At 37.0% G+C, this 115,343-nt stretch carries 86 protein-coding genes, 1 tRNA gene and 7 pseudogenes; 37 read left to right on the forward strand and 57 right to left on the reverse strand.

What is annotated here, in order from left to right; translation table 11 throughout:
• From ACFINC_RS04665 to ACFINC_RS04690, 6 genes are all read left to right on the forward strand, one after another.
• Nucleotides 1-174 (forward strand): phage antirepressor KilAC domain-containing protein (locus ACFINC_RS04665; RefSeq protein ID WP_375616395.1); only part of this gene is annotated, 174 nt, incomplete at its 5' end.
• Nucleotides 175-186: 12 nt separating this feature from the next.
• Nucleotides 187-645 (forward strand): hypothetical protein, encoded by a 459-nt coding sequence (locus tag ACFINC_RS04670; protein WP_375616310.1) that lies wholly within the window; start codon nucleotides 187-189, stop codon nucleotides 643-645.
• Between the two features lie 74 nt (nucleotides 646-719).
• Nucleotides 720-1,535: a phage recombination protein Bet gene (gene bet / locus ACFINC_RS04675; protein WP_375616311.1), complete on the forward strand. Its 816-nt coding sequence runs from the start codon at nucleotides 720-722 to the stop codon at nucleotides 1,533-1,535.
• A gap of 1 nt (nucleotide 1,536) precedes the next feature.
• Nucleotides 1,537-2,160: a lambda exonuclease family protein gene (locus tag ACFINC_RS04680; RefSeq protein ID WP_375616396.1), complete on the forward strand. Its 624-nt coding sequence runs from the start codon at nucleotides 1,537-1,539 to the stop codon at nucleotides 2,158-2,160.
• A gap of 120 nt (nucleotides 2,161-2,280) precedes the next feature.
• Nucleotides 2,281-2,499, forward strand: a complete 219-nt coding sequence (locus ACFINC_RS04685) for a hypothetical protein (protein WP_375616312.1) — start codon at nucleotides 2,281-2,283, stop codon at nucleotides 2,497-2,499.
• An 8-nt stretch (nucleotides 2,500-2,507) separates the two neighbouring features.
• Nucleotides 2,508-3,551 carry a tyrosine-type recombinase/integrase gene (locus tag ACFINC_RS04690; RefSeq protein WP_375616313.1) on the forward strand — a complete coding sequence of 348 codons (1,044 nt, stop codon included), beginning with the start codon at nucleotides 2,508-2,510 and terminating at the stop codon, nucleotides 3,549-3,551.
• 199 nt (nucleotides 3,552-3,750) lie between these two features.
• On the opposite strand, the pseudogene ACFINC_RS04695 reads toward ACFINC_RS04690, so the two are convergent.
• Together ACFINC_RS04695 and ACFINC_RS04700 are read right to left on the reverse strand one after the other, a co-directional pair.
• Nucleotides 3,751-3,953: pseudogene (locus ACFINC_RS04695) on the reverse strand (helix-turn-helix transcriptional regulator).
• 118 nt (nucleotides 3,954-4,071) lie between these two features.
• Nucleotides 4,072-4,433: pseudogene (locus ACFINC_RS04700) on the reverse strand (DUF488 family protein).
• Between the two features lie 272 nt (nucleotides 4,434-4,705).
• Between ACFINC_RS04700 and ACFINC_RS04705 the strand changes: the two are divergent.
• The 7 genes and pseudogenes from ACFINC_RS04705 (at nucleotide 4,706) to ACFINC_RS04735 (ending at nucleotide 17,864) form a co-directional block, all read left to right on the forward strand.
• Nucleotides 4,706-4,882: a hypothetical protein gene (locus ACFINC_RS04705; protein ID WP_375616314.1), complete on the forward strand. Its 177-nt coding sequence runs from the start codon at nucleotides 4,706-4,708 to the stop codon at nucleotides 4,880-4,882.
• A 426-nt stretch (nucleotides 4,883-5,308) separates the two neighbouring features.
• Nucleotides 5,309-7,762: an autotransporter outer membrane beta-barrel domain-containing protein gene (locus ACFINC_RS04710; protein WP_375616315.1), complete on the forward strand. Its 2,454-nt coding sequence runs from the start codon at nucleotides 5,309-5,311 to the stop codon at nucleotides 7,760-7,762.
• A 523-nt stretch (nucleotides 7,763-8,285) separates the two neighbouring features.
• Entirely contained in the window at nucleotides 8,286-10,709 is a 2,424-nt protein-coding gene (locus ACFINC_RS04715) for an autotransporter outer membrane beta-barrel domain-containing protein (protein ID WP_375616316.1), read from the forward strand.
• A gap of 145 nt (nucleotides 10,710-10,854) precedes the next feature.
• Nucleotides 10,855-12,801, forward strand: coding sequence for an autotransporter outer membrane beta-barrel domain-containing protein (locus ACFINC_RS04720; RefSeq protein ID WP_375616317.1), 1,947 nt, complete (start codon nucleotides 10,855-10,857; stop codon nucleotides 12,799-12,801).
• A gap of 136 nt (nucleotides 12,802-12,937) precedes the next feature.
• Entirely contained in the window at nucleotides 12,938-16,078 is a 3,141-nt protein-coding gene (locus ACFINC_RS04725) for an autotransporter outer membrane beta-barrel domain-containing protein (RefSeq protein ID WP_375616318.1), read from the forward strand.
• A gap of 267 nt (nucleotides 16,079-16,345) precedes the next feature.
• Nucleotides 16,346-16,778: pseudogene (locus ACFINC_RS04730) on the forward strand (Arm DNA-binding domain-containing protein); the annotation flags it as partial.
• Between the two features lie 690 nt (nucleotides 16,779-17,468).
• Nucleotides 17,469-17,864 carry a helix-turn-helix domain-containing protein gene (locus tag ACFINC_RS04735; protein WP_375616397.1) on the forward strand — a complete coding sequence of 132 codons (396 nt, stop codon included), beginning with the start codon at nucleotides 17,469-17,471 and terminating at the stop codon, nucleotides 17,862-17,864.
• Between the two features lie 589 nt (nucleotides 17,865-18,453).
• Here the strand turns inward: ACFINC_RS04735 and ACFINC_RS04740 are convergent.
• Both ACFINC_RS04740 and ACFINC_RS04745 read right to left on the reverse strand, forming a co-directional pair.
• The gene (locus tag ACFINC_RS04740) at nucleotides 18,454-18,639 is read right to left on the reverse strand and encodes a hypothetical protein (RefSeq protein WP_375616319.1); all 186 of its coding nucleotides are present in this window, start codon (nucleotides 18,637-18,639) and stop codon (nucleotides 18,454-18,456) included.
• A gap of 177 nt (nucleotides 18,640-18,816) precedes the next feature.
• A complete protein-coding gene (locus ACFINC_RS04745) occupies nucleotides 18,817-19,221 on the reverse strand; it encodes a flagellar protein FlgN (RefSeq protein WP_375616320.1) in 405 nt (134 codons plus the stop codon).
• A 1,689-nt stretch (nucleotides 19,222-20,910) separates the two neighbouring features.
• On the opposite strand from ACFINC_RS04745, the pseudogene ACFINC_RS04750 reads away from it, so the two are divergent.
• A pseudogene (locus ACFINC_RS04750) lies at nucleotides 20,911-21,147 on the forward strand (Arm DNA-binding domain-containing protein); the annotation flags it as partial.
• A gap of 1,067 nt (nucleotides 21,148-22,214) precedes the next feature.
• On the opposite strand, the gene ACFINC_RS04755 reads toward ACFINC_RS04750, so the two are convergent.
• The 5 genes from ACFINC_RS04755 to parA form a co-directional block, all read right to left on the reverse strand.
• Entirely contained in the window at nucleotides 22,215-22,334 is a 120-nt protein-coding gene (locus ACFINC_RS04755) for a hypothetical protein (protein WP_375616321.1), read from the reverse strand.
• A 125-nt stretch (nucleotides 22,335-22,459) separates the two neighbouring features.
• A complete protein-coding gene (locus ACFINC_RS04760) occupies nucleotides 22,460-22,729 on the reverse strand; it encodes an EexN family lipoprotein (RefSeq protein WP_375616322.1) in 270 nt (89 codons plus the stop codon).
• A gap of 403 nt (nucleotides 22,730-23,132) precedes the next feature.
• Nucleotides 23,133-23,420 (reverse strand): EexN family lipoprotein, encoded by a 288-nt coding sequence (locus tag ACFINC_RS04765; RefSeq protein ID WP_375616323.1) that lies wholly within the window; start codon nucleotides 23,418-23,420, stop codon nucleotides 23,133-23,135.
• Nucleotides 23,421-24,497: 1,077 nt separating this feature from the next.
• Nucleotides 24,498-24,728, reverse strand: coding sequence for a plasmid partition protein ParG (locus ACFINC_RS04770; RefSeq protein WP_375616324.1), 231 nt, complete (start codon nucleotides 24,726-24,728; stop codon nucleotides 24,498-24,500).
• Complete coding sequence (parA, locus tag ACFINC_RS04775) at nucleotides 24,725-25,357, reverse strand: ParA family partition ATPase (RefSeq protein WP_375616325.1); 633 nt, start codon at nucleotides 25,355-25,357, stop codon at nucleotides 24,725-24,727. Before parA ends, ACFINC_RS04770 begins: the two co-directional genes overlap by 4 nt.
• Nucleotides 25,358-26,344: 987 nt before the next feature.
• On the opposite strand from parA, the gene ACFINC_RS04780 reads away from it, so the two are divergent.
• On the forward strand, nucleotides 26,345-26,674 hold the full coding sequence (locus ACFINC_RS04780; RefSeq protein WP_375616326.1) for a TIGR01244 family sulfur transferase: 330 nt from the start codon (nucleotides 26,345-26,347) through the stop codon (nucleotides 26,672-26,674).
• Between the two features lie 682 nt (nucleotides 26,675-27,356).
• Here the strand turns inward: ACFINC_RS04780 and ACFINC_RS04785 are convergent.
• The gene (locus tag ACFINC_RS04785; protein WP_375616327.1) at nucleotides 27,357-27,482 is read right to left on the reverse strand and encodes a hypothetical protein; all 126 of its coding nucleotides are present in this window, start codon (nucleotides 27,480-27,482) and stop codon (nucleotides 27,357-27,359) included.
• A 1,100-nt stretch (nucleotides 27,483-28,582) separates the two neighbouring features.
• Here ACFINC_RS04785 and ACFINC_RS04790 point away from each other — a divergent pair.
• Nucleotides 28,583-29,614, forward strand: coding sequence for an aspartate-semialdehyde dehydrogenase (locus ACFINC_RS04790; protein ID WP_375616328.1), 1,032 nt, complete (start codon nucleotides 28,583-28,585; stop codon nucleotides 29,612-29,614).
• A gap of 333 nt (nucleotides 29,615-29,947) precedes the next feature.
• On the opposite strand, the gene ACFINC_RS04795 is transcribed toward ACFINC_RS04790, so the two are convergent.
• A complete protein-coding gene (locus ACFINC_RS04795; protein WP_375616329.1) occupies nucleotides 29,948-30,586 on the reverse strand; it encodes an SH3 domain-containing protein in 639 nt (212 codons plus the stop codon).
• A gap of 504 nt (nucleotides 30,587-31,090) precedes the next feature.
• On the opposite strand from ACFINC_RS04795, the gene ACFINC_RS04800 reads away from it, so the two are divergent.
• From ACFINC_RS04800 to ACFINC_RS04810, 3 genes are read left to right on the forward strand one after another with little or no spacing between them, the layout of a single operon-like run.
• The gene (locus tag ACFINC_RS04800) at nucleotides 31,091-31,909 is read left to right on the forward strand and encodes a MetQ/NlpA family ABC transporter substrate-binding protein (RefSeq protein WP_375616330.1); all 819 of its coding nucleotides are present in this window, start codon (nucleotides 31,091-31,093) and stop codon (nucleotides 31,907-31,909) included.
• A 48-nt stretch (nucleotides 31,910-31,957) separates the two neighbouring features.
• On the forward strand, nucleotides 31,958-32,992 hold the full coding sequence (locus ACFINC_RS04805; protein WP_375616331.1) for a methionine ABC transporter ATP-binding protein: 1,035 nt from the start codon (nucleotides 31,958-31,960) through the stop codon (nucleotides 32,990-32,992).
• Entirely contained in the window at nucleotides 32,985-33,644 is a 660-nt protein-coding gene (locus tag ACFINC_RS04810; RefSeq protein WP_375616332.1) for a methionine ABC transporter permease, read from the forward strand. Before ACFINC_RS04805 ends, ACFINC_RS04810 begins: the two co-directional genes overlap by 8 nt.
• A gap of 902 nt (nucleotides 33,645-34,546) precedes the next feature.
• Here the strand turns inward: ACFINC_RS04810 and ACFINC_RS04815 are convergent.
• Nucleotides 34,547-35,026 (reverse strand): MaoC family dehydratase, encoded by a 480-nt coding sequence (locus tag ACFINC_RS04815; protein WP_375612287.1) that lies wholly within the window; start codon nucleotides 35,024-35,026, stop codon nucleotides 34,547-34,549.
• 163 nt (nucleotides 35,027-35,189) lie between these two features.
• Here ACFINC_RS04815 and ACFINC_RS04820 point away from each other — a divergent pair, with 163 nt between their 5' ends.
• Complete coding sequence (locus ACFINC_RS04820) at nucleotides 35,190-36,524, forward strand: NAD(P)H-dependent oxidoreductase (RefSeq protein ID WP_375616333.1); 1,335 nt, start codon at nucleotides 35,190-35,192, stop codon at nucleotides 36,522-36,524.
• A gap of 1,286 nt (nucleotides 36,525-37,810) precedes the next feature.
• Here ACFINC_RS04820 and ACFINC_RS04825 read toward each other — a convergent pair.
• Nucleotides 37,811-38,161, reverse strand: coding sequence for a hypothetical protein (locus ACFINC_RS04825; RefSeq protein ID WP_375616334.1), 351 nt, complete (start codon nucleotides 38,159-38,161; stop codon nucleotides 37,811-37,813).
• A gap of 2,299 nt (nucleotides 38,162-40,460) precedes the next feature.
• Here ACFINC_RS04825 and ACFINC_RS04830 point away from each other — a divergent pair.
• Genes ACFINC_RS04830 through ACFINC_RS04840 form a run of 3 tightly spaced genes read left to right on the forward strand, consistent with a single transcriptional unit; the run spans nucleotide 40,461 to nucleotide 43,236 of the window.
• On the forward strand, nucleotides 40,461-41,204 hold the full coding sequence (locus ACFINC_RS04830; protein ID WP_375616335.1) for a creatininase family protein: 744 nt from the start codon (nucleotides 40,461-40,463) through the stop codon (nucleotides 41,202-41,204).
• A gap of 21 nt (nucleotides 41,205-41,225) precedes the next feature.
• Nucleotides 41,226-42,254, forward strand: a complete 1,029-nt coding sequence (locus tag ACFINC_RS04835; protein WP_375616336.1) for a CobW family GTP-binding protein — start codon at nucleotides 41,226-41,228, stop codon at nucleotides 42,252-42,254.
• 10 nt (nucleotides 42,255-42,264) lie between these two features.
• A complete protein-coding gene (locus tag ACFINC_RS04840; protein ID WP_375616337.1) occupies nucleotides 42,265-43,236 on the forward strand; it encodes a WD40 repeat domain-containing protein in 972 nt (323 codons plus the stop codon).
• Nucleotides 43,237-44,128: 892 nt separating this feature from the next.
• On the opposite strand, the gene ACFINC_RS04845 is transcribed toward ACFINC_RS04840, so the two are convergent.
• Nucleotides 44,129-44,302: a hypothetical protein gene (locus tag ACFINC_RS04845; RefSeq protein ID WP_375616338.1), complete on the reverse strand. Its 174-nt coding sequence runs from the start codon at nucleotides 44,300-44,302 to the stop codon at nucleotides 44,129-44,131.
• Nucleotides 44,303-45,016: 714 nt separating this feature from the next.
• On the opposite strand from ACFINC_RS04845, the pseudogene ACFINC_RS04850 reads away from it, so the two are divergent.
• Nucleotides 45,017-45,367 (forward strand): annotated as a pseudogene (locus ACFINC_RS04850) (autotransporter outer membrane beta-barrel domain-containing protein); the annotation flags it as partial.
• A 943-nt stretch (nucleotides 45,368-46,310) separates the two neighbouring features.
• Here the strand turns inward: ACFINC_RS04850 and ACFINC_RS04855 are convergent.
• The 14 genes and pseudogenes from ACFINC_RS04855 to ACFINC_RS04920 all read right to left on the reverse strand — a co-directional run bounded on the left by ACFINC_RS04855 (nucleotide 46,311) and on the right by ACFINC_RS04920 (nucleotide 69,174).
• Nucleotides 46,311-49,613, reverse strand: coding sequence for an autotransporter outer membrane beta-barrel domain-containing protein (locus tag ACFINC_RS04855; RefSeq protein WP_375616339.1), 3,303 nt, complete (start codon nucleotides 49,611-49,613; stop codon nucleotides 46,311-46,313).
• Nucleotides 49,614-49,783: 170 nt separating this feature from the next.
• Nucleotides 49,784-52,408, reverse strand: a complete 2,625-nt coding sequence (locus tag ACFINC_RS04860) for an autotransporter outer membrane beta-barrel domain-containing protein (protein WP_375616340.1) — start codon at nucleotides 52,406-52,408, stop codon at nucleotides 49,784-49,786.
• Nucleotides 52,409-52,612: 204 nt separating this feature from the next.
• Nucleotides 52,613-55,891 (reverse strand): autotransporter outer membrane beta-barrel domain-containing protein, encoded by a 3,279-nt coding sequence (locus ACFINC_RS04865; RefSeq protein ID WP_375616341.1) that lies wholly within the window; start codon nucleotides 55,889-55,891, stop codon nucleotides 52,613-52,615.
• A gap of 442 nt (nucleotides 55,892-56,333) precedes the next feature.
• Nucleotides 56,334-59,015: an autotransporter outer membrane beta-barrel domain-containing protein gene (locus ACFINC_RS04870; protein WP_375616342.1), complete on the reverse strand. Its 2,682-nt coding sequence runs from the start codon at nucleotides 59,013-59,015 to the stop codon at nucleotides 56,334-56,336.
• A 1,414-nt stretch (nucleotides 59,016-60,429) separates the two neighbouring features.
• A complete protein-coding gene (locus ACFINC_RS04875; protein ID WP_375616343.1) occupies nucleotides 60,430-60,924 on the reverse strand; it encodes a F0F1 ATP synthase subunit B in 495 nt (164 codons plus the stop codon).
• 11 nt (nucleotides 60,925-60,935) lie between these two features.
• On the reverse strand, nucleotides 60,936-61,502 hold the full coding sequence (locus ACFINC_RS04880; RefSeq protein WP_375616344.1) for a F0F1 ATP synthase subunit B: 567 nt from the start codon (nucleotides 61,500-61,502) through the stop codon (nucleotides 60,936-60,938).
• 131 nt (nucleotides 61,503-61,633) lie between these two features.
• Nucleotides 61,634-61,864, reverse strand: a complete 231-nt coding sequence (locus tag ACFINC_RS04885) for a F0F1 ATP synthase subunit C (RefSeq protein WP_004860748.1) — start codon at nucleotides 61,862-61,864, stop codon at nucleotides 61,634-61,636.
• 54 nt (nucleotides 61,865-61,918) lie between these two features.
• Nucleotides 61,919-62,677: a F0F1 ATP synthase subunit A gene (locus ACFINC_RS04890; protein ID WP_375616398.1), complete on the reverse strand. Its 759-nt coding sequence runs from the start codon at nucleotides 62,675-62,677 to the stop codon at nucleotides 61,919-61,921.
• 7 nt (nucleotides 62,678-62,684) lie between these two features.
• Nucleotides 62,685-63,119 (reverse strand): AtpZ/AtpI family protein, encoded by a 435-nt coding sequence (locus ACFINC_RS04895; RefSeq protein WP_375616399.1) that lies wholly within the window; start codon nucleotides 63,117-63,119, stop codon nucleotides 62,685-62,687.
• Between the two features lie 246 nt (nucleotides 63,120-63,365).
• Nucleotides 63,366-63,488, reverse strand: coding sequence for a hypothetical protein (locus tag ACFINC_RS04900; protein ID WP_375616345.1), 123 nt, complete (start codon nucleotides 63,486-63,488; stop codon nucleotides 63,366-63,368).
• A gap of 946 nt (nucleotides 63,489-64,434) precedes the next feature.
• On the reverse strand, nucleotides 64,435-65,862 hold the full coding sequence (gene der, locus ACFINC_RS04905) for a ribosome biogenesis GTPase Der (protein ID WP_375616346.1): 1,428 nt from the start codon (nucleotides 65,860-65,862) through the stop codon (nucleotides 64,435-64,437).
• A 4-nt stretch (nucleotides 65,863-65,866) separates the two neighbouring features.
• Nucleotides 65,867-66,538, reverse strand: a complete 672-nt coding sequence (locus tag ACFINC_RS04910; RefSeq protein WP_375616347.1) for a tetratricopeptide repeat protein — start codon at nucleotides 66,536-66,538, stop codon at nucleotides 65,867-65,869.
• A 493-nt stretch (nucleotides 66,539-67,031) separates the two neighbouring features.
• Nucleotides 67,032-67,297, reverse strand: a pseudogene (locus ACFINC_RS04915) (XRE family transcriptional regulator).
• A 104-nt stretch (nucleotides 67,298-67,401) separates the two neighbouring features.
• A complete protein-coding gene (locus tag ACFINC_RS04920; protein ID WP_375616348.1) occupies nucleotides 67,402-69,174 on the reverse strand; it encodes an SLC13 family permease in 1,773 nt (590 codons plus the stop codon).
• 353 nt (nucleotides 69,175-69,527) lie between these two features.
• On the opposite strand from ACFINC_RS04920, the gene ACFINC_RS04925 reads away from it, so the two are divergent.
• Nucleotides 69,528-71,234, forward strand: coding sequence for a hypothetical protein (locus ACFINC_RS04925; RefSeq protein WP_375616349.1), 1,707 nt, complete (start codon nucleotides 69,528-69,530; stop codon nucleotides 71,232-71,234).
• Between the two features lie 148 nt (nucleotides 71,235-71,382).
• Nucleotides 71,383-72,744: a Na+/H+ antiporter NhaA gene (gene nhaA / locus ACFINC_RS04930; RefSeq protein ID WP_375606439.1), complete on the forward strand. Its 1,362-nt coding sequence runs from the start codon at nucleotides 71,383-71,385 to the stop codon at nucleotides 72,742-72,744.
• A 1,315-nt stretch (nucleotides 72,745-74,059) separates the two neighbouring features.
• Here nhaA and ACFINC_RS04935 read toward each other — a convergent pair.
• Entirely contained in the window at nucleotides 74,060-75,316 is a 1,257-nt protein-coding gene (locus tag ACFINC_RS04935) for an aspartate kinase (protein ID WP_375606440.1), read from the reverse strand.
• A 189-nt stretch (nucleotides 75,317-75,505) separates the two neighbouring features.
• Here ACFINC_RS04935 and ubiG point away from each other — a divergent pair, with 189 nt between their 5' ends.
• On the forward strand, nucleotides 75,506-76,249 hold the full coding sequence (ubiG, locus tag ACFINC_RS04940) for a bifunctional 2-polyprenyl-6-hydroxyphenol methylase/3-demethylubiquinol 3-O-methyltransferase UbiG (RefSeq protein ID WP_375609070.1): 744 nt from the start codon (nucleotides 75,506-75,508) through the stop codon (nucleotides 76,247-76,249).
• A 17-nt stretch (nucleotides 76,250-76,266) separates the two neighbouring features.
• Here the strand turns inward: ubiG and grxC are convergent, their stop codons facing one another.
• Entirely contained in the window at nucleotides 76,267-76,524 is a 258-nt protein-coding gene (grxC, locus tag ACFINC_RS04945) for a glutaredoxin 3 (protein ID WP_375606442.1), read from the reverse strand.
• Between the two features lie 46 nt (nucleotides 76,525-76,570).
• A complete protein-coding gene (locus tag ACFINC_RS04950; RefSeq protein ID WP_375616350.1) occupies nucleotides 76,571-77,356 on the reverse strand; it encodes a ComF family protein in 786 nt (261 codons plus the stop codon).
• A gap of 197 nt (nucleotides 77,357-77,553) precedes the next feature.
• Here ACFINC_RS04950 and ACFINC_RS04955 point away from each other — a divergent pair, with 197 nt between their 5' ends.
• Complete coding sequence (locus ACFINC_RS04955; RefSeq protein ID WP_375616351.1) at nucleotides 77,554-78,432, forward strand: methyltransferase; 879 nt, start codon at nucleotides 77,554-77,556, stop codon at nucleotides 78,430-78,432.
• 7 nt (nucleotides 78,433-78,439) lie between these two features.
• Here ACFINC_RS04955 and ACFINC_RS04960 read toward each other — a convergent pair whose 3' ends face one another.
• The 3 genes from ACFINC_RS04960 to ACFINC_RS04970 form a co-directional block, all read right to left on the reverse strand.
• Nucleotides 78,440-79,795, reverse strand: coding sequence for an L-cystine transporter (locus tag ACFINC_RS04960; RefSeq protein WP_375616352.1), 1,356 nt, complete (start codon nucleotides 79,793-79,795; stop codon nucleotides 78,440-78,442).
• 1,968 nt (nucleotides 79,796-81,763) lie between these two features.
• Nucleotides 81,764-83,137 carry a glutamate--cysteine ligase gene (locus tag ACFINC_RS04965; RefSeq protein WP_375616353.1) on the reverse strand — a complete coding sequence of 458 codons (1,374 nt, stop codon included), beginning with the start codon at nucleotides 83,135-83,137 and terminating at the stop codon, nucleotides 81,764-81,766.
• A gap of 68 nt (nucleotides 83,138-83,205) precedes the next feature.
• A complete protein-coding gene (locus ACFINC_RS04970; protein WP_375610067.1) occupies nucleotides 83,206-83,949 on the reverse strand; it encodes a 16S rRNA (uracil(1498)-N(3))-methyltransferase in 744 nt (247 codons plus the stop codon).
• Nucleotides 83,950-84,184: 235 nt separating this feature from the next.
• Here ACFINC_RS04970 and ACFINC_RS04975 point away from each other — a divergent pair, with 235 nt between their 5' ends.
• Nucleotides 84,185-84,328 carry a hypothetical protein gene (locus tag ACFINC_RS04975; protein ID WP_375606448.1) on the forward strand — a complete coding sequence of 48 codons (144 nt, stop codon included), beginning with the start codon at nucleotides 84,185-84,187 and terminating at the stop codon, nucleotides 84,326-84,328.
• 319 nt (nucleotides 84,329-84,647) lie between these two features.
• On the opposite strand, the gene ACFINC_RS04980 is transcribed toward ACFINC_RS04975, so the two are convergent.
• The gene (locus tag ACFINC_RS04980; protein ID WP_375616354.1) at nucleotides 84,648-86,528 is read right to left on the reverse strand and encodes an AsmA family protein; all 1,881 of its coding nucleotides are present in this window, start codon (nucleotides 86,526-86,528) and stop codon (nucleotides 84,648-84,650) included.
• Nucleotides 86,529-86,833: 305 nt separating this feature from the next.
• Between ACFINC_RS04980 and folD the strand changes: the two genes are divergently transcribed.
• Nucleotides 86,834-87,733 (forward strand): bifunctional methylenetetrahydrofolate dehydrogenase/methenyltetrahydrofolate cyclohydrolase FolD, encoded by a 900-nt coding sequence (gene folD, locus ACFINC_RS04985; RefSeq protein WP_375616355.1) that lies wholly within the window; start codon nucleotides 86,834-86,836, stop codon nucleotides 87,731-87,733.
• A 60-nt stretch (nucleotides 87,734-87,793) separates the two neighbouring features.
• Here folD and edd read toward each other — a convergent pair whose 3' ends face one another.
• The 13 genes from edd to ACFINC_RS05050 all read right to left on the reverse strand — a co-directional run bounded on the left by edd (nucleotide 87,794) and on the right by ACFINC_RS05050 (nucleotide 102,080).
• Nucleotides 87,794-89,617 (reverse strand): phosphogluconate dehydratase, encoded by a 1,824-nt coding sequence (edd, locus tag ACFINC_RS04990; RefSeq protein ID WP_375616356.1) that lies wholly within the window; start codon nucleotides 89,615-89,617, stop codon nucleotides 87,794-87,796.
• Between the two features lie 55 nt (nucleotides 89,618-89,672).
• The gene (gene pgl, locus ACFINC_RS04995) at nucleotides 89,673-90,425 is read right to left on the reverse strand and encodes a 6-phosphogluconolactonase (protein ID WP_375616357.1); all 753 of its coding nucleotides are present in this window, start codon (nucleotides 90,423-90,425) and stop codon (nucleotides 89,673-89,675) included.
• A 10-nt stretch (nucleotides 90,426-90,435) separates the two neighbouring features.
• Complete coding sequence (zwf, locus tag ACFINC_RS05000; protein WP_375616358.1) at nucleotides 90,436-91,908, reverse strand: glucose-6-phosphate dehydrogenase; 1,473 nt, start codon at nucleotides 91,906-91,908, stop codon at nucleotides 90,436-90,438.
• Between the two features lie 120 nt (nucleotides 91,909-92,028).
• A complete protein-coding gene (locus ACFINC_RS05005) occupies nucleotides 92,029-93,318 on the reverse strand; it encodes an NAD(P)/FAD-dependent oxidoreductase (protein ID WP_375616359.1) in 1,290 nt (429 codons plus the stop codon).
• Nucleotides 93,319-93,323: 5 nt separating this feature from the next.
• Nucleotides 93,324-94,751, reverse strand: coding sequence for a glutamine synthetase family protein (locus ACFINC_RS05010; RefSeq protein ID WP_375616360.1), 1,428 nt, complete (start codon nucleotides 94,749-94,751; stop codon nucleotides 93,324-93,326).
• Between the two features lie 458 nt (nucleotides 94,752-95,209).
• The gene (locus ACFINC_RS05015) at nucleotides 95,210-95,551 is read right to left on the reverse strand and encodes a class I SAM-dependent methyltransferase (protein WP_375616361.1); all 342 of its coding nucleotides are present in this window, start codon (nucleotides 95,549-95,551) and stop codon (nucleotides 95,210-95,212) included.
• 11 nt (nucleotides 95,552-95,562) lie between these two features.
• Nucleotides 95,563-96,033 (reverse strand): hypothetical protein, encoded by a 471-nt coding sequence (locus ACFINC_RS05020; protein WP_375616362.1) that lies wholly within the window; start codon nucleotides 96,031-96,033, stop codon nucleotides 95,563-95,565.
• A 347-nt stretch (nucleotides 96,034-96,380) separates the two neighbouring features.
• A complete protein-coding gene (locus ACFINC_RS05025; RefSeq protein WP_375616363.1) occupies nucleotides 96,381-97,103 on the reverse strand; it encodes a methyltransferase domain-containing protein in 723 nt (240 codons plus the stop codon).
• Nucleotides 97,096-97,908, reverse strand: a complete 813-nt coding sequence (locus ACFINC_RS05030; RefSeq protein ID WP_375616364.1) for a class I SAM-dependent methyltransferase — start codon at nucleotides 97,906-97,908, stop codon at nucleotides 97,096-97,098. The genes ACFINC_RS05025 and ACFINC_RS05030 overlap by 8 nt, the downstream gene beginning before the upstream one ends.
• A complete protein-coding gene (locus ACFINC_RS05035) occupies nucleotides 97,883-98,767 on the reverse strand; it encodes a ThiF family adenylyltransferase (protein WP_375616365.1) in 885 nt (294 codons plus the stop codon). The genes ACFINC_RS05030 and ACFINC_RS05035 overlap by 26 nt, the downstream gene beginning before the upstream one ends.
• A gap of 62 nt (nucleotides 98,768-98,829) precedes the next feature.
• Nucleotides 98,830-100,080: an MFS transporter gene (locus ACFINC_RS05040; protein ID WP_375616366.1), complete on the reverse strand. Its 1,251-nt coding sequence runs from the start codon at nucleotides 100,078-100,080 to the stop codon at nucleotides 98,830-98,832.
• Between the two features lie 64 nt (nucleotides 100,081-100,144).
• Nucleotides 100,145-100,267, reverse strand: a complete 123-nt coding sequence (locus ACFINC_RS05045) for a hypothetical protein (protein WP_375616367.1) — start codon at nucleotides 100,265-100,267, stop codon at nucleotides 100,145-100,147.
• Between the two features lie 1,579 nt (nucleotides 100,268-101,846).
• Nucleotides 101,847-102,080, reverse strand: a complete 234-nt coding sequence (locus ACFINC_RS05050; RefSeq protein ID WP_375616368.1) for a hypothetical protein — start codon at nucleotides 102,078-102,080, stop codon at nucleotides 101,847-101,849.
• A gap of 548 nt (nucleotides 102,081-102,628) precedes the next feature.
• On the opposite strand from ACFINC_RS05050, the gene ACFINC_RS05055 reads away from it, so the two are divergent.
• The 5 genes from ACFINC_RS05055 to ACFINC_RS05075 all read left to right on the forward strand — a co-directional run bounded on the left by ACFINC_RS05055 (nucleotide 102,629) and on the right by ACFINC_RS05075 (nucleotide 106,204).
• Nucleotides 102,629-103,309, forward strand: coding sequence for a radical SAM protein (locus tag ACFINC_RS05055; protein ID WP_375616369.1), 681 nt, complete (start codon nucleotides 102,629-102,631; stop codon nucleotides 103,307-103,309).
• Entirely contained in the window at nucleotides 103,306-104,049 is a 744-nt protein-coding gene (locus tag ACFINC_RS05060) for a hypothetical protein (protein WP_375616370.1), read from the forward strand. The genes ACFINC_RS05055 and ACFINC_RS05060 overlap by 4 nt, the downstream gene beginning before the upstream one ends.
• Nucleotides 104,050-104,059: 10 nt before the next feature.
• Nucleotides 104,060-105,280, forward strand: a complete 1,221-nt coding sequence (locus tag ACFINC_RS05065) for an MFS transporter (protein WP_375608562.1) — start codon at nucleotides 104,060-104,062, stop codon at nucleotides 105,278-105,280.
• 72 nt (nucleotides 105,281-105,352) lie between these two features.
• Nucleotides 105,353-105,478: a hypothetical protein gene (locus tag ACFINC_RS05070; protein WP_375614153.1), complete on the forward strand. Its 126-nt coding sequence runs from the start codon at nucleotides 105,353-105,355 to the stop codon at nucleotides 105,476-105,478.
• A gap of 579 nt (nucleotides 105,479-106,057) precedes the next feature.
• Nucleotides 106,058-106,204 carry a hypothetical protein gene (locus ACFINC_RS05075; RefSeq protein ID WP_375608561.1) on the forward strand — a complete coding sequence of 49 codons (147 nt, stop codon included), beginning with the start codon at nucleotides 106,058-106,060 and terminating at the stop codon, nucleotides 106,202-106,204.
• 46 nt (nucleotides 106,205-106,250) lie between these two features.
• Here the strand turns inward: ACFINC_RS05075 and ACFINC_RS05080 are convergent, their stop codons facing one another.
• The 8 genes from ACFINC_RS05080 to ACFINC_RS05115 form a co-directional block, all read right to left on the reverse strand.
• On the reverse strand, nucleotides 106,251-106,640 hold the full coding sequence (locus tag ACFINC_RS05080; RefSeq protein ID WP_375606459.1) for a hypothetical protein: 390 nt from the start codon (nucleotides 106,638-106,640) through the stop codon (nucleotides 106,251-106,253).
• A gap of 424 nt (nucleotides 106,641-107,064) precedes the next feature.
• Complete coding sequence (locus tag ACFINC_RS05085; protein ID WP_375616371.1) at nucleotides 107,065-107,232, reverse strand: hypothetical protein; 168 nt, start codon at nucleotides 107,230-107,232, stop codon at nucleotides 107,065-107,067.
• On the reverse strand, nucleotides 107,222-107,440 hold the full coding sequence (locus ACFINC_RS05090; protein WP_375616372.1) for an NADPH-dependent FMN reductase: 219 nt from the start codon (nucleotides 107,438-107,440) through the stop codon (nucleotides 107,222-107,224). The genes ACFINC_RS05085 and ACFINC_RS05090 overlap by 11 nt, the downstream gene beginning before the upstream one ends.
• A 342-nt stretch (nucleotides 107,441-107,782) precedes the next feature.
• A complete protein-coding gene (locus ACFINC_RS05095) occupies nucleotides 107,783-109,126 on the reverse strand; it encodes an MATE family efflux transporter (protein ID WP_375616373.1) in 1,344 nt (447 codons plus the stop codon).
• A gap of 122 nt (nucleotides 109,127-109,248) precedes the next feature.
• Nucleotides 109,249-109,389, reverse strand: a complete 141-nt coding sequence (locus ACFINC_RS05100) for a hypothetical protein (RefSeq protein ID WP_375606462.1) — start codon at nucleotides 109,387-109,389, stop codon at nucleotides 109,249-109,251.
• Nucleotides 109,390-109,414: 25 nt separating this feature from the next.
• Nucleotides 109,415-109,491 (reverse strand) — tRNA-His (locus tag ACFINC_RS05105).
• Between the two features lie 138 nt (nucleotides 109,492-109,629).
• On the reverse strand, nucleotides 109,630-110,712 hold the full coding sequence (locus ACFINC_RS05110) for a quinone-dependent dihydroorotate dehydrogenase (protein ID WP_375609059.1): 1,083 nt from the start codon (nucleotides 110,710-110,712) through the stop codon (nucleotides 109,630-109,632).
• 51 nt (nucleotides 110,713-110,763) lie between these two features.
• Nucleotides 110,764-111,099, reverse strand: a complete 336-nt coding sequence (locus tag ACFINC_RS05115; RefSeq protein ID WP_375616374.1) for a hypothetical protein — start codon at nucleotides 111,097-111,099, stop codon at nucleotides 110,764-110,766.
• Nucleotides 111,100-111,305: 206 nt separating this feature from the next.
• Between ACFINC_RS05115 and ACFINC_RS05120 the strand changes: the two are divergent.
• Together ACFINC_RS05120 and mscL are read left to right on the forward strand one after the other, a co-directional pair.
• Nucleotides 111,306-112,135, forward strand: a pseudogene (locus ACFINC_RS05120) (tyrosine-type recombinase/integrase); the annotation flags it as partial.
• Between the two features lie 746 nt (nucleotides 112,136-112,881).
• Nucleotides 112,882-113,289, forward strand: a complete 408-nt coding sequence (gene mscL / locus ACFINC_RS05125) for a large conductance mechanosensitive channel protein MscL (protein ID WP_026500234.1) — start codon at nucleotides 112,882-112,884, stop codon at nucleotides 113,287-113,289.
• An 18-nt stretch (nucleotides 113,290-113,307) separates the two neighbouring features.
• Here the strand turns inward: mscL and ACFINC_RS05130 are convergent, their stop codons facing one another.
• Nucleotides 113,308-114,993 carry an ATP-binding protein gene (locus tag ACFINC_RS05130; RefSeq protein WP_375616375.1) on the reverse strand — a complete coding sequence of 562 codons (1,686 nt, stop codon included), beginning with the start codon at nucleotides 114,991-114,993 and terminating at the stop codon, nucleotides 113,308-113,310.
• Nucleotides 114,994-115,343: the final 350 nt, after the last annotated feature.

The raw sequence follows: 115,343 nt of genomic DNA on the forward strand, positions 1-115,343 counted from the left end.
TTCGGGGCTCACTTATTGCCTTATCAAGACAAAATACAAAAAGGACTAATGGATTGCTCAACCCTCACTATTCAAACCGAAAATGGAACTGAAAAAGTCATTCCTTCAGCAAAAATCACAACAAAAGGCATGGGGGTGCTGTCTCAAGAGCTTAAAAGACAAAGCATGCATTAAGAGGCTATCATTATGGAAAAGAAATACGAATTAACTGATGAAACAATCCAGTTTGATGGATACCTTACGCTTTACCGCATTCGTGCATTAAAAGATTTTGGTGATGTTAAAGCAGGCGACCTTGGCGGCTTTGTAGAGTATGAAGACAATTTAAGTCAAAAAGACGATTGCTGGATTTATAATGATGCCAAGGCGTATTGTTTTGCTAAGATTTACGATAGTGCTAAGGTTTATGATAAAGCACAAATTGGTGATTGTGCCGAGATTTTTGGCAATGCAAAAATTTATAATAACGTCAAAATATATGATGGACATATTTTTGGACACACACAAATTTATGGAAATGTGATTATTGATGCCGATTCAAGAATTTATGGCAATGTAAAAATTTATGATAATTCAGAAGATTGTAAACAAACTATGACCGCCCAGAACGGCGACTCTTCAACAAAAGACGACATTCCTTTCTAGCAACACAAACCAACTTTTAAACACCAGCGTGATTCACGCCACGGGAAAACTGTACGCAAATAAAGGAAAAAAACATGACCTATTCTCCCCTAACCATTATGGCAAATAAATATGGATTTTCTGATGAAAAGTTTCGAAAGACAATCATTAAAACTTGTATCAGCTCTAAATATAGTGACACGTTCTCTGATGAAGAATTTGCTGTTTTTATTTCTGTTGCCAATACTTATGGGCTTAATCCTCTTACAAAAGAAATCTATGCCGCTCCTAAAAAAGGCGGCGGTATTATCCCTATTGTCTCCGTTGACGGGTGGATTAAGATCATTAAATCTAACCCTCAATTTGATGGAATGACCTTTCAAGATCAACTCGATAAAGACGGTAATCTCATTGCCATTAAATGTGCTATTCGTCTCAAAGGCATTAAAGACCCTATCGAGGTCACCGAATATTTATCGGAATGTAAGCAAGCAACAGACATGTGGAATAAATATCCAGCCCGTATGTTACGTCATAAAGCAACTATACAATGTGCCCGTTATGCTTTCGGTTTTTCCGGTATCTATGAAGAAGATGAAGCGGCGCGTATTAATAACACCACACAAGGACAACTTGTTTCTCATGATACGCTTATGCAAATCAAACAATTAATAAACATCACTCAAACAGAAGAAGAAAAAGTACTCAATTATGCTAAAGTCAACAATCTCGCCGATATGTCTGATGAAAAAGCTCAAACGGTATTGAATATTTTGATCGATAGACAAAAGGTTCAAGCAGAACAATCTCTCCCACAACAAAATCAAACAGACGCGCCTATACAAGATGCCGAATATATTCACGTCCAAGATATCGAATATGCGCCAACTCAACAAGAAACGGCGGTGTGAAATGGAACAAAGGACAGCAGAATGGTTTCAAGCGCGCTTGGGTAAAGTCACTGCATCTAATGTCTACAGCGTACTCAGTAAGACAGCTAAAGGCTTGCCTACCAGCAAATATGAAGACTACAAAATCAAACTCATAACAGAACGTTTAACTGGTGAAGTAAGCCAATCTTTTCCAACGCCTGCTATGCAATGGGGCATTGAACATGAAGAAGATGCACTCAAAGAATATGCATTCATTTATGATACAGAGATCTCTCAATGCGGCTTTATCCAACACCCCACAATCAAAATGGCTGGTGCTAGCCCTGACGGTCTGATTGGTGAAAACGGTTTAATCGAAATCAAATGTCCACAATCAATCAACCATTTACGCTTTTGTATAGATGATGAAATTAAACCAGAATATCTTGCACAAATGCAATTCCAAATGGCGTGTACGGAACGTCAATGGTGTGATTTCGTAAGCTATGACCCACGTTTTACGGGGGATTCATCTCATTTGCGTATGAAAGTCAAACGCGTCTACCGTGATGATCAACAAATTGAACAGATCAATCAAGCTGTCCAAGCCTTTTTAGCAGAGATAGAACGAGAGATAAAACAACTCTCAACAAAAGCTGCTTAACCTTATGGGGGTGTTTTGTTCCCCGCATATCTACGAGCACCCCCACCCTTTCATAACAACTTTTAAGTCATGCGTGATTCACGAAATGGGTAAATTGCGTCTCAATGTAGGAGAAAAGATATGGCGCCTCGTAAAGCTATCATAACGCAAGCAGACATTGCACGGGCTTTAAGAGAAGCGAAAAAGCAAAAATGCGAACTCATAGAAATCAAACCTACCGGTGAACTGCTTATCTATCTGAAAGCAGATATTCCAATACCAAACTCAACAGCACACCCAGACACACTTTTAGATTTGTCAAAGAATGAATATTACGAAATCGCACTCTCTAAGATGTAAAATTGATCATGCCAAAACCACGCCCTCCTCATCTCGTTAAACAAATTACCCAACATGGCAAAATCGTATGGTATGTACGTATTGGTCATGGAAAACGTATTAGAATACGCGGAACTTATGGAACGCAAGAGTTTGTTGACAACTACAAAAGCGCACTTGCCGAATTACAAGGCATAATCCCTCCAAAACCGAAAATCGGCAAACTGATTGAAGGTTCATTTGCATGGCTGCTTAAACAATATTTTAACAGCGTTCATTGGCATAGCCTCGCTAAAGCTACGAAAAGACAAAGAGAACTCATCCTTATGAAGGTATGCGACTCCATAGGGAACATTCCATACCAAGCAATTGAAAAAAAGCATATTATAGCCGGTGTTGAACGACGTAAAGAAAAACCATCAGCTGCTCAAAATTTTGTGAAAGCCCTTAATGGGCTTTTTAATTGGGCAATTGACCAAGGTCTTTTGGAAAATAATCCAACAATAGGAATAAAAAGACCTCCTCTCAACAACAAAGATGGATTTGCTGTTTGGACAGAAGAAGATGTTGAAAAATATTATCACCATTGGTCACATGGTTCACATGAACGCGTCTGGATTGATGTTCTTCTTTACACGGGTTTGCGTCGTGGTGATGCGGTCCGCATTGGTTGGAACGATGTCAAAGATAATATCATTCATCTCAAAACAGAAAAAAGCAAATTCCAAACAGATGTTTTTCTACCCATTTTGCCTGAATTAGCAGAAACCCTTAAAATTGGTCCTATTGGAAATGAAACATTTATTTGCGGGAAAAATGGAAATAAGCTCGTTAAAGAAAGTTTTGGCAACCTTTTTCGTGAGGCTTGTAACGTAGCAGGCATAAAAAAATCAGCACATGGCTTAAGAAAATTAGCAGCAACACGCGCCGCTAATTCAGGTGCAACAGTATCACAACTCAAGGCAATTTTTGGATGGACCGACGACAACATGGCATCTCTTTATACAAAAAGCGCAGATCGCAAAAGGCTAGCTATAGAAGCGATAAAAAAGCTCCAAAAAAATGAGGGATAGTGCTATAAAAAACATTAATGGAATCAATAATGATAAATTTCCCCCATATCGCAATAACTCATTTATTTTATTTAAAATTATTGAAACTCTTTTGGGCACCACTTTTTATCTTAATATATTGAAATATATATATTTATTATTTAAACAGGAATTTTTAGTCCACCCTTTAGACCACCTTCTACAGTTTATACAATTTTACCTAATTTGTTCTTATTTGCTCCTTATTTTTCTTTGGAGTGGATGCTAAAACTCTTTTTTCCTCTACCTTACTGCTCTTCCTAGCTTATAGGGTTGAGGAAACTCCTCTTGAAGAACCCAATTGAGAACCATTGTTGTCTATACGCTAAAAAGCTGGGCACATTCACGTGTTGTGACATATCTATCGGCATCATCAAATATCATATCATTTTATTACCTTTCTCTTTTTCATGTTACTTAAATGGGCGGGGATGCTGAAGACTAAAGGACGCATCTCCATATTTTAAAAGTTTGTGGGTTTATTTTTTAAATGTGTTTAATTTCATATTTCCAATCTTCTAACTCCGTGAGAGCTAAGGTGATTTTCTCTGTGACACATACACACATCAGTTTCAAAGCAAGTAATTGCAACACGTCTTTTATTCAAAAAAAGTTTGTATAATTTTCCTATTGCATGAGAATTGTTCTTAAGTGTTGTATTTTGATAGTTTTCAAAAAGACGTTTATAATCTTGATTTTTTTTAAATTTCGTCGTTTTTCAGAAGCAATTCCAAGTTCAGGCATATGAATATATTCAATATCAATATTTCTTACAGCCTTCTCTAATTGTCTTTTTGAAAATCCACGTTTTCTACTTATAAGATTTTTACGAACATCACATAAAGTCTTAATATTATTTTCCATAAGAAAATTAAGATAATTCTCGAGTGATTTTCCCTCATAACCAATGGTAAAAAACAAAATTTTTCATCTTTAGTAAGCGGTAGGATAGTATGCTTGATACAAGATATTGATTTATAATGATAATCTAGCGTTATTCATATTGAATTGGAGCCCCGAATAACGTAAGATTTTCTTATTCTAAACCCTCTCAGATTGAATCAATTAAGTTCACTTGCTTACATGTCATAAGCGGGGCTGGCGTGGGGGTAAAACTGTATAAGAAAAACCTAAAAATGCCTATAATGAACCACCTCAAGTGCCAAGGGGGCTGTCTGGCAACATTGGGAACCGGTAAAGTGTGTGTTGATGCCGATTTGCTCTTTTATTTAAGCGTTAAGATAATGGGGCTTAAGGGCTTTACCATTATAGCATTCATGGACACCATCGCGAAATGGTCTTTGGTGTCTTAAAACATATCTCTTTAAAGAAAGCCTGTGAACATCGCCCTTCATTTCTTCTTCCATATTAAAGAAAGTCTGCTGAAATTTTGGTGAATGCATAAAACAATATCTCCCATCACAACGCTATAAAGCTTTTATAAAGATTATCCTTAATAGACAATTTTTAAATATCGTGCTTCTTTCGCAGATCATGCTTCATAGTGTTTTTAGTATAAACTTACCAAACTAGATTTTATGCAGTCCATTTTTTACTGCTTTTCATAATCATCGAAAAAAGCTTTTCTGAAATAAAAATCCAAATTATAGAAAACACCACAATATAATTTGTTTTGTTGTTTACAATAAAAACATAATGATATAAAAGCTGGTTGAGTACTTGCGCCATCAGGGGAGTGAAGTAAGCATCAAAGCATACCAAATACTAAAGGCATATCTATGTGTAAGAAATATATTTATAAGAAAAATTTTTTGTTATGTACAATTGCTGGAACTTTCATTTTTTCTCATTTCGGTTCAACTTATGCAAATACACAACCTCCTGAAATTATTAATGAGTTTGAGCTGGGTAAAGGAGAGGAAAAGACTCTTAATAATGTTTTTATCCGCAATAAGAAAACTGGGGTTTCTACGACTGAAAAAGCGATTGCCACAATTACAAACTCAACAATACACACAGAGTCAGTTGCTTTTTCCGTATCAAAAGGTGGGCAAATTCACGCGAAAAGAATTGATGCGAATTCAATATACAAAGGTTTAGAAACTAAAAACGGTATAATCAATATTGAAGATTCAATCATAACCGTTCAAAGAGCTGGAGGGGGCGGTATCGTTCTTTATGAAACCCCAAAAAGTGACGTAAAAGAAGGTGAAAATGTTGTCAATAGGATTAATCTTACCAAGAGCAAACTTCTTGTGAAAGATGGTGTCGGTATTCGGGGTCCTTATGGTTCAAAATCTGTTGCTGAAATTTCCCTTAAAGATTCGGAAATTCGGGCTGATGTTTTATTGAGAAATAAAACCAGACGTAAATATTATGATGACGATACTCTTCCTGTCTCTCTTACATTAACCGCGAATAATTCGATTCTAGAAGGAAGAGCAAGAACCTTAAAAATAAATACAACGACTCTTTCCCTGATCAACAACAGCAAATGGTACTTAAAAGTCAGTCAAGAGGACTCAGATACTGATTTTAATACTTTTAGTTTCGATCTCAGTGACCTTAAACAACGAGCACTTTCTACTGTTTCAGTACTAAATCTTAATAATAGCTCTATTATATTTAACGCACCGTCTGCTAATGTAACATCTGCTTTGGGAAAGGGGCAATATCAGATCTTGAGTGTAGGGAAAACTGCTGAGGTTTATGAATCACGAGACAATATGGTCCCTACTGTAGAAACAGCCTATTATGCAACGGGTGATGCAAGATTGTATTTCAATACCGAGTGGAGTGATGGTTTAGAAACAGAACAACAAAAAACTGACCGCCTTCTTGTTCATGGAAATATCTCTGGAACCACAACAATTTATTTTAATCATCTTTCAAACAATGGAAAATCAGAGACTGAGGATTCCCTTCCCTTAAATGCACGGGGACTTTCACTCATTCAAGTATCTGGAGAAGCAAGTGAATCATCCTTCAAACTGGCAAATGGCTATGTCACAATGGCGGGATTGCCTTATCAATATGTACTCAACGTTTATGGGCCAACCTCAAGTCGTGGAAAAGCAGAGAGCACACAAAGCCTCTTGGGAAGTGTATCTCAGGAATCAGAAGAAAACACCCTTAAAGACCACACAAGCTACGTTATAAACGAGAATGCTCTTGAAGGGGTTTCAAAAGATAAAAAAAATGCGCAAAATGAAGATTTCTGGGATTTCCGCTTGCAAAGTGCTACACTTGATAATGACGGAAAGATTAGAGCCCTTGTTCCTCAAGTGGCAAGCTATTTGGTGTTGCCCAACGCTGTATTTTCCACAGGACTTTCTGATGTAAGCAATCAAAATGCATTATTAGACGATATGCGAACAACAGCATCGGAAACAAAAATTCATAAAAATAAAGGGCTTTTCTTATCTTCTTATGGCAATAAGATGACATTATCCTCTAGCCGCACTCCATTGCAATATGGTTATGGTGCTGATGTTCACTATGCTGCTTTACAAGCAGGCGTTACATTAGCAGCACTAGAAGAACAAAACATCGCCGTAAATTTGGGTCTTTTGGGTACATATGGGAGATTGTCCTTCACTCCAAAAAATATGGAAGGTGCTGATAAAAGTACACTCAATAAATGGTCTCTTTCTGCATATAGTCGCTTCCACCATAATAATGGCTTCTACGTCAATGCGCTCTTCTCTTATGGAATTCTCAAGGGAAATGTCACTACAGCTCTTATAGGCAAGACGGCAGAATTAACTGACGCTGATACATTTAGCGTATCAGCAACCATTGGACAAAAATTTGAAACCAGTACGAAAGGATTGGCCTTTGAACCACAAGCCCAAGTTGTTTATCAAAGTCTTATGCTTGGCATACTCTCAGATGTTGATGGTTTTGATGTGAATATGGGCAATCCTCATCAATGGTTGGTGCGTGTTGGTGGACGCTTAACGCAAACAACGCTTCCTACTGAGGGAGGTGGTATTTTCTCTTTCTATGGTAAATTGAATATTGTTAAGGCTTTTTCTAACAATGCCACCATACAGATTGGGGATACGTTCCACTTTGATTCTATGGGATCTGCCATTGAAGGTGGACTTGGTGTGAATGCACAATTATCACAAAATATTGCCTTTCATGCTGATGTTAATTATCAACAGAAACTTCAAAAAGCGGGTATATCTGGAATAAATGTTTCTGGTGGAATACGCTACCACTTTTAAAAATTTCTGATCGTTATTTTTAAAATATAAGCAGCGCTGAAATAGAAACAGCGCTGCCTAGTTTTGTAAATCATAAAAAGTGCCATCGGTTGAAAAATTGTTAAGTATTTACCCAAAAAAGAAATATTTTGACTTTTTTAGTTATATTTAGACAGCGTAACGAATTACTTATTCTTTATACAGAAAAAATCTACTCAAAATTTTTCACAAGCGTAATAATATATCTTTCATCTTAATTCTAAAAAACTCTCATGATAATAAGCTCTATTCGCTGAAGGTGAATTCATAGCATTGTTTGAACATGGATTTACTAAATCTATGTTTTTTGGGAATGTTTTTCACTGATCTACATTAGCAGATCAAAAGTGTTCCCAAAGCAAATCTTCAAACTATAGAGAACACCACATAATATTTCGTTTTGTTCTTTACATAAAAAACATTATGATATAAAAACCGTTAAAGTACTTGCGCCATCAGGGGAATGAAGTAAGCATCAAAGCATACCAATACTAAAGGCATATCTATGTGTAAGAAATTTATTTATAAGAAAAATCTTTTGTTATGTACAATTGCTGGAACTTTCATTTTTTCTCATTTCGGTTCAACTTATGCAAATACACAACCTTCTATAATGAGCGTGGTTCGTGCGGATAAGGCAGGAGAAGAAAAGGTCTTAAAAAATGTTTTTGTCCGTAGTAACTATAATGCAGTCGTCGCTGATGACAAAGCCTTTATTATCATTAAAAACTCAACAATACGCTCCAATAGTGTTTTGCTTTCTGCAGCCACAGGTGGACGCATTCATGCTAAAGAAATTGTGGGAAAAGCAGGAACGCATGGTTTAGAAATTGCCAATGGGATAATCCATGTTGAAGATTCAATCATAACCATCACAGGACATCATAAAAATTATGGTATTCGTTTTGACTACATCTCGGATTCTTACGTAAAAGAGGGAGAACAGGTCGTCAATAAGGCGATTCTTACCAACACAAAACTTTTGATGTCAGATGGTATTGGTATTGCGGGACCGTCCTCCTCAAAATCTGTTGCTGAGGTTTTTCTTAACAAATCAGAAATTCGTTCTGATATGTTGTTGAAGAATAAAAGCGTACCGGAGGATACTAAGCCGAAGACTCTCGTATTAACCGCTGATGATTCAATTATGGAAGGAAAAGTAAAAACCTTTACTGAAAATACGACGATTTTTACTCTGAACAATGGCAGCAAGTGGCACTTAAAAATTAGTCCATTTGAAGTAGAAGACGAATACAGCTCATCTCATTCGTACAAACTCATTGACATTAAACAACGAGCACAATCTGTTGTTTCAATTCTAAACCTTAATGACAGCTCTATCATATTTAATACACCGCATGATTTAGTAGAAAACCATTATCAAACCTTAAATGTGGGAAGACATCCACAAAAAGCAGAGCAAAATAGAAGCTCCGATGCAGCAACAGTTTATAATGCAACAGGCGACGCAAGGATTTACTTTAATACCAAATGGAGTAATGGTCTTATAAAAGAACAACAAAAAACTGACCGTGTTCTCGTTCGTGGTGATGTCTCAGGTACCACAAAGATCTATTTCAATAATCTTTCAAAACATGCAGAATCATCCAATGAAGAATCAGAAAGTCCAATTCCTTTGAATATGCGTGGGCTCTCACTCATTCAAGTATCTGGGCAAGCAAATGAAGATTCCTTCAAACTTGCTCATGGCTATACCACAATGGGGGGCTTACCTTATAAATATACACTCAATGGTTATGGACCAACCTCCAGCCGTGGGAAAGCCGATAGTGCACAAAGTTATTTAAGCGAAACATCACAAGAATCAAAAGAGCAAGATGCACAAAATACCGATGCATCATCCCTTAGAAAAGAAAATAATGGTCAAGCCCTCTTAGAAGAAAATGAAAATTTCTGGGATTTCCGCTTGCAAAATGCAACCCTTGATGATGAAGGAAAAATCAAAGCTCTTGTTCCGCAAATGGCAAGCTATTTAGTCATGCCTAACGCACTATTCTCCACTGGATTAGCTGATGTAAGCAATCAAAATACACTGTTAGATAATATGCACTCAACAGTTTTTGGATTAGAAGGTCATAAAAAGAAAGGGATCTTCTTATCAACTTATGGCAGCAAGTTGACGTTATCTTCCAGCCGTAGTCCATTGAACTATGGTTATGGTGCGGATGTTCGCTATGCTGCTTTACAAGCAGGCATGACGTTAGCAGCGCTAGAAAATCAAAACATTACCGCGAATTTTGGTCTTTTAGGTACCTATGGAAAGCTAGCTTTTACGCCAAAAGATATGGAAGACTCTGACAAAAGCACTCTGGATAAGCGCTCTTTGACGGTCTATGGTAATCTCCACCATGACAATGGTCTCTATGTTAACACACTTTTCTCTTACGGCATCTTAAACGGGCATATTACGACAGCCCTTATCGGAAACACCACGGAGTTAAAAAATACGGATATATTAAATATATCAGCGACCGTTGGACAAAAACTAGCGACCAGCGTCGAAGGGTTGGCCTTTGAACCACAAGCGCAACTTATTTATCAACATATTGCATTTGGAACACTTTCAGATGTCGATGGTTTCCAGGTCAGTATAAAGACCCCCCATCAATGGTTGGTTCGTATTGGAGGGCGTTTAGCGAAAATAATGCTTCCCTCTGAAAACGATCGTGTTCTTTCTTTTTATGGTAAATTGAACGTCATTAAAGCTTTTGGTGAGAAAAATACAATTGATATTGTTGATCCTTTCCATCTCGATTCTATGGGCTCTTCTCTTGAAGGGGGGCTTGGTGTTAACGCGCAACTTTCCCAAAATTTCGCACTTCATGCTGACGTTAATTACCAACATAAACTCCAAAAAGCTGGAATCTCTGGAATTAATTTTTCCGGTGGAATGCGTTATCGCTTTTAGAAATCTTAGCTTTCTCTTTTGACAAATAAGCAGCACTGAAATGTAAGCAGTGCTGCCTATATTTGGGACATTACAAAAAAACGTAATGTATCAAAGAGTGTTTATTTTTTATCAAAAAAGATAAAGTATCTTAAGGAATATTTCTATGCGTAGAAATCTTTTGTTATGTACAGCTGCTTGTGCTTTGTTTTTTTCTTCTTTTACCTTCACGTCTCCCAGCACCGCCTTTAGCCTAAGCCCTGAGGAACGCTATGCCCTTGAGGAAATTATTAAATTACCTCAACAATATCGCCATGCCATTGATTTAATAAACACACCAACACAAGCAGAAAAAAATCTTGAGAAGATCGCCTCTGGCGCCACGATGGAAGATAATTCGCACTTCAATCAAGCACTTCAAAACTCGATGGATGATGTGAGAGATAGGATTAACAGTACTTTTGCAGGTGCTGGTGGTTACGGATCTGGTGCGCATACGAAAGTGTTGGCGCGTGAAATGGATAATATACGCGCCCAGGCCATGGCAAACAAACGCCATAAAGATACGCAAATCATGATGCAAGCCAATGCACAGCTTGATCACTTACGACAAAGCCGGTTGATAAAGGCAGAGAATTTATTACGTGGCTACAACAAAGCAGTTTCCGATGCCATGCAAGCAGCAAAAATCCTTGAAGCTGATAATCAACGGCGTGTTAATGCTGCACACCAACAATGGATAAGCCAAGACAATCGTGATTGGCACAAACTGCAAAATAAAGCAGAAATATTACATAAAGCAGCACAAGTAGATAGTGCGTTACAAGGACAAAACAAAGAACTTTCTGATGCTTTACGCAAAGCAGTATTAGAGACTTTGAACGCGGATGGAATAACCAACGTGGAGAGAAAAGAAAAAACATCCCCTCCTCCAAAGGACACTTCATCCACAAGAACAAAGCATGGAATTACACGGCCTACAATAAATGAGAATTCGCAGTCTCATCTTGATCCTAAAACGAACACCACTCCCTCAGTATCGAAAACGACTCTTGACACCCCCTCAGAAGCTCATGCGAAATTACTCTCAAAGGATGATAGCACCGCTACCGCTGATACACAGAGCACCTCTAAACTTACAGCGGATAAAGCAACGTCTACTTCTCTTGATGGAACAGAAAAAAGAACAACTCTTACACCACAAGTAGAAAGTTCTTTAACCATGCCTATTGCGATGTTTGCTGTTGGGGTTGCTGATGTTAACAATCAAAATATCTTGTTAGACAATATGCAAATAACAATGTTTGAACCCAAAGACCATCAAGAGAGAGGAATTTTCTTATCTACTTATGGCAATAAGAGTGCGTTTTCTTCTAAAGTTCCAACAAAACAAGATGGCGTTCAAGCAGATATCCGCTATGCTGCCTTGCAAGCAGGTGCAACATTAATAGCGCTAGAAGATCAAAATATCAGCACCAATTTTGGTTTTTTCGGAACATATGGGAAATTGTCTTTTGCTCCTAAAAACAAAGAAAGCTCTCTTAAGAATGTGCTTGATAAATGGTCCCTTACCGCATATGGAAATATTCAGCATGACAATGGCATCTATGCAAGTGCCTTTCTCTCTTATGGAATGTTCAAAGACAATATTACCGCAGGTAACATCAAGCATACCCTAAGAGTAAATAATAGAAAAACATTAGGGGCTGCTGCAACTGTTGGTCAAAAACTATCAACCAGTTTTGAAGGTGTCATCCTAGAACCGCAAGTACAACTTGTTTATCAACGTCTCCTGCTTGGCTCTTTCTCAGATGAAGATAACTCTAAAATAAATATCAGAAAACCTGATCAATGGTTGCTTCGTATTGGCGGACGTTTAACGCAAAACAAAGGTCATGCCGTTTCCTTCTACAGCAAACTGAATATGACCAAAACTTTTAGTAAAAGCTTTCCGCTTGCTGCTATGGGATCTTTAATTGAAGGTGGTGTTGGTATTCACGCACACTTATCACAAAATATTCAGCTTCATAGTGATCTCAGCTATCAACATAAATTCAAAAAAGTTGGCATATCTGGAATAAGTATTTCCTGCGGAATGCGCTATCACTTTTAAAAATACTTGTATTTCTTATCTTGAAATATGAAGAGATCTTATTATGTTTCGTTTTGTCTCTTACAAAAGAGACATAATGAGGTCAAAGTTTTACTTTTTATGAGAGAGGGGGGAAATATTTTAGGAATACATCCATATGAAAAAAAGCTTCTTACTATACACAGTTTCCGGAGTTCTGTTTTGTTCTTCCACCAGTTTGTCTTATGCTATTCATGCTATGACTCCAACGATAGATCTCTCTTCTCCCCCAACAACATCTGACTCCACAAGAACGATCATCCCCCCTCATCTTACCGGAGATGAACCTACAAAGTCTACTCCTACAAGAATTGTCGCTCCTCACATGCAACTTGGAGAAAAATTAAGGAGATATACGCGCTCTTCATATGGAGAAACGACACATTCTTTAACACACCCCCAACCATCTGAACACCCTACAAAGCCTACTCCCTCTACAGACTCTTCTGAAAAAATTAACACTCCCCCAACAAAAATGGAAGTAAAGTCTCGAAGACGTTCAGGAGCCCCCACCTCTTCTACAGACTCGTCCAGCGAAAAGACGCCTCCAAATTCTGCTGTCTCTTCACAATCAGAAGCAACACAATCTGCACCCAATTTACAACCAACACCTGCAAACTCTGACCCCACAAATTCGGGACTTACAAAACCAACAAAAGAGCAATCACCAGAGCCTCAAGGATCAGAACCCAGACAGCAAATACTTTTAAGACCAGAAGCGGATACACAAAAAGTATCTAAAAACTCTGAACCTCAAAAATCAGAATCTACAAGACCAACAGCAGAACAATCACCGACGCCTAATACATCAGAGTTCTCAGCAATATCTGTCAGAACAGAAGCTGGAAAATCAACATCACAGGGTGCATCAGAATCTGTAAAACAAGTGCCCACACAATCTGCATCTGCACAAAAAATATCTGAAAAATCAGAGCTTACACAACCAATATCCCCCATAAAACAGCCTAAAAATCCGGCAAAAATTGAGGATATAAGCGCTGGAGTTGAGGCTAAAAACGGTAAAACTGTAACTTTGTATAACAAAAAAATTCAAGACAGGGTGATTGCTATCCATGCAGAGGGAAGTAATTCAAAAATTCAAATGAACGGGGGAACCGTTGATGCGGGTTTTGTTGCACTGAGTGTATCAGATGGTGGAGAAATTGATGCCTCTGGTATTACTGCAACAGCAGAAACAACTGGTTTGGTCAACATAGAGGGGACAATCAATCTTAAAGATTCAAACATCCATGTCACAGGAAATCATGAAGCGAGTGGTATTGTTTTTCGCAATAATCCATATCGTGCTCCTAGGAAACGATATACACGCAATGCTGAAAAAAATGCCAACACCGTTCAAGAACAAAATATTGCGAGTAAAATAAATCTAGAGAATACGAAGCTTTTCGTTGACCATGGAGTTGGTATCAACCTTTATGGAGCAAACACAAACGGTGAAGTTAGCCTTAAAAATTCAAAAATTCATGCTGATGTTTTATTAAAAAATATACAAAACGAAAGCGGATCCACAAACACCCTTACACTGGTTGCGGATCACTCTTCTTTAGAAGGTCGAGTAAGAACTTCTCAAAATAATAGAACAATTTTTGATCTAAAAGAGGGGACAAAATGGCTCTTAAAGCCAAATAAAAATGCCGTAAATAATGATAATGTTTCAAATGATGATACTGCTTTAGATGACTATGGACAGTTTGGTCTTGATGAAAAATCATATTCTAACCTTTCTGTATTGCGCCTTACAAACAGCGCCATTATGTTTGAGAAGCCCATGGAGGGACATTACCAAACTTTGTTTATAGGGCCTAATCTTTCGCAAGAAGATGAAACAGCTCACACAGCAGCAGTTTATAGTGCAACAGGTATTGCAGAGATTTATGTCAACACGCAATGGGATAAACATTCTCCTATCACTGAGCAACAAACTGATCGCCTTGTGATTAATGGTGATGTCTCAGGGAATACTGTTGTTCACATTAATCTGCAAGAAACAGATAAAAAAATAACCGATAGCGCTGCTGTTTGGGGAGAACACATGGCGTTACTCCCTTTAGGAACCCATGGAATTTCAATCATTCAAGTTTCCGGACAAGCAAATGAAAATTCCTTCACATTAGCAGGAAACTATATGACAATAGGTGGACAACCTTATAAATATGTACTCAAAGGCTATAAACCTGGAACGTCTCATGAGAGCCAAAGTCTTTTGGGAAACAATAGTAATTTCTGGGATTTCCGCTTACAGAATGCCTATATTGATAACGATAAAAAAGTTCGAGCGCTTTTACCACAGGTGGCAAACTATTTAACCCTGCCTAATACTTTATTTTCTGCTGGATTTGCTGATGTAAACAATCAAAACACGTTGTTAGATGCTATGCGGACAACAGTATTTGGAGCAGAAGATAATAAAAAGAATAATCTCTTTTTCTCTTCCTACAGCGAGAAAGTCTCTTTATCTTCCAACCGTGGTCCACTGCGCTATGGTTATGATGCTGATGTAAACTATGGAGCTTTACAATTGGGGATCATATTAGCCGCCTTAGAAAGTAAAGACATAAGCACACATTTTGGTCTTTTAGGAACGTACGGAAAGCTTTCCTTTACGCCAAAAGAAATGCAAGATTCTGAAAAGACAACGCTTGATAAATGGTCACTTACCGCTTATAGCGGCATCCAGCATAGCAATGGTATATATGTCAACGCTCTTCTTTCTTACGGAACCTTAAAAGGAAATATTACCACAGCTCTTGTTGGGAATGCCGCAAAATTGGATGGTACCGAGATGCTTAATATATCTGCAACCATTGGTCAGAAATTAGCAACCGATACAAAAGGGCTGGTCTTTGAACCACAAGCTCAATTCATTTATCAAAATCTCATGTTTGATATTTTCTCAGATACCAATGGCTTAAAAGTAGACATGGGCAATCCACATCAATGGTTGATCCGTTTTGGTGGACGTTTAACAAAAACGATAATGGCTGTTGAAGAAAACAAAGCTGTTTCCTTCTATGGTAAAATGAATGTTATCAGAACTTTTGGCGATGGTAAAACAATAAAAATTGCTGATACCTTTCATGTTGATCCTACCGGCTCTTCAGTTGAGGGAGGCATGGGGGTGAATGCATATCTTTCTCAAAATATTGTACTAAACGCCGATATCAGCTATCGGCAGAAACTGCAAAAAGCCGGTGTATCTGGCACCAATTTGTCTGGCGGGATACGTTATCGTTTCTAAAAGCAGAAAGCAAACTTAAATAAAAAAGCAGCATAAAGTGCTGCTTTTTTATTGAAACTCATATTTTTTAAATTCTCAAAAATCATTATCACATCAAAAAAGATATTAACTTATTATGCTTTTTTGCATATTGAATAAAAAACCGAATACCATAGCATTTTCTCACTTCTAACCTGTTTCATGTTTTAACAACAAAAACCATTCGCTTGCACATCACAAGCAGAAGCGTTGGTGTATAGATAAAAACTATTTAAGAAAGGCGTAAAAATGCCTCTTATGAACCGTCTTAAGTGTCAAGATCTGTCGCAACATTGGGAGCTGGCAAAGTGTGTGATGGTGCTTGCTTCTTCATAAGCGTAAAGATGGAGGGGCTCAATGAATCTATCGTTATACCCTTCATGAGCGCCGTCGTGAAATGGGCTTGGGTGCTCTTTGAGAGATGTTTCTTTAAAACAAGCCCGTGAATGTGCAACTGGGGTGGAGCTCTATTCTTCGCGAAGATCGTGATCCCATTAAGACACGTGAAAAACAAAAACATGAGGCAATAAGTAATCTCCATTATTTAAAAGATATTGCCTTGGATACTTGTGAAAGTCGTAAAGCTAAATTAAAAAATGATGGCAAAGAGGAAATCTGTTTTACACCTTTACGCCTTCATATTCTCCCTAAATTAGGTTGTCTGCCGGTTTTAGAGATTACATAAACAGAGATACGTAATACACTTTCATAGACATAAAAATAGCAGCTTTTTACCACTCATAAAGGCTTTATACACTTCACGAAGCGCCTTTACCTATTTCACAAAACACCATTGTAAAATAAGACCTAGTATTGAGAAAGATTTCTTTAAAGCAAGCACGTGAATTGGTAACAAAATCTATTCTGTTTTGAATGAGGCGTGTTCCCTCATGAAAGTTCTCCCTCTATCATTATGATATCTCCACTGCATCAAAACGATAAAACAAGTCATTTTGGTTATGGATTAAGAACAGTACCGTAAGGATGCCTTAAGTTTAACAAGTAAGTTTTTTCCTTTGTAAAAAGCAAATCTGAAAACATAAGTTTAGTGAGTGAGTCTTAAAAATTTAAAAGTTAAACAGTCTCTCATTAAAAAAATCTATCCGTTCCAAAAAAAACTATTTTTATTACCAATCTCCTAAAATTACTCTATGAGTTAAAAAATGTCTTGGTCGCATACACAACGACCAATAGGAATTAAAAGCCTGAAACCCAAACATGAATTTACCCTGCTTTGCAGGTATCTCGGAATTCTGGGAGATTTTTCTATGTCTAGGTGCTTTTCAGCACTAAAAGCAAAATGCTGATTTAGGTTCAGTACTTTTAACTCCCGGAATACTCATGCGAGGGCGCTCGCAACCGGTGGGGGAAAATACAAGCCAATAATCTTAATATTGATCTTTTTGTAGGTAAAAAGATTCGCTTTAGGCGAAAAATGTTGGGAATGTCTCAAAAAATATTAGGACACCGTTTAGGTATCACTTTCCAACAAATCCAGAAAAAAGGCTTAAATTGTGTGAACGCAGGACGTTTAAAAGAAATTTCCGATATTTTGAATGTTCCACTTGTCTTTTTTTACACTGATATCATCAAAAAAGAAAATACACCGTACCATCATGAAAAAATCACAGCGAACAGAGAGGAGTTTTTGCTTTTAAAAAGTTTTAGAATTCTTACATCGGTCAAACAAAAAGCCATTTTAAAATTTATTTCTGATCAAAATGAAAATGTTTTAAATGATCTCAAGTACTATATTTTCTGTTCATAAGTATTTATGAGAATATCTATTCATCATAAGCCAATAGTGCTCTTGTTTTTCTTTAACCTCCTCTTCAGATCTATAAACAATCTATCTTCTCCTCTAGCGGGTTACAACTGCAACAACATACTAATTTATATAGATAATTTAGCGTTATTCATATTGAATTAGAACCCCGAATAACGTAAGATTCTCTCATTTCAAATCTATTCCATGTTGAATTAATTAAAATCACTTTCTTGCACGTCATAAGTGGGGTTGGCGTATGGATAAAAATGTATAAGAAAGGACTAAAAATGCCTCTTATGAACCGTCTCAAGTGCCAAGGGCTGTCGCAATATTGGAAGCTGAAAATAGTGTGATGGTTCCGGCTTACGACCACTAATATAAATGTGTCTCCTAAATACACTCAATTTGTGATTTATGTAATAGATAATCAATTGATTTATAATGATAAATAATACTTTTTTCAACTTTTACGCAGATTCCAGCAACTCAATGCTTCATACACCACACCTTAAAGAACAGTGCTCTATGAGGTTTATAGGTAATATTCTCATGGCATACTCTAAAAAGACTTAATGTGTAAAACCTGACATTACCACATATCAAAGGAAGCTATTTCATAAGACATCATGGGATGTCCTAAATATTCTCTTGACTTCCTCCCCGAACTAAAAAATGAAGTCCCTATCAGCTCAATCTGTAAACAACGCTCTGTAAACAATCCACCTTCTCTTAAACGGCTTTCACTTGGCTTCCCATAGCGTGCAGTTGATATCATCACACCTCAAAGGAGGTTATTTTCAAGACATTCTTTTTGGCACAACAAAACAATAATAATTTAAATACCTCAACGCGTTTAAAACATGGACACTCAACAAACACACTCTTTATTCAAACCAGTGCTCTATTTCATCATTGTCACCACTTAGAACAGCCGATATTGATCAATTTTGGATTATTCCTCTGTTTCTTTTACACGTCCAGATATTTGCATGGCTCGCGAAAGATCATTGACTGCATCTAAATGCGTTTGAAGCAATTTACTATTACGCTGTAATTTTTCTTGTAAATCAGACAGCAAACTTTCAACCTCATTCTCAATATCTTGATTCATATAGCGTTTCACATCACTCATAGATTTATTAAGATCACGCAAACCACGTATTTTACATAAATTGATTTCTTCGTAATCTGGAACACCACTGCTCTCTAGCATATTGCTTTCATAATCAACCACTTGTGCTAACCCTTTAACAGCAGCAACAAATTTTGTCATCGCCCAATCACGATCAATAAGATTATTATCAAGAACTTTTGCTTTTGCTGAAAAACTATCATCACCATATTGCACTACAGACATTTTTATTTCCCCTTCAACACTATTGTTCAATCTTACTTTTAAATGAGGGAGATTAAACAGCTTCTCTTCAATACTGATACACTCCATTGAGCCTGTGGTGCGAACATTCCTCAGACAACCGCACAACAAATCCTCAAAAGCGTATACACTTCAACTTTCAACGCATTTTCCGAAATATTTCTTCTTTGCTCCAAAACCATTATTGCTGCTATACTTATTCACTAAAATGCTCTAAACTTAAACTTCCACGCAGCAATACCGAAATTTCCACATCTGCTCTATCTCTTTATTTGCTCTCTCTATTTCGCTTTGCCTATTTTACCACCCCCAAGCCTTCAACAGAAAACAACAATACTCTGCCTATCTCCTTGGCTATAAAAACTATCTGCCAACAAAACCTTGCCGCATATAAAAACTTAAGCCCATTAAAAATTTCAGCATTTTACCGATAGCAGCTTTTTACCCTCCATAACCTTATAGCTTCCTCTGCACCTAAACCTGCATACCCTCTGGCACCCCATAAGATGGCACCCTACAAGATTAGTGCACCTATTCAAAAAGACACATCTCCCCACCATGCTCTTTCTGCATACATGCAGTCTCTTGCACCAAACACAAAAAGAATGCTCTTTTAAACAGATCCGCCATATAGTAACATTAAAAAAGACACCTTAAATAGCTAAACAGCTATCAATCTCCCTTTTTTAATTATCATTCGCTTTTCTTTGCAACGAATTACTATATAAGATTTTTTAAACCTTTTCAAGAGTTTCTTAAGCATTCAGTTCGATACGCCTTCAACCCCATAACGCCTAACACTCTCCCACATTGATATTTTCAGAATTTCACATCATCTTTCTATAGATTATCTCACTCCATAACGTACAGTCCGCTCTTAATATTGCTGCTTTACATACGCTGCGGATATAAAAGCATAGAAATAATCGTTTTATAATCAAGGTACAATTTCTGCTACCAACTTTCTCTCATTTTCAACCTTCTCAATGAGGCTTTTTCTTTCATATAAATCAATATATTGATTTATATGGATAATTCATTATCTTGTATGCTCAATAAAAATCTTAAAGATCGTAGAATTATCGCATTTCAAATCTATTCCATGCTGAATAAATTAAAATTACTCACTTGTACATCACAAATAGAACCTGACGTGTCGATAAAATATACTGCAAACAAATGTCTCTTATACCCCCTCTCAAAAACCAAGAGTTCTTGTAAATATTGGGGGAAAGTGTATAATGATGCGGCCTTGCTCCTTTATTAAATGTAAAGATGGTAGCACTCTAGAGATTTTATATTATTCAAACTTATATTATTTATGGAAGCATTACCATTATACTAATTCACAAGTACCATTGCAAAATGGACTTACCGTGAGAGATCTTTCTTTAAAAAACGCACATAAATATGCAACGCAAATATATTCCTACATTCCATTCGGAACGTCTTTTCTTCGCGCAGAAGCTCCCTCATTAGAGTTGCATTAACCAATCCTGTTAGGATAATAGTTTGATTTATAATAACATGGTGTTATTCAACTTGAATGAGAACCCCAAATACGTAGAATTCTCTCATTTCAAATCTCTCTCTGTTAAATCAATCAAAATAATGCGCTTACACATTACAAACGGGATGAATGTGTGGATAAAAACTATTAAGAAAGAACGAATGGCTCTTATGAACCATCTCAAGTACCAAGGGCTGTCGCAACAACCACGAGCTGGAAAAAATGTTTGTTATGGTGTCGGCTTGCTTCTTCATAAACGTAAAGATGGGGGTGTTCAATGGATTTATCGTTATACTCTTCACGGAAACTGCCGCGAAATGAGCTTGGGGGCTTTGAGAGATGTTTCTTTAAAACAAGCCGGTAAATGTGCAACCCAATGGTGTTCTGTTTTGCGGGAAGAGCATGTTTGACTTCCTCCTCCACTTCGCATGACAGTATTTTATAGCGTAACAGGATAAAAAGAATTTTCTGCAACATAAAACCTACGAAATCAATCAATATTTACTTTAAAGCTTTCCTTTTTATGCCTCACAGTACCCCAACTCCTCAAGCCTTTATAAAACAGTAAAGATTTTAAATTTGCCGAATAGGGTATATCAGCATATATTATAGACTGTGATATTTTGTTATTCAGAATAATTGATATTACAAAGAACAGAAAAGAAGTTCTTATGGCTGATCTCATAAAAAGCGCTATGCTTTATTCAACGTTGATCGTTAGCATTAATGCTTTTGTTGTTTTAATTCTCATAATAGAGATGTATTAAACATACTCTCTTGGCTTTTCGATAAAATTCCCAGAGAGACACCTCAAAATTAAAGACAAAGAAGAATTTAACCATTAAATCAATCATGCGCCAGCTCAAGCTGTCGCGTCTAACGATTCTTGTGTTCTCCTTGTTTTTTATATGCATTTTTTACAATCAGACTTAACATTTTTATTTTTCCTTGAATCATTATGATCTTTTTTCGAATACCCTTACCCTCTTCCCTGTTCTCTTGAAAAGCATAATAAGAACACACTAAACTCCAAACTTTTTTGGCGTTTCATGAAAGCATACGTGGCATACACCTGTACGCATACTTTAAATATAAGCCTCTTTTCACTCGTAAACATTGTGAAGCTTTTGTGTTAATATTAGCACAACACTCTTTAAAGAAGTGGTATGATAAAAACCTGCTCTTCTTGCACCCTAAGTTTCTATATCGAAGGGGTATTGGTTGTTTCTACAAGCCAATTTGCTAAACGAGAATAAAAACTATAGAAACATATCCCAAGTTCAGCCTGTTGCATAGATCATAATATGCTGCTCCATAGAGAAAACCTCCTTAAAGAAAAGGAGGTTTTCCATTTACTGAAATAAACATCTTTTATATTTAAGACAAAATTCTCTCTCTTGAAAGGAGCAAGAACAATATTGTCACAATTACTTCTGGTTGTACCTTCACACCTATCCTTTTTTCCTCAGATTTTCAAAGTCTGAGCACAATTTTTAACCTCCAAAAGAAGTTGTTTACCCGCTCTGTCTAGATTCTCACAATTTTGCGATTTCTGCATAGATAACTGACCTAAGAAACACTTCATTTCCCATTTATAGCGTAATTTTTTATCTTTCTTAAACTCTTCTACACTATAGATTTTTCTTTATAACCAGAAACTCCAAGCCCCATGCAAAGCAGCAATACTGTTATAATGACTTTATTCATGATTTAATTTTCTTCCTTTTTCTCTTCAGTTTTTTGCTCATCATCATGTACAAAGCTTGCCCCAGGCCAATCTCGTGCATGAACTTCACGATACGCTTTGTCTGCGTTTTTACAATTTTGAGAATCTAAACTTCCTGACATCATACATTTCATTGCCCATTCTTCGAGTAATTTTGGATCTTTTTTAAAGTCTGCTACACTGTAAGTTTTTTCACAACCAGCAGTGACAAGCCCCACGCAAAGCAATAGTGCTGTTATAATGATCTTGTTCATAAATAAATTCCCCTTTTTTCTTTCAGTTTTGTAAGGTTTGAGCACAATTGCCCCATTAAAGTTACATATTTTGCCAATTGTGTATTTTATTACCCCCTCTCTTCATGCCTCAAATGACGAAGTCTCCTACCACCTATCCGATCTGTAAACAATCCGAATTCTTTGAGAACAGATTCTTTTTAGCTTCTCATTTCATGTGATTGATTTACATAAAACTCGACAAGCCTAAAAATATTGACCCTAAAAAAGCACCTCATATGTCAAGGAAGCTTATATCACCGCCATAAATTGTTTTTGACATAACAGAATAATTTTTTAAAGTTTCCTACACTGTAAATTTCCTGCAACCAACAGTGATAATTTCAGTGCAAAGAAAATGTTGTCATCAATATTTTTTATGATTTTAATTGTTGTCTTGTTGTTTTTCAGTTTTATCCTTCTTTGTGCTATTTTCACGAAGTTTTTTTGCAAGATTTCTATAATGCTCTTGAAAAAGAGCCGTATCGGCTTGTATAACATTTTGACAATTTTTAGTTTCTAAAGCGGATGGTCCCATTTTCTCGCATTTCTTTCCCCATTTTTCCATTAGTGTTTTATCTTTCTTAAAGTCTGCTACACTGTAGTTTTTTTCACAACCAGTAGTGACAAACCCCAGGCAAAGCAATAGTGCTGTTATAATGATCTTATTCATGGTTTTACTCCTCTCTTGTTTTATACTTTATTAATGATATCATTGGAGCCACACACCTCCCTATATCGTAATTTTGCGTATAATTTTCCTTTGACAAATACGCATATTTTCAACGCAAATATATTGAATCGTAAAAGCCGCTTGCATTTATTAGACTTGCACTTGTAACATTATCAGCACGGCGGTTCTTTGTATTTGAAGTGTTAACACTTCAGCAGAAATCTTGATTTTTTGAAACTCTCAAAAAGCTTTTTTAATCACTTCTTTTTCTTCAAAAACCACTTTGTAATGAGAAGTAGCACGAATATCCTATTTAAAATTCGTAATGCCTATATTCATTGCAAATTTCCTGCAATTGAAACAATATATTTTTTAATGAACGGATAGCGCTCTTATTATTTCTCAAACCACCGAGAAAGCAAACTCCTATGCGCTTTTTAAATGCCAATAGAAATATTAAAAAAGTAATCTTATATATTCTGATAGAAGAAAAAAATGCCTATATTCTTGCCTACCATTACAGTGGTATTAACTATTTCAGATTATAAATGTAAGAAATACTTTCTATAATATATTCAATGACTTCTTTTGTTTATTAGGAATAACGTATAGCGCACCAATATCAGTAAATTTTATTTATTTCCCCCCCCTTATAAATATAAGTATAATTTAATAAAATAAAGAATTCACGTAGCAGAAAAAAATAATCAACGCTACTCTTAATTCCATTATTGTTGCCTATATTAAGTAAAATAAACAAAAAATAACTTCACATTTAAAATCATTATCAAGACAATTTCTACGAAAAAATAAACTTATCTATCCAGCTGCAATACAGATAACAAGAGCTATTATGATGATCTCATCTTATAAGAAAAAATTTAAAACGGAAAATTTTCATAAGCTCATAGCTATCGAACTGGATGATATAAAACCTGATGAAAAACACCTTAAATGAAGCACCCCTAGTGAAAAAAGAGGAGTTTTTATTATTCTTAACTTCGTGTAAAAATGAAAGATATTATCTTTAGAAAAAAGTCTTCAAACCGACCCAAACTTATTATCATATATCATTTTTTACACTTTTCCGTATTTTCGCGAAAGTAATTCGCGTACCTCATCGGCTATTTTGGTTCCACGACTTGCACAACTTACTTTAATTAACCGATGCAAATTTTCTGGTATATCAATCGTGAGACGCTTCATACCTCCACTCATATTCTCTTTGTGGTTTTCCACCCATGCATCAGCCGTTAAAGGAATTGATTTATTGGTTGGCTTGGTGCCAATTTTAATTTTTTTATTCATTGTGCTAACTCCTTGATTTCCGCGGCAACAGCTTCAATCTCTGCAGCTGCGGGGCCTTGCTTATCAACCTCATAAACAGCCTTCCCCTGTGCTGCAGCTTCTGCAAAAATCACGCGCTGTGCAACGCTAGAAGAAAGAACATGCACGGAGTGGTATATGCCAAGAGCTTCGTTCACATCACGCCCTATCGCTGTATTGACTATTTTACGATTAATAACAAAAGCAGATTTGAGATTCTCTTTATAAACGCGTGCTTCATCAATCAGCTTTACAATTCCATCAGCTGCCCAAATATCATAGGGACTAGGCAAAACAGGTATAAGCACCAAATCCGAAGCCATAAGAGCACTACGAACAAGGTCAGTCACACGTGGAGGACCATCGATAATAATATGATCATAACTATGACCAATCTGTGTAATCTCTTTGTGAACCGTTGCTCGCGGTAAACCAATAACTGAAAACAAAGGAGCATCTTCACGCGCAGCAGCCCAATCCAATGCACTTCCTTGCGGATCAACATCAATAAGCAATACCCGTGCACCAGTACGTGCAAAACTAGCCGCAAGGTTCACACTCAACGTCGTTTTTCCGACACCTCCCTTTTGATTCAAAAGTCCAATGATCATTCATTATGCCTTTTAGAATTGCCGTTTTTACGATTATACAGAAAACAACAAAAGAAGCAAGCTTTCAGCACCTACAAAACAACCACTTCTCTCATTTTTAGGATAAAAATAACAGCTCTCAATTTTATCTTTATAATATTCTTTTAACCTTTAACATTGGGCAAAAACATTATGAACTTGAGGATAAGAAAAAATTTAAACAATAGACACGCTCTTCTTTCCCACCCTAAAACAAAGATTTTTTAATCCATATCGATCTGTAAACAATACTCTGTCAATAATTCAGCTTCTTATTTTGCACCTGCCATTTGGGCTTCTCCCTTCATGTGGTCCACTTAATACAACTCTACAAACAAGCTCCACTCTAAATATATAACAAACTATAAGAAGAATTCATTGTTTTACACGTTGAATGAGAAAGCCGAAATCAGGAAGATTCCCTCATTTCATACCTCTTATATGAATCACTTGCCTGCACATCACAAGCAGAACTAGCATATGAGCAAAAAACACTGAAAAGAAAGGACTAAAAATGCTTCTCATGCAGAATCTCCAATACCAAGAACTATTACAATATTGGGGGCTAGCAAAGTGTATGATAGTGTCGGCTTGTACCTTTTCTTGAACTAAAGAAGGAGTACACAATGAATTCTATACTCTTTGACGCTTGACAGGGTAAAATGGGCTTAATAAAAATAAGGATACCTCTAGCAAACGTGTAAACAAGCAATACAATGAAATGTCTATGCTTAGTAAACACTATAGATTATCCATAAAGACCAAACAGCGGTCTTTCATAAGGTCTCATAACGAACATATTGCGGAATGAGATATTTTGCATCTTACAGCTCATTTTTCCCAAAGAGATCTTCTCGACAAAAAGAATTTTTTTGTTAAGATGCCATTGAAAAACTTACCTTCATTATGTTCTTTTATATACCAGACCAGAGGGTATCGTGAAGATCGTGCAATTGGGGATAAACAAAAATGAATTTACAACAAATTGAACCTGATATTTTTATCAGCGCCCAAATTAGCATAGAAAATATCAAAACATTGGCACAAGCTGGTTTTAAAACAATTATCTGTAACCGCCCCGATCACGAGGACCCTCATCAACCTGATTTTTTGAGCATTAAAACGATCGCAAATGAATATGGCATAAAAGCCTATCACATTCCCATTTCTCCTCCAACTATAGAAAAGTCAGCTGTTGAAGCCATGCAAACAATTTTAAAAACAGCCTCTCTCCCTCTTCTTGCCTATTGTCATCACGGAGCACGCTCGCTGCATCTTTATCGTTTAGCGCGTCTTTAAACAGAGGTTTTGCACACTTCCTCCTCGTTCTAAAAGATGAAGATTCTTAAATTCACACTGATTTTTTAAAAAATAATCTGTAAATAATCTTTGTCTAGTGTCTTTCCCTTGGCTTGTCACTTCACGTGATTCACTTCATAAAATTCTACAAACAAGCTTTGCTCTTCAATATACAACAAACATGCACACCCGAAGCCATAAAAATGCATGCAAATTCATATGATGATTAAGAAAATATTAATTTTCACTTCACCTTTCATCACGTCTTTACCTTCTTTTTCTCTTCCTTTACCAATATACCTCATTCGTACGCCACAGACACCTAAAACTACAATACAAACTACTAAGAAAAATTGACATTGCGTATCAAAGGCGCGCAAAGCATTCTATAAAAAGCCGTAAGCCGTAATCTATATTTAATTACAACATATTGATTGATAATAATAATCAATTATTTTGCACGGTGAATAAGAAATCCTAATACTGTAGGATTTTCTCATTTCAAATCTGTTTATCTTGAATCAAACAAAAGCATGACTCTTGCATGTCAAAAGCAGAAAGAGCCCATGTGAATAAAAAAGCGTTAAAAAAGAATCCCTCTTATGAATGCTCTCAAATAACCAAGAGCTGTAAAACATTGAAGGCTCGTCGATATAACGGATGATAACGGATTGCTCTTCTATTAAGCATAAAGATGATAACGCTCAACGGAGCTTGCTTTATACCATTCACGGGTGGCGTCATGGGTTTGGGAGCCAAATGTTTCTTTAAAACAAGCACGTAAATCAGCAACGCAAGTATATTTCATTTAGAGCGTTCTAGAGAGATCTGCCCGCTATTGAAGAATGTGAGAAAAAAGCGTAAAGCAATGCGTAATTTCTATTATTTGAAAGATATGATTTAAAAGACATGATCATGGACGCTTTTGAAAGTCGTATAACTGAATTGGGTGATAGAGAAGAGTTTGGTTTTTCCTTTTATATTCTTCTAAGATAAAGCAGTATTTCCGTTTTGAAGAGCACACAAACAGATAAATATTCTGGTTCACGATATGGCATACAAAAGATGATACAGCTTGTCGTTTTTATTCATCTAGGGGTATTTTAAACATGTTGCTCGTGAATGGTATAACGATAAAGTCCCCATGAAATAATAAAAAATCTATTGAGCACCACCATCTTTACGCTCGTAAAGAAGCAAACCGGCATCATCACACACTTTGCTAGCTCCCAATGTTGCAACACAAACCCTTAAGCACTTGAGACGGTTTATGAGAAGCATTTTTCCTTCTTTCTTATACAGTTTTTACCCACACACCAACTCTGCTTGTGATGTACAAACAATTGATTTTGATTATTTCAACATAGGACAAATTCCAAATAAAAGAATTTGATAATAGTAGAGACTCTTATCCAATATAAATAGAGTTAGATTATCATTATAAATCAATACATTATTTCTAAGTAGAAGCCGATAAAATCTGGACATTTACAAACCGGAAAGAAATCTTCGTCTTTAAAAGCGTAGAGAGGAGGTAAAATAATTGACCACTTAACAGATAAAGTATAAAAGAATCCACCAACGCAATACCTAATACCCTCCTAAAAAACTCAAAAGAGTGAAGAGAAACAATTGACAGAAGATAAAAAATTCACTTAATTAAAGTGCTCTTTAAAGAGCATGATGACTTAGCGTAAAATATTCAATTTTTTCAATGCTGAAAGATTAAAAAAGACAATATTATTTGAAATAAAACAATTTATTGTGCTGACAGTTATAATTTGTATGCACAAAATTAGGATTGTTGAAAGTCAAAAATATAATTTAATGATGTTCCTTGACCAACTCACTCTCTCCTGAGTATAGCACGGGGAATAAACGTGGAGAGACATGAGGAGTATATAGAAAATGAGTTATAAAGTTGCAATTGTCGGCGCAACCGGAAATGTTGGTCGTGAAATGCTTACAATTTTAGAAGAACGTGGTTTTCCTGCACATGAAATTGTCCCTCTAGCATCACGACGCTCATTAGGACAAGAAGTTTCTTATGGAGATAAAACTTTAAAAGTAAAAGCACTGGATACTTACGATTTTTCTGATACAGATTTTTGTCTTATGTCCGCGGGAGGAAGTATTTCTAAAGAATATGCTCCTAAAATCGCTGCAGCTGGCTGTGTTGTTATCGACAATTCTTCCACGTGGCGCTATGATGCCAATGTTCCGTTGATCGTCCCTGAAGTCAATGGCGAAGCTATAAATGCCTTTTCTAAGCGTAATATTATAGCAAATCCTAATTGTTCAACAATTCAACTGGTCTTAGCTTTAAAACCTCTCCATGATGCTGCAATCATTAAACGTGTTGTTGTCTCTACATATCAATCGGTTTCTGGAGCTGGTAAAGAAGGGATGGACGAACTTTTCGAACAATCACGCGCAGTTTTTGTTGCAGATCCCATTACATCAAAAAAATTCACCAAGCGCATTGCATTTAATGTCATTCCTCATATCGATGTTTTCATGGAAGATGGTTATACAAAAGAAGAATGGAAAATGACCGTGGAAACAAAGAAAATTCTCGATCCGAAAATTAAATTAACAGCCACTGCTGTTCGGGTCCCTGTCTTTATCGGTCATGCCGAAGCTGTTCATGTTGAATTTGAAAAACCTCTAAGTGCATCTGAAGCACAAGCGCTCTTCCGCGATGCACCCGGCTGTCAGCTTATCGATAAACACGAAGATGGTGGCTATACCACCCCTTATGAATGTACGGGAGAAGATGATACCTTTATTAGCCGTGTTCGTGAAGATATCACCATTGAAAATGGTTTGGCTTTCTGGGTTGTTGCCGATAATTTAAGAAAAGGAGCAGCATTGAATGCCGTTCAAATTGCTGAATTACTTATTTCTCGTAATTTGATAAAGCCTAAGTCGATAAATTAATCATCTCCCTGTCCGACAGGACAAGGAACCTTATACAAAGCCGGTCTGTTAAAAAGTCCGGCTTTTTTAACAGCTTCCCTCTAACACCATCTTAAAAGGTTATTATTTCAAAGCATTGGCAAATTCCACTCTGAATATTCTCAGCTCTCTCTGCCTTAAAGAATGAAGCTCTTTCCCTGCACCGATCTGAACACAATCGCACTTTTTAAGGAGCTTGCACTAATATCCACCTTAATGCCGCTTCACGAAATAGCAAGAGCAGCAGCGTAAAGCATTTTTTGCTTCATGCTGCTGATCCTTTTTGTCATTCCGGTTGTAAAATTAACTTTACCATTACCGAGTAGGATAGGTCACGACACGGTAACGCGTTTCATTGCGTTCAAAGTTTTTGTAATTGACATCATCCGGAAAGGAGGGATTATAAGCATTCACGCGCTTTACAGAAACTCCTTGCGCTTTTGGCGACGGATTTAAAATTGTCCGCTCATCTCTTTTTTTTACCCCGGTGGAATCGATAATCATATCTGTTCTATAGAGTTTTTGCATGTTTTTGCGTGTTTTTTGAATCGCCGGAAGAGCTTTAAAGTCGGAAACAGCCTGTTTTACTCTTTCTTTTGGCGATTTTTCCATGGATTTTGATTTTGCTGGCATCTTTTTAAAAGCAATGGTAGGAACATTGTTAACATTGACGTAACGTGCAGATGCCCAACCAATTTTTCCATGATAACCAAGAGAACACCAAGCTTTATTGGATAGGCAGCCATAAATTTGCACTTTTGCTCCCATTGGAACCATTGCGATAACTTTATAAGCTGTAGCAGGGCCTGTGCGTAAAGATACCTGACCTGATGCAACACGAGCAACTGTTCCTGTAATGGTTCCAGCTTCCGCGTGAAAAGCAGTCACAGCCACCCCTGACGCTCCCAAAGCCCATAAAATCATTGTTGTTGATAAAAATTTCTTTCTTAACATTATTTTTCTTCCTCTCTAAAACATGTGAAGGACAAATTTTCGCCTTTGCAAAAATTTGCCGCGTTTAAATCTAATGATCAGCAACCTTTATTCCCCCTAAAGACCCCACAACATTGCAACAAAATCTCTCTTGATCGCCTACACGAACACGGCCTTTTGATCTTGATTGCGCAGTATGTTCTTCATGAATTTACGGCTAAAGCATCATCTGATTGTCCGGTTCTTCAACCAATTGTCCCTTAAAGAAGTTTTTTAAGTGTCATTGGTTCCCTCAACAAATGATTGCAATAAAAGAATTAATTATTTGAATTTCAGAGAATTTCTATGAACAAAAGATGATCAGCCCCCAAAACAACTAAAATAGAAGGAAAAATAATACTCTTTTAAAAATAAAAGTGATTGAATATTCTCTAAAGCTTGTATAACTTTAAATCTGCCTAAAAAAATACAGAGTATATTGAAACTTCCCTCAAAAAATTTTTCGAAAAAGAAAGTTAAAAGCATATGACATTAAAATTTTTTTCTCGTAGTCGGATTATAGGATTATTCCTCTCTCTCTTTGCACTTTTTTTGTCTACTGCTTTTTCCATGGCCGCAGACAAAACAAAAATCAAACTTGGTATTATGGAAGGGCGGGATGCGATTATCTGGAAAATCGCTGCGGAACAGGCTAAAAAAGCCGGTTTAGATATTGAACTCGTTTATTTTTCTGATTACGCTTTGCCTAACGACGCTGTTAACGCAGGAGAGATCGATGCAAATGCTTTTCAGCACGCCCCTTATCTTAATGAACAAATGAAACAACGTGGCTATAAACTTTCAATTGTCGGCTATACATTTATTGCTCCAATTGGTGTTTATTCACACAAAATAAAAGACTTAAAAGATCTCCGTGATGGTGCACATGTCGGTATTCCGAACGACCCATCTAATGGTGGAAGAGCCTTACTTCTTCTCAATTCTTTAGGTCTCATTAAGTTAAAAGATCCTCATAATATTCTTGCATCTCCACTTGATATTATCGAAAATCCTAAAAACCTGCAAATTCGTGAGCTCGATGCCGGTATGTTAGGGCGTGCAATCGACGATTTTGACCTTGCAATTATAAACACAAATTGGGCTATTGTTTCCGGATTAAGCTTCGAAAACGATGTGGTCGCATGGGAGAGCGCAAAAAATAATCCTTATGATAATATCATCGTTGTACGCACGAGCGAAAAAGATGAACCATGGGTTAAAAAATTAGTTGCTGCCTACAATAACGATCTTATCCGTGCAAAAATCAAAGAGATTTTTGGCAAAACTGCCCAAACATCTTGGTAATGGTGCCAAATATCTTGGTAATTGTGCCAAATATCCCGGTAATTGTGAATGGAAAAACCTATTCTTATCTCCTTAAAAAACATCAGCCGTTGTTTTAACAAAACGGCTGGTGTTCCGGTAATTAATAATCTCTCTTTAAATATCCATGCTGGTGAAATCCTTGGCATTATTGGGCGCAGTGGAGCAGGAAAATCAACACTTATCCGCTGTTTAAATGGGTTAGAGAAGATTGATGCAGGATCCATTTTTTTTGAAGGCGTTGATATTTCTAATCTATCAGAGATAGAATGGGCGCCTTACCGTCAACGAATTGGAATGATTTTTCAACATTTCAATCTTCTCTCATCGCAAAATATTCTTGATAACATTGCATTGCCGCTTAAATTAAGTGGTGTAAGTAAAAAACAACGCCACAAACGTGCCCTTGAACTGATTGAATTGGTTGGGTTATCTGGGAAAGAATATTGCTATCCAGCACAATTGTCCGGGGGACAAAAACAACGCGTTGGCATTGCACGCGCTCTTGCTGCTAATCCTAAAATATTATTATCAGATGAAGCCACTTCTGCTCTTGACCCTGAAACAACACAATCTATTCTAGAGCTCCTTGCTGATATTAACAAACACCTCAATCTCACGATTGTGCTCATCACCCATGAAATGGAAGTTGTGCGCACCATAGCGCATCGCGTTGTTGTTCTTAATCAGGGGAACATTGTAGAAGAAGGACGTGTGAAAGACATCTTTACATCACCGCAAGACGATACAACCATAGCCATGCTCAAGCTTGTCACCCCGCAACTTCCTGAAAAATTTGCTAAAAATCTCAAACCAACCGGGCAAGAAGCTGTCATTGAAATTAATATTGCCGGTGAAATTGCCCAGCAACCTTTTCTTCATCTTCTAGAAAATGAGAGTGGTTTAAAAGCACGTATTTTGCATGGTGGCATTGATACAGTTCAGGATGAAACCATCGGGCGACTCTTCTTGGCTCTTCCTGGAGAAGATAAAGAAGCTTTAGAAAAAGCTGTTCAATGGTTAACAAAAAAAGGACGATATTGTGAGGTCTTAGGCTATGTTTAATGTTCTGTCTCATGAACTTCCCCAAGCTGTTATTGATACAATATTGATGACACTTAGTGCTTCTTTTATGGCATTTATTATAGGACTTCCCCTTGGTCTTCTTCTTCACACAACAGCACGCGGGGGGATTTTTTCCTCATCTCTCATCAATCGCCCTTTAAGCATGATCATTGACAGTATTCGTGCCATTCCCTTTATTATTCTTGCATTTTATCTTCTTCCCGTTACGCGTATCGTTGTAGGAAGAGGGATAGGAATGCCTGCTGTAATTTTTATACTGACCATTTCAGCTATCCCTTTTTATGCACGCATGGCGGAACTCTCTTTTAAAACCGTTGAAAACGGTCTTATTGAAGCGATCCGCTCGATGGGTGCAAGCCGTCTTCAAATTATCAGACATGTTCTTATTCCTGAAGCTCTCCCTAGCCTGATTACAGGTTTTACAGTCATGGTCATTTCTCTTATAGGAGCCACTTCACTTGCTGGATATCTTGGTGGAGGCGGTTTAGGGGATATGGCAATCCGCTATGGCTACCAACGCTACAATACCTTCATCATGACCATCGTCATCATCCTTTTAATCGTGCTCAATATTACAACCCAATGGACTTCTGATAAAATCGTACAAAAACTTGATAAAACAAAACATTAAAAGACTTAGAATTTTACCTGCCAATACCATCATCCTCTTTGCCACTTTCCAAGTGCAGCAACCCTTGCCTATCGAAAACGCTCATAAGAGATTAGGAACTTTTTTCTTAAACAGTTTTTATCTCTCCCCATCCGTTTGTAACATGAAAGAAAATAGTTTTAATGGCTTTAATATAAAAGGGGATAAAATAAGAGATCTCACAGTATGTGAGACTCTCTTTAAATTAAGACATTAGTCACGACCTTTCCCAACCTTAGATAACACATTGAATTTATAATGATAATATGGCGTTATTCATATTGAAAGAGAACTCTGAATACCGTAAGATCCTCTCATTCCCAATTTGTTCCATATCGAATCAACCAAAACCTCCCGCTTGCACGTTACAAGCGGGAAGAGCTGTGTGAATAAGAACTAATAAAAGAAAGAAAGGCATGCCTCTTATGAATTATCTCAAGCGCCAAGACCTGTCTTAACATTGGCGGCTAGCATATAATATGATGGTGCCAGCTTTCTTCTTCACAAGCATAAAGATAGGGGTGCTCAATGGCTTTATCGTTATACTATTCACAGGCGCCATTGCGAAATGGGTGTGACGAGCGTTGAGAGATGTTGCTTTAAAATAAGTCCGTGAATTAGCAACGCAAGTATATTCCATTTGAAGTGTTCTGTTTTACGTGATGAGTATGATCCCATTAAAGAACGCTATAAACAAAAGCATGAAGCAATGCACTATCTTCATTAGGAAACTCCTCTTCAAAACGATCTAGGAAAGATAGCAACCTGCTATGGCTATCAACGCTATGATAGCTCCACTATATCTATCATCCTATAGATTATTCTCAATATCATCATTGAAGAAACTCCTAATAGAATTGTATAAAATAAAGCACTCAAATAATCTAGATATTGGAAGGTTTCTCTTCCACAACAGCAACAATAAGCCATTGAGCGGTAAGAGCTGGTTTTTTTAACTTTTCAATTTCCACCGTAACCCCATAATGGAAAACCACTCGACCAGAAGGGCGAATTTCTGCGTCGTCTAACACAAAACGCGCACGTATCCGTACCCCTGTTTTCACAGGACTCATGAAGCGTACTTTATCGAAACCATAATTAATCCCCATTGTGCTCCCTTCTAACTCTGGAAGAGCTTCATAAGCGAGCGTAGACAAAAGCGATAATGTTAAAAAACCATGAGCAATCGTGCCACCAAAAGGTGTCTTTTTAGCCTTTTCCTCATCAACGTGTATCCATTGATGATCATCTGTAGCACATGCAAACTGATTAATCATATCCTGTGTAACAAGACGCCACTCCGATAATCCCACTTCTTTCCCAATAAAACTGGTGACATCTTGTACTGTTATTTTTTGCTGCATAACGCTATTCCTATTTTATTTGATAAAAGAAACCACCCCTCTTGCTTTTATAAAATCCATTGATTAGAGCATCAAGAATAAAAGATTAATTGTCTTAAAAACAAATGCACCTTATGAATGAGAAAAGTTCTTTAGCAGAATAGTTTTCAAATAGGAAAAAAGAATGGCAAGCAATGTGAACCTAACAGGTTTAGCGCATGATTTGAAACAACGTGCAGAAAACCATCCCCCCATCCGTATTGGACTGATTGGTTGTGGTGAAATGGGCACAGATTTATTATCAAGTATTGCGCATATGGATGGTATAACAGTCGCTGCTGTAGCCACGAGGACACCGTCACGTATTTTTGATGCCGCTACACTAGCCTATGGCGAAGATGGACATGTCTGTGAAGTTGAAAATACTTATGCTCTCACCCAAAGCATTGAAAAGGGTTTGATTGCAGCAACAGATGATATTAACCTTGTTTTGCGCCATGAACAAATTGATATTATCGTTGATGCAACAGGCTATCCCGAAGCAGGAGCAGAGATTGGTATCAAAGCGCTTGAGAATAACAAACATCTTGTCATGATGAATGTTGAAGCAGATGTTACAATTGGCGCTTATCTCAAACATGAAGCAGAAAAACGAGGGCTCATTTATACACTTGGTGCCGGCGATGAACCTACTTCTTGTATGGAACTCATAGAATTTGTTTCAGCCCTTGGACATAAGATTGTTGCAGCGGGTAAAGGAAAAAATAATCCTCTGCGCTTTGATGCTACACCTGACGCTTACGAAGAAGAAGCATTCCGGCGTAATATGAATGTGCGCATGTTGGTCGAATTTATTGATGGTTCCAAAACGATGGTTGAAATGGCAGCCATTGCCAATGCCACCGGCCTTCTCCCCGATTGTCCAGGAATGCATGGACCACAAGCAGCGCTACAAGATTTAAACAAAGTGCTTATTCCAAAACAAGATGGGGGCATTTTACAACAATATGGTGTTGTAGATTATTCAATAGGTCAAGGTGTTTCACCAGGTGTCTTTGTCATTGCCGAAATAGCACACCCACGTTTACGCGAACGTATGGAAGATTTAAAAATTGGCCAGGGGCCTTACTTCACCTTTCATCGCCCCTATCATTTAACAGCAATGGAAGTTCCCCTCACCTGCGCACGTATTATGCTTTATGGCAAAAAAGATATGGTCCCTCTTAGCCACCCCGTAGTAGAGGTCTGTGCTGTTGCTAAAAAAGATTTACACCCAGGCGATCAATTAGACTTTATCGGTCTTTATAGTTATCGTGCTTGGATAATGAACATTGCAGAAGCACGCGCTCACCAAGCTATTCCTTGTGGCCTTTTAGAAAAAGCAACAGTAACCGCTGAAATTAAAAAAAATGAACTCATTACAGTGCATAATACTGCTATTCGTGAAGATCAGTGGATTGCGCGTCTTCGTGCCAAACAAGACCTTTTGCTTGATTTCCCTTCTCACACTAAGGCATAAGTATCCTTTATCCTAACAACGAATCTATTGATTTATAAATAATAATTTCCCTCTCTTCTTTTAAAGTAACGCGTAAAAAATCAACACATTACAGGGTCATAATATTTCTATTCGCAAAAGATCAATGGATTGCGCGTCTTCGTGCCAAACAAGACCTTTTGCTTGATTGTCCTCTCTTTCTTCTCATATATCACTTCTCTTTTTTTAAACAAGGTATTGATTTATATAGATAATATAAGTGTTATTCAGATTGAACTCCCTCCCGAATATCGCAAGATTTTCTCATTCCAAACCTATTTATCTTGAATCAATCAAAATCATTTGCTTACATGTCACAAGCGGGAATGACGTATGGATAAAAATGTATAAGAAAGAACTAAAAATGCCTCTTATGAACCGTCTCAAGTGCCAAAGTCTGTCGCAACACCTACGAACTGGCAAAATGTGTGATGATGCCTGCTTAGGAACAGGACGTTTCAAACAGAATACACGTGCGGTGCAAATTCAGGTGTCTGTTTTAAAAAGATACTTCCCAACGTACATATCACCACCTCCATCTCACACCAGTGCCCATCAAGGCTATACCATAAACCACCCCATAAGAGGATGTAAGATTCATTATGTATCAACCATCTTGACTTCATAAGGATACAAACTGGCATCATCATTTTATCTGCCAGTTCTCGATTTACGACAGTCCTTAGCATTTGAGATAATTCCTGAGAGAAATTTTATTCTGTATCTTAAATAATTTTTATCCAAAAACTAACGCAACTTGTTATATGCAAGAAATGCTTTTGGTGGATTCAACATAAACAGATTTGAAATGAGAAAATCTTACAATATTTAAATCTCTCAATTCAACGTGAGAAATGATAAATGGATAATTTATCATTTCTCCACTGAATATTAGAACATCCAATACAGAGATATTTTTTGTTTTATCCTTTTTATTTTGCAATATAAAAAGGCTTTTAAAAAAGGATAAAATATATCTTTTATGTATAGTCTTCATATAAAAGCAGATAAACAATATAAAAGGACTGATAAAGAAGGTAAGAGTTCTAACCTTATTATGAGGAAATAATTATAAACTATCAAAACTAGGTGCTCTCCCTTAAAAAGGAAAAACACCCATAGTAAAAATTTGAAGTTTAATGATGCCAACCAAAGATACAGTTAGTAATTAATAATAGTAATTTTCTATCCAATATATTGTAAATATTTATTTTTTAAAAACAATGAAGTAAACAAAAAACGCATAAACTTTGTCGATAATTTTTCTCCTAGAGTGTACAGAATAATCCAACAAGAGACACAACAGTACCGATTATATCCCCAGTACATAAAGCAGAAAGAAGTAATAGAACACCTATTCCATCCCAAAAGGCTGAAGCTGAAAAGGCAGCAACTTTTTCAGCTTTCCCTAAAGCAACTTCATTTTGTCCTTCAAGGTCATGGATAACAACCCTATCTACCGCTTTAACAACCGCACTTTTTTCTAATGTAGAAACAATTCCTCCCTCTTGAAATTGATTTTTTACAAAACTTGCATTTCCCTCTATAGTTTGTACAAAAAAAAGAATAAATAGTGTAAAAGTAAATGAAAATACACGATTTTTAAATATTTTAAACATAGCTTTCTTTGCTCCTCTTTTTCTTCACTGAAAAAATGAAAGAATATTCACATATATAAAAACCAAAACTTATATTTAATCATTTATATAATTACACATAATAAAATATTATATGTAATTTTTTATTATAACATAACACATTATGTATTATATGTAAAGATAAAAAACAATAAGAATTTGATAAATTTCTTATTATAAGAAATATTACGAAACAAATTCATTTAAAAAATTATATAATAGAGCTTTTATAAATAATTTAAAATGTAATTAATTTTAAAGAACTATAACATTAAAAACTTTCAATATAATGATAGTGCTTGTCTATTATTTCAATAAACATAAAAATGAAATAGCACTTAATGGATTTTTATTATATCACTCATCAGTAATATTGAAAAATAAAATTGGTAGATAATAAAAAACTTGATCTAAAATAAATCTATCCTAATAAATAAATCTTTAAATAGTGTACTATTTTTCTATAAAATAGGTATAAAGTGTAACAAAATATTGACTTTCAAACCTAACAAAATAAACGCATAAAATAAGTAAATCTATCAGATTTACAAAAACATTATAAGCAATACTAAATCTCCAACAAACTACCTAAATTTAAATAAAAAGAGAGTCATGAAAAATGAGTTGATCCCCCAAAATACTGAAAACAATTTTCTTTCTTAATTTTCATAAAAGTTATTCCATATTTTTCGTCAATATTGTAGAGCGCATCCTTATTTATATTTTGAGTAATTATATTTACTCTGTATTAGTAAAAAATAATTTTCTTTAAAAGAAATTTTTGGCAATATTCACATAACTGTCTGCAATTTGTGCAAAATGAATAATAATAAAGAATTGATCAAATGCTTGAAGGAAAAGTGATAGAGAAACTTACTAAAAAATTACATTTTTGAAATACCAACTTAAATAAGCGCATTGAAAAAATAACGCCATGAAAACTGATATTGAATGATAAATTTATCAACCGATCATCTTAAGAGTAAAATACTCATTTATAAGAATAATTCATTGTTTTGCATGTTGCGTGAAAAATTGGACTATTATAAAATTCTCTAAAATGTTAGCGCTGTTTATCTTGAATTAATCAAAACCACTGGCTTGCCTATCACAAACGAGAGTGATATGTGGGTAAAAATACGCAAAGAAAGACATAAAAACATCACTTATGAAGCGTTTTAAAAAGCAAGTGCTGGTGCACACCATTGAGAATTGGTAAAGTGTGTGGTGGTGTCCCTTTTTTACTTCAAAAGTATACAGATGCTGGCGCACAATGTTGCGACAGACCTTGGCGCTTGAGACGATTCATAAGAGCCCTTTTAGTCCTTTCTTATACAAATCTTATCCATACGGCTCTCCCCGCTTTTGACGTGCAAGAGAATAGTTTTGCTTGACTCAACATGAGAAAGATTTGAAATGAGAGAATCTTATGATATTCGAAACTCTCATTCAAATTGAATAACACGAGATTATTATTACAAATCAAGCTGCTGTCCAATTTAATTGCCATTATACCATTCATAAGCAACGTCACCAAATAGCTTAAGATGCCCTGAAAAATGTTTTTTTAAAACAAGTCTATCAGTATGCAGCACAATGGCATCCTGTTTATCATGGCGTCAACAATGTTTCTTCTTTATCATCTTATAAGCTCACTAAGCTTTCTGCAATGATGCAACTTCATCTCACATTAATTCTTCTTATTACATTCATTTTTTCTCATGAACACTAAAATCTGTTAATGCACTGTCCAAAGTAAAATGAGTCAACAAATATTTCTATTCTTTTGTAATATAGATACGTACACTTAACTTAAGAATTTAAGAATGCTGCTTGAAACCAAAATCTGTTCTATCGTAGCATTCATAACAACAAAAATACTTTGATTATTTTTGCTTCATAGAAGAAAAAAGTATATGCTGCTTTATCGAAACTTTCACTTTAATAGACAATTTTAATAGACAATAGAAAAATCAGTTTTCATTACATGATGTGAAGTATTTAATCTTCCTGAAGATTTACTTGTCAAAAACAAGAATACATATCAAAAAATCTTACAAGAGATATCTATCTTGAGAAGAGTCACCTCATATTACATCAACAATTGAATTGGCTTTTTTCAATAAAAGCTTCACTATTTTTAACAAAGCTCTCATTTTTATAACATCCCTCTGTAATGTAAAAATATGATATTTGCATTTCTTTTATATATAGACTAAAAAATAACTCTAAAGCCTTTGATCACTTTGTCTCTATTGACTTCTCTTTTGGGCATTAATTTATGGTATCTAACCCACCTTTTCTCGCTCTTTTACCTTTAGGTGCACATGAATATCACGGAGAGCACCTTCCCTTTGAAACCGACTGGATTATAGCTGAAGCATTTGCAAAAGCTCTCACTTTACAAACAAAAGAGCAATTCCCTATCGCACTTTTACCAGTTGAAAAGATTGGCTATTCCATAGAACATATGGATATTACAGGCACGCAAACCCTTACCTTTTCTGATGCGATTAAGCGATGGATAAAGATTGGTGAAAACTGCTATCATAAAGGGATCAACCGTCTTCTTCTTCTCAATGCCCACGGAGGCAATTCACCTTTAATGAGCATTGTTATCACCGAATTACGAAGGCGTCTTTCCATGCTCGCTGTAGCAACAAGCTGGAGCCGTTTTGGTTTACCACAAGGTCTCATGAAGCCTTCTCAACAGCATCTTGATATCCATGGAGGTTTTATCGAAACCTCTCTCATGCTTTATTTAGCACCGGAAAAAGTTCATATGGAGAAGGCAAAAAATTTTCATAATAAGCAAGCAGATATGATTGCCAATTATCGATATTTACGCGCTTATGGTCCTCATGCCTTTGGTTGGACAATGCATGATCTAAACACGCAAGGTGCAGCAGGAGACGCAAGCAAAGCAACGCCACAAGCAGGTGAAGCAATCTTTTTTCATGTTTTGTCTCAGCTTCGTGATTTACTTGACGATATCCATCGATTTAACATAAACACATGGCAATAAAGAACAATAAAAGGTCCCTCCATGGAAAAAATACAGCCCAACAAACTTCCTGTTACGGTTCTCACAGGCTATCTTGGCGCAGGAAAAACCACACTTCTCAACCGCATTCTTAGTGAAAATCATGGCAAACGTTATGCCGTCATTGTCAATGAATTTGGTGAAATTGGTATTGATAATGACCTGATCATTGAATCAGACGAAGAAATTTATGAAATGAATAATGGTTGTGTTTGCTGTACCGTACGTGGTGATCTCATTCGCATTTTGGAAAGTCTCATGCAACGTTCTCATCGATTTGATGCGATTATTATCGAAACAACAGGGCTTGCTGATCCCGTCCCTGTAGCACAAACCTTTTTCATGGATGATACGGTCCATGAAAAAACAGCTCTCGACAGTGTCATAGCGGTCGTTGATGCAAAGCATTTGCCCTCTCAACTAAAAACAAATCGTGAAGCTGAAGATCAAATTGCTTTCGCAGATATTGTTCTTTTAAATAAGATTGATCTTGTCACTCAACAAGAACGCAGCCATGCTGAATCTCTCATTCTAGCTATTAATCCTCGCGCTATACTCTATACAACACAGCGCGCCGATATTCCTCTTGAGACACTCCTTAATCGTGGTTTTTTTGATCTCCAACGAACTCTCGATCACGAGCCTCATTTTCTCGGTCACCAACATAAAGACCAACACGCCGACCATGTGTGTGGTCCCGATTGCCATCATGACCATCATAACGTATCCACCATTCATGATATTACCATCACTTCTGTAAGTTTAAAAACAGGCGCTTTGCAACCAGAAAAGTTTTTTTCTTGGATTCAACAAGTTACGCAGCAACAGGGGCCTAATATCTTGCGTCTTAAAGGCATTATCGCCTTTCAAGGAGACGATGATCGTTACGTTATTCAAGGGATACATATGCTTCTTGAGGGACAACATCAACGCCCATGGCGTGAAGATGAAAAACGAGAAAGCCGTCTTGTTTTTATTGGACGCTCTCTTGATGCTGAAAAATTAAAAACTGGTTTTGAAAATTGCGCATAAGTGAGTGATAATGCCAAACATTACTCATTATGATCTCCAAAGTTATTGCCTTTCCTGCGGTTTTATAGGCAATAAACCAGCCTTTGTTTCTGTAGAAGGTTTCATTGTTTTTTTAACCCCAACCTCACAAGTCGTTGAAGTTCACCAAGGAATAATTTCAAGCCATTTTTCCCATGACAATACCGCAATCATCACAGGGGGAGAAGATGGAAAAGTCTGTCAAACAACCGCAGCGGATCACACAGAAGTGTTAAGCCAAAAAGAACGTAAATGGATAAACAACGTTGCTTTTGGACCACAAAAAGCTTTTGCCTTTTCCTCCTCTCGTCTCGCATTTGCACAGGTTGGCAAAGAACAGCAAGAGCTCCCGCATGAACGCAGTGTAGAAGGCCTTGCTTTTGCCCCAAAAGGTTTACGACTTGCCGTTGCCCATTACAATGGAGTTACTCTTCATTGGTTATCAACGCAAATATCTCCTACCACATTGGTATGGAAAGGAGCTCATTGTGGTGTCACCTTTTCACCAGACAACCGCTATGTCATTTCCACGATGCAAGAAAACGCCTTGCACGGCTGGCGTCTGACTGATAATCAGCACCTCCGCATGAGTGGCTACCCAAGCAAAGTCAAAAGCTGGTCTTGGAGCGCCAAAGGAAAATGGCTAGCAACCTCAGGTGCCTCTGCTGCAATTATTTGGCCCTTTCATACAAAAGATGGCCCCATGGGAAAAACACCTCTAGAACTAGGCACACGGGCAAATGCGCTTGTGAGCACCGTTTCATGCCACCCAAGTAAAGAAATTGTAGCAATAGGCTTCAATGATGGAATGATTTTAGCAGCACATTTTCATGATGGAAAAGAAGTCCTTCTAAAAAGTTATGGGAAAAGCGCTATCTCAGCACTCAACTGGGATCAAGCAGGGCACAACCTCGCCTTTGGAAGCGAAAATGGTGAATGTGGTATAATCAATATCACTGTTTAGCCAAGCACCAAAAAGCACAACCATCACCGATAAAAAATGCCCACACAATCCTCCAGAAATCTTATCTCCTTGCATCTCTAGAGCTCTCAGAAATTCCAGCCCCCCAAAATCTCCTACAATCTTCCTGACCACCTCCCCACACCTCAAAAGACGAAGATTCCTACCAATCATCGCACTGTTAACAGTCCAGCCTCTCGTAGCGGATTCTTCCTGCTGATCATTCATGCGGTTCACTTCATAGGCGCAACAGACAAGCCCTGCCCTGAATACAGATTACTATATCTAAAAACACTTAATATATAAAACTTTTCATGCCTTATATCACTGCTCTAAACAACGGTGTTTTATGGCATAATAGGATAATAATTAAATCTTTCCTCTTCCTGTCTCCCCCCTTCAGAGGATAAAATATCTTAAACATGTTTTTTTACCTTTCAACATTGCTACCCTCATACAAAAATAAAAACATCATCCCCGATCGCCCTCCCTATAAACACCTATGTAGGCTGCATACTTCCATAACAGCATTTTTCTTAAAAATTCGGCAAAAAATAACTTACACCATCACTGAAAAAACGATTTATTCTTACAATCAGAAGAAGAGAATTCAACACTATTTTCCTAAATAGAAATTTTTTTGATTTTCCCTCCCCTAAAGAGCAAAATTTCCTACTAGCTGCCTATTACACTCCAGTTTCTTGCCTATCCGATGCAGTATATTGATTTATAAAGAATATTAATTGTTTTGCATATTGAATGAGAGTTCTCAATAACGTAAGATTTTCTCATTTCAAACCTGTTCCATGTTGAATCAATCAAAATCATTCATTTGCATGTTAAAAATGGGGAGAACCGTGTGGGTAAAAATTGTATAAGAAAGAAGTTAAAATGCCTATAATGAATCATCACAAGTCCAAGGGCTATCACAACACCCAAAAACTGGCAAACTGTGTGATGGTGCTCCAGCTTTCTTCTTTACAAGCGTAACGATGGGGATGTTCAACGGAGTTACCGTTATATCATTCATGACCGCCACCGTGAAATGGGCTTGAAAACCTTGAGACATATCTCTTAAAAACAAGCCCGTGAATGTGCAACCCCAATATATTTGGTTTGGCGCATTGATTGACAGGAAAGGTATGCCCCCTCCTTAAAGAACGTGAAAAACAAAAGCGTAAAGCAATGCGTAATCTCTACTCCTTAAAAGCCATGACTTGAGACACTTTTGAAAGCCGTACAGCTGAACTAAAAGGAGATGAGAAAGATGGGAACTGATTTTCACCTTTACCCTTCATATTCTTCCCAAATTAAGCAGCCTCCCCATTTCAGAGATTACACAAACAAAGAAACGCAATACACTTACTCCCATTTTTCATACGAAAGTTGGAGCTGCTTACAAAGCTTTCATTCATCTCAATCTTTATCTTAAACATGCTGCTACGCTGGGGTTGAATGTTGATTTACAAGCAACAAAAAATACCCACTCTCTTGAGATTCCACACCTCTAACAATTAATTTCATGGAGCTCTTATCCCCACCCTAAATAACAATATTTTATAGCACAATAAAACCATAGCAAAATTTGAAAAATACTTCATAATGAAAAAAAATCATAAAAAGCTTTGTGAAAATATCTTTCAAACATCACACATTGTTCCCCTCAAACGTCAACGCTTACTTTTTCAATCTTTCTGATTATACACTCTCTCTGTTATCTGAGGAAGCTCTTTTAAATCCCCCCATCACACTTAAGACATTCCTTGAAGCCTTGAGGAACTAAGGAAATCTTTCTCTACACCCTAAGAATGTTGAACAAAGTAAAAAAAGCACATTTGATAAATGGTCTGTTGCTGCCTATAGAAGTCTGCAGTATGATATGGTTTTTTATAACGTTTACAATAGGTTATCTATGAAGTGTTATCATATGGCTTTTTGAAGGGAGATGTCTTGACCACTTCCTGCACAGGGCAAGGTTGTTGCGTTAAAGGGTAAGCAGTTTAGTGGTTCTTTAACGAGTGGTAGAACATTTGCAATAGGCTATAAAGGTGTCGTTTTTGATCCGCAGGTTCAGGTTGTTTATCAGCATCTTCAGTTTAATCAGGTATGTGATGCTGATAATCTTGATGTTGATTGAGGAAAATGACATCAATGATTTAGAATGCGCATCCATCATTCTATATATTGGATAAAAAACTCAATATTATCAATTTTTTCATTTCAAACCTCTTTATATTTAATCAATAAACCCCTTGCCCGTAACAAACGAAGCTGGCATGTAAAAGAAGAACTATTGAAAAAAATAGAAATACTTCTTATGAACACTTTGGAACGCTAAAGTTTGCGCAAATATTGAATGCTGAAAAAAGAATGATGATATCCGCGCATGACCGCAATGAAAATAATATCCTGTATTTTATAAAAACTGCTCTTGGCGCCTATCATGTACAAAAAAGAAAAAACAACCGTAAAACACGATAAAGTATACTTTATTATTATAATTTTATCTCAAACTCCCTCTTCTTTTCTAAAAAGACAAAGATCTATCCTAAATTTCCAAGGAAACAGCCTAAAAAGAAAACAAATAATATGCGTATTGTCTGATATAAACGTGAATACAATTTATATTTTTCTATAAAATGATATTCTTAGCTAAAATAAAATCCCCCAAAACATAACACTCCCAAGACTTAAACTTGTGATATATAAAAATTAATCAAGAAACAGACAAAAAAACAAAAAACACCTAAAAACCAATCATCATCCACTTTATATAAACAAAAACAACTATTAATACAGCCTCTTTTGAAAGATTACACCGACCAGCATTCAGCATTCAAACTTCTCACATTCTCAGTGAAATCTGTCTCATATCATAACATAAAAAATTTTAGAAAAATTCCTCATCGCATAGAAGAAAGCATATCATGAGCATCTTCAATCATAAATCAAAGAAAGCATTTATTATAACCTATTATATCAAAAAAATAACCATATTGGTAAAGCAACACAAATTTTAACACATTAAAAGGCAAAAAATCTTCTGCCTTTCATCTAAAAATACATATTGCACCTCTTCAAAAAAGGTGGCGCAATCCAGCAGAGAAACTGGCTCCAGAAAAACCAACTTTCTTAAATCTATGCTGATAAGTGACATCTCCATGAAGAGAAAGTTTCGATGAGAGACGGGCATTAAACCCAACTCCTGCTTCCAAAGAAGAACCAAAGGAACCTAACTGAAAATCTTTTTTAAAAGAAACAAATTGCTTATCGTCAAAACTATGCAAATAAGAAAGCTTACTATAAAATGAAACGACACGTCCCTCTTCAGCAACATTAAACGTCTTGCTTAAACGCCCACCAACACGCCCCACCCATTGATGAAATTTGCCTAAATCAACATCAAGATTATCAACATCACACGCCTGATTAAATTGAAGATGCTGATAAACAACCTGAACCTGCGGATCAAAAACAACACCTTTATGGCCTATTGCAAACGTTCTACCACTCGTTAAAGAACCACTAAACTGCTTACCCTTTAACGCAACAACCTTGCCCCGTGCAAGGGTCAAAACATCTCCCTTAAAAAGGCCATATGATAACACCCCATCCATATAAAAACCGGTATCATGCTGCAAACTTCCATAGGCAGCAACAGACCATTTATCAAATGTGCTTTTTTTACTTTGTTCAACATCCTGCGGGGCTAGAGAAAGGTTTCCATAGTTTCCCAAAGCCCCAAAGAATGTACGAGTATATAAACTCTCAATCTCGTTCAATAAAACACCTGCTTCAAGTGCATTATAATCGAGCTCTGCGCCATAGCCATATTCAAAAGCAGATAAATTGGAAGCATAATGATGGCTCCCCCCATAAGCATGCAGAAAAAAGGCGGTCTTTTCATTCTCTTTCCAAGAAGAATGAAAAGCATTCCGCATTGTCTCCAACGTCTTATTTTGCGTGGTCGTATCCATCAAACCAACATAGAACAAAGCATTTGGTAAAAGGAGATAAGTTGGCAATTGAGGAACAACAGCTCTAATACCTAGCTCAGGCGGAACATCAAGCGGTATAGAGAGATTAGACGAAGGATCTAAAGCCTCAGAGGACTCAGAAGGCTTTGGTTCAACAGGGGCAGAAGGAGGAGAAACAGAATCCGTAGATGAAGGTGAGACCGGAACAGAGGGCTCAGAGGGCAGAGCCTCATCCGTAGAAGTCTCAACTGGAACAAACGGCTCTGGCATAGGCACAGCAGAAGGATTTTCTGGAACTGTTGGTACAGAGGGAAGCTCAGGCGGAACTGATGCAGAAGGGGGCAGTGTCGAATCCGTAGGGATAGATGTTTCAGACGGTTCAAACCCTTCAGGCAAAGAGGGTGTAGACGGTATAAGTGGAGGCTCAACAGAAGTGGGGTGTTCAGGTGAAATAGTCTCTGTTGGTCGTTCAGAAGGGACCGTCTCTGCTTCAGATTGAGGAGGCAAAACTGTAGACGTTGGCTTAGAAGCAGTTTCAGAAGAATCTAATTCAGAACCAATGTAAACACTTTCGAGACGAAAATCCCAAAAATCCCCTTCCCCAACAACCAATCTATTCTTTGGATCTGCTTTTCCCAAAGAAGAATTTGGGCCATAGCCACGAAGTTTATATTGATAAGGAAATCCATTCACCGTAGTATAACTATTGGCTAACTTAAAAGAACTTTCCTCGGCCGTCCCAGCAACTTGAACAAGTGAAACACTTTGCCCCTCTTTATTGCCAGCTTCTTTTTCTGAGATTTTAGAAAGTTTTTCCATCCCAATGAGTGTGGTTCCAAAAACATTCCCGTAGATCAAAATGCGATCCGTTTGTTGAGGATCAAATGAACCATCGTTATTCATAAATGTGCTCATCTTAATCTGGGTATTACCCTTTGCACTATATCCGTAGTCGTCTTGGTTTGACATGACTGCATCTCTATCACTTTTTTTTCTAATTTGCAGCGTTTGATAACCAGTGGATTGATAGTGATCAAAAAAAATTGTACTATCCTCAAGAGAAATACCTGAAAGCGATGAAACCATAGCATCTGTTTCCTGAGAATCTTGATATTTGCTTTTGGTAAGATACCATTGAGAACCATTCTTTAAATTCAAATAAATATCAGAGGTATCCTCAGTACGAGCATTTCCTGTAAGTGTAGAGGAATTTGCTTCAACAAGAAGATAAGAATTATTTTCAGCTTTTAACAACAAATCACCGGAGATTCTTGTCTTTTCTAATCTAACCTTAGCTTGAGCTCCATAAACATGTTTTCCGACACTATAAATGGCAATACCATCCGGAACCGTAAAATTTGTCCCTGACAAATGAACAAATACTTCTCTCGGAGCAACTTTCTTCGCTCCCGAAAGCGCTCTATAACCCTTGTACATATTGCCCCCTACATCTGGATTTAACCCATAAAAATACAGACCATAGGCTCCCTTACCCTGAACAGAAATATCGGATTTTGTAATCTTAATATTCGTCTTCTTAAACTCATCAGCTGAATTAAGTCCTCGCCACAACAACGTGCCTTTATTATCCTCATCATCTGAAAAATTTTTAACCAAAAAGCCATGCATATCACTAAGTTCAATAGAGCTATTATGCAATTGAACAAAACCATCGTGAGATATATCAAAAGCTTCTGGTAATTTATTGACACTTTTCTCACCAATGATAACAGTTTCTTGTTTTCCTTTGCCCTTAATGACAGAACTATCGAAACTATACTCTCCCCCATAAAGTGATGAAAATGCACCTTTCCCATTAAAAGTAACACTACTACCTGACAGCCTAATCTTTGAACCAAAACTACTAATCAGACCTATCTCCATACCATTCAATTCTTTTGGTGTAGTTTCAATATTGACACGCACTAAAGCAATATCGGTTCCTTTCCCCAATGCATAAATAGCGTGAGAAACTTCCGTAATAGTCCCATCTTCCATGCGAATAACCGCATTTTCAGCATGAAGAGCAGGTACATTCTTAAAATTTGAATTTGTTAAATTAAGACGAGCACCCTCTTTTGCAGATGCACCATATCCGAATATTTCATCTGAGTTATCACCCGTAACTGTTATCTGAGATGCATCAACAACTGTACCTGCTTTTTCTACATATAGAGCTGAAATAGGAGTAGAATTAAGAATATATTCTCGAGAATATTTTAAATGATAAGTTTTATTTTTAATCGTGTGTTTTTTACCATCATTGCATTTATAAAATTGAGCGTCTGGATCACAGGAGGTTGCAAAATTATTAGGATTAGCATTAACACTCACGATTGGCAAAAAAGAAATAATAGCCGTCGTAATAAATAAAAATCTATATCCGCTTAATACATTAACCATAACTTTATTCCCAATTTTCCTTTCTCCCCCTTTAGTTAAAAATAAAAAATATTCCCCATAAAGCTAAATTAAACACACAAACAGTGAGAAGTATAAAACTTAATATTCATTTTATACTTCTCACAACACTATATAACTTATGTAAAAATTACTCTATATTTCATAGGCATCTAAAAACGATAGCGTAAACCACCTGAAAAAATCGTTCCTGAAAAACCAGCTTTGCTAAGACGATGCTGATAAGTTACATCTCCATGCAATGCAAAGTTTGAAGACAACTGAGCCTTCAGCCCCACTCCAGTTTCTAAAGAAGAACCAAAAGCTCCTAATTGGAATTCATCTCCAAACTGCACACGTTGTTTTCCGCCAAAACTATTGGTAAGATGAAGTTTCCCATTGAAAGAAACAACATGCCCTTCTTCAGAAGCAGCAAGCGTCTTGCTTAAATTCCCGCCAACACGCATCACCCACTGATCAAGTTTTCCCATTTCGATATCAAATCCATCGATATCAGAGGCCTTATCAAATCGTATATTTTGATAAATGACCTGAACTTGCGTATCAAAAATAAGCCCCTTATATCCTGTCATAAATGACTTACCGGCAGCCAATGAAGCACTCAAAGGTGTCCCCTTCAATGCTGTTGTTTTGCCTCTTGCTTGTGTCAGAACATCCCCTTTAAATGACCCGTAGGAAAAAAGTCCATCGATATAAAAGCCTGCATCATGCCGCATATTGCCATATGCTGTAACAGACCATTTATCAAATGTACTTTTTTTGCTTTCTTCAACATCTTGAGGCTGTAGAGAAATTTTCCCATAGTTCCCCATTATTCCAAAGCTCAAAGTGTGATATGTATCCTCAATCGCATTGAGCAATATACTTGCCTCTATAGCGTTATAATTCAAATTTCCGCCATAACCATATTCAAACGCAGACAGATCAGAAACATAACGATAACTTCCACCATAGCCTTGCGCAAAAAATGCAGGATTTTTACCATTTTCTCCCAAAGCCCCAGCAGTGGTACGCAATGTCTCCAAAAGTTTGTTGTGATTATTCATATCCATCAAACCAACCTGAAACAAAGCATTAGGCATCGATAGATAGGTTGGAACTTGTGGAACAACAGCTTTAACGCCCTCTTCAAGATAATGAGCAGAAGCATCATGACCGGCAACAACATTATTATGATGCGGATGAGTGTTTAAAGAACGAGACACGCGAGAACGCGGAACAGTTTTCGTCACTTGAAGATGACGCTTTTGAGAAGAACGCTGAACATGTTCAGCCTCAAGCCGATAATCCCAAAAATCGCCATTATGCTTTACCGCTGTTCCTTTAACTAATTTATTTTCCTCTTTTGCGCGTCCATGAGAAGAATTTGGACCATACGCACGCAGACTATATCGATAAGGAGCTCCTCTTAAAGCAACATAACCAGCTGCCAGTTTAAAAGAATCTTCCGCTGCTTTTCCATAAACCTGAATAATTGAAGTATCATGGTGATCTCCTTTCTTAACTTTTAGCGTCTTTCCTTTCCCTAGAGTCACCGAAGGATTTACAATATACACCTTGGTTTTTCCGTAAACATCACCATAGATCACAAGTGTATCAGCTTTTACATTTTTGCTTGTACCATTGGTAGCAAGATGTGCATTAACATATAAGCGTGCATCCCCTCCCGCAATATAAGCATAGTTACTGGATTTATCCTCTACGCTTCCTACATGAAGCCTCTGATAATAACCGTTTCGGGGTTTATTAAATAAAATAGAACTATTAATAAGCCTTACAAATGAAACAGACGAATCTGCAAAATACGGACCTTTCCCATTCTTCTTAAGCGCACTTTTACTTGCTTTTACAGTCCATTTTGATTGATTGAACAACTCAACACTACCATAAGAACCTTTCTCAACCTGTGCTCCCCCTGCAAGAAAAGACGCATAGGCATCAAGCGCAACAAATGAATTATTCTTAACATCTAATAACCGATCGGCAAAGATACGAGAACCTTCTGATGCTGTAATGTAAGGATATCTCCTCGCATCATCACTATAAATGGCTGTACCATCGGGAACATGAAGAGCTGTTTTTTTAAATCGAACTTCACCTAAACTCGTAAGAAGCTCTCCCTCTTGATATTCATTTTGCGAAGGGCTTCCCCTAAAATGCAAACCATGAGCTCCATCTCCCTTAACAATGATCTTTGAGTTTTCCATAGAAACCAAAGACATAGCATTATCCTGCAACTCAAGTGATCTTTCCTTAAAAATCGGATCAGCACTCTCAATCGCTATACCATGAACATCTGTAACATGAACTTCACCATCATCAACGAAGAGAAAACCGCCCTGCTTCACGCCAAATACTGATTGAGATATCTTACTACTTTTTTCCTTTTCACCATTTCCCTTAACAGACACCTTCTTAAAAGAACTTTTCTCATCTTTTGATACAACCACGGCTGATGTAATCTTCTCAGATTTATTAAATTCCAAAGCCCCACTAATTCCTGAAACGCCTTTTTCCACTTTACCTTTTTTCAGCTCAATATTATTGGGTTGTGATATAGCAACAACATTAAAACTTGTATCCAATCCTTTCACATATTCTTGGTCGCTTCTTTCAACAATCTTAGCGGCATCAACAGCATCACACGAATACGATTTAAAAAGGGAATTACATGAGGGTTTATAATCTTCTGCACTCACATCTATATTGTGCGCAAAGAAAAAAATAGAGGCCGTAAAAGAACATACACACACATGGCGCTTTAATACTTTAATCATAATTTATTTTAAACTTTCTTTATTTTATCTTCATCAAAAACTGAAAAAATACATCTGGATCATTTACAGGTTATTATTACTATGTGTCGTCCACATAATTCGTTTTGTATTATATGTAAAGTTAAAAATCGTAAAAATAACACAATAAAATCATGTTTTGTGCTTATTGTTTTTTACAAAAGATATATTAAAGGAAAAGTACAATTAAAAATGATAGCTTAAACCACCAGAAAAATGTGTTCCGGAAAAACCAGACTTCGTAAATTTGTGCTGATAAATGAGATCATTATAAAGAGAAAATTTTGATGAGAGACGGGCATTAAACCCAACCCCTGCTTCTAAAGAAGAACCAAAAGAACCAAGCTGGAAAGCATCTTTAAAATACACAAATTGTTTATCATCAAAATTACGAATGAAATGAAGCTTGCCATAAAACGAAAGAACATGTGCCTCTTTAGTCAATGTCAGTGTTTTGGTTAAATGTCCCCCAATACGCACCTCCCAATGATCTGGTCTTTGCATATCAATATTAAAATTATCAATATCACGAGTCTTATGAAACTGGAGATTTTGATAAACAAATTGAAACTGTGGTTCAAAAATAAAATATCGACGACCTATCGTAAATGTTTTACCAGCAGTTAAGGAAACACTCAGGGGTTTACCTCTCAACGCAGCCGTCTTACCTCGCTCAAGTGTGAGAACATTTCCATTAAACAAACCATAAGAAACGAGACCATCCATATAAAGACCCGTATCATGTTGCATGCTCCCATATGCTGTGATAGTCCATTTATCAAATGTACTTGCTTGACTTTGTTTAACCTCCCGAGGCAGCAAAGAAAGCTTGCCATAATTTCCTATAATTCCAAAAGATGTTGCACTGTACGCATTTTCGATTTTCTTAAGTAGAATACCTGCCTCTAGTGCATTATAATCAAGGCCGCTTCCATATCTATATTCAAGTGCAGACAAATTTGAAGTATAACGGTGATGTCCACCGTAACCGCGCAAAAACAAAGCGGGATTTTCGCTCACTTTCAAAAACCGCCTAGAAAAAGTTCGCAGTGTTTGCAACTGCTTATTTTGATTACTGATATCCACCAATCCAGCATGAAATAAGGTATTTGGCACAAGAATATAAGTCAAAAACTGTGGAACAACAGCTCTCATATTTTTTTCAAAATGAGAAGAAAGCTCAAAAACAGGTGATATAACAGAGGATGGAACAGAAGAAACAGAGACAGGGGATACAATAACAGAAGAAGTGGGAGGAACAGAGGGCGAGACAGATGAACCTGATGCAGGCGGCACAACAACAGAAGAAGTGGAAAGAACAGAGGGCGATATAGATGAACCTGATGTAGGCGACACAACAACAGCAGAAGTAGGAGGAACAGAGGGCGAGACAGATGAACCTGATGCAGGCGGCACAACAACAGAACTAGTCAGTGAAACAGGAGGCGGTACAACTGGATGAGCTTCAGCAATAACGGGAATAACAGATGCAAGAGAAGGAGGAGGAGAAACAGGAGGATGATTTGGAGCATCCAGCACAAAAGCATCAAATGTATCAGGTGTGGTCATAAGATGGGAATCCCTCTCCGGAGAATCTACAGGAGAAGAAAGACTTGGCTCATGAGGTTTTTGCTGAGAATGAGAATCGATAGCATCAACCTCACTTCCAGTAAGACTAGGATGAATTTTAGGAAAAGAAGGAGCTTCATCAGAAGCAGGAGGCACAATTTCAGTGGAATCAAAAGAGGAAGAATCAACAAATTTACTTTCAAGGCGGAAATCCCAAAATGTTCCAGTATTTTTTAACACTCTTTGATTGGAATTTGCCGGCCCCAAAGAAGCATCTGGACCATAACTCTTAAGATGATACTGATAGGGAGAGGCTTCAAGTGTGACATACCCCCCATTTAACTGAAAAGAATCTTCAGCAGCTTGCCCATAAACTTGAATAATGGAAATCCCCTGATCATTACCGCCTTCTCCCGTCAATGCCCCTGGGCTTCCAGGAATCTTATACACATGAACTGTCGTTTTTCCTTCAAGATCACCATTGATTAGAAGCCGGTCAGTTTTCTGCTCTTGCAGAACCCCACCTTTATCCAAATATGTATTAAGATAGAGATGTACATTACCTCGTACACGATAGACAGTCCCTGATCCTTTTCCGATGAGAAGTGTCTGATAACCATTTGTTGTTTTAGATTTTAATTCTTCAAAAATAAGAGAACTATCCGTAAGATTAACCGATGAAATAGAAGAATAATCTTTTAACCTAGAACCAGAAGCATCAGAATTTTGCAATTTGTCATATTTTGGTCGCGATAAAATCCACTTTGAACCGTTTTTTAACTCTACCGTGGCTGTAGAACTTTCATCAACATATGCGCTTCCTACAAGGGTAGAAGCATCAGCCTCAATCTTTACATTGGAACGTTCAACAGCATTCAGGAGTGAATCACCAGAAACTGTTGAATTTTGTAAGAGTTTAACAGAGCTTTCGAATTGGCGGCTATAAATAGCTGTACTTTCTGGAGCCATAAAAGTTGTCTGAGTCAACTGAACCGCCCCTTTTCCTGGTATAATTGTTTTTTTATCATTTAAGACAGCTTCCCAAAAAAAGCGCATGCCATTAAATGCATTCCCTCTCACAAAAATATTGGAATGTTTAACATGAGCAGCATTATGATTATTCCCCTGCAAGACAATGCCATGAGCATTGTTAACATTAACATTTCCCTTCTGAAAATTAATCATACCTTTCCCCTGAAGCATACTAAAAGCAGAACCTTCACGATGATTATCTGTATTTTTCGCCGGTTTCCCTTTTCCGGTAATAAAAACACCCTCTAAATTAATTTCTCCATCGCCTCCTGTTTGAACGCCAATACCACTGGCAAAATCAATTTTTCCTCCTTTCATCTCAATTTTTGCACCATTATGACTCAAAAGACCGATCGCATCAGTAGATGCCTCAATCTCTGTCTTGGTCAAAGAAACAAATGACCCTTTACCAGCAACACTGATCCCCATTCTGGTTGCTTTAATCACCCCATCCTGCATTTCAAAAGCTCCCTCATCATTAATATCGGCCCCTATCGACACATCATTTAACATGGAATCAAATAGAGCAACGCCTCCCCCTTTTGAGGCTTTTACAGCTGTTGTCCAAGCACCTTTTTCTGAATACCCATTTGCATTCGAAACACCGTTAATGATTATCGCCGTTCCCTCAATAACTGTATTTTCCCCTGATGCCTCTAGAGCTGCATCAGAACTTTCACCCTTAAGTTGATAAGTTTTCTTGGAAATTTCATGCGTTTGACCATCATTACAGCGATAGAATGAAGCACTTTCATGACATGAATATTGTTTCTTTTCAGAAGGAATTTCACCGGCATCAGCATTGTGTGCAAAGAAAAAAATAACCGTTGTAAAACGATATAAAGAGAGATAATTTTTAAGCATAATTTTTTACAAACTTTCTTCCCCTTCTCTAAAAACAAAAAAACACGCGTTCTGTTTAATAACTTTAGTTACGCGCGCGTAAAATACGTTTCGTATTTTATACATCGCCTATATGTTTCATGTAAAGCCAGAATCTAAAATATCACAATTTAAAGTTGCGCTATTTGTGAATTACCCGTAAAATATAGATAACAAAAACCCGCCCCACCCCAAAGGAAGTAATCTCAAAAGAATTTATCAATTGTCCCTAAAGAAAGAAAAACAGCATAAAAAGCAAAAACGTGCAAACCAAGAAGCTTTTATCCATTTCTAACAAAACAAACCCGCTCATGAAAAAATATTCTTTAAAAAAGCTTATTTTCAAAGATGCACATAAAACAATAAAAAGCCACAAGCTATGCCTGTGGCTTTTTTAAAACAACTTCCCCCAAAGGCGATCATCCTAAAAACGATAGCGTAAACCACCAGAAATACTAATTCCAGAAAAACCACCTTTGCTCAATTTATGCTGATAAACCAAATCACCATGAAGCGCGAAATTTTGAGACAAGCGAGCATTAAGACCTAATCCCGCCTCTAGAGAAGAACCAAAAGCTCCTAACTGGAAAGAATCTTTAAAGCGCACAGATCTTTCCTTACCAAAATCATGGGCAAAATGTATCTTACCATAGAAAGAAACGTCACGATCCTTTTCGGGTGCAGCAAGATTCTTCGTCAGACGACCACCAATACGCACCATCCATTGACCAAGTTTATCCATCTCAATGTTAAAATTATCAATATCACGAGACTCATTAAATTGAAGATGTTGATAAACAACCTGAGCCTGTGGATCAAAAACAACGCCTTCATATCCTGTAGCAATTGTCTGACCACTCATCAATGAAACACTTAAAGGATTCCCCTTCAATGTCGCTGTCTTCCCTCGTGCAAGAGTGAGAACATCCCCCTTAAACAGACCATAGGATAAAAGTCCATCGACATAGAATCCTGCATCATTCTGCATACTACCATAGACTGTAGCAGTCCATTTATCAAATGTACTTTTTTGGCTTTGTTTAACATCCAAAGGTTGCAGAGAAAGCTTTCCATAAGACCCCATCACCCCAAAGGATATAACACTGTCAACATTTTCAATTTTTTGTAGCAAGACACCAGCCTCGATAGCATAGTACCCTAACTCCCCTCCATAACCATATTCAAGCGCAGATAAATCTGAAGCATAACGATAACTCCCACCATAACCACGCAAAAACGAAGCAGGATTTTCATGAATTTCCAACATTTCATTAGGACGAGTCCGCAGTATTTCCAACTGCTTGTTTTGATTGCTGATATCTATCAAACCAGCGTGGAGTAAACTATTCGGCAAAAGCAGATAAGTTGGGACCTGAGGTACAACAACCTTAACGCCTTGCCTAGAATGACGCTCACCACCTAAACTAAGTTTAGAACTCTGAGTTAATCTAAATGTAGTATCAGAATCAATAGATCCATTTTCGAGGCGGAAATCCCAAAAATCTCCTTCACCTTCGACTAATCTTTGAGACGCACTCGCTCTTCCTAATTCAGAGTTTGGACCATAAGCATGGAGCCTATATTGATAAGGTAAACCGTCCAATGCAACGTAATCACCATCCAGCACGAAAGAATCTTTCTCTGCTGTTCCAGAAACCTGAATAATTGAGATACCTTTGTCATTTCCATAATGCCCCGTACCACCTCCTGGACTTCCTGAAACACCATGCACATGTATTATCGTTTTTCCTTCAATATCACCATGGAATAAAAGACGATCCGTTTTTTGATTCTGAAGAGCCCCCCCCTTATTCAAATAGGTGTTGAGATAAAGATGTACATTACCTTGTGCTTTATAAACTTCACCTGTTCCTCTCCCAACACGAAGTGTTTGATAGCCATCAACTATGTTAGCTTCTGGTTGTTCAAAAATAATAGAACTATCAATAAGATGTATTAATGAAATTGATGAAACACCTATAGAACTAGGAACTTGTAAATTTTTATTTTTCGGACGTGATAAAATCCATTTTGAATCACCTCTCAACCGAAATTCAGCAGAAGAACTTTCATCAACATGTGTCCCCCCTACAAGTGTAGAAGCATCCACTGAAACCTTCACAAAAGAGCCATCCTCAACCTTCAGTAATAAATCTCCAGAAAGTTTGGAATTATCCAACAGCCTAACAACACCACCAGATCCTCTGCTATAAATAGCTGCACTCTTTGGAACTGTAAAAGAGGTTCTTGTCAAGTCAACAATCCCTCGTACGGGTAAGTTCGTTTTTGGAAGACTTCCGAACATCTCTTCCTCACCCGCAAAAATATAAAAAGAATAGGGATACTCGTGATCTTTCATTTCCTCATTTCTGTCTCCTAGTCCCTCCCAAAAACGCAACCCATAAGACGTATTACTTTCTACCAAAACCGTAGAATCCACGATAGTTATAAACCTACCCTTCCCATCGATATTATTCCCATGCATTGAAAAACCATGAGCATTGGCTAGATTAACTTTACCTTTCTCAAAATGGATACTCCCACTAGACGCATGAAAAGCTGAATTTTCATTATGGTCATCTATACTCATCCCCTGACTACCTTGTTCGGTAATAGAACTACTCTTTAAAGCGACCTGTCCCCAATTTCTTACTTCAACTCCGATACCCTTTGTAAAGTTAATCTCTCCTCTTTCTATAATCACTTGTCCATGTTCACTCGCCACGACCCCATACTTCCAAAAACTTTCTTTTGAAATAACAGCACTTGAAACATCCTTAACAGTTATATTTTTCCCTAAGAGAAGCGTTTTTCTTCCAGATGCTTGTATAGCAACAGTTTCATTCGTATTTTCATCAGTTTTTTGATAATTTTTATTGTAAAAGTAGTGGCTTTTACCATCATTACACCGATAAAATTCACTATTCATACTACATGAAAATTGATCCTGATTATTTTGTGTCTTACCATTAACGCCAGAACGATCTTGTACCCCAGTATTAACAACAGCACCATCTTGAACCGTAGCATCAACATTGTGTGCAAAAAAAAGAAATGCTGTTGTAAAAGTACATAAGGAGAAACGATTTTTAAATAGATTGACCATAATTACACCATAATTTTGCCCATAAAAGTAACATGTAATGTATCAAAAAAACTTAACAAAGAGAAAAAGTTAATACGTTTTGGATTAACTGCGTGGGCCTTATTAATGTTTTTTGTGTTTTATGTAAATATGGAATTTAAAAGTTACTAAAAAATACAGTCTAAATTTGTTATTTTTATAAGGAATTTGCAAAATATAACTGAAAAATGAGAGAAAAATCATCTTTAAAGTTGTTATTTAAAAGCAGCTTTAAGAGATTTTCGTACATTAAGAATAGCTATTTTAACTGTTGTTTAATAAATATCCAAAGCGTGTATAATTAATATTCGGGATAAATATTATATTGACACAATGGGCACTCGTAAGCAGATGAAACTGAATATATGCCAAAATTGGGAAGCAAAGCTATCACATACAGCTGTTTTTAGGCAGTCTTTATGGAAATACGAACTGATTTAGAAAGAGGAGGAAAGTGTAAAATTAAAATCTGTTCTAAATTTTTACCATCTCTTTTCAACATTTTAAAATATTCAGAGCCGTATCTAAAAGGTAAAAATGACATATAATTTTATCTTTTTATTTATCACATTCTTTAAAGAAAACGTACTTTCAAAAAACAATACGTTATTTATATTTCTAATCCACCAATTTTCTCAGGTATATCTCTTGTGTCTTCCCTCCCCCCATTTTCAACGGCAGCAGATATAATTTGACCTCTTCCTCATACCTCAAAGTATGGAGACTCCTACCGGTCACCGGACTGTCAACAATCCAGCTTCCCTCGTCGGGTTCCACCTGCTGACCACTCATGCAAGTTCACTTCATAGGCGCAACAGACAAGCCCTGCCCTGAATATGGATCACAATATCTAAAAACATTTAATATGTAAAAATTTTCATGCCTTATATCACCCCTCTACACAACGATGTTTTACAGCACAACAAGATATTGATTTATAATGATCAATTTATCATTTTTCACATTCAATAAGAATATAGAATAAAATAAGAATCTCCCCCTTTAAACTCTCCTCTTACAAGAAATAACCGTATTCATAAAAGAAGATCAATATGCAGATAAAAACTCTTGAGAAATGAATCAATGTGTTTCTCATAAACCACGCTAAATGTAAAAGCAGTTGCTAAATACAAAAGTAGCCACAAAATTTTAGAGAATAAGACAATAATGCTGCAGACTTATCACTTAATAATCACAAAGATGATGATACTTTCTATAGGTATTATAAATCATCACGAATAGAATCAAAAACAGAATCTAAGCGCGATAGCACACCTCTCTAAACTCAATGCAAAACCAATACAAAATTAGCCTCGCACCACAATTTAAGAGATAAAGCATTCAATCTTGAAAAATTACCCATCTAAAGAAGCAATTCTTTATCTTCAAGAAACCATTAATTAAGATATGTTTTCATTTTGATCAGTGATTCTTTCGCAAGAGACTCTGTAATGAGTTTATCTGCCTTGTTAGAATCTAATTCTCTTGCAATAAGGGTACGCGCTGTAGAAATTGCCAAATCGATAGCAGATGAAGAGACCATGCGTATTGCATCCGCTTCTGCCTGAGCGATTTTTTGCTCTGCCAATTTATTGCGGTTTTTTACATATTCTTCTGCTTTTGTACGAGCCTCAGCAATAACAGATTCAACTTCATGCTTTGCTGCAGCAATAATTTCTTGTGCATCTTTTTCTGCTTCTGCATGTTTGCGTTGATATTCAGCCAATATTCCCTGTGCCTCTTCACGAAGACGCAGAGCCTCATCGAGCTCATCTTTAATACGCTTCGCGCGCGCATCAAGATGATGTATAACCCTCTGTGGAATTTTGAAATAGACTAAAAGAGCCAAAAAAAGAACTAATCCAACAAAAGCCCAAAAAGTATCCGTCATCTTTGCCTTCCTCAATAATCCACAGTTTTAACAACTGAACGAACAGTTTCTTTGCTGATATCAACATCAATCAATTTTTTCACAATTTCAATGGATACTTCTTCAGCGATAGAACCAACATTTTGCATCGCTTTATCCCGAATTTTTGCTATCTGTTTTTCAGCATCCGCAAGCTTTTTCTCTAAACTCTCTTCAATTTCCTTCCGTTCAAACTCCACCTTTCCTTTTAACTCTTCACCAGCTGCCTGCGCTATAGCATGAGCTTTTAAACGCGCTTCTGCTAATTTCCGCTCATAAGTTTCAACAACAGTGTCTGATTCCTGCTTCATACGCATTGCCTGATCTAAATCAGATGCAATTCGATCTCGACGTGTTTCAATAACACCACCAATACGCGGCGCAATAACACGAGAAATAAAAAGATAAAAAAATCCGAAAGAAATTGCCAACCAGAAAAAATGCGAACCAAAATGTACAAAATCAAAAGGCGGAAACACACGATCTGCTTTCTCTGCCACTTTTTTAATATGCTCTATCGACGTTTCAGTATTCTGTGCATAAGCGCTGGGAAAAAACATCTTCTTTCATCCTTTAAATAACTTATAAAGCCCTCTATAACCGATGATAACCGACTAACATCTCTCTGGTTAAGAGTAAAAAGGGTAAATCTTTCCTCACGCAGAGAACAGATATACCCTTTTGATGATGATTAAACCCCAAAAAGAAGTAATAAAGCAATGAGCAATGAAAAAATTCCCAAAGCTTCTGTTACAGCAAAACCAAAGACGAGACGTCCAAACTGACTATCTGCTGCTGATGGATTTCGTAATGCACCAGAAAGATAGCTACCAAAAATATTACCAAGCCCTAAAGCTGTTCCAGCCATACCAAAGCAAGCAAGACCAGCGCCAATATATTTTGCTGCAAGCACTAATTCCATATTATTCTCCTTTAAAGCAAAATTGTATTATTCGACGGAAAACCGCCAGTTCTATTAATGTCCTGGATGAATTGCATCATTAAGATACATACAAGTTAAAACCGTAAAGACGTAAGCTTGAAGAAATGCGACCAAAAATTCAAGAGCGGTAATCGCTACAGTCATAATAAGCGGTAAAATCGAACCACCAACACCTACGAGTCCTACCCCAATCATTGAGACAACAAACCCAGAAAACACTTTGAGCGTAATATGACCAGCAAGCATATTCGCAAAAAGACGCAGAGAAAGACTAATTGGACGGGAGAGAAAAGAAATAATCTCAATCATTGTCACCAGAGGCAAAACCACAACAGGAACCCCACTGGGAACGAACAGTTTCAAAAAACTGATCCCGTGCTTATAAAAGCCATAACCAATCACCGTCAAAATCACCACCATTGCTAACGAAAACGTGATCATGATCTGAGATGTAACCGTATAAAAATAGGGAAAAAGACCAATAAAGTTAGCAACTAAAATAAAAGTAAACAAAGAAAAAACTAAAGGAAAAAACTGCATTCCCTGCACGCCAGATGATTCCCGCAGAGTTGATGCGACAAACTCATAGGCCATTTCTGAAAGAGACTGCATCCGCGTTGGAACCAATCCACGACTTGAGGATGAAAAGAAGAGAAAAATAGACGTCACAACAACCGTTATGACTGTAAATAATGACACATTCGTAAACGATAAATCCATATTTCCTATGGAAATCTTAATCAGCCGCGAAACCTCAAACTGATGAATAGGATCTGGAGCGTGTGCTGTCACTTCAACCTCATTTATCGGACCTCTCATTAGTCCCTTTATTTTGTCCATCTTGGCGCAATACGCCTTTTTTTCCTAATTGGCTGGAGGAAACATACCCCACAGACCGAAGAATACTCAATACACCAGCAGCAAATCCAAGGAAGAGAAAAAACACCAATCCCCATGGCCATGAACCTACTAACTTATCAAACCCCATCCCTAAAACAACACCAACTATAATACTTGCTAAGAACTCACTGGAAAGTCTAATAGCATCTGCCATCTTTCCTTGTGATTTCTCCCGCTTATCCTTACCTTGCCGCTTCTTTAATGCCAACCTGCGCATTAAAGCCACGCTTAAGTTCTTACTACGACATTCCAAATCCTCTGAATGAAAACACTCTTCTTGCTTTTTCTCTTCAGCCTCCTTGAGGCTTATAACGGGTTTTTCGCCCATCGCCATCATTGGCTCCTTAATCAAAAAGCAAAGAAAAATGCATCTCATAAAACCTTGCGTATCATATTGTTCCTGAATTTATTCGTCAAGACACTAAAAGAAATCTGTCACCAATTTATCGTATAAATTTTATCGCAATAAATTAAACGTATTTTTCAATTTTTAATAAAGATATTTTTAGGCACCTAAATCGATTCCACAATAGCACCCGTCAATGTATAATAAAAAGTTCCCATGAATAATATAAAACTCTTAAGGCATCATCTTTATGCTTAACAAAAGGCGCAAACCAACGCTATCATACTGTTTTCCAGCTTTCAATGTTGTACCCATCCTTGTTTTTAAAGAGAGCATAAAAGGCATATTTTCAATCATTTTTAATCACATCCCCTCCTACTTGTGATGTAAAAACAAATAGTTTTAATTAATTCAATATGAACAAGTTTGAAATGTAAAGAATCTTACGACATTCGGCATTCTTAATTTAATATACAAAAATGATAATTTATATTGATAAATCAAAGTATTTATTAAATTTATAATACTAAACATGAACACATTTGCACATAATCACTCTAACTTGCAGGCAACTGTAATGCTGTTTTGTTTTCCGTCAAAATCATAATTATTGATATCACTTATAATATTTTGAATGAATATGAATTCATCTCCACAAAACAGATAAAATATACCGCATAATACTTTGATAAGGTAACACAAACATCACTGAAACATTATTCTTGGTAACGTAATATACTAAACATATATTCACTGAATATGCATCAATTACGTAGACTTACTCATTATGCGTTAATGAAAATGGCTATTAATGAAATTCGTACACTTTTTAAGTACAAAATATTGATTTATAATGATAGTTTATAATTTTTCGACTTGAATAAGAATCCTTGAGTATTAAGATATTTTTACGCATTCATATTGAATCAATAAAACTCTTTCGTTTGTACGTTACAAGCGGGATTAGCGTGTGGATAAAAACATAGAAGAAAGGAGTAAAATGCCTTTATGAATCGCCTTAATGCAAAAGCTGTAAACAATATTGGGAGCTGGCAAAGTGTGTGATGATACCGGCTTGTTACTCCATAAGCGTAAAAATGGGGCGGATCAATAGCGTTTATGATCAATGATTATTGATCAATCAAGATTTTAGCAAATAAAGAATTTTTTTCTTTTATGAAAAGCAAGATATTGTCTGTTGAGATTATTAATTCATTCTTATATTTAGAACGCAATAGATCATCAAAAAGCTTATTTCTAAGATTCTGAAGTAGAGATTTCTTTCACTTAAAAAATTAAAGCGCTATCTTTTCTTCTTGGAACTTGCCGCAAAAGGATTATCAGAGGCTCGTAAGGATATGCGAACTGGTATACCAGACATATCAAATGTTTCACGTAACCCATTGATAAGGTAACGTAAATACGACTGAGGCATAACTTTGGAACGCGAGCAAGAAATCATAAATCCAGGAGGACGTGTCTTAATCTGTGTGATATATTTAACCTTAAGTCGACGCCCCGAAACCGCAGGAGGTGGATGATGTGCCACAACAGTTTCAAGCCATTGGTTCAATTTAGCCGTCGAAATGCGACGATTCCATACACGGTGCATCATCATCACATTTTCCATAAGTTTATCAATTCCTTGACCATATTGTCCCGATAAAGGAACAGCTCTCAAACCACGAACTTGAGGAAGAAATCGTACACATTTTTCATGCAAATCAATCAATGTAGCCTGACTATTTTCAATAAGGTCCCACTTATTGAAAGCAATAACTGGAACACGCCCTTCACGAATCACAAGATCAGCAATTTGTAAATCCTGCTTTTCAAAAGGCATCGTTGCATCAAAAACAATGACCACCACTTCTGCAAAACAAATAGCACGCAAAGTGTCAGCAACGGATAATTTTTCTAACTTTTCTTGAATTTTCGATTTTCGACGCAAACCTGCAGTATCAAACAGTTTAACATGACGACCACGCCATTCCCAATCTATAGAAATAGAATCACGCGTAAGTCCTGCTTCTGGTCCTGTTAACAATCGCTCTTGTTTCAGCATACTATTGATAAGAGTAGATTTTCCTGTATTGGGGCGCCCCGCAATTGCAATCCGAATAGGCTTATTTTCATCGTACATAAGCCCCTCTTCTTCCAAATTGTTTATATCATCACCAACAGATGCAGGCTGTATTGTAATATCTTCTTCTTTGTTGTTGTCAAAAGCGCGTTCTGCCCCAACAGCCTCTATAATTGCATCACGAAGATCACTAAGTCCCAAACCATGTTCAGCCGATATTGGGCACGGCTCCCCCAAACCTAATGACCACGCCTCATACTCTCCTCCCGTTGCCGCTCTTGACTCAGACTTATTGGCAACAAGGACAATTGGTTTTCCTGATTTGCGAACCAATGAAGCAAAGTTTAAATCACTTGGTGTTATTCCACTCTTTGCATCAAATACGAATAAAATAAGATCAGCTTCATCAATTGCAACTTTTGTATGAGAACGCATACGCCCCTCAAGTGTATGATCACCTGCTTCTTCCAGCCCAGCCGTATCAATCACATAAAAACGTAGATCTTGAAGTTTTGCCGCATGAATACGCCGATCACGTGTTACACCTGGCTTATCATCAACCAAAGCCAACCTTTGCCCAACCAAACGATTAAAAAGTGTTGATTTCCCAACATTGGGACGACCAACGATAGCAATGGTAAGGCTCATCTATTTATTCCTTATTTGCCTTGCCCTCAGCCTGCATAAGCTCAAGCATCATTCGAGCCCGATCTGTTATTTTTGAACCCAAAGCACCTTCTTTAGAAATTTTCTTAAAATAATAAACCGCTTCATCCATTTTATCTGCTTTGTAAGCAGCTAAACCCAAAGCTTCTCTTGCCGACATACGCATAGGATCGACATCACTTGCCACCTCTTTGACGCGCTTTTTGACATCATCCAAAGTTCCTGTATCAACTAAAATATAGGCTGCTCGAATTTTTGCAACTTTCCGCAAAATCTGCGGTGCTTTCTCATCCGCTGCAACAGAATCAAAGATCTCCACTGATTTAATCATATCACCTTGCTCCATGAGTAAAGAAGCCTCCCGCAAACGAGCAAGAAAAGGATATCCTCCAAAGTTAGAGTCTTTAACACTCTCCAATTGCTTTATCGCTTTATCAAAATGACGTGTATCCGCAAAATTAAGGCTTTTTATAAATGCGTCACCAATATGGCTGGCTTTCTTTATTTGTGCATGATGATAAATTTGATAAATAATTATCATGATGATGAAAAGAAGGACTGCTCCAATAATTGAAAAACCATAACGTCTCCAAAAAGCAAGCGCCTTTTCCTGACGAAATTCAGCATTAACTTCAGCAATAAAACTATCATACGACATATATCATACCTTGTAAAAATTTACTCTCTGCGCTTTTACGCATAAATGGACAAAGATGGTAGCCTAAATCAACTAAAATCTTTAAATTACTGATTTATTTATTTCAAATCGACATGTAACCAAATCAATTGGATTTTTGCAACTGTCTTAGTCAAAAACGATGTAAACGTCCTTTGAGCTTACATCACAACTTTTGAATCTTATAAAAAAAATCACTGCTTTAATATTATCCATGATTGCCTACCATCTTCAGCACCCTTCCCTCTATTATATGAGAGATATCTTTTAAAGTCTTTAACACAATCATTGTATTGTATTCGATTATAGGATTTTAATACCATTCTTTATTCGTCTAGCTTACTGTATTTATATATCTTTTTTAATATGAGGGATGCGTAAATAAAAGTTGGGGAATAGAATTTCGCAATAGCCTCTACAAAAAGCATACTTCATGGAGTGTTTCTAACATTTCTTTGAAATCTGCTAACGCCCCTTAAAATAAGACATCTAAAAGTAGCATAAATGCAACAACAGTTTCATGTTGCAACGGATTAGAAGGTTTGATTGTAAAATTCTTTCGACAAAGATAGACTTCTTTTTTAACAGAGAAGCTTTTTCTTGATCTAAAGCATAGAATTCTATGATTTTCTCTTCCATGCCTACTGGAACAGATTTTCTACCAATTTCTACAGAAGATAAAAATGACACAGATAAACCTAATTTATCAACTATATCTGAAAGACGTTCTGAATGATCAATGCGAAGTTTTCATAAAATTTTGCTAAAGAAAGTGTATCCCTTCAACTTATCTTTATACAATTAACAACCTTTTGTAATGGATACTCAAAGCTTCTGAAAATATCTTATTGTAATGGCCAAACCCACATAAGCATTGGAACAGCGATAATAACTATTAACACCGCCAATGGAGCCCCCAAACGTGGATAATCACTAAAACGGTATCCTCCTGGCGCCATCACGAGCATATTGCTTTGATGTCCGATAGGTGTAAGGAACTCACAACCTGCACCGATTGCAACAGCCATTAAAAAAGCTTCAGGCTTATAATGAAGAGAATGAGCAAAACTTGACGCGATTGGTGCTACCATCATCACTGTTGCTGCATTATTCAAAAATGGCGTGACCAACATAGCTGTCACCAACATAAGTGCTAAGGCACCAGATGGCGGGAAAAATATTGCCAATTGGCTCAACCATTGACCAATAAGATCCGTACATCCTGTTTTCTCTAACGCTTCACTTACTGGAATAAGAGCCGCTAATAGCACTAGTATTGGACCATCTAATGCCTGATACAGATCACGCGCTGGCAAAACGCGAAAGATAACCATTGCAGCAGCAGCAGAAAAGAAAGAAAAAGCAACTGGAACAATATGAAAAGCTGTAAAAATAATTGCTATAAATAAAATAGCCAAAGATATAAAACCATGTCGTAAATTTCCAAATACAATATTTCGTTTTGCTAGGGGCAAGCATTTCAATTCCCTTAACAAATTTGGAATAACTGCATCCTGTCCTTGCAAAACAATCACATCTCCAAGATGAAAGATAATATCATCAAGTCTTCCCCGCACTCTTTCATGTTGACGACTTAACGCAAGAAAATTTACGTTATAGCGATCAAATAGGGAAAACTCTTTCGCACTAATACCAATAAGAGGTGAATTATGGGTGATAACTGCTTCAATAATATCAATGTCACTGTCCTTATCACCTGTAGAAATAGTTCGCCCCTTAGAAAACTCTAAACGAGCAGAGTTTATCACACTATCTAACCCTGTATGTGACCCTTCCAGCAAAACAATATCGTTTTCAGACAAAACAAAATCTGGTAATGGTGAAATAGATACTTTGTTTCTGATGATTTGAATCACCATAACATCACCACTTGATGGCTTAACCAAATCAACAATATTTTTCCCCACAATCGGTGAATTTATTGGAACATGCACCTCTGCAACATAATTACGAATATCAATGGCATCATCAAATGATACACCTGAACGTACACGCACAGGCAAAAGCCAATAAAACAAGACCAAATATAAAACACCAGCCGTCGCAATAACCGCACCAACTGGTGTAAAATCAAACATCGTAAAAGGTGTTCCTGCTAAACGTTCCTGCATCGCTGAAATAACAACATTGGGGGATGTTCCTATTTGTGTCATAAGCCCCCCCAATAAAGAACCAAAGGCCATGGGCATCAAAAAGACAGAAGGAGAAACCTGAGAACGACGAGCAAACTGAAAAGCTATCGGAAGCATAATAGCCAAAGCACCAATGTTTTTAACGAACATTGATAACACGACAACAGAAATAACCAAAAAAGCTAATTGAAGACGCACCGATTTCACCTCTGGCCATATTCGTTGAATAATAAATTCCATTATACCAGAGCGAGATACAGCAGTACTGACAACAAACACACTCCCCACAATAATAACGATATCATTACTAAAACCGCTAAAAGCCTCCTTCGGACTAACAAGACCAAGAGCACAAGCTATTAACAATGTACAAATAGCGACGAGATCATAACGAAATCGATCCCAAATAAAAACAACCATCATAAGACCAATGATCAAAAAGGTCATTATTTGATTTTCTGTCATAACACTCACCTCTCCCCATTAAATTATAATGAATAAAAACATATCTTTGATGTTTTAAATATTCCTATAAACAGCAGCAAGATAAAAGCAGACATAGGAATATTTTAAGATAATTTAAAGTGATAAAAATTATGATATGCATAAACTTACCTCTCCTTATTATGTGTGATTTTCTATAAAGTGCTGAATCCAAAGAAATTTGATAAATTTTGATAAAGCTATATTGCTAAAAAGATAAGAATACCTCTAATATAGAGCATAGATGACTGTTGAAACTGGTACACGCTATATTTTAACCTTTGTCGTTGCTTAAAAAGAGTTTATCTTCACTCTCAATTTAACGAGTGATAAAAATGAAAGAAGAAAAAATGGTCAATCTTAATAGTGGGTATCAAAGTCACCTAAGATATTGGCTTACTTGCATTATTGGATTTATTGCTATCTTGGCAATTATAATGGTTGGTGGATTTTATATTGCAAAACCCTATCTTGACAATTTTGTAAGGCAAGAGATAACCCGTCATGCCATAAAAGCAGAAACATCTGAAGTGAGCATCTTAGGTAAAGTCAATTTGAAAAATGTTACATTACCCGTTCCAGCCGGTACATCACTTAAAATCGGTGCCATTTCTGCCCGTCCTCCTCTTTCCTTTATTCCTGGAACTTTCACACTCTATAATGTTGATTTAAAGCATAATAATATTCATGTGCAAATTCCTAAAATCTCTCTTAGGAGTGTATTCTTAAAAGAAAAAGATAGAACACTCTCATCACATCTTTTACAAACAATGATGCGTATTGAGCTTTCCTCAATTATTGCTCCCAATATACAACTTTCTATAGAAAATAAAAATAAGCAAACAGAAACGGTTGAAGTCAATAATTTCCAGCTTTCTGATTTTAGAAATGGCCATATCCGTTCAGTTAGTATCAAAAATATGGATCTTAAAACAGTTGCAGTCAATGGTGCCAAACAGATGCAGCTTATGGCTAAAAGTGATACAATAAAAGCCCATGATATCGACATCAACTACGCTTATTCTATCATCTTTGGAAAAAATAATACTCTCAATCAAGGTAAAACCGTTACTGGTCCCATTTCTCTGAATAATATAAGCATTGATATTTTTGAAGAAGCAGAAAAAAACAGCTCTTTCTTTCTCCAACAGTTTAAAACATCTGGTTTAAAGATGAAGCCACTTGAACAAACTCCTGAAAAATTGATCAAAGCTTATCTTAATGCAAGAAAAGAGAATAATAAAACCGCTGAAAAAATAGCACAAAATGGTCTACTTCTAAACATATTGCTCGCCATTACCTCAGCCGATGCCAAAGTTGATAACGTCACCGTTGATATACCACAGTTGAAAGCAACACTCGAATCATTCCAATTCAAACCAAGCTTGTGGAAACAACCTATCCCTAAAAAACTTTTTCTTTCCCTCAATAACCTTTCCGTTTTACCTAAAAAAATGAATGAAAAAGACTTAGAACTCTTCAAAAATTTGAACTTTGAGCGCTTTAACATTTCAGGAAAAATTGATATTTCTTATGATGAAAAAAAACGTATGCTCTTTCTTAATGCAATGTCTTTCGATATGAAAGACGTCGGATCTGGGTACATATCAGCCAAGGTTATTGATGTTGATGAAAAGCTTTTTTCTGGTCAGAAAAATGTAATGATTGCTGCTTCTCAAGACCTTGGCATCAATGAAATTGATATACAATATAAGGATGCAGGTTTCATTGATAAGCTTTTTTCTTATCTTGCGCAAACTCTTAATGACAGCAAACATGATCTTAAAAAGGAACTCTATGACGATTTCTATCTAATGATGACGCAGACCCCTAACATTCTATTAAAAAATCATGACGAAGCAGAAAAAATTTCAAAATCCTTAGGTGAATTTGCTAAAAATCCGCAAACATTGAGTGTTAAAATTAAAGCAAAAGATAATAAAGGGCTCACAATAATTGATCTCGAATCTGCTTTACAAAATGATCTATCCAAGGCTTTAAGCAAAGTAGATCTCACTATTAAAAATGAAGCATCGCCTTGAACATTTTGTGCTTTAAACATGATGATCTTGTCTATAAATTAAGAACTTTATTCCTCTTTTTGCTTTTATATGATACAGAAGGCTTCACACAGAGTCATTTACATAAGAGAATATAGAATCATAAAATTGTCGATACTTGGAGTTGTTCATGTCTGATTTATCTTCAAATCGCTTGCCTAATCGCGCTTCTCGTGTCACCAATCAAGCGCTTTCTGCTATCGAGCGTTTTCTCCATATTGAAGCTCTTAGTGGTATTGTTCTTTTATTAGCTGCTGCTTCTGCACTCATTTTTGCCAATTCTAAATATGCTGATCTCTATGAATCTTTTTGGCATACACCTCTTGGTTTTAATTTGGGGCATTTCACTCTTTCATGGGATTTGCATTTTTGGGTTAATGATGCCCTTATGACTATTTTCTTTCTCGTTGCAGGAATGGAAATCCGACGCGAGATTCATGAAGGTGCTCTTGCCGATTTTAAACAAGCAATCTTACCAATTGTTGCTGCAATAGGGGGCGTTTGTTTCCCTGCAATTATTTATTTTATCTTCAACTTTAATGATGGGCATATACATGGTTGGGCCGTACCAACAGCAACAGACATTGCCTTTGCTCTCGGTATTCTTGCTCTTCTTGGAAAAAAAATTCCTTCTAATCTTCATATCATTCTTCTATCACTCGCAATTATTGATGATATTATCGCTGTTCTTATTATTGCTTTTTTCTACTCAACAAACATTGATCTTAGTGGTTTAATGATTGCAGGAGCAGGTATTGCTCTAGTGCTATTCTTTCAATGGATTGGACTTGCATCAGCATGGCTTTACATTTTACCTGGTGCAATCATCTGGTGGGGTTTAATGGTAACAGGCGTTCATCCATCACTTGCTGGTGTAATTTTAGGGATGATGACTCCCGTTTTTCCTACTCGGACTCTTGTAGCGCCACTCACCACGCTCAGCAATGCTATGCAAATTCTTCAAGAAAAAAATATTAAAACAGATCTCCATCATATTTCAACCGCATTGAAAAAAATGCGCAAAGGACAGCGTGCCATAATTGCTCCAGTAACCCGTGTTCAGAAAGCATTGCATCCATGGGTTGCATACGGTGTAATGCCGATTTTTGCCTTCGCAAATGCAGGAGTAAGTTTTGCAAACTTTGACCTTTCTTCCGATAAATCATTCTTGATTGTTCTTGGTGTTGTTATTGGGCTTTTCATCGGTAAGCCGCTTGGCATTATCACCGCCAGTTATCTAGCTGTAAAATCAGGTCTATGCCGCCTCCCTCCTCATATGACATGGACAGGTATTTTACTCATTGGTTTTTTAGCAGGAATTGGCTTTACAATGTCTATCTTTGTTTCAATGCTTGCTTTTAAAAATATTATCCTTCTTGATGCTGCAAAAATTGGAGTACTTTGTGGCTCTGGTTTATCTGCTCTTATCGGTCTAGGATATGGATTTATTTATATTAAGCGCAATAAAGACGTTGCTCATAGTTCCCAATAAACTAACTAAAAATAGACTTTTATACGAGCTTTTTAAAAAGTGATTCTATCCATTTGTTGGATTTGGACAATATTGAACGTAAAAGCCGTTGTTTTACCTCATTTTTACATCTATGAAGATGTAAACTGACATCATCATACTATTCCAACCTCTCATATTGCAAAAACTCTTGACACTTGAGAGAATTCATAAGAGACGTTTTTATTCCTTTCTTCAATAAAGTTTACTCACATACCAGTCCCACTTGTAGCGTACACAGAAATAATTTTAATTGATTTAATATAAAGGAATCTGTGATAAGAGAAGCGATCTTTCGTCAAAGCTATTATCCACTATGAAGAAACAATGAATTCCTATTATAAATCAATATGTTATATTTAATTATAACGAAAAAATAAGAAAAAGAAATTTTAACACATTTTTCTTCCTCATTGATAAATGAGCAGAAGATTTATTCTCTTTGTAACTATCCCCTCCACTGATAAATTTTAATGAAGAAAATAAGAAACAATAATTAATAGCAATGTAAATAATATATCTTCATTTGAAGCTATCATTAAGATCTTGGCTACTCAATGCACATGAATAAGGTATATTGAGTTAATCAACACAAAATACCTTTCTCACCATAACTGTGTGTATAAAAATCATAAAGAGTTGTTTCAAACACCTTAACTCCATCATCACAATTCTTACAAGCTGCTGTTTTTATAATAAAGTATATAGACATTAATTTATTGAAATAATATAAGTTTTTTTACTGCCCTTTATAGCCCCAACAGTTCTCCCATCCTCACCTATCACTTATAACGTCAACATAGCAAGCAGACCCAATAATTAGTTAAGTAATCCCGTAGCTCATTTTTCCAAAAAATCCATCTTTTCGTTACTGACTTTATTGTCGGTATTATCAACAGCTTTAATCCTAGCCTTCTTTAAAAAACATATTATTTTTTGGGCAAATATATTTTTAAGGATCATTTGTCGTCTTATCGCTCGGGTAAGAAAGCAAAATACCGGAAGGTTTCCTTATTTCAAAGCAAAAGTTGCACAATATTGGAAACTGAAAATAGCCTTAGTGCGGCTCGCTTTCTCCTTTATAAGCGTAAAGATGAGTATTAATTTTTACCTTTACGACTTCATAGTCTCCCAGAGTTAAACTGTCTTCCCGTTTTCAAGATTACGAATAAGTTTAAAATGAGAGCATTTTGCTGTATTGAATAGTTCTCATTTAAGTTCAAAATATAAGTTATTCTTAATAAAAATTATTAATATATATTGATGTCACTGAAACTTTATTGGAGCTAAAAAATGCTCACCCCTTATCAAGAGCATAAACAGCATGTAATGTTCTAACCGCAAGTTCAGTGTAAGCACTATCAATCAAAATAGAAATTTTAATTTCTGAGGTCGTGATTGCTTGAATATTAATACCCTTTTCAGCCAAAGCCTTAAAAGCTGTAGCAGCAACCCCTGCATGGCTGCGCATTCCAATACCAATCACAGAAACCTTGGCAAGATCGCTTTCAAATTGGAGAACATCAAATCCAATTTCTTTACGATTTTTCTCAAGAAGTGCAACGGCTTTTTCTACATCTGCTGATGGTACAGTAAAAGTCATATCAGTTTTTGAGCCATCTTCAGAAATATTTTGCACAATCATATCAACATTAATGCGCTCTTCAGCCAAGGGGCCAAAAATTGCTGCCGAAATCCCTGGACGATCGGCAAGCCGACGAAGGGAAATTTGTGCTTCATCCTTAGCAAAAGCAATACCAGTAACATTTTGTTGTTCCACAATTTCATCCTCATCGCAAATAAGTGTTCCAGAAGAACTCATTGGATCCTCCATGCCTAAAGCATCAGGATCCTCAAAACTTGAACGCACAAAGGTACGAACCTTATGAACCATTGCCAATTCAACAGAACGAACCTGTAAAACTTTTGCACCAAGAGAAGCCATTTCCAGCATCTCTTCAAAAGCTACCTTTGGTAAACGACGCGCTTTCGGTTCTATACGTGGATCCGTTGTATAAACACCATCCACATCCGTATAAATATCACAGCGATCAGCTTGTACAGCCGCTGCTATAGCAACAGCACTTGTATCTGATCCCCCACGTCCTAAGGTAGAAATTCGATTATCCGGAGTTACTCCCTGAAAACCAGCAATAACAGCAACCTGACCTTCCTGAAAACGCTCTATTAAAAAAGATCCATCAATATCAGTAATACGTGCACGGCCATGCGCATTGTCTGTATGAATAGGAATTTGCCAACCAAGCCATGAACGTGCATTCACGCCCATTGTTTGAAGTGTCAAAGCCAACAAACCAGAAGTAACCTGTTCACCAGCAGCAACCACAACATCATATTCACGAACATCTCTATGTATAGGCGAAGCATCACACGTCCACTGAACAAGTTCATTGGTTTTACCAGCCATTGCAGATACGACAACGGCAACCTCATTACCTGCATCAACCTCTCTTTTGACATGCCGTGCAACATTATGAATACATTCAATGTTTGCTACAGATGTTCCACCAAATTTCATGACAATGCGCGCCATTAATAATACTCTATCTTTACATCTCTTATCTCAAACGGTAATGAGAATAAGATGCTCTATCAACTAATCATTTACTCGACATAGCGAATATCTATCATTTGTGCAAGTTTCATTATGATTATATTAATTTCTCTTGACTTTTTATAAAATCTACTTGACGTGATCATTAAAAAATAAAAGGAAAGCAAAATGATAGATAAAACGCGGACAACTATTGATCAAAGTGAAATTGATCACTTTTCACGTATTGCTACAGAATGGTGGAATCCACAAGGAAAATTTCGACCTCTTCACCAATTTAACCCAACACGCCTTGCTTACATCAGAGAAAAAATCTGTTTAGAGTTTAATCGTGATCCTGTTTCACTTACACCCTTTGAGAATTTGAAAATTCTTGATATTGGCTGTGGAGGAGGCTTGTTATGTGAACCAATGGCACGTCTTGGCGCTATGGTCGTAGGCGTTGATGCTTCACAAACGAATATTGAAGTCGCAAAAATTCATGCAACCCAAAATGATCTTTTAATTGATTACCGTACCACTACGGCAGAAGCACTCGCCAACGAAGGAGAGAAATTTGATATCATCCTTAATATGGAAGTTGTTGAACATGTCGCTGACGTTAATCTCTTCATAGAAGCTACAGCAAAAATGCTGAAACCACAAGGGTTGATGTTTGTCTCGACACTCAACCGCACATGGAAAGCATGGGGGCTTGCTATTGTAGGCGCTGAATATATCCTACGTTGGCTTCCTAAAGGAACACATGATTATAAAAAATTCCTAAAACCTCTAGAACTTAAAAATTTCTTATCACAAAACGCTCTAGCTGTCATTGATGAGATAGGTATTACTTATAACCCATTAAACGACAGCTGGAATCGCTCAAAAGACATGGACGTTAACTACCTCCTTCTTGCAAAACGGTCTTAAGGATATCTCATTTACAACTATTGTATGCCTTGTAATAAAGAATTGAGCTTTCCCTCAGCCTCTAAAGCATAAAGATCATCACAACCGCCAACGTGATAATCACCTATAAAAATTTGCGGAAATGTATTACGTCCATTTGCGCGCTGTACCATTTCTTGGCGACGGGATGTAGAAGCATCAATATCTGTATATTTTACGCCTTTTTTATCAAGTAAATCACGAGCTTTTATGCAATAAGGACAACCGGGGCGTGTATAAATTATTATCTCTTTCATAATAGTTTCCTCCAATATTTTTTATAATATTCACTTCAAGTTTCTCTTAAGAAGAGGGATAAATAGAATCTTCTTTGAGGACACGCGAAAATGTTAGCACATCAACCTGTCGTGCACCTGCATCTTTTAATGCAGAGGCTGCTGCCGTAACTGTTGCACCCGTTGTAAAAACATCATCAATCAGTAAAACAGAACATCCTTTAAGGTATTTTTTAACCTTATGCGAAACCTTAAAAGCATTTTTTACGTTAAGTTTTCTCTCTCTTGAAGAAAGACTAACCTGCGGACGGGTATGCCGACAACGAACAAGCCACCCCGGTTTTAAAAGCTTTTTTTGTGATTCTGCAATATAACGTGCAAGCTCAGCAGATTGATTATAACGCCTCTCCCAAAAACGACGAAAATGCAATGGAATGGGGATAATAACATCACAATCATCAATAACTTCGCGTCCAGCAAACATCATCCACTTGGCCATAAATGATGCCAATTCTATATGATCACCATATTTTAAACGCGTTACTAAAGTTCGTGCAAGCCCCTTATGAACAATGACCGAGCGAACACGTGAAAAAGGATAAGAATTACGAAGTGCTTCACCACTGAGAAACCCCTCCCCCATATCACAAACAAAAGGAGTCCCCATAACAGGACAATAAGGTTTTGTGATAAATTGAAGTTCTTTCCAACATTCAGAGCAAATCGTACCATAAGTAGAAACATTTTGCTTACATCCAGGACAAATTGGGGGATAAAGCATTGTTTTCAAGCGTTCAATGCACTTACTTAGTATGTCTGCGCTATTTAACGCCGCTTCTCGAAAGTACAACATTATAAATCTAGGTTTTTACAAGTTTTCTCGCAGAACAAAAGTTCCTTTGTATTTCCTCAATTTATAATTGTAATTCCTTTAAAAACCCTTACCTTTTACAAATTTATTTTTCCTTCACATTATAAACTTGACAGAGCTTGGATAAAAATAAACCTTTTCAAAATATATTCTTTCATAGAGAGAAAGTGTTCTACAATATGTCGCATCCTTTAATTTTTGATCATAACCGCATTGAACAATTCCGCAAACGCGCTTTCCAAAAAGCAAAAAAAGGATATGACTTTTTACTCTCTCACATAGCAGAAGATCTCTATAAACGTCTTAGTACTGTTGATCGCCTCTTTACATTAGCTCTCGATTTACACAGCCATACAGACCTTGCTGCGCAAGCTTTAATGAAGTCTGGAAAAGTTTGTTCCATAGAGCGTATTGAGACCGATACGCTTTATCAAAGCCATGATAAAAAATTTCATTTACGTCATCGAGAATTTCTTGATTTACCTCAAAGTTACTGTGATCTTATTGTTTCACTTCTTTCATTACAATTGACGAATGACACCCCTGGTATTCTAAGCCAGATCAAAAATACCCTTAAACCAGATGGCTTATTTTTGGCTGTTATGACAGGAGCCGGTACACTCAAAGAATTACGTGAAAGCCTCCTACAAGCTGAAATTGAAATTTATGGTGGAGCAAGCCCTAGAATCTATCCTTTTGCTGACATTCGTGATGCAGGCGCTCTTTTACAGCGTGTGGGCTTTGCTCTGCCTGTTGCAGATGTTGAAGATATCACAATACGTTATAATACAATGTTTGACCTTATGCACGATCTTAAAGGGATGGGAATGCAAAATGCGCTTATCAATCGCTCACGGCGCCCTGTATCTAAGCGCTTTTTTCTCCGTGCTGCTGAAATCTATGCACAAAAATTTAGCGATCCTGATGGACGTATTCGTGCACATTTTTCTTTCATCTGGCTCTCTGGTTGGGCCCCTCACCCCAATCAACAAAAACCCCTACAACCTGGTTCAGCGCAAATATCTCTTACGGATGTCTTACAATCTAAAAAAACATAACCTAAAATTATTTTTTTAAAATACTTTTATCCGTTGTTCGTAACATTTGACTGGTAATTGTTCCAGCTACCATTGAATCGCTCACGTTTAGAGCAGTACGTCCCATATCAATTAGCGGTTCAATAGAGATGAGTACAGCAACCAAAGTAACAGGAAATCCCATAATTGGTAAAACAATCAATGCAGCAAAAATAGCCCCTCCCCCCACACCAGCAACACCAATAGAACTCAACGTTACAATCCCAACAAGCGTAGCAATCCAAGTAGGATCAAGAGGATTAATACCCATAGAGGGTGCAATCATGGTCGCAAGCATCGCTGGATAAAGACCGGCACAACCGTTTTGTCCAATTGTTGCCCCAAAAGAAGCTGCAAAACTCGCAATGGATTGCGGGACTCCTATCCACTGCGTTTGCGCTTCAATATTCAAAGGAATACTTGCAGCACTTGAACGACTGCTAAAAGCAAATGTTAAAACCGGTAAAACCTTTTTGAAAAAACGAAAGGGATTAATCCCAGAAATGCCAAGCAGTACACCATGAATACCAAAAATTAAGATAATCCCGACATAAGAGGCAATAATAAAAACCAGTAAATTTAAAATATCTGAAATACGTGATATCGCTCCTACTTTCGTCATAAGAGCAAAAATACCATAAGGCGTCAAAGCAATCACTATACGGACCAACCGCATAATCCAAGCTTGTGCCACTTGAATAAATAAAAGCGCGTTTTCTCCTTTTTCTGGCTCATCTTTCTTTAAAAGAAGAACCGCTGCACCTAAAAATGACGCAAAAATCACAACACTGATAATTGATGTACGTTTAGCTCCACTCAATTCAGCAAATGGATTTTTAGGAATCATAGACAAAATCATCTTTGGTATATTCATATCTCCAAGTTGAGAAATATGACCTTCAAGAATAGCAGAAACATTTGGCCCTTCATGCACCAAACCATTTGCTGTTAATCCAAAGAAATTAACCACAAGCACGCCAACCAATGCTGAAAGAGCCGTTGTAAAAAGCAATATTGAAATTGTTATTATACTCATTTTTCCAACAGCATAAACAGAATGTAAATGAGCAACCGCTGAAACGATAGAGACAAAAACCAGTGGCATAACAATCATTTGTAACAATAAAATATAGCCTTCACCAACAATGTTAAACCATTCAACGGATTTCAATAAAGTGCCTTCACCCTCTCCATAAACAAACTGTAAAATACTTCCAAAAATCAAGCCAAGGATAAGCCCTAGCATAACACGGAGTGAAAGACTCCATTGCATTCTCTTACTTTGAGCAATCCACAATAAAAAAATAACAAATAGAAATAAATTGATAAAAAAATTAAATGTCATTGTCTATGCCCAGTCTATATCCACTATTGTTTATGATTGATGTAAATAACATACATACCTCAAAATCAATGCATGATATTTGAAAGTTAAAGTATAAAACTTACAAGGTTTTTACAAAACCATTATTTTTCAATTTATAGATTAAAAGAGAATTTTTTATCTACTAATAACTGTTTAAAGAAAATAAATAAAATTATTTTCCTATTATTTAAATTTATACTCTCATTAAATAATTTAAAAAGAGAAATATAAACAGCATTCATGGCATCTTAATACTGAATAACTCCAACATATCTTATCACTCTAAATGCCCTTATCACTCTCTTTTGCTATTTGAATTGAAAAGAGCTTTCCAAACAATGGTTAATTAATAATCGAACATTCATGACTTTTCTGAAAAAAACAAGATCAAGCCACTCTTGCCAATTTTATGGACGGCACTTTCAACAATTTTGATCAGCACTTCAAATATAATTATTTTATGGATAACACCTTTTACACATTCTTTCTCTGCTCTCAATGGAAGCTTTTTTGTTTTTCGAAATTCTCTTTATAAACATAAAAATATGCCCTCTCAATAACAAAAAAATCTCAAATGTGAAGACTTCGAAAACCACAATACCTATAAAATGCAATACAACTAATAATATAAAATATTACTCAACACACCCTAAAACACAATGCCAACAAAAATACCATATATCCTGTCGATATAACAAAACTAAGTGATATCAATCGTCATCATAGACGTATTTAATATCGGTCTATTTATTGAAGATAAGGAGTTAAATTACTCATGAAGCGTACCATAACATTTATTGTTGTATCTTCTCTATTGATACTTCTGTTTGCTGTATTAATATCATTTGGATATACTAAAGTGAACGATTTGAATCCGTACAATGAGCGTTATCAGTCAAAACCATAAAGACTTAGAATATCGCGAAAAAAAAGAAATAGCAAAAGAAGTTATAAAAGTCTTTCAAAGTAAGACAGAATCCGTTACATCTGTAGAATATGATAAGGTATGGTTTTAAAAATATTTAATAGAACTACAAATTGAACCTCCACAATTGGATATTTTAAAGCATTACCACACAATACTTGCCTTTTGTGGATGTTTTGCTGTTGTTTGGCAAATAATCCAAAGATGAAGATTTGCTCACTAATCAAATACAATACTCATTTGATTCATTGAGAAAAGATGTTTTCTCGCAAAACTTGCAGCAGACTTTCATGATCTGATGGCTGAATATGGAAAAAAATTTCTAGATTCTCCAACTCTCATTAACCGAAAAGAACAAATTATGCGTCCAGAGAAAATAATAACATGTAATTTCCTTACCCGTTTTAAAAATACAGCTATTGTCTGCATGATGACAGCGTAATTATATCGTATAATGATAAAAAAAGGGTTAAGAATCCTTATAAGATCTGGCTAATAAAAAATGGAAGCAACAAAAAGTTAAGCAGCCCACTCTATAGTTTAGCGAACAAAATAAGTATTTGCAGCTTACCTGTACAACAACTAAATTTTTGTATTTTGTTCCACATAAAAAATACTTCATATTCATATAAACATCGTATATTGAATGATAATAATTTAATATTGGATAAGATTATTAAACACAAATAATATTTTTATTCCTTTATTAAAAAGTGAAAAATATTGTTTTCAGACTTATTCATAAGCGTGATGAGCCAAGTGGATAAAAATATTTGATAACAAGCTAAATATATCTCTTATGATCCATCTCTAGGATAAAGATACAACATTGAGGTTACGGAAATATCGTAACAGTATTAATCTGGATATAAAAATAACAGTGCCTAAGAGAGCTTTGTATTGTATCATTTACGAGACAATGTTGAAAGCAAAGGGGAATATTCTTTCTAAGATAAGTGAGTGAATGAGCCACCACGGTGATATGCATTTAAAAAAAAGTACAAAATGTCTTTACCTCAAATTTAATAGGCACATTCTAAAAATAAAGGTTCTACAGACTTATTCCAAATAGAATAGTAATGGGACAAAAATTTTTCAGCATCTGTTTGTCCCATTGCAACAACCTCTTCTAAAGGATTAAGAAAATTTGTTTCATCAAAACCATTCGTATCATACTGTTTGCGATTTTTTAAGCCTTTACGAGCAATAGCAAGAGCTTGACGTGCTAACTCTAAAAGAATAGTTTGACGAAAAGGGGTTCTTAACCCTTCTTTAGGAACACGTTGGCGCAACTCTAAAACTTCTTCAAAACACCAATCTTTTGTCAAAGCCTCTGCCTCATTAAGTGCTTCCCTATCATAAAGAAGCCCAACCCAAAAAGCCGACAACGCACAAATGCGCTTCCAAGAACCACAATCCGCTCCTCTCATTTCTAAAAATCTTTTTAAGCGGACTTCAGGAAATAACGTTGATAGGTGATTAATCCAATCTCCCATGTTTGGAATTGAATTTGCAACTTGTCCTTTTAATGCTCCATTCATAAACTGACGAAACGTTATATGTGTACAATCATAATAACGACCATCACGAACAACAAAATACATTGGAACATCAAGGGCCCATTCAACATAATCAGCAAAACCAAAACGCTCAGAAAATATAAAAGGGAGAACGCCTGTCCTCTGATTATCCGTATTACGCCAAATTTCAGAACGCCAAGATAAAAAGCCATTTGGACGTCCTTCTGTAAAAGGTGAACTTGCAAATAATGCGGTCGCAATGGACTGTAACTTCATAGATACTTGCATTTTTTGCCGCATATCACTTTCAGATGAAAAATCAAGGTTAACCTGAACTGTTGATGTGCGATACATCATATTAAGACCATTATACCCCACTTTCGGCATATAATCAGTCATTATCTGATAACGTGACTTAGGCATTTTAGGCGTTTCAGCCAAAGTCCACTTTGGACTAGCTCCAAGACCTAAAAAACCAATTCCTAATGGTTCTGCAATTTTTTTGAGAAGAGTTAAATGCTCCATCAACTCGTGATAAGTATGACCTATTGTTTTTAATGGTGCACCAGATAATTCAAATTGTCCCCCAGGTTCCAAAGAAATAGCCCCCTGATCACCTGATCCTACGAGCCCAATAATATTCCCTTCATCTAAAATAGGTTCCCATCCTAAAGCGCTTTGCATCCCCTTTAAAAGCGCTCGGATTCCTCTCTCACCTTCATAAGGAACAGGAAGAAAACCATCTCTATAAAACGGAAATTTTTCATGTTCTGTACCAATACGCCAATCATCTTCTGGTTTATACCCCCCTTGGAAATAGCTAACCAAGGAATCTAAGTTATAAATTTCACTTTCATCGGTTATATCAAGCGCCATAACTTATCATATCCTATCATCGGTATCATCGTCTTAAATGAATTGTTTAGAATGATTTTAAAGACTTCTCAATCCATTGCCCAATCCCCCACGGTAGCATTAAGAAGAGCCAAAGCAGCAACAGCGGCAGTGTCAGCGCGTAAAATACGCGGACCTAATGATATTGAAACCACAAAAGGATGTTTTTTTAAAAAGCTCCGCTCTTCTTCACTAAACCCACCTTCTGGTCCAATGAGAACACCAGGTGTTGTAACGTCACGCTTTTTAAAAGAAGGTAATGGATTATGCGATTTATGCTCTTCATCACAAAAGAATAAAGGCTGTGTCTCATCCCACTGTGCTAAAAGTTCTGCTAATGATAGAGCAGATACGCATTCAGGAAGAGATAAAATTCCACACTGTTCAGAAGCTTCAATAACGTTGGCTTCCATACGCGCCATATTGATACGCGTAACCTGCGTATGATGCGTTATAACAGGCTGCAAAATCGATACCCCCATTTCAACAGCTTTCTGCACCATATAATCCAACCGCGCGTTTTTGAGTGGAGCAAAGCAATAAATAAGATTGGAATGCGTCGTTTGTAATCTTTCCTGATGGATAAGCTGAACCACAACAAATTTTTTCTTAACAATGATAAGTTTAGCAAGCCACTCACCATCCTGTCCATTAAAAAGTAAAATTTCTGCTCCTTCTTTCATACGCAAAACATGCACAAGATAAAAAGCTTGTGCCCCCTCTATCTTTATTTCTTCATTCAAAGCCAATGTCTGTCGAATGAATAATCTTTTAAGTTTATAATTTATGCGCATAAAAATTTTGCCAATGCTCACTATCGTCATCGAGAAAATGAAGAAAAATATATAGCAAAAAGAAAAAATTATATCTATAGAACTATAATATATTAAAGAATTATAGAGTTTTTTTAGCTTTATGAGATAATAATAGGAACTTATAGATCCTTAAGTGATTCTGCTTTCATAAAAGTTTAAATAATGCACCATTCATCTTTGCATTCAGTCATTGATGCATCCGTGGAGGAAAAATATGTCTGCTAAAAAAGCTACAATTATTACGATTACAACCCTCTTAGCCTTTATTTTGATTACAGTGGGAATTGGTTCTGTTGGAGCAGATGGGAAGCATACAGTTACCAAAGATGGCTATGGTATTTCTTCTGAGATTCAATAAGCACTGACCGACATCCCTTAAAAATTTAGTGTAACAAAATATTGTTAGCAACCTTCTAAGACTTGCATCAATATTATGAATCTCTTGTATTTAAAAGATTTTATAAGAAGCGTTGTTCTTCCTCTCTTCACTCGTTTATCGACATACCAACCACGCTTATAACGTAGAGGACGATTTTTATGACTTTATCACGAATAGATTTAAAATGAGAGAATCTTACGATAGTGGAATTTCTTATTTAAGTTTAAAAACAACTTTAAATTGTAAACGGATGAGTTATAATTATAAAATAAAATGTTGTATAGACGAAAAACAATACTCAATCTGTATCAGTGGCTTTTGTAATTAAAAAATTACCATGATCTTGTCCTTTAGAGCTCAGAGAAAATGTAAAAGGCCATGCAAGGCTGTTAGCAAGGCATTGAACATCTTTACATAAAGTGTCTGATCTATAATTTTTTCGTAATTGTGCCTGTAGTATCAATTCATTCTGCTTCCCTTGAGAAATAGCAGTTGCAATAGCTCCCTGAATGGATAAACTCAAGTCTGCTGTATGCATCAATGACTCTGTCACTTTCATCACACCTTCTGAAAAGCTTGTCTGGATATCCCAGTGATCAAAAGTTGTAGAAAGAGAATCATCATTTGTTAAAAGAAATTGTTGTTTGTTTGAAAGTCTTGTTTGTAATTCATTCAAATCATACCCTAATAGCCGACCAGAAGACATCTTTAATGTTAATTCACTCTGCATTTTTGTAAAAACTTCCATCCAAGAATCAGCCAGTGTCTGTATCGTTGCAGTAAAATTCGTTTTGCTTTGTATAAATGGAATAAATCCTAAAGCTTCTAGAGCTTCCTGCATATCAATAGAAGCACCTGAAATATTTCCTCCAATACGCACTTTCTGTCCAACTGGCGTAACTTCAATATTACTTTGAATGGATCCACCCCAAATATTCGCATGCCCAAGATCAAAAATACCATGCCCATTTTTTATTTGTATTGCAGCAGCTAAATTTGTGAGTGAAATATTCCCTATTTTAGTTTGTGGTGCAGAAAGTCGTACATCCACCCCAATATAATCAAAATTTGTCATATCAAAGAATGAATTTTTCTTTTTACTTGAAAAAAACATTGAGCCCAAGAGGCTAAAGTCTAGGTTATCAAAGGCTAAAGAGCCCATAATATTTGGTACAGAATCTTGAAAATCAAGTTCTAAAGCCCCACGTGCATTGGTTTTCCCCATCGTAAAGGTAACATTGTTCATTTGGATATGCATTGGTTGCGCTAAAAAATGAGATTCCCATACAATGGGTATTTTTAATTTATGTCCCCAAAACTGATTCCCACCAATCCAAGACAATGTCTGATTCCATCCCGGAGAACGCATCGATACCTTTCCATCAAAAATATAATATTCAGATAACCGAGCCTGTCCTGTAAACGTTATTCCCCCACGCACTGAATTGAGACTTGCCTTAATCTGGCTTTTGCCTCCTGCAAGAAGCATCAATGCTTGAGAAGCATCAATTGATAACTTTGTAAATTCTCCACGCCAACGAGCATCTGCACGCAACCGTACTTCCTCCGTCGATTCAGCCCAATCTAAAGTCGCATTTAATCCTGTTATTTTTTCTGCTAATCCCGAAAAACTATCGTGATACACAAGAGCACCATTTTCAATGACAATCCTCCCAAAAGGTTGTTTTAAAAGATGCTCTAGCTCTGGATGTTCAGGATTATTTTTTAATATTTCACGCGCATTGCGTATCGCTAATCCTAATGCACCTTGTGAGCGAGAAAATCTATCAAAAAAATCTGCCATTGTTTCAACGGGCTTTTCCATAACAAATTGAGGACGCACAATCCGCGTCTCGGAAAAAGAAACATGTCCCCAAAGAAGATCTATTAAAGAAAGATCAACTTCTATTGATTCAGCTTCCAATAATAGCGCAACATCATCCATTTTTGATGTTAAAGTAACGCCGGAAAGAAATGCTTTAGGATAAGGAAAAAGATGTAACCGCAGTGGATTACGCAGTTGTACATTATAACCCGTCCATGCACTCAAATCCCGTGCTAAATGAATACGAATCGCATCTGTAGAGACAAGATAAGGTAAAACGAGAATCCCCACTCCAAATAAAAAGATAATTGTAATAAAAATTCCGCTCAAAAATTTTATTATTCTGATGCGCACAATATCCCTCTGCAGTTATCCCCCTATAACAGATTAAATACAAAATTAAATGATCGTTAAAAGGTTTTTTATATCCTTATAATTCGCCTTATATATTTATATCTTCATTATTTTTATTCTTTATCCAAAGTTTATTCAAACAGCAATGTTGCTGCTTCTTTATAAAGCAATTATTTAAAAGTCTTCTAAAACTATAAATCCACAACCTTATCAAACCATTCTTACCGTTATTGCTATAAAACTCTATCGTATCATTAGAAAATGCTTTACAAAAAAACAAACAGCCTTACCGAAAGGATCTCTGAATGAATAACATTATCGACGGAAAAAAACTTGCTGAAGAGATTATCATAAAAGTTAAGGCCGAAACAACAAAGCTCCGCCGTCACTATAATATACAACCTAGCATCGCTGTTATTATTGTTGGAGATGATCCCGCAAGTCAAGTATATGTCGCCTCAAAAAATAAAAAAGCCGAAGAATGTGGGTTTCTTTCAATCAAACATGTCGTTTCCAAAGAAACCCAAGAAAAAGAACTGCTACAACTTATTGCAACATTAAATTCTGATCCTAAAATTCATGGTATTTTGGTACAGCTGCCTCTCCCTACCCATATGAATACAAATCGCATAACACAAGCCGTTGCTTTCCAAAAAGATGTTGATGGTTTTCATTATATTAATGTAGGAAAACTCGCGGCAAATGCACTTGAAGATGCGATTATTCCCTGCACACCAGCTGGTGCCATGATGATGATTGAACAACAATGTGGACGAGATTTATCTGGACTTGATGCTGTCGTTGTTGGACGCTCTAATATTGTTGGAAAACCTATGGCTGCTCTTTTAACAGCAGCCAATGCCACTGTGACAATTGCCCATAGTCGCACCCGAGATCTTGATGATGTGTGTCGAAGCGCTGATATTCTAGTAGCAGCTGTAGGCCGCCCACAAATGATTAAAAAAGACTGGGTGAAAAATGGTGCAATTGTTATTGATGTCGGTATTAACCGCGTTGCTGCACCAGAAAAAGGTATAGGGAAAACACGTCTTGTTGGTGATGTCGATTTTGAAAACGTAAAAGAAAAAGCTGCTGCGATCACCCCTGTTCCAGGAGGCGTTGGACCAATGACAATTGCCATGCTTATGGTTAATACACTCAAAGCTGCTGCGCGATCACACAATCTTCCTATACCAAAATTCTAAGAATTGTAACAATTCATTTTGCATGGTTTCATTGCATATGATTTACCATTTTTACATTCGTCATGTCATAAAAACAGATGCCCCTTGATCTGCACGATTAACGGATTGACGAAACACATGAAAAAGTTCGCGTCCAACACCATATTCGTTTTTTGAAAGATCAGGAGGCGTGGTTGTTCGCGCGTTAAATTTTGCTAAATCTTCCAAAAGAGTTAATTTACCCCCATGAACATCAAGGAAAACAATGTCACCATCCTGCAAACGTGCAATGGGGCCATTATCCACTGCTTCTGGTGTCACATGGAGAGCAGCAGGAATTTTTCCTGATGCCCCTGACATACGACCATCGGTTATCAATGCTACCTTTTGACCGCGATCTTGTAAAACGCCTAAAATGGTCGTTAACTTATGAAGCTCTGGCATACCATTGGCTTTTGGTCCTTGATAGCGAATAACAGCGATAAAATCTTTATCATGCAACGCTCCAGATTTAAAAGATTTTTGTAGTTCTTCTTGATCATTAAAAACAAAGACTGGTGCTTTAATCTGCCAATACTCTGGTTTAACAGAGGAAACTTTTATAATAGCTGTTCCCAAATCTCCCGATAAAACGCGAATACCCCCTTCAGGCTGAAATGGCTTTCTCCACCCCGCTAATACCTTATAATCACCACTTTCCTTGAGAGCCGCTTCACGTACCACATGACCATCAGCAGAAAGCTTTGCTTCAATTGCATAAGCATTGAGATCTTTACCAAAAACCGTAGAAACATCTTCATGTACCAAACCTGCCTCAATAAGCTCGCGAATAATAAATCCCATCCCCCCCGCAGCATAAAAATGATTGATATCTGCTAAACCGTTAGGATAAATGCGCGCTAAAAGAGGCACAACGGATGAAATTTCTGCAATATCATGCCATGTCAATTTAATACCGCAAACAGCAGCCATAGCAATCAAATGAATCGTATGATTGGTAGAACCTCCTGTTGCATTTAATCCTACAATAGCATTCACAAAAGAACGCTCATCAATGATCATTCCAAGTGGACTATAATGATCACCAAGATCTGTCATTTCAAGTACACGTTTCGTGGCTTCTTTTGTTAAAGCATCACGCAACGGTGTATTCGCATTAATAAAAGAAGCTCCCGGCATATGAAGCCCCATCATCTCCAGTATCACCTGATTAGAGTTAGCTGTTCCATAAAATGTACATGTTCCTGGTCCATGATAAGAACGTGCTTCTGATGCTAGAAGTGTTTGACGATCTATTTTATTTTCTGCGTAAAGTTGACGTATCTTCGCTTTTTCATCATTACCTTGACCACTTGTCATAGGACCAGCAGCTATAAAAATTCCTGGTAAATGACCAAATGTTAGGGCACCAATCAATAAACCTGGCACAATTTTATCACACACCCCAAGATACAATGCTGCATCAAAGACATCGTGTGATAAGCTTATAGCTGTTGCCATTGCAATTACTTCACGCGAAAAAAGGGAAAGCTCCATCCCCGCATTTCCCTGCGTAACACCATCGCACATCGCGGGAACACCACCTGCAACCTGTGCAACACCACCAACCATACGGGCCGACTCTTTAATTAAGTGAGGAAATTTTTCAAAAGGTTGATGTGCTGAAAGTATATCATTATATGCCGTGATAATGCCAATATTCCCAACGATATTTCCCTTCAAACGCTCTTTATCTATTGCACCACAAGCAGCAAAGCCATGAGCCTGATTGGCGCATCCTAAAAAACTCCGTTTGGGGCGATGAACTTGTGCTTTCGCAATACGATCTAAGTAAATTTCTCGTGTTGATCGAGAACGTTCATAAATCCTTCGTGTAACGGTAGCAATTGTCTTGGAAAGTGCCATATTTCTCTCCCCCTTTCATTGTTTCTTCCCCTCATTCATTGAGAGAGATTACGTTTTATTCACCTTGTGTCGCATATTTTGATTCACTTATTTCATTTTCTGCAGGCGACCAATAAACCTGAACGAGATGAGGGGAATTACGCAAAATTGCCCGAATAGGCATTTCTGTTTCAGCCCCATCTTGACAAGCTTCCTCAAAACAATCGCGTTTCTGAAAACCCTCGAAATGGAGAATAATGCAACGAGATTGCATAATAACTGGCAAAGTTAGTGAGAGTCTTGGCTCAACAGCACTCTTAGCATGAAGGGGTAAAACAAGTGCTTGTGTTCGTAAATCAAGCGCTTGCTTTAAACGATCAGCATCAGGAAAAAAAGAAGCCGTATGTCCATCCTCCCCCATTCCTAAAACAACAACATCAAAGGGTTTAGGCAAAGTATTAACACGACTCGCCGCTGAAAAAGCAGCAAGTTCAGCAGTAATTGCTTTATGATAAAGCCCTACAAAACGTGCTTTTGCGGCAAAATTTTGTAACAAATGACACCGTACCATATGTTCATTTGAACGTTCATCGTGTGTAGGGACAAAACGTTCATCGACCAAAGTGATAATGATCTTTTGCCAATCAATATCTGCTTTTGACAAATAATGAAAAAACAATTCTGGTGTTTTACCACCAGACACCGCTAAAACTGCTCTCTTGCGCTCAAGAACAGATACACTAAGCTCTGCGGCTACTCGATCTGCTAATGCCAAAGCTAAAGTCTGAGGGGTTTCAAAGTCTAAACGATCAATATTCATTCTATACATACTTATTGCTCTAAACTAAATTGTTCCATATACGTCCATCACGTTCCATGAGGCTCATCGAAGCAGACGGACCCCACGAACCAGCGTTATAACTGTGAACAGGCTGTTTTATTGCTTCCCATCCCTCAATGATTGGATCAATCCAACGCCAAGCAGCCTCAACTTCATCACGACGCATAAACAGTGTTTGATCTCCACGAATAACATCCATTAATAAACGTTCATAAGCATCAGGATTACGTTCAGAAAATGCGGAAGCAAAACTCATGTCTAATGGAATGTGACGAAACCGCATACCGCCATAACTTGGATCCTTAATCATCAACCATTGTTTTACACCTTCATCAGGTTGGAGACGAATTACAAGCCGATTAGAAAAAATTTCATCTAAATCCACATTAAAAATATTATGAGGAATAGGTTTAAAAACCACAACAATTTCAGACATTCGCGTGAACATGCGCTTACCTGTTCGTAAATAAAAAGGCGTATTAGCCCAACGCCAGTTATCAATCTTAACCTTAAGTGCTACAAATGTTTCACTCTTACTCACTCTTCCTAGATCATCAAAATAAGACTCTACCGATATACCATTTGATAGACCAGAAAGATACTGCCCACGTACAGTATGCTGCCCTACATTATGGACATCAAGCGGTGTTAAAGAATGTAAAACTTTAAGTTTTTCATCGCGCACAGCATTAGCACTGTTGGTAAATGGTATTTCCATCGCAACCAAACAAAGTAACTGTAGCATATGGTTTTGAACCATATCGCGTAGAGCACCAGTGCTTTCATAGTATTCTGTACGCCCCTCTAACCCTAAAGATTCAGCAACGGTTATTTGAACATGATCAATATAATTGGAGTTCCATAGCGGTTCATAAAGTGTATTAACAAACCGCAATGCCATTAAATTTTGAACAGTTTCCTTCCCAAGATAATGATCAATGCGAAAGATCTGCTCTTCATTAAAGGCGCTTGCAAATACATCATTAAGTGAAATAGCTGTTTTTACATCGCAACCAATTGGTTTTTCAATGATAATCCGTGTTTGTGCTGTCACCAAATTATTTTTTCCCAACTTCATCGCAATATCAGCAAAAAGTGACGAACCAACAGCCAAATAAAAAGCTCGAATATCTGCTGAATCTTGTGACAGAAGGAGGGCTAAATCCTTCCACCCTCGATTTGAGGTAACATCAACAGAAACATAGCTTAAACGTGCAAGAAAACGATTGAGTTCTGTTGAATTGAGATCTTTTGGATGGATATGTTTTTCTAAAGAAATGCGAACAAAATTTTGATATTCTTCACAACTTAAGAAAGTGCGCGAAACCCCAATAATACGTGTTGGCTCACTGAATTGCCCAGCACACTGACAATGATACAAAGCCGGCAAAAGCTTGCGCAACGCCAGATCACCATTGCCACCAAAAACAATACAATCAAAGGAAGAAACAGGAATAATTTTACGCACCATGAACTTGTTTATTTTTCTAATCGATTATGAAATTCCATATCACTTATAAAAGCTTTCATCATTAAAGCAGACAGATACTAAATAAGCCATTAATTTTCTTCATTTCAAGCAATGTTTCCATTAAAGGCGATCCATTAAAGAAAACCAACGCATTGCTAAAAATATAAGCGGATAACGCAAAACGCGTCCCCCCGGAAAAGATGAAATCTTTAAGTCTTGGAAATAGGAAAAACGTTCATATTTTCCAGTTAACCATTCTGCGTATAATTTTCCCACGAAAGGAGCCAACATAACGCCATGCCCTGAATAACCACCACAATAAGTTATCCTTGAGAAAAGTTGTCGAACATAGGGCATGCGCTCAACTGTGATGGCAACCGTTGCTCCCCACCGATGGCTTAAATTGATAGAATGTAAGTGAGGATAAATTTCAACAATTTGCCGTTTTATACGTTCATCTAAATTTAGAGGATGCTTATTATCATAACTTTCTACACCACCAAATAAGAGACGATTATCAATGCTTTTGCGAAAATAGCGAACCATAAAACGGGAATCATCAACCGATTCCCCCCCTATAAGAATTGAACTATGCTTTGGTAATGGGTCCGTTGCTCCAATATAAGAGCGAATAGAAACAATATTTTTTTCAATAAAACGCTCCAGACCAAGTTTATACCCATTTGTTGCAAGTAAAACATGCTCTGCTGTTACACTGCCTTTTTCTGTTATTACTTTCCAATGGTCTCCCTTGCGCCTTACGGTCGTTACTTGTGACTTCTCATAAAGCTTAGCACCAGCATCTTGGGCTCTTTTTGCTAACCCAACAATCAATTTTAAGGGGTTTATATGGCCGGTATCCGCATCATAAATACCACCACAATAAAAAGTTGATCCAAGTCGCTCAGATGTTTCAGCCTTATCCATAAAAGTAAGCGCGTGATAGCCATAACGCTGCATCGCCTCAATATGCCGTTGATAAGAGAAAAGCTCACGCTTTTTATGGGTTACAGAAAGCTGTCCTCCTATCAAATCACAAGGACAATTAGGCATCGCGCATAACGATAAAATATCTTTTTTAGCTTCTTCTGCTAAATCAAACAGAACCTTACTGCGCTCAAAACCATATTTTTTCTCTAATGTTTCTACCCACTGCCGTTGCCCCGTTCCTAATTGACCACCATTGCGCCCTGAAGCGCCATCACCAAAACGTGATGCTTCAAACAAAACAACACCCACTCCAGCTTTGGCTAAATGATAAGCAGCTGAAAGTCCCGTAAAACCGCCTCCAATAATGACCACATCACACTGTCTGTGTTCATCAAAACATGGATAAGAGAAACGTTCTTTTAAAGTGTCTTCATACCAAGAAATTCCTGGAGAAATTAGATTATCATCAATCGTTGTCATAAAATTTAAACATTCAGCAGGAGATATTCACGCTCCCACGGACTAATTACTTCCATAAAAGTTTCAAACTCTTGTCGTTTGATTGCAGCATAAGTACTGACAAACACATCCCCTAAAATAGCACGTATTGCTGTATCTTGTTCAAATAAATTAACGGCCTCAATGAGTCCACGCGGTAACTCAATATTATCAGCGTTTACATTATTTGTCGTTGGCTCATCTGGCTCAATTTTTTGCTGTAAACCAATAAGACCACACGCTAAAGAAGCTGCAAGGGCTAAATAAGGATTCGCATCTGATGAAGGAAGCCTATTCTCGACACGCCGCGCTTGAGGAGCAGAACGAGGGACACGAAAAGCTGTCGTCCGATTATCATATCCCCATCGCAAATTAACAGGAGCCGAATTATCAGGTACAAGACGTCGATAAGAATTCACGTAAGGCGCAAGCATCACAAGAACCCCTGGCATATGTTTTTGCAATCCACCAATAAAATGCCGAAAACAGACACTTTCTTCACCATTCTCCTGTGTAAAAATGTTCATACCGGTTTTCTTATCAACGACCGATTGGTGAATATGCATCGCAGAACCCGGTTGCCCCTGAATGGGTTTTGCCATAAATGTCGCATACATATTATGTTTCAGTGCTGCTTCACGAATTGTTCGTTTAAACATAAAAACTTGATCTGCTAATTCAATAGGATCACCATGACGTAAATTGATTTCAAACTGTCCTGCTCCTTCTTCATGAATGAGGGTATCAATTTCCAATCCTTGTGCCTCTGAAAAATGATAAATATCATCAATCAAATCATCAAATTCATTAACCCCAGCAATTGAATAGCCTTGCCCCCCACCAATTGAACGCCCAGAGCGACCAACCGGTGAAACTAAAGGGTAATCAGGATCGGGATTTTTTTGTACTAAATAAAACTCAATTTCTGGTGAAACAACTGGTTTTAAACCCATTTTTGTGTAAAAATGAACCACCGTTCGTAAAACATTGCGAGGTGTATAATCCACAACCTGACCATTTTGATACACAAGATCACAAATCACCTGTGCCGTAGGAGCATCTTCCCATGGCACAATGCTTAATGTAGAAAGATCAGGCTCAAGGCGTAAATCACCATCTGCTTTAGGATATTCAAAACCATGACCATCTTCCGGATAATCCCCTGAAATTGTTGCCATAAAAACTGCTGAAGGCAATGCCAATGATGTTTCCGATGTAAATTTTTTAGAAAGCATCATCTTGCCCCGTGGTACCCCTGCTTGATCAGGCGTAATACATTCAATATCCTCTACCTTACGAAAAGAAAGCCATTGTGAAACCTGTTCCCAATTATTCACACCACGTAACCTTTTGAGAAAGCGAGAGACAGATTTAAAATTCTTACTTTTCATTTGTTTAACATTTTTTACAGCCATAACATACCAACTTTAAAAACAATTAAGTCCTATTCTTATTGTATCAGCCCCTGCATGAACGACACGAAAAAAATTTATCAACTGATATTTTTGAAGAATACTATAAGATCCATCAAGGTAAAAGAACTTTACGCTCAACAAGCTATCCTATCACCATAGTGAAAAAATTGATATTGCACACGATACATCAGTGCGAACCTTCTCCTTATATAAAACAGTGAGAAATACCATATTGTACGTAACCTAATTCCGATTCAAATAATCATATATAAGCAAACATTGGCGAGAATAATAAAGGCGAGATATTTAATTTCCTTTTGGTCGTAGCAATGCTTAATTAAAAGAAAGGAAACTTTTCTTTTAATATGAAGCAAATTTTGTAACTCTATTGTTATCCACATAGAAGTAAACACCCTAGGATGGTGGTGAGTAGCCTTTACAGCTGTGCTTACAAACACTCACCCCGCCATAATATGCGTAAATGTATTTTCAGGATAAGACATACGCTCAGCATTTCCGACATGAAACTTAACCATCGCCTGCATAACAGAGCTATCAACCTTGTTCTGAGCGAATGGTACAAACTCTGCGCTTATATCAATTTCCACCGCTTGACATTGCACTTCGCACACAATATTTAGAGCTGAGAGTCCAGTAGAGCATACCAAATCCAATAGATAGGAATTTTTGCTAATTGCGCCATGCGTGATCCAACATTTGATAGTCTCCAACCCACTAGGAGGTGTGTTATTTATATCTAAAAAGCCAAAAAATCGGATATGATAACACAATAAGACCAATTTCCTTTGAACTAACGTCCTTCATCGTCGATCTTCCACCATCGTAAAATCTTTTTTGTATCAGTTGCTTTCACATACTTTGACTTATGATCTAGTGATTCTGCTAACGGAATATTATAGTAAATCCCAGATTCCGCATAAGCTTGACGTATCCGCTTCCGAGCTGTAGGAGCTATCAAATTTGTTTGCCTATTTGCAAACTTACGAAAAGTAAAGTTTGGCTGAATTAGAAATGCGATCGCATCTTGTAGAGGCAAATGCCTAGCATGATTTTCTGGATAATGCGATGAAAACACAATTAGATATAATATCGTATCCATAACTTTAAATCTCCACTCACTAGCATCCACGCCCTCAAGAAGGTTAGGAGCCAAAGCAAGACGTATGAAGTCAAAAAATTTATAGACATGCTGCACAAGTTCATTATCAGTTGTAACGTTTACACCTTCAAAAAGCAGATATAATCCATCAAGCTGGTGCACGGAATAGGTCCTAAGGTAGTCATAAATGAGTACTAAAAACTTTTTGTCCAGACCGTAAAACAAACCAAATCAATGGTTATTCTTCTGCGAAAAAATACATTTTACGCTAGAAAAAATACGATTTATCCGATCACCCAATGCATCTTCATGATTGATACATATTGTTTCAATATTGTCTTCAATTCCATAAAAATCACCTAAAGCATTCAAAGAATGCAATAATACGTTTTTATTAAATGTAAGGGATTCAAAAATATTTTTTTGTAACAAAGATGCCGGCTGCAAGTGATATATCTTAGTATCTCGTGCCCTCAGATATAATCTGTCATTAAAAATGTCTCCTATAATTAATAACATAGATACCCTTTAAAGTTTAAAAAAGAAAAGCAGCACTCTATATTCTTAAAACCAGCATTTCTAAACAGGTCTATATTTTCATTATCAAAATTTGGTATTAATTTATTTTCCAAAGCTATTCTTTTATTGTCAATTTCAATCTTGGAATATCCATTGTTTTCTTTCCACTGCAAATAAGCGTCAATATATATATCATTTATAAGTGTATTAGGAAAAACAATTTTTTCGAAAACAACCAGTGTTGTCTTAGGCTCACATGAGCTTTTAATATTTCTGAGAAATTTTTCTCTGTCTACAGGTCTAATAAACTGCAAAACTAAATTCAGTATTATGAAATCCGGCCTTAAATTTTCTATACAGCGCCATTTACCATCTGATAAAAAATTATGACTCCTAAAAGTTATTTTGCTTAAATTAGAAGCGCATTTATTTTTCGCTTTCTCAAGCATATCAAGCGATAAATCAACTCCATAACAATGCTCCACAAGTCCCTCATTCAATATTTTATGTATCGTAGTTCCAGTAGAGCATCCGATATCTATAAATATATTATTTTTTGAAAATTTCGTATAAAGCAGCAATATAATTTCTTGAATATTTTCATAGCCAGGAACACTCCGCACCACCATATCATCAAATACTTCACAAACATCTTTATTAAATGAAAATGATTTTCGCTTGTCTTCCTGTAAAAAAAGCAAATCCCTAACCATACCGAAACTCCAAAACTGTGAAATAAGGAACATGATGACTAGCTTGCAACGGATCTGGGTGTTGTGGCTCTACAATTTTCTTTAGAACAAAACCATATTCTAAAAAAGCATTAATATAACTTGATAATGTTCGCTTATAAGACGTAAGATGAGATATCATACTGCCATTTTTATTAAGACATGTTTTAATTTGCTTACCCTCGTAAAAATATTTTTTTAAGATAATTTCTTTATCAACACCAGAAACACAAGAATCTTTAACTGGATTAGGGAGGATACACAAAATCTTTGCACCTAGTTGCGCCAGCGTTGCTACCTTCTCTATACATTTTTGATATTCACAAATATGATCTAGTACAAGCGACAAAACGATACAATCAAATAACATATCGGTCTTATATTTATTAATATCAATTTCTAAATACTCAATGGCTTCCCCTAATTCTCGTGCCCTATCTAACATCTTTTGATTGGTATCTATCCCAACGACCATATCCGAACAACGTTCTAAAATTCTTGAATATGTTCCGATTCCACATCCAATATCTAGGGATGCTCTATAGCATCCTTCTATCAAAAGGTTATTAACTATATCATCGAGTAAAATTTTATTTAAGCTATCAACTTCTCGTGAAGTCACATAATGCTCTGCAACAACATCAAAATCATGTAACTTATCTTGAGATGGAGAAACATTACTATGTTCTAGTAAAATTTCATCACTTATGTAATCGTATACCGATACTTCATAATTATCAGGATTAATAAACAATCTTTTATTATGAAGAAAAACGGGAGTCAGCACATACGTATTTAATTACTTCATGAGCACAAATAGAGGAAACAAGATAATTTAGCGGTCCGTAAGAAGGAGCCTGATAGTTTTTATTTATATTATATCTTAACTCGCTACATTCTATATCCGTATTTTTAGCGAGCACATCAAAACCAAAATCGGAATCTGGAAAAAACATTGGGCCTATGGCTCCCAAACGCCCTAAATATCCTGCATTAATAACCGGAGTCGAAATCTTTTTTTGAATCTCAGCCATTAACTCAAATGCATTCGGTGGATCAGCAGACAATAAAACAAGGTCGACTCCCATTAAAAAAGAACAGAATTCATCTAATGCCTCGACCTCAAGTAAACGTGGCAAAGTTACAACTTGACAAGTACTGTTGTGTTCAAAAATGCGCGCTTTTAAAGCATCTGCTTTTCGCATACCTATCTGTGCTTCAACAAAAGCGGTGGTCCTTGTTAAATTTGATAATTCAATTCGATCGCCATCGGTTATCCTTAAATAACCAATACCCGCAGCAGCCAAAAGGGTTGCTACGTTAGAACCAATACCACCTGCACCAATTATCCCAATTTTAGCCTGCTGTAAAGACCGCACAGCAAGATCATGATCCATTCCTGCCATATCCAAAAACAATCGATGTCTATCGTATCTATCCTGTTCCCAAACAGTAGATATAATTTTATACTCCATCAGATCTTGTAACAACACATCAATATCATAAGCCTCTTGATATGCTCGTTCCCGATATTTTTGGCTAATAGCAGCACAATCATTTGGTGTATTCAAATCGATAAGCATCTCTACTAAAAACGATGGACAACTATTAATTTCGACTAAATCCATATAAGATGACCCACACACTATTTTTTCCTGTGTCTTTATGTAAGTCACAGGCAAGGCCCTGTTCAACTGTATCTTCACTTTCAAACCTCCTCGTCTTTTATTAACTTTTTATCAGTATAAAGCCAGACCAAATTAAGCGGGATAATTAAACATATACAAAGCAAGGTGAAACAAAAAGCAGCTTCTATACAAACATTGTTTGCCAACAAACCAATCAGCACAAGCGCTAAAATACCAAAAATACGTGCAAGAAAACTAACAATGGATAAAACCGTATTTGCATTCTTTTGTTGAATATGTTTAAAAAATTCTGCTTCAAACTGCGTCATAGGGACAGAAAAAAAACTGTGAAATACAGTGAATAAAATAATGGGGGCCCAACTGTTTGCAACAAGGAGCAGAGCAAGCATAATAACAGCACTCAGAACGAGTGAGCACAAAGTTATCGCCATAGGAGCGTATTTTTGCATAAGATATTTAATTACAAAGCGATTAAATAAGTATTTTACGAGAGTATAAGACACAAAGCACAGGCCAAGAATAAGAATTTTAGTCTTTCCTGTTGCATTGTCTAATACTCCTGTTTGTCCCAAAATAAAAGGTTGCCAAAAATGAAATATTGGCTGCAATGCAGCAACAATAAAACCACATATCAATATATAATATAACCCGATTTTTGAGGTAACTAAATAAGTAAAAGCTTCTGTTGCATGCAACAAAGAACCCGATTTTATTGGCTGACTACCCGAAACGGATGCAATAGCTATCCCCGTCACCCGACTAAACAAGAATACAAGCACGAGAAACCCGAAAGAACAAAAATAATATGCCGACTGATAATTATCCATACACAAAACAATAAGAACACCTAGAGCACCAGCAACCGTATTCATGAATGCCGTTAGTTCCCGCTTATAGGCGTTTACTTGGTGGTAGACCAAACTACCTTTGTAACCACCGCTATCGATTAAGCCTTTAATCCATGTGCTATCAGCGCCAGAACATAAAGAAAAGCCTAAAGCATAAATAATTTCTGCCGGAATTAAGACAGAAAGATTAGGCGCGTAGATACATAAAAAGAAAAAGAGCGAAAAAAAGAAACATGATAGGATAACATTTTGTTTAACGCCAATTTTATCTCCTAAAATCCCACAAGGCACTTCAAAAATACAAATAGCGACGCTAAATACAATTTGCAATAAAGCTAACTGTGTTATACTAACGCCCATAGACAAGAAAAAAAAAGCATGGAACGAACCTGTAATCAGCCGAACCCCACTCATTGCCGCACAGCCATAGAGCAACTTTTTAACTTCATAATCTATCGTCATTAATATATCCAAAAGCTATAAAGCTGGCAGCTTTTTTTGCTGCCAGCTTTATATATTTTAAACCTCAATTCAGAAGGGCGCGTCGAGCAGTCATTTTCTGCTCACTTGTTTGTGCTTTAAGCGAAGTAACATCAACCCGCTTAATTTGAATTTTTTTCAGTGGTTTATACACATCTTTAGTTTTCATAATTTTACCTCCTGTATTAAATGAAAACAATTAAATTTCACATGAAGTACACATTATAGCTACTTTTTAGCTCGCTTTTGTCAATTTATTATTTTGATATAAAAAGCTTTGCTCTCCTCCCCGCGCCAAGGTTAAGTATTTCATACTCCAATCATTCTGTAACAACCACCGCAGCACTTGGAAACTCATGCACCCCTTCGGGCAAAGTACGCTTATATTCACGCCAATTTGTCACCGGCTATGCACCACACTCAAAACCCATCTCAAATTTTCTGAAAACGCTGCTTTCAGAAATTGCCTACGCAGGCGTAATCAAACTTCTAACGATAAAGCAACGTCATCTTGAAATTCTCTAACACTTTTCTTAGCCAATTACCGCCGTGGTATTTCAAAGATTCTGTAGAGTGTATCATCCATACGAAGTCAAACTGAGCCATGACGAGCCTGTTCTTCTAAAGTTACAGTTGAACAAGTAAACATTATATTGGTGATGTTTTCCATAAATTCATGACTACTATAAAATCTATTTGCAAACTCAAAAGTGGTAATTTTCTATCCCATTGAAAAATAAATAATAAAACAAGCATAGATCTTTTTAGATAAGCCCCCCTGCTCATTGAAATAATTTAACCATTTTAAGTAAAAAAGGGAAATCACGAGAGAATAGTCTTTGCTCTATTATCACTCATACGCAAAAATCTAAGAAATGCTGATTTCTTAAGGGAAAAAACAAGAAATAAAATAGTTTTATAAAGGAAAACGGTACTGCACGCGATACATCGCGTGCTAACTTTTGACTAGTATAAAAGATCGACGCATCAAATTAAATATATTTTACAAATAAGCACGAACATTTTGCACCGCACTAGGTTTTATACAACTGCAGAATATCTCCTTTATTCGACAGCAACTATCGCAACACCCCTAAAACGACCACACTTTGGAATAACCTCCTACCAAACTACCCACTCGCAACTAAAGATTCACCATAAACCAGAAAGCACTTTATGACTAGATGCACTCCAACAAAGTACAATACCTAATAAGCAAAGCGATAAACTCCATACGAATAGTCATTTTCTTCAAAAAATAATAATTTGAGTCCGCATTCGAATCCAATCTGGCGCATTTATGATATCATAGCTCCTACATGCCGACAGCATAAATTTGTCATCTAAGGATAAATCCAATGGGATAGATATATCTCTTAATAGATACATCTCTTACAAGAATATCATACTCATAACAATTTGAACCAACGACATCCGCTAAACTAAATTCACCGCTCATATCTCGAAAAGACAAAATTTGTGGCACTCTATTCTCGTGATACTGTGCAGACCAAGCACACGCCCCCCAGAGCCCAGATTGTAATTAAGTTCGTACCATTCCGCTCTTTTATAGAGCTAATATTTGAAAATAAATAACCATAATCTTCAGATATAATACGCCTAGATTCAATAATTACCGTAAGCTTATGTAAATCACAACCCAATTGTGACAATGCCTCTTAAATTTTACGAGAATATTCGTCATTGACCGTCACGGCATCGCAGAACGCTGTGGAAGTCGGATATCCCTACCTAGACTGATAAAAACTTATCTGATCCTTCAATGCGTAAATATCCTTTCCAGCCTTAGTTAAGGTAGATACTATTAACTCAGTCGAATTCACATTAGAGCCCACATGCAAATGCACCCCATTAAGCCTAATCCTATTGGATTCTAGCAAAGATAATGCAGCATGTAACTTCGTCGCAGTCATACCAAAACGCGATCTATCCCCGTTTGCCAGTACATGGCACAATCTCAATGAGATTTTAGGTAATATGTCAAAATGGCGAGCAAGAGCGATGATGTCATGTCATTCGATAATATTATCACACTGGACATTTATATGTTTTCTAATAGATAATTCTATCTCTTCTCGAAGTTTTACAGAGATATTAAAATCTCTACCTTTAAAACCATCTTTTTGCGCTAATGATATTTCATAACCAGACGCAAATTCCAAGACCCAGCAACATAACAATGATGTCCCGCACGTCCATTAAAATACCCTGCTTTTTCTCGCTCTAGGCATTCATAGCCCGACCACGTAAAACAGGGTACCAATTACAATATCAGACCATAAGACTGCAAGAGAAAGTTCTTTTATAAATAGACATTTTTTATCTTTCCATTGCCTCTTAAACAAGCTATCCTGTTCATATAACAAGTTATATGTATAATACATATAACTTCTACAAAAGGAGGATTCATTATGTTCCGTGAAAGTCTTTGGTAATACACTCGAGCGATTGGATAACCAATCGCCCGTCAATAATATAGTGCGAGTTAAGAAATTGGGGGAGATAAGCTATGCAACTCGTGGATCATCCTTTTGTGAAATTCAATCAACCCAAGCCGATTTACAACTTCACATATCCGCTATTTCGCACTATTTCAAATGAATTTTACAATTACCTAGACTTTAATAAGCTAGCGCAAAGTAAGCAGATTCCACAAGCGCGTACCATTTCTCTTTATTTGCATATTCCCTTTTGTGAAACCATCTGTTCCTTCTGTCCCTTTCAGAAAGGGGCCTACAAGCACGTTAAGCAAATCGAATCTTATATGTCAGCGCTTACCACAGAGATCAGAAACAAAGGAAATTTCATTCGCTCGCTTAAAGGGCCCATCCGCAGCATCTATATAGGGGGCGGCACACCGTCGCTTTTGTCTGCAGATAATATCCGCCACATCGGAAAAGTATTGCATGCCGAATTTGAGCTCTCTTCCTTAACTGAGCTTACACTGGAAAGCGAACCGAAAAGCGTCACACGTGATAAACTTTATGCTGCCCGTGAGATCGGCGTTAACCGGATCAGCTTCGGTATACAGAGTTTCATTGAGCGTTTCCGATCATCGTTTAACCTCACCTCAACACGTGAACAAATCAACAATACCGTAGCTTGGTCACAAGAGATAATTGGACATGTCGGTTTAGACCTACTATATGGCATGCACAGCCAGCAAGCCGAAGAACTATTATACGATTGAAGCAAGCCAGCGAGCTTCACCCTGAAACCATCAACCTCTATGCAATCAACAATCTGGCTATCACGTCGCAACTGCATAAGTCTTACGCACAAAAAGGGCTAAAGCCATCCAGCCTACAGCATCGACAGATGCTTCGCTTATTTAGCGACATCGTTATGCGCATCTGCGGCTATACGCCGTGTAATGGGCATTCCTATATCAAAATTGCCAACAAAACTCGTCTAACGCTCGCTAAAACGAGTTCAGCTAATTATTTCCGCTATCACAAATATTTGCATGGTTATCATGACGATTATGTCGTTGGCTTTGGGGCGTCAGCACTGTCGATTCCCAGCTCACTCGTCACACGAGCCAATCCCAGTCGAAGCGGATACATTACCGACATACAACTTAAAGGCAAATCCAAAGTATACTACAATTGGGTATCAGCGGAGCAACAAGCCTCCAAAGCGTTGTGTATGCGGCTACCTTATAACGGCCATGCCGAAAAAGAAAGAATTGACTGGACCGCACTTCCCTCTTTCGTATACAATAACCTACAACAGCTCATAGATGCAGGTCTCATCGCAGAAAGTGATAACAATCTCCAGCTGACTCAGCGTGGTTGGCAATGGTATTCCAACCTTATGTATTTTCTTCTATCTCAGGAAGACAGGAATATCTTGGACGGCTATGTCTCAAACATGCTGAATACAACCGCCGTACTTGATGGAACAGTGGAAACCTGTGTAGCATCTTAAGGAGAACAGAATGTTCACGCTTTTTTCCAACAAGAACATACGCTATTTTTGCCTAACCGTTAGTCTGCTCGCCTTACTCAGCGGTGCTTTGCGCACTGCCATCCCGCTATTAGCAAGACAATCTGGATATGGCGTAGTCGGAGTAAGTTGGGCACAAGGTCTCTTCTCATTAGCGTGGCCAATTTTCGGCATCCTTGCAGGCGTTTTACTTGATCGCTGCGACAAAATAAAACTTGCCACCTCAGCTCTCTTCATCTTCATGCTACTGCATATTGTCCTGTTCATACTGCTCATGATACAGATTACTCCAGCCGAACAAATTTTCTTCTATGCAACCATTGCTGGATTCATCGTCGTTTCTGCCGAAGCTTATATAATGACGATTCCACCACTTATCATGGAGGGAGAGCGATTGATGACCTTCTACTCTATTGTCTTGTTTTTAGATTTCGGGGTCTCCTATTTTCTTGCCCCTGTCATAACAAGCAGCATTTTAGCGCATAGCACACTGCTATTTCTCGGCCTGTTAATCGTGCTTTTTATCGCATTGATTTTTACCGCTCGCCATGCTGTTCCGACATCGCCAACACCTGATAAAGAAAACATCACTTTCCGTTATATCATTGCCGGCTTTCGTTTCATTTTTTCAAATCGGCATCTTACCTCCCTTACATTACTCACATTCTTTCTATCGGTGGTATTTGGAGCATTCCTAACCTCATTCATCTTCTTCGTTACCGACAGTCGGTATCTGGGCCTACATAGCAGCCAATATGGCGTGATGTTTGCAGCCTACGCACTTGGAACAATGGCAGGTGCCCTATTTGCGCCGCGTATACGCTATGCACCGGTGCGCCTAGCTGTTCTCACTGACGGTTTAGGAACGGTTGTCTTGCTGCTGATTCCAGCCTTTTCAAAAAGTGCTGTCGTCGTATGGGGCGTCACCTTTATCGCTGGCATTGGAGCAAGCTTATGGTTTATTGGTGTTACCGCCTTCAGGCAGCGCCTCACACCAAAGCAACTTCTCGGGCGAGCTAATTCTGCTTTTCGGGTGATAGGCTATGCTGGAACGCCGGTCGGAAGCTTTTTGGTCGGCGTCCTTGGTTCTTTTATATCATTGCAGTTTGCTGCCACCTTTATCGCTGGACTACTATTGGTGGCTATCGCGATAACGCTTCCATTTCTTTGGCAAGCTGATCATATAAACACCCCCAACCCTGCCACGAGGTAACAGCTGCTTTTAAAAAAAGACACGGTCAAAAAAGGCACACATACCCTATTACGCAATCGATTGATTTATTCTTTGGACGAGAAAATTATCACCATAATGGCTGATAGAGCCAGCGGCACTATAGAAGCAGCCAAACAAACGCTAAAGACAAAACAGCCCCTTTACGTTGCATTGGGCGATGATCCAACGCCTATATGAAGGATGCAGAGAGCTTATAGCGTACGAAGTGCAATTCTTAACTAAAAACTCCGCCCTAGCAATGCCTACTTATACTCCAGTTAATCCGTCACCCGCTGGACATCAAATGCCTCACCCCTCTGCTCCTCAAAATACATTTTGCTTCACTTACGCGCCGTATTCTTCCTTTGTAATTAAAAGAGCAGCCCTCCTTTCCTAGTTTAGGATCTCTGCCTACACAACGCAGCAACAGATACGACCATATATGCAATCACGCATTAGGACCTGCATAGTAGAAAGCTTAGTTCGAGAGATTCATAAAGCCTATATCCCAATAAATTTGCCGCCCAATCCATCTTTTAAAAGGGCGGTTTTATATAAACCGTTAGAGCAAGCTATGAAATCCTTAGGTGTATTAGAAATAATTGGCGGTTTTTACCTCAGACCAATGTTGATTGACTTTTACTCGTACATATACGCAAGCGGTGCTACTCTTTTCTCAGATAAAAAGGACATAATCGTTACCATCTGACCTATTATTGTTTGAAAATAAAAAAAAGTATCAGTACGACTGATGATATTGAAGAGCTATCTCATTATGTGGCTGTACTTAATTACGGCATTGGGAAGCTAGACACGCAATCACCCGTTTCTGCGCGCCTTCTGCATGATATTCATAAGATTTTATTACGCGATAAACGCGGTACGTCCAAAAGCCTTGGCGAATTTCGCAAAGCACAAAATTAGCTTGTCGGTACGCAACTAAAGACAGCCTCATTCGTACCGCCCACTCCTACCACAGCCCCCCTACTCTCTCTACTACCATCCCCCGCTTAGAATCGCGCCAGCTCATCACCGGTGCCTCGTTAAACACCACACCAGTCTCAAGGGCGGTAAAATGCGCCTTGCCGCATTTAATCTTCAGCATTTCTTTAAGACGCAAATCAAACTCGCTATTCGTTCCTTTTGTTTCCAGCACAAAGTAAAGCTTTTGTTCGCCATCCCGCTCTAAAAAAAACGTCCAATCAGGCGTGTAAGAGCCAATGGGAGTAGCTATTTTAAAACTTCTTTGCAGTTTAAAAAACAATCTTACATCAGAGTCGTTATCGAGATTTTGCGCAAACTCTTTCTCGATACGGCTCTCACAAATCACATGATCATAAAGACTTTTCTCATTGACCACCGCCGGCCATATGATCGCCTTTTCTGACCTAATTTTACAGATGTGGAATCAATCTTATTGTGATGCGCACATCCAGAGATTATTTTATCCTCTGCATTAGAACCAAAAACATAAACAATACGCAAGCGGCTTCGGTAAGAAGGCCAAAAGCTCAATCTCAACCTACACGAAAATGCATGTGCAGGCGAATTCCCCCATAATATGCAATATTTCAAGCACGTCCATAGTGGTACCCCTTTTAAAAATTGTGCCTATGGCTTATAATAATCTCCAAGATACACATTTAGCCCTTATCTGAAATAACTCGATTTTGGATTGATGAGAACGAAAACGCGCTGCAATAATCACGTTATTTAGCCCTAATGACCGGCACACGGAAGCCAACAGTCCTGCACCACCAACGACTAAATAACGGTATTTCCTATCATTTTTGATCATATCCTCCACCCTTATTGTACATTTTATCAGCAAGATGTGCGCAGCGAGCCCGTACATCTTCGCTGTTCAATCTCCATGTACGGCCTGCATTCTCAGACACAAAATCATCTTTAGCCGAAGCAACTTGATATTGCAGAGCTTGTCTATAAAGCATATGCACAATTAATACCAAATATACATAGGGCAGTGCACATTTTTGGTTGTATTGTCATGAGAGAGAAGACCAAAAGCTTTATCCAAAAAGCATCACAATCTAAATTATCAAAAGCGTTCTTCAAAGTCTCTGAATAAGACCTGTGATAAACAGGGCTTGCAAGAATAACATCGTCAGCGTCTGCGATTGTTTTGACAAATGTATACACTTTAGCATCGCAATGGTAATAACTTATAAAAACAATAACTTTTTTAAATGACTCCTCAACGGCGTATGAATATAAGCACGTTTTTTCTCGTCATTTTTTAAGGTATTAAACTCTTCCAATCTACCGAACTTACTCTTAAATTGTAGCCGAATGATTTTAATAAACCCATATTATTTTAAAAACTCAACAAATAATATTGAGACTACAATCAAAGACACTTCTTTTCAATATTAAGCAAGTTTTGTAACCTATATTGTTATCTCCATAGAAGTAAAACAGCCTCTATGGACGATGAGTAGCTAAGCCTTCACAGCTAGTGCTTTACAAGCGCTTTTATAACACTCACTCTGCCCCAAACATAGGATTGCATTTTATTAAATAACCCACGCGCATATAATTAAAGATAGAAACGATTAAGCTTGCACCAATCATGCCAAACCAATAGCCAATAAAGCCATATTCAAAAAAATGCGCCATTAGCGCTCCCCCAAATAGGCCTAACCCCCAATAACTTATTGCTACAACAATTGTTGACCAAAACGTATCAAGCAAGCCCACAAGTATGCCATTGAGCATAGCTCCTAAAGTGCCAAAAGCAAAAGACAATAAGATGAACGGAAGCAACTTCCAAGAGAAAACAACAACGCGTTCTGAAGAAATATTAAAGATGGTTGTAAGAATAAATTCATAAGAGAGATAAACAACCACTGATAAAAATAAGACATAAGCTACAGCAAAAACTGTGACACTCATACGCAACTGTTTTAGAGCCATATTATTCCTATCTGCTCTATACCACGCTGCTATTGTCGCGGCTGCGCTGGAAATCCCCAAAGCCACCACAGAAATAAGCATATCGAGACGCATCCCTATCGTATGCGCAGCCAAAGCTTGGACCCCATAAACCGTAATCATAAATGCAATGACCGAAGGAAAGCCTTCCGCAATAAGAATACGTATACCAATGGGTAGCCCTACTCGCAGCAATTGTATTATTCGTGAAATCTCTAACTTTGGTCTTAAATAATTAAAGCGAAAAGAATGAAAAGCAGAATTGCGGGACAAAATTATTGCTGCTGCAATAACAATCAAAATACGGATCAAACTACTCGCAATTCCAGCACCAAAGACACCGAAGCCGCTTGCAGGACCTATACCAAAAATAAGCGGCCAAGAGATAAAAAAATTCACGATGATAGCTGCAAGCATAACCCAGGTTAAAGGCTGTGAATTACCAATTGCTGACAGCAATCCCCGGCTATTCACATAAAGATAAAAAAACACCACTCCTATAGCAGCACCACTATTATATTCCTGCGCTATATTGGCAATTGTCCCATCTTGGCCGAGAAAACACAAAATATTCCTCGTGTTGAGTAAAATGATCGCACTCACCGTTCCAATCAAAAGGGAAAGCCCTATTCCTTGATCAAACCATGCCTTTAATGCATATCTATCTTGTCTACGAAAACTTTCCGCAAGTTTTGGTGCAACCGCGGTAATAATACCTAGCCCAAACAACATAACAAAACTAAATATACTCAGAGCTAACATTGTACCACTCAAGGCTTGCACGCCTAAATGCGCTACAAGCGCTGCTTCTGTGAAGGAAATCATCATCTGAGAGATAAACCCAACAGCCAGTGGCATGCCAAGAGATAGCAATTGCTTCATCACAACAAACATTGTGAATACCCTTCCATATTGAAAAGTGTATGAAGCTCGGATCTTTTAAACAAAACAATTGATTTGTTCCGTAAAATCTTTCCATCGCAAGTCTTGTGTAAAAGATGCATAATGAGAACGCATTAAGGTAAGAGGAGAAGCGCAATGCGCCTTATTGTTTTTTTTGGAATGCCATGCGTTTTTTGTACAACATTATACCCCCAAGCAGTTACAGTCGGTGATACAATACTCTTAGCAAGCGTTTGTTCGTCTTGCACATCCATTTTCAGTATTTCCAATAAAATTTTTTGGTACGGTTGGTGGGATTTGAACCTACGACCTCTGGTGCCACAAACCAGCGCTCTAACCAACTGAGCTACAACCGCATAAAAAGAAAATGTACCATAACTGTTCACGATTTTGTAAACATTTATCCTTTGCTTATGTGACATAAGGAAAATCAACAAAGTTTGCAAGCCCCTTTAAAAAAATCTCGCAATTTTTTGTGAAGAAAAAAGCGTTTTTTACAAAGGAAATTTTGCCCAATGCTCAAGACTATGATCACGATAGCTTTTTATGTTATCAACTCCATCTTGTTGCATCATCTGCAAAATCTCTTGCAGAATAGTTATGACAAGATCTGGACCTTCATAAACCATCCCACTGTATAATTGAATCAAATCTGCACCAGCTTTTACTTTTTCCAAAGCAGTTTGTGCGTCCTTTACACCGCCAACACCGATAATTGCAATCTCCTTCCCTAACTTTTGACGCATTTTTGCAAGCACAATAGTAGAACGTTCAAAAAGTGGACGTCCAGAAAGCCCTCCCTCTTCATTGCTGAGGTGACTATTGCTAAGCCCCTGGCGTGAAAGAGTTGTGTTAGAAACAATCAGCCCATTAAAATTAGAAAGCTTTATTTCTTCAGCAACATCATCTAATTCTTTCTCTGATAAATCAGGAGCAATTTTTAAAAAAATGGGAATGGAGAATCCATGCTTTTTCTCTTGCTCATTTCGCACTTGCGAAATTGCACTCAACAAAAGATGCAAACTGTCACGGGCCTGTAAATCACGTAAGCCTGGTGTATTAGGAGAAGAAATATTAACCGTAAAATAATCAGCAACATCATAAAAATGAGCAATACCAACAGTATAATCACCAATCTTATTAACCGTATCCTTATTGGCTCCAATGTTAACGCCTACAACACCAGTTTTTTTACACGCGCGCAATCTGTTGTAAACAACTTGATGTCCATCATTATTAAAACCCATTCTATTAATAATTGCTTCATCTTCTTTTAAACGAAAGAGTCGTGGTTTAGAATTTCCAATCTGAGGCTTTGGTGTCACTGTCCCAATTTCTGTAAAACCAAATCCTAAACGAAAAACACCATCCACAACCTCTGCATTTTTATCAAACCCCGCTGCAAGACCAATAAAATTTTCAAACTCAAGCCCAGCAACAGTTACACACAAACGTTTATCGATAACCTTTTGACAGCCATTTAATCCACTTTTCAGCCCGAGAATCGCTAAACCGTGTGCTTGCTCTGGATCCAACATAAATAAGGCAGAACGGCCAATACAACGAAAAAAACTCATCAATCCTTCTCCACAACATAAAAATGATCCATCGCACCTCACCTATATCTTTTAACACAAAAGATTACCAATCAAAGAGAGCATATTATCCAAATAATACTGCTCTCTTCTATAAGAAACTTCAGCATAAAAATCCATTAATAACCATACACATTTATATTGATGCATACCGTGTAAAAACTTTTTATTCTTTAAAAAACGTTTCTCTTTTTTGCTACTGTTCAGAGATAAACTTTCAAACCTAAACCTTATAAAATGCAGCACAAATTGAGACATCAATGGCTCTTCACCAAAGCCTTTCTCTTCTTTCTTATAGGTAAGCTTATACCCCCCTTTAAAAGGCAAGAAAGTTATCTCTATTCTCAAAGTTTCTTTGTGTAATATCATATAATATATTGATTTTAATGATAATTAATCGTTATTCATATCGAATGAGAATCCCGAATATCGTAGGATTTTCTCACTTCAAATCTGTTTATCTTGAATCAATCAAAACCATTCGCTTGCACGTCACAAGCGGGGCTGGCGTGTGAGTAAAAACTGTATAAAAAAGAACTAAAATGGCTCTTATGAACCCTCTCTAGTGCCAAGGGCTGTCGCAACACCCACGAGATGGCAAAGTGTGTGATGGTGCCGGCTTGCTTCTTCATAAACGTAAAGATGGAGGTGCTCAATGGCTTTATCATTATACCATTCATGATCGCCGTCGCGAAATGGGCTTGGATGCTCTTTGAGAGATGTTTCTTTAAAAAAAGAGCGTGAATTGGCAATCCAATGGCATTCTGTTTTACGTGAAGGTCGTGACCCCATTAAAGAACGCAATAAACAAAAGCGTGAGGCAATGCGCAATCTCCATTATTTAAAAGATATCGCTTTGGATACTTTTGAAAGTCGTAAAGCTGAATTAAAAGGTGATGGTAAGAATGGGAACTGGTTTTCTCCCTTGCGGCTTTACATTCTCCCTAAATTAGGCTGTCTGTCCGTTTCAGAAATTACCCAAACAGAGATACGCAACACACTTGTTCCTATTTGGCATACAAAAGCTACAACAGCAGAGAAAGCACTAAACCGTCTTAATATTTGTCTCAAACATGCGGCGGCTTTGAGTTTGGATGTTGATTTACAAGCAACAACAAAAGCACGCGCTCTTTTAGGAAAACAACGTCATAAGATCACTAATAGACCAGCAATGGATTGGAAAGATGTGCCAGCTTTTTATAAAACACTTTGTAAAAAAACTATGACACAACTGGCTTTGCGTTTGCTTATCCTTACAGGCGCTCGCTCTAGCTCTTTACGTCATATTCATAAAGACCAAATTGATAATGATATATGGACTATCCCTGCTGAAAATATGAAAGAAAAGCGCGATGCTACAACAGAATTTCGCGTACCTTTATCATCAGAAGCACTAAAAGTAATTGTCGAACACATGGTCGAAATGATGACAGTTGATCATTGAACCCACATCCTATCATACCAACAACTTCCAAATCAAAATGATCTTGCTAACCCTATAGTTCTCCTATCTATAAACTAATACAATCTTCCAGTTAATGAAATGTGCTTCCTTCCATCGGTGATCGCCATTTTCAGTTCATGTAACACAATACAAATAGCTTTTAGATAAGCTCTAATATGCCCCTAATTGCTATTATCGCTTGCTAAATTAAGAGAAATTAAGTTGTAAATCTTACTCTCACCTTCTCTATCCACTTCTTCCATCAGTGCTGAAATATATTTTTTATTCCTAAATTCTCTTTTTATAATAAAATGTTATGCCAATATATATGCTTTATTTATATGTACTTCATTTGAAAAGCTTTCTGATAGCTCAGCTTTCAACACTGCCCATTTTGTGGTATTGTGTAAAAATCTCTTTTTTTAATTTTAACATAAAAATCTTGAGGAAATTATATAAATTAAGCTACAGTTTTCTACTTTCTGTTGAAAAAAGCAGATATAATTTTTATCAAAAAAACTTTTTTCTAGGAAATGTTCTATATACATTCAAATAGAATCCTAAAGCTCTTTATTAAACCTTATAAAGTTCTTTGAAAATAATATTAATATCGTAATATATTCTTAAAAATAAAATCTGCCCTTTCCTTTTTCATCAAAAGCGGTAAGTAAATTACCGTATATCACTTACATAAAGGGGAAAACGCAATGCTTAAAGAATTCAAAGAATTTGCCTTAAAAGGTAATATGATTGATCTTGCTATCGGTGTGATTATAGGGGGTGCTTTTGGTAGCTTGGTCAACTCAATTGTCAATGATATTTTTATGCCAATCATTGGGCTGATTACAGGTGGAATTGATTTTTCTAATATGTTTATTCAACTTGCTGGCGAAAAACAAGCAACATTGAGTGCCGCCAAAGCAGCTGGAGCAACCATTAGCTATGGACACTTTATTACTTTACTTATCAATTTTCTCATTATTGCTTGGGTTCTTTTTTTATTCGTTAAAGCCATGAATAAAATCCGTAGAAAAGAAGAAGAAAGCCCCAAAAAAACGTCTTCAGAAGAACAACTTTTAACAGAAATTAGAGATCTTTTGGCTAAGAAAAAATAAATTTATGCATGATTAACCTCATGGAACACGAGGAAAAAACATTTCCACAGTTGTTCCATGATTGGGTTTTGAGAACAGTAAAAATTGTCCTCCTCTTTCTTCCACCATTGCTTTACACATTGGAAGGCCTAAACCTGTTCCCATAAAAGCGCTATCACCAGATCGTCCATCTTTGCGCTCTACTTGACCATAAGGTTGCAGTGCCTGTATAATCTCTTCTTCGTTCATCCCTATACCATTATCACTCACTGAAATTTTTACACGTTCTTTTCTATAAGAAACGTGAACAATAATCTGTCCACCCAAAGGTGTAAAACGAATAGCATTGGAAAGAAGATTCCATATAATCTGGCGAAACACTTGTTGTGATACAGGAATAAATGGAACGTGAGGTGGAGCAACAATACGCATGATAATGCCGTTCTGATTGGCTTGAGTTTCAAGAAAAGCTATCGTCGCACGTAAACAAGATATAACATCAAATGTTTCAGAAATAAGGGAAGAATCAATCTGGTTATCGGAACCAGAATAATTTATCTTCGAGCACTCTAGTAATTGATTAATCAGCGATAATATATGCTTTCCAGAGGAAATAATATCGCGTAAATATCCATGATAGCGCTCATTTTCTATCGAACCAAAACGGCCTTCTCTCATAATTTCTGCAAAACCAATAAGAGCATTCAAAGGTGTTCGTATTTCATGAACAACTCCAACGATTTTATCCTCTTCTGCTTTTTTTTCTCCTGATCGAACTGTTTGTGTCCTATCACGTAACATAACAGCATAATTGCCTTGCTTTGCCAAAAATACAATCGTTATCAAAACGGTTATATTTTTATGATTTTTTGTCATTAAATCAGCGCTTTCACTGCTATTTAAAACCTGATTTTTCCCCTCTATACGGATTGATTTAAAATATTTTTCAACCAAAGGTCGGCTTTGCAAAGTAAATAATGAAGAGAATGGCTGTCCTCGTAGTTCATTTATTTCATAACTCATTAATGCTAAGGCTGCCCTACTCGCTGATTGAATAAAGCCCTCTTCATCCAACCATAAAACACCATCAGTCGCTGTATCCAACAATGATAAAACTGCAGCGGGCTCTTTTACGAGAGCTTGTTCTATAGCATTTACCGGCAATGTTTGTGTATATGGTAACTGAATAGCTGTTTCTTCAACTAAATTTTCTTCTTTTGCCGATGAATTCAATTCATCACGCAATTGCTCGGCAATCTCACGAAAAGCTGATCGTTCTATCTCAGAGAGACACGGCATTTTCGTCTTCAGCTTTTCATCTCTTTTTTCTTGGACTTTTTTTCGTACTTTTAAAACACCAAAGCCACAAAATCCCTTAAGCTTCTTTTTAACATCAAAAATTGGTAAAGCAGATAACTCAACATCAAGCCATTGTGAACAGCCATCAACAGGCCATTGAACAATCTCTTCATTCCAAGGTACAGCCGCTTCAATAAAACGACTAAGAATCCGATACCGCTCATCATTAAATTGATAAGCAAGATCATGAAAACTACATCCTAAAATAGAGGAAGAGAGAGGCCCAACAACTTCAGCTAACTCTTTTGAAACTTCACAAAATAAACCATTGCTATCAATTTTCCACGTAAAAGGTCGCGGTAAAAGCTCTGGTGTAAAACGAAAAGCTTCTTGCTTACATTTTAATTCATTTGTATTTAACTTCAACTCATCTTCTTTTAATGGCATAACTAAAACTAAAAAAGTATTGGATTTACTCTCAAACGAATAATGCTAATCTTTTACAAGTACCTTCTCTGGTTACAATACTCTGACATCTTGTATCAATTGTCTGTAGCAAAATTTTGACTGCTTCACCAACAAAACAAAAATAAAAAGAATTCCCCAACACTGTTGCTTATTCACCTATTAAGGTAACAAGATTTGTTACCTTAATAGGAACAGGATCCTCACATAAAATAGTCACCCAAAAAAGAATACACTTAATTTTGCGCATTCATGCGCCTGTTTTAAAGAGATATATCCCACGATCCCCAAACTTATTTACGACGTCCCCC

The sequence above is a fragment of the Bartonella sp. AP58NXGY genome, from assembly GCF_042195785.1.
GTDB lineage: Bacteria > Pseudomonadota > Alphaproteobacteria > Rhizobiales > Rhizobiaceae > Bartonella.

Bases quoted from the DNA above. Each gene is read 5' to 3' on its own strand.
- ACFINC_RS04670 (WP_375616310.1), top strand. From the start codon at position 187: ATGGAAAAGAAATACGAATTAACTGATGAAACAATCCAGTTTGATGGA.
- bet (WP_375616311.1), top strand. From the start codon at position 720: ATGACCTATTCTCCCCTAACCATTATGGCAAATAAATATGGATTTTCT.
- ACFINC_RS04680 (WP_375616396.1), top strand. From the start codon at position 1,537: ATGGAACAAAGGACAGCAGAATGGTTTCAAGCGCGCTTGGGTAAAGTC.
- ACFINC_RS04685 (WP_375616312.1), top strand. From the start codon at position 2,281: ATGGCGCCTCGTAAAGCTATCATAACGCAAGCAGACATTGCACGGGCT.
- ACFINC_RS04690 (WP_375616313.1), top strand. From the start codon at position 2,508: ATGCCAAAACCACGCCCTCCTCATCTCGTTAAACAAATTACCCAACAT.
- ACFINC_RS04705 (WP_375616314.1), top strand. From the start codon at position 4,706: ATGCCTATAATGAACCACCTCAAGTGCCAAGGGGGCTGTCTGGCAACA.
- ACFINC_RS04710 (WP_375616315.1), top strand. From the start codon at position 5,309: ATGTGTAAGAAATATATTTATAAGAAAAATTTTTTGTTATGTACAATT.
- ACFINC_RS04715 (WP_375616316.1), top strand. From the start codon at position 8,286: ATGTGTAAGAAATTTATTTATAAGAAAAATCTTTTGTTATGTACAATT.
- ACFINC_RS04720 (WP_375616317.1), top strand. From the start codon at position 10,855: ATGCGTAGAAATCTTTTGTTATGTACAGCTGCTTGTGCTTTGTTTTTT.
- ACFINC_RS04725 (WP_375616318.1), top strand. From the start codon at position 12,938: ATGAAAAAAAGCTTCTTACTATACACAGTTTCCGGAGTTCTGTTTTGT.
- ACFINC_RS04740 (WP_375616319.1), bottom strand. From the start codon at position 18,639: ATGATATCAACTGCACGCTATGGGAAGCCAAGTGAAAGCCGTTTAAGA.
- ACFINC_RS04745 (WP_375616320.1), bottom strand. From the start codon at position 19,221: ATGTCTGTAGTGCAATATGGTGATGATAGTTTTTCAGCAAAAGCAAAA.
- ACFINC_RS04755 (WP_375616321.1), bottom strand. From the start codon at position 22,334: ATGAAGTGTTTCTTAGGTCAGTTATCTATGCAGAAATCGCAAAATTGT.
- ACFINC_RS04760 (WP_375616322.1), bottom strand. From the start codon at position 22,729: ATGAACAAGATCATTATAACAGCACTATTGCTTTGCGTGGGGCTTGTC.
- ACFINC_RS04765 (WP_375616323.1), bottom strand. From the start codon at position 23,420: ATGAATAAGATCATTATAACAGCACTATTGCTTTGCCTGGGGTTTGTC.
- ACFINC_RS04770 (WP_375616324.1), bottom strand. From the start codon at position 24,728: ATGAATAAAAAAATTAAAATTGGCACCAAGCCAACCAATAAATCAATT.
- parA (WP_375616325.1), bottom strand. From the start codon at position 25,357: ATGATCATTGGACTTTTGAATCAAAAGGGAGGTGTCGGAAAAACGACG.
- ACFINC_RS04780 (WP_375616326.1), top strand. From the start codon at position 26,345: ATGAATTTACAACAAATTGAACCTGATATTTTTATCAGCGCCCAAATT.
- ACFINC_RS04785 (WP_375616327.1), bottom strand. From the start codon at position 27,482: ATGAAATATACTTGCGTTGCTGATTTACGTGCTTGTTTTAAAGAAACA.
- ACFINC_RS04790 (WP_375616328.1), top strand. From the start codon at position 28,583: ATGAGTTATAAAGTTGCAATTGTCGGCGCAACCGGAAATGTTGGTCGT.
- ACFINC_RS04795 (WP_375616329.1), bottom strand. From the start codon at position 30,586: ATGTTAAGAAAGAAATTTTTATCAACAACAATGATTTTATGGGCTTTG.
- ACFINC_RS04800 (WP_375616330.1), top strand. From the start codon at position 31,091: ATGACATTAAAATTTTTTTCTCGTAGTCGGATTATAGGATTATTCCTC.
- ACFINC_RS04805 (WP_375616331.1), top strand. From the start codon at position 31,958: ATGGAAAAACCTATTCTTATCTCCTTAAAAAACATCAGCCGTTGTTTT.
- ACFINC_RS04810 (WP_375616332.1), top strand. From the start codon at position 32,985: ATGTTTAATGTTCTGTCTCATGAACTTCCCCAAGCTGTTATTGATACA.
- ACFINC_RS04815 (WP_375612287.1), bottom strand. From the start codon at position 35,026: ATGCAGCAAAAAATAACAGTACAAGATGTCACCAGTTTTATTGGGAAA.
- ACFINC_RS04820 (WP_375616333.1), top strand. From the start codon at position 35,190: ATGGCAAGCAATGTGAACCTAACAGGTTTAGCGCATGATTTGAAACAA.
- ACFINC_RS04825 (WP_375616334.1), bottom strand. From the start codon at position 38,161: ATGTTTAAAATATTTAAAAATCGTGTATTTTCATTTACTTTTACACTA.
- ACFINC_RS04830 (WP_375616335.1), top strand. From the start codon at position 40,461: ATGGTATCTAACCCACCTTTTCTCGCTCTTTTACCTTTAGGTGCACAT.
- ACFINC_RS04835 (WP_375616336.1), top strand. From the start codon at position 41,226: ATGGAAAAAATACAGCCCAACAAACTTCCTGTTACGGTTCTCACAGGC.
- ACFINC_RS04840 (WP_375616337.1), top strand. From the start codon at position 42,265: ATGCCAAACATTACTCATTATGATCTCCAAAGTTATTGCCTTTCCTGC.
- ACFINC_RS04845 (WP_375616338.1), bottom strand. From the start codon at position 44,302: ATGTCTCAAGGTTTTCAAGCCCATTTCACGGTGGCGGTCATGAATGAT.
- ACFINC_RS04855 (WP_375616339.1), bottom strand. From the start codon at position 49,613: ATGGTTAATGTATTAAGCGGATATAGATTTTTATTTATTACGACGGCT.
- ACFINC_RS04860 (WP_375616340.1), bottom strand. From the start codon at position 52,408: ATGATTAAAGTATTAAAGCGCCATGTGTGTGTATGTTCTTTTACGGCC.
- ACFINC_RS04865 (WP_375616341.1), bottom strand. From the start codon at position 55,891: ATGCTTAAAAATTATCTCTCTTTATATCGTTTTACAACGGTTATTTTT.
- ACFINC_RS04870 (WP_375616342.1), bottom strand. From the start codon at position 59,015: ATGGTCAATCTATTTAAAAATCGTTTCTCCTTATGTACTTTTACAACA.
- ACFINC_RS04875 (WP_375616343.1), bottom strand. From the start codon at position 60,924: ATGACGGATACTTTTTGGGCTTTTGTTGGATTAGTTCTTTTTTTGGCT.
- ACFINC_RS04880 (WP_375616344.1), bottom strand. From the start codon at position 61,502: ATGTTTTTTCCCAGCGCTTATGCACAGAATACTGAAACGTCGATAGAG.
- ACFINC_RS04885 (WP_004860748.1), bottom strand. From the start codon at position 61,864: ATGGAATTAGTGCTTGCAGCAAAATATATTGGCGCTGGTCTTGCTTGC.
- ACFINC_RS04895 (WP_375616399.1), bottom strand. From the start codon at position 63,119: ATGGCGATGGGCGAAAAACCCGTTATAAGCCTCAAGGAGGCTGAAGAG.
- ACFINC_RS04900 (WP_375616345.1), bottom strand. From the start codon at position 63,488: ATGATTGAAAATATGCCTTTTATGCTCTCTTTAAAAACAAGGATGGGT.
- der (WP_375616346.1), bottom strand. From the start codon at position 65,862: ATGAGCCTTACCATTGCTATCGTTGGTCGTCCCAATGTTGGGAAATCA.
- ACFINC_RS04910 (WP_375616347.1), bottom strand. From the start codon at position 66,538: ATGTCGTATGATAGTTTTATTGCTGAAGTTAATGCTGAATTTCGTCAG.
- ACFINC_RS04920 (WP_375616348.1), bottom strand. From the start codon at position 69,174: ATGACAGAAAATCAAATAATGACCTTTTTGATCATTGGTCTTATGATG.
- ACFINC_RS04925 (WP_375616349.1), top strand. From the start codon at position 69,528: ATGAAAGAAGAAAAAATGGTCAATCTTAATAGTGGGTATCAAAGTCAC.
- nhaA (WP_375606439.1), top strand. From the start codon at position 71,383: ATGTCTGATTTATCTTCAAATCGCTTGCCTAATCGCGCTTCTCGTGTC.
- ACFINC_RS04935 (WP_375606440.1), bottom strand. From the start codon at position 75,316: ATGGCGCGCATTGTCATGAAATTTGGTGGAACATCTGTAGCAAACATT.
- ubiG (WP_375609070.1), top strand. From the start codon at position 75,506: ATGATAGATAAAACGCGGACAACTATTGATCAAAGTGAAATTGATCAC.
- grxC (WP_375606442.1), bottom strand. From the start codon at position 76,524: ATGAAAGAGATAATAATTTATACACGCCCCGGTTGTCCTTATTGCATA.
- ACFINC_RS04950 (WP_375616350.1), bottom strand. From the start codon at position 77,356: ATGTTGTACTTTCGAGAAGCGGCGTTAAATAGCGCAGACATACTAAGT.
- ACFINC_RS04955 (WP_375616351.1), top strand. From the start codon at position 77,554: ATGTCGCATCCTTTAATTTTTGATCATAACCGCATTGAACAATTCCGC.
- ACFINC_RS04960 (WP_375616352.1), bottom strand. From the start codon at position 79,795: ATGACATTTAATTTTTTTATCAATTTATTTCTATTTGTTATTTTTTTA.
- ACFINC_RS04965 (WP_375616353.1), bottom strand. From the start codon at position 83,137: ATGGCGCTTGATATAACCGATGAAAGTGAAATTTATAACTTAGATTCC.
- ACFINC_RS04970 (WP_375610067.1), bottom strand. From the start codon at position 83,949: ATGCGCATAAATTATAAACTTAAAAGATTATTCATTCGACAGACATTG.
- ACFINC_RS04975 (WP_375606448.1), top strand. From the start codon at position 84,185: ATGTCTGCTAAAAAAGCTACAATTATTACGATTACAACCCTCTTAGCC.
- folD (WP_375616355.1), top strand. From the start codon at position 86,834: ATGAATAACATTATCGACGGAAAAAAACTTGCTGAAGAGATTATCATA.
- edd (WP_375616356.1), bottom strand. From the start codon at position 89,617: ATGGCACTTTCCAAGACAATTGCTACCGTTACACGAAGGATTTATGAA.
- pgl (WP_375616357.1), bottom strand. From the start codon at position 90,425: ATGTATAGAATGAATATTGATCGTTTAGACTTTGAAACCCCTCAGACT.
- zwf (WP_375616358.1), bottom strand. From the start codon at position 91,908: ATGGTGCGTAAAATTATTCCTGTTTCTTCCTTTGATTGTATTGTTTTT.
- ACFINC_RS05005 (WP_375616359.1), bottom strand. From the start codon at position 93,318: ATGACAACGATTGATGATAATCTAATTTCTCCAGGAATTTCTTGGTAT.
- ACFINC_RS05010 (WP_375616360.1), bottom strand. From the start codon at position 94,751: ATGGCTGTAAAAAATGTTAAACAAATGAAAAGTAAGAATTTTAAATCT.
- ACFINC_RS05025 (WP_375616363.1), bottom strand. From the start codon at position 97,103: ATGGTTAGGGATTTGCTTTTTTTACAGGAAGACAAGCGAAAATCATTT.
- ACFINC_RS05040 (WP_375616366.1), bottom strand. From the start codon at position 100,080: ATGACGATAGATTATGAAGTTAAAAAGTTGCTCTATGGCTGTGCGGCA.
- ACFINC_RS05045 (WP_375616367.1), bottom strand. From the start codon at position 100,267: ATGAAAACTAAAGATGTGTATAAACCACTGAAAAAAATTCAAATTAAG.
- ACFINC_RS05055 (WP_375616369.1), top strand. From the start codon at position 102,629: ATGCAACTCGTGGATCATCCTTTTGTGAAATTCAATCAACCCAAGCCG.
- ACFINC_RS05065 (WP_375608562.1), top strand. From the start codon at position 104,060: ATGTTCACGCTTTTTTCCAACAAGAACATACGCTATTTTTGCCTAACC.
- ACFINC_RS05085 (WP_375616371.1), bottom strand. From the start codon at position 107,232: ATGCTTTATAGACAAGCTCTGCAATATCAAGTTGCTTCGGCTAAAGAT.
- ACFINC_RS05095 (WP_375616373.1), bottom strand. From the start codon at position 109,126: ATGTTTGTTGTGATGAAGCAATTGCTATCTCTTGGCATGCCACTGGCT.
- ACFINC_RS05100 (WP_375606462.1), bottom strand. From the start codon at position 109,389: ATGGATGTGCAAGACGAACAAACGCTTGCTAAGAGTATTGTATCACCG.
- ACFINC_RS05110 (WP_375609059.1), bottom strand. From the start codon at position 110,712: ATGAGTTTTTTTCGTTGTATTGGCCGTTCTGCCTTATTTATGTTGGAT.
- ACFINC_RS05115 (WP_375616374.1), bottom strand. From the start codon at position 111,099: ATGATATTACACAAAGAAACTTTGAGAATAGAGATAACTTTCTTGCCT.
- mscL (WP_026500234.1), top strand. From the start codon at position 112,882: ATGCTTAAAGAATTCAAAGAATTTGCCTTAAAAGGTAATATGATTGAT.